Origin of the sequence: Rhodococcus globerulus, from assembly GCF_019334125.1 — a bacterium.
GTDB classification, from domain to species: domain Bacteria; phylum Actinomycetota; class Actinomycetes; order Mycobacteriales; family Mycobacteriaceae; genus Rhodococcus_F; species Rhodococcus_F globerula.
Window position 1 is genome coordinate 4,118,217 of the sequence record NZ_CP079698.1, and the last position, 114,810, is coordinate 4,233,026.

A 114,810-nucleotide genomic window follows, 5' to 3' on the forward strand; every position below is an offset into this window, starting at 1 on the left:
ATCGCCGACGCGCAGCCCGTACCGTTCTGTCCCATTCACCGTCCCGCAGGAGTGAAAGCAGAGCCCGTTGCAGCGGAAGAGACGGGAAATCCCCGATGCGAACCCGATGCGCCGCAATTCGACGGGCAAGCTCTTCCGGCGCAACCAACCAACCCAGCCGAATTCCGGCGCCGAGCGTCTTGGCGACCGTACCCAGATACACCACCCGATCCGGCGCGAGTTGCGCCAGCGCTGGCAAAGGCGCTACGTCGTAACGGAATTCGGAGTCGTAGTCGTCCTCGAAGAGGAGGACGTCCCGAGCCCGTGCAAAGTCGATCAACTGATTTCGCCGACTCACCGGCAAAAGTCCGCCGGTCGGATACTGATGTGACGGGGTCACGTACACACCACGAACATTCCGGGGCGCCGATTCCAGCTCGTCGACGCAAAGTCCGTGTGCATCTACCGGCACGTCGAGCAGTGACCATCCGGTGGCAAGCGCCGCCGTCGACGCGCTTCGATAGCCCGGATCTTCCGTTGCCAGTACAGCGTTGGGGGAGCGCAGCGCTGACAACGCCAGTCCGAGGCCGTGTGTAGCCCCGGAGGTAATGACGATGCGCTCGGGTTCGACGGCCATGCCGCGAGCCCGACCCAACAGTTGCGACAGCGCAGAGCGCAATTCGACGTCGCCCGCCGGGTCAGGATCTCCGAAAGGTGGTGGCATGGAACCGACATCTCGCCAGGCCCGACGCCAGGCCGCACTCGCCCGCGGCGGAGTCCACGGCACTCCGGGGCGCAATTGAACCTGCGGCGGTGCGGGAGCGACTACCTTCGCCGGCTTGGGAGTAGACAGCACAACGGATGAAGGAGCTTCTGCCACAAAGGTTCCCGAGCCGCGCACCGCTACGAGCCAGCCCTCGGCAATCAGTTGCTCGTAGGCTCGTTCCACCACGGCGCGGGCAACACCGAGCTCAGCAGCCAGTTTCCGCGAACTCGGCAGCCGCAATCCCACAACAGCCGATCCACCGCGAATGTCTGCTCGCAGGTGATCGGCAACCTGGATCGGCAAAGGTCGCCGATCGGTCCGGTCGAGCACCACCGCTACCGCCGAGGGCAGAAGCATCGTTTCCCTTTCCCTAAGTGGCCTACCAAAGTGCCCACAAATTGGACCATGACGCAAAGCCACTTGGCTAGGAGTATTGCTCACATGACACACACCGTCGCACTCGCCCCACTGTCCCCAACAGCACGTACAACCCATAAGCGCGCGCGTCATCACGGTGTCACCGATCGAGCAGCGCTCTTCGACGTCCTGCGCTCCGCCAAGCTGTGCCACTTGGGCGTGTCCACCGACGGTGTGCCCCTCGTGCTGCCGACCGCATACGGATTTGATCCCGAGGGCCCGGATCAAGACGGTACCCTCTACCTGCACGGTTCGGTAGCGTCACGTAGCCTCGCACCCGACAGCGAGATCTGCGTAACCGTCACCGTGCTCGACGGACTTGTTCTGGCGCGCTCCGGTTTTCACCATTCGATGAACTACCGCAGCGCCGTGATTCTCGGTCGACCCCGGATCGTCACGGACCCGGACGAACGGCTCAGTGCACTGAATTTGATTGTCGATCAAGTAGTTCCCGACCGTTCCGGACACCTGCGGGCGTCAACACGCAAGGAACTGGCGGCAACAGTGGTGCTTGCACTGCCCCTGTTCGAGGCGTCGGTGAAGGCACGCACCGGCGGCCCCGGCGACGACGAATCAGATATCGGTGTCGAAAAGGTCTGGGCGGGTGTCATTCCGGCATCCGTACAGTTCGGTGAACCCATCCGAGCCGAAGACCTCGATGCGGATATCACGCTGCCGGAACATGTCTCGGCAATGATGTAGCCGAAGCAACGCTACCGCGGGATCGGCGGGGACAACGGCGGGCGAATATCCAGACCATTAGGTCGCGGCTCGGAAGTCACCGGCGTGGCCGATCCGGACTCGTCCTGCTTGTCCTCGCCCCGGTTCCCCAGGAACGGACGAACCAGGTCGAGGGGCAGCGGGAATACGACGGTCGAATTGTTCTCGGCGCCAATAGCGTGCAACGTCTGCAGGTAACGCAATTGCAGGGTGGTCGGGTTGCGGCTGATCACGTCGGCTGCGTCGGCGAGCGTAGCCGACGCCTGGAATTCGGCTTGCGCGTTGATGATCTTGGCTCGCCGTTCTCGTTCGGCCTCCGCCTGACGGGCGATGGCGCGCTGCATGTTGGCAGGAATCTCGACGTCCTTGATCTCCACCGTGGTGACCTTGACTCCCCACGGTTCCGTCTGTTGATCGATCACTTTCTGCAGGTCTTCGTTGAGACGTTCACGTTCGGAGAGCAAGGCGTCGAGGTCGGCCTTGCCGAGGATCGAGCGCAGAGTTGTCTGCGCAATCTGCGACGTAGCTGCCAGGAAATCTTCGACCTCGACGATTGCGCGATCGGCATCGACCACTCGGAAATAGGTGACGGCTGTGACTTTCGCCGGCACGTTGTCGCGCGTAATGACTTCCTGCACCGGAATTTTCAGTGTCACGGTCCGTAGGCCGACCCGCTCCATCCGATCAATTGCCGGAATGAGGATTACCAGACCCGGCCCCTTCAACGCGATCAACCGCCCGAGCCGGAACACCACTGCACGCTCGTACTCTCGCAAGACCCGAATCGACATGCCGACCAGCGTCACGAGAAGCAGAACAACGATGCACAGGGAAATGAGAATGGTGGTCATAGCAACTCCCACGGTTCACGACGGCGCACTGTCAGGGTCAGACCCCGGACCTGCTCCACTACGACAGGATCGCCGGCCTTCGGAACAGAATCGTCACTGAACCCGAAATCCATTCGGGCGTTCCACAATCCACCCGCAGCCTCGACCTGTCCGCGCGAGCCGTCCCAACTGCGAACCGTCGCATCGGATCCGATCAGCGATTCCACTCCGGTGCGCACGGGCGCATGCCGGGCGGTCAGAACTTTCCGGCTCGCCACCGCGGTAACACCCAGGCCGACCACTGCAACCCCTGCCGTCACCGGAACTGCAATCACCTGGCCCGCATCGCCGGAGGTGAAGAGCAACCAGACACCCGCCCCGATCAGGAGCGCACCAAGACCGCCGAGCACCCCCGCAGTCGGGGCATGTGCCTCGACCACCATCAACAAGACACCCAACAGCAGGGCCGCGATACCCAATGTCGTCATCACTCGTCTCCACGCTCACGAGGACTCGGTCGCGTCGCGTAGCCATCGTGCGATCGGGCCCTCGACATCAACGGTAATCACGTTTGTCCGGATCTGCCACAACCTGAAGTGATCCACGTGACAGATACCGGACGGTCTGCCATTGTGAAGGGATGCGGCGGCGCGTGGGTGAGAGTTGGTCCACGCGACCAGTCTCAGGGGTAACCCCTGGGTCGGCCAGAAGAATTGGATACTGCGTCCGACGGCATTCGGCACGCTCCGCGTGCTCCCCGCCGCCCCGGACAAAGGATTTGGTCACCCTGCGCCGCCGCATCCTGGATATGCATCATGGGTGACTTCGAACTCGATGCCGAATTGGCGCGTCGACTGGCAGACGCAGCCGACGACGCACCATGGACCCTCGGTGGCCTCGAGGAGGCATTCGGAACCGTCTTCGGGGTGTCCCCGACACTCTTGGCGGTCCGAGTCCTCGATCTCATGCCCGCCCCACCGTTCGAACCGCAGACGCTGTACCGATTGCTGCGCGAACTACCGCGCCTGCGACCAGTTCCCCTCTCGTTGGACACCAACGAATCTTCGGTATGGCGCTTCGACGTGCCGCGATACAACACCAACGCCGACCTTGCCCGCTCGCTCGATCTGACAATCTCGGAACTCGAGTGGTTCGCCGATCGAGGTGAATGGCTACGCACGAAACCTCTCCCGCTGCGCCACTACCGGCCCATGCAGATCAGCAAGAAGGCCGGCGCTCGACTACTCGAGATACCCAAACCAAGGCTGCGCGAAATTCAGCGGAAGATCCTGCGCCGCATACTCGATCAAGTACCAGCACACGAGGCGGCACACGGATTTGTCCGTGGCCGAAGCCCTCTGACTTTTGCAGCGCCGCACGCACAGTCGGAAATCGTGATCGGTGTGGACCTCGCTCAGTTCTTCCCGTCTATCACCGGCGACCGTGTTCACGCGATCTTCACCGCCCTCGGCTACCCGCCCGCCGTCGCCGGAGTTCTCACCGGATTGTGCACTGTTGCAACGCCTGCCGATACCCTGCGCGGAGTGCCATACGCACAGGCGTCACAGTTGCGAACGGCGCACCTGCCCCAGGGTGCGCCGACGTCGCCTGCGCTCGCGAATCTTGTAGCGCGGGGGCTCGACATCCGGTTGAGTGGGCTGGCGAAGACGAACTGGCTCACCTACACCCGCTACGCCGACGACCTGGCGTTCTCCGGAATCGAAGTGACTGACGTCGGCACCCTCCTGTGGACGGTCGAACAGATCGCCGGAGACGAAGGGTTCGCCGTCCATCCACGGAAGACAAAAGTGATGCGTCCGCACCGACGGCAGCACCTCACCGGCCTGGTCATCAACAACCAACCGTCGTATCCGCGTGACGAATACGACCGATTGCGCGCCCTGCTCCACAACGCCGCCAATACCTCTGCCCAGGAACAGAATCGAGAGGGAGTCGGAAACTTTCGCGCTCACATCTACGGCCGGATCGCGCACATCGGCGAAACCAGCCCTACGCGCCGACGCACGTTATTGCGGTTGGCCGACCGTGTCGATTGGGGCGCCGAGATTCACGAGTCGGACTGACCCACGAGTTTCAGCCGTTCACTACCAACTCAGCTGCCGAGGCCAGGGGGACGATCGGATACAGCGGCGGCTCGTCCTCGGGCACCAGGGCGGTCGGCCCGTAAATCCAGTCGGTGTAGGTGTAGTCCTGTGTGCCGCGGGCTCGCAGCAACAGATTTCGCTGCTGCCGTTCCTCTCCGTCGAGGTGCCACAGCTCGCCCCAGACGCGTGCCGTCGTCAGTACCCGGCGGCAGTGCTCGGGACGAACGGCCTCATAGGCCGCGAGAGCTGCGTCCCAGTCGATCACGCCGTCGGCACTCCGCAGACGAGCAACGTGTTCAGCTAGTACCCAGCCGTCTTCGATCGCCATGATCGCGCCCTGTGCCATGTACTGCAGCGGCGGGTGCGCCGCATCTCCGAGCAAAGCGATCCGGCCCGAAACCCACGTCATGATCGGGTCTCGGTCGTACATCCGCCACCACTTGTCACGCCACATGAACGGGATACCCTCGCGCACCTCCGAACAAGAATCAGCGAATGCCGCGTCGAGTTCATCAGGTGTGCCCCAGTCCTCCTCACCTGCAATTGCTTTGGGTGACTCGAAGACGGCAACCTGGTTGAGCATCTCGCCGCCGCGCAGGCCATAGTGCACAAAGTGATGCCCTGGCCCGACGTAGACCACGACCTCCGACAGATCGACGGGACGGTCGGCCAAATCCGCCACCGGCACCGTGCCACGGTAAGCGACGTAGGCGGACGACACAGGTTCGTCGTCGATCAACAGTTTGCGTGCAACCGAGTGCAGACCGTCAGCCGCGATGACCACACCGGCCTCGTGCACTTCACCACTCGAAAGACGCACCTGCGCACCGGTATCGGAGTTTTCGTAGGAAACGGCCTTGGCGTCGGTGACAAGCTCGACTCCGGCACGCTCGCACGCACGCAGGAACAGTCCGTGCAAGTCGCTGCGGTGGATGACCAGGTACGGAAACCCGTATCGGCGTTCGAGATCGGTCAGGTCCAGCTTCGTCAGCTCCGACGCGTCGACGGCATCACGCATCACCATCGACGTGGGCACGACGCCAAGGCTTTTGGCCTCGTCCAATAGGCCGTACTCGTTCAAGATGCGGGTGCAGTTCGGTGCGAGCTGCAGGCCGGCGCCGACCTCACCGAACTCGGCGGACCGCTCGAGCACTCGCACGGTAAGACCCTGGCGCGTCAGGGCAAATGCAGCGCTGAGGCCGCCGATGCCGCCACCGACAACAATGACGTCAGGTGTGTTCATGATTGCTCCGTTCACAGCCACGCCGGCAGTGCCGGCACAGGAGATCCGTCATTGGTCGACAAATCGTGAGGGCGGCCGCTCAGATAGGCGACCAGGTCGGCAAGCGGACCGGCGACGCTAACCGGTGCATCCGCGCCGGGGAGGTTCCAGGCCACCGAAGCGTCGGTGGATTCGATCCGAAGCGCCACGCCAGGCACCGCGCCGCGCTTGCCCACGATGTCATTGCCAAGTGCCACAAGGAAATCGGCCGGAAGATCGGCGAAGGTGACGCCAGTACCGAGATCAACGGCATGGACGCACACCTCCCGCGCCCGCATCCACGGGATCTCCGTGGCTGGGACGGTCCGACCCTGGGCCGTCACGATCAGCTGGGTCCACTGCTCATCGGAGAGTGACCCCATAGCAGCGTCGAGCTTCTCGGCCGAGGACCGCGGCCACGCAAGCAGAGTGGCCGCCGGCAACTGGGAACCTTCCTCGATCCCACGGGCGCGGGCGTCGGAGGAGGCGTACATCGGTGTCTCCTCGCCGGTTTCGGCCCAATGAACGAGGTTACCGAGCGCTTCGGCGTTGGCGGCGACGTGAGCGAGGAGGTGGCGCCGACTCCAGCCCGGAAGCCCAGACGGCGCAGCCACACCGGCGTCATCGAGGCCGTCGACGCCGCTCAGGAACAGCTGCGTTCCGTGCTCCATCCAGCGCCGGGCGTCAGTCATTCCTTCACTACCTTGTTGGTGCACGCACCGAGGCCCGAGATAGCGGTCACGACGGTCTCGCCGCCGAGCAGGTAGACCTTCGGATCGCGGGCATGACCCACGCCGGCGGGTGTGCCGGTTGCGATCATGTCGCCCGGGTTGAGGCGTGTGATGGTCGAGATGTACTTCACGAGCGTGATCGGATCGAAAAGCAGTGTGCCGGTGTCGTCACGCTGCATGACCTCACCGTCGACGGTTGTCGTGACCTCGAGAGCCGGGCGGACTCCGCCGACCTCGTCCGGCGTCACGAGGAACGGCCCAACCGGAGTCGTGGAATCCCAGATCTTGCCCTGGGTCCACTCGATCGTGCGGAACTGCCAGTCGCGCACCGACACATCGTTCATGACGGTGAAACCGGCAATCGCAGCCTCGGCCTGAGCATCGTCGGCGCGGCGCACCTGCTTGCCGATGACGATGACCAGCTCGACCTCCCAGTCGAAGGCCTCGGTCTCGTCGGGCCGGACGATATCGTCGTTCGCGCCGATCAGGCTGTCGGCGAACTTCGGGAACAGCGTCGGATACGACGGGAGCTCGCGGCCCATCTCCTTGATGTGATTCGTGTAGTTGTGACCGACGCAAATGACCTTCGACGGCTGCGGAACTACCGGCGCGAAGTCGGCACCTTCGAGCGGGTACGTGGTGGCATCGTCGGCGGACACAGCTTCTGCACGACGTTTCCAATCCTCATGGGCAAGAAAGATTCCCAGATCGCTCTCACCGAGGTCGACCAGGCGGTCGCCGTCGAGCTTGACTGCGCGCGTCGCTGCGCCGGTGCGAATTGTCGTGAGCCTCATCGTGAAATCTCCATTCGGTTGAGCTGCAGTGCTTCGAAGACGGGTGCGTCGCCGAAGCGGAAAAGGTCGAGTGCGCCGGAATCCGAGTCCGTTTTTCCCGCTTCGGATTTCGCGGAGAACGGCGTCCAGGACGGAACGACGAAGAGGTCGCCGCGGGTCACTGTCCAGGTGCGGTCGCCAACAGTCACCGTGCCGGAACCGTCGAACACCTGGTAGACGCTCGAACCGGTCTCTTTCACCGGAGCGGTTTCGGCGCCGCGGACGATGCGGTGGAACTCGGTGCGCATCGTCGGCAGGACGTCGCCGCCGGTGTGCGGGTTGGTGTAGCGAACCGCCGCGTGGCCGGGTTCGACTGTGCCGCCGTAACCTTCGGCTTCGATCGCGAGCTGATCGCGCAGTGCGCGGTCGGTGAACTCCCACTTGTACGAGAGCAGTGGGCTGCCGGGAGCGACCTGCGTGGCACTGAGCGGGCGCAGTCCGGGGTGACCCCACAACCGCTCGGACCGGGAGCGCTCGGGAGTGATGCGCTCGGCGTCACTGATCTCGTCGCGGCCGAACTCGAAGAACTGCGCTTCCGTCAGGTACTGGAACGGGATGTCCAGGCCGTCGATCCACGCCATCGGCTTGTCGGTGGCATTGTGGTGGGCGTGCCAGTTCCAGCCCGCCTGCGGCAGGAAATCGCCGCGGTTCATCGAGACGGCGTCACCGCCGACGACCGTCCAGACGCCGGAGCCTTCGACGACAAATCGGAATGCGTGCTGGGTGTGGCGGTGCTCGGGAGCATCTTCGCCCGGCATCAAGTACTGGATCGCCGCCCACAAGGTGGGGGTGGCGAAGGGTCGGCCACCCAGCGACGGGTTTGCCAGCGCAATCGCACGACGCTCACCACCGCGGCCGACCGGGACGATCTCGCCGGCTTGCTCCGCAAGGCGTACCAGGTTCTCCCACTTCCACAGGTGCGGGACAGCGCGCGAGCGCGGATGAGCCGGCATGAGATCGCCGATCTCAGTCCACAACGGCACCAACAGTTCTGACTCGAAGCCGCGGTAAAGCTCCTCGAGCGCTGGGGTCACATCCGGCTGGCCTGGCGCGTCGACGGCGTGGAGCCGGACGGGGGAGTCGGTCGAAGTCATGACATAAGAGTGACTGGATTATTCAAGACAGAACACTAGATTCTGCTATACAGAATTATGGAGAAGCCACAGAAGACCCCGCCGGCGTATGCGATCGCCAGCGTCGACCATGCACTGAGATTGGCGACAGTCCTGCAACTGGAGGGAAACCTGACCGTCGCGGAAGCGGCCGAGCGGCTCGGGGTCGCCAGATCGACAGCACACCGGCTACTGCAAATGCTGGTCTACCGGGACTTCGCGGTGCAGCACCCCGGCCGTCAGTACGGCGCCGGACCAGTCCTGGAACTGGCCGAACACTCGCGCTCCGCGACCTCGTTGCTTCGATCGGCCGCGCTGCCGCACATGGAACTCCTGGTCCAGGCGGTCGGAGAGTCTGCCAATCTGACCATTCGCACCGGCGTCGAGGCCCGGTTCATCGTCTCGGTGGAGTCCGCCCAGGTACTGCGCGTCGGATCACGCGAGGGCATGGTCTTTCCGGCACACCGCCTTTCCGGCGGGTTGCTACTGCTCGCCGAACTCTCCGCCGACGAACTGGGCCAGGCCTACGAGAGCAGGTCAGACGCGGATGTGACCGACCAACCGGACCTGCCGAAACTGCGTACCGAACTGGCGCGGATCCACAAGCAAGGATTTGCGGTCAACCAGGGCCGCTCCGAGCGCGGTGTCGTGGCCGTCGGAGTACCGGTGCGTGATGCCAACGGCAAAGCCCTTGCCGGACTGTCTGTTTCAATCCCGTCCGTGCGCTACGACCGGCAGCAGCTGCCGTCCCTGGTAGCGACCCTGCGCATGGCTGCCGATCGCATCGAGGCGGACCTGGCTCACTGAACATCAATTTGATGCATGTTTCTCTATGCAAAATATGAGTTGGATTTATGTGACTGCAGTCACTTCACTGGGTGTATGCCCAATTCTCCCGCCACTTCCACCGTCGACTTGTTCGCCGACGACGTCCTGACCGATCCCTATCCGATGTACGCCGAACTCCGCGAACTCGGCGCAGTGGTGCATCTGACCACCAATGACGTCTACGCCCTGACGCGCTACGACGCGATCCGCGACGCGTTGGCTGATCCCGGCACGTTCTCGTCCCGCAGCATCGGATTCAACCCGATGGTCAACGAGGCATTACAAGGCACGTCGCTGGCGTCGGATCCACCTGTTCACACCGAACTACGGGCGACACTGACGGAGAACCTCTCCCCACGGGCGTTGCGCGGGCTCGCGGGCCAGATCCAGACCAAGGCCGATGCCCTGGTCGCGGACCTGGTTACCCAGGGATCGTTCGACGCCATCGATGCGCTGGCACGCGCATTTCCCCTCGAGATCGTCGCTGACCTGATCGGCTTCACCGGCTCGGTGCGCAACGACATGCTGCGCTGGGGACAAGCCGCGATGGAAGTTATCGGCCCGATGAACCAACGAACTGCCGAGAACTTCCCCATTGCCGGAGAGCTCTACGGCTGGTGCGCGCAAGTCCGCGCCGAGGATCTGGCACCAGAGTCGGTGGGCCGCGGCATATTCGATGCCGAGGCGAGGGGCGCGATCCCGCCCGATACTGCCGGCAAGATCATCCACCAGTATCTGGGCGCGGGAGTCGATACGACGATCGCCGCGATCGGCAACATCGTCGCACTGTTCTCGGCATTTCCGGACCAATTCGATCTAGTCCACCAGAATCCCGAGCTGGCACCGGCAGCATTCAACGAGACTCTCCGATTCTGGGCGCCGGTGCATGCGTGGGGGCGCTTTGTCACCAAGGATGTAAAGATCGACGGAACGCTGGTCCCGGCCGGATCCCAGGTTGCGATTCTCTTCGGCGCGGGCAATCGCGACTCACGGCATTACGAGAATCCCGACGCCTTTTCGGTCGAACGGAATCCGGTGGACCATCTCTCCTTCGGTTACGGCTCGCACGGCTGCGCCGGGCAAGGGCTGGCTCGTCTGGAAGGCCAGGCTGTCATCAGGGCACTGGCCAAGCACGCTCGACGGATTGTGGCTTCCGATCCGATTCTGTTGCCCAGCAACATTACTCGCTCTATCAATCAACTCGACGTCCTGAAAGTGATCCCCGCATGAGAATCGTGCTCGATCGGCCCCGTTGCGAAGGCCATGGTCTATGCGAAAGTGTTGCCCCCGCGTTGATGCACCTCGACGACGAGGGCGAACTGGTCCTCGACCTCGAAGAGTTCGCCGAGGGAAGCCGCGAGCTCGCCGACGCCGGCGCAGCTGTCCGGGTCTGCCCCGTCGCCGCACTCAAACTGGCATGAACGGCGCTGACGCTCGTCGACGAATTCTGGTGGTCGGCAATGGAATTGCAGGCCAGACCGCCTGCGACAGCCTTCGGGCCGCTGGTTTCGACGGCCGCCTGACCATCGTGGGGGACGAACCCCGGACGGCATATTCACGGCCGGCACTCTCCAAAGCACTCCTGGTCGACGGCGGCTCCCCCGAACTGGCTTCGCCGATGCACCAGGCCACCGAGATGGTCGGGGTGGCGGCAGTCGGCCTCGACGTCGAATCAGGGCGGGTGCACCTCGACGACGGTACAAATTTGCCGTACGACGGACTGGTCATCGCGTCCGGTTCACGGGCTCGCCGACTGGGAGGCGTGGAGAGTGCGGAGCTGACGCTGCGCACGCTCGACGATGCCTGGGTTCTTCGCGAACGACTGGCCGCCCAGCCGTCCGTCGTAGTCGTCGGGGCCGGCCCGCTGGGTGTGACTTTCGATTGAATGTGGCGCGATTTCCGATGCCCTGGCTGGCATGGTCCGACGCTTACGCCGCGGAATGATCAGGTCTCGACGTCTCGTGGTGGAGGATCTGCCGTGATTCGGCGGGATTGCCGAACGGTATCGATGATCGACTGCAGGGTGCGTAGTTCGAGATCGAGGCTGACATACCCTTGGCCGGTGAGGTGTGCCCACGAGCGGACTCGGCGTCCGCCGTAGTTCCGCGATATCGAGACTAATCCGGCTTCTGACAGTGTTGCGAGATGGCGCCCGAGGTTGCCATCGGTGAGTCCGAGCCGTTTTCGCAACCCACTATCGCTAGGTGACCAACGATGTAAGCGAGCACGAGCATCCCGAGCAACATCGAGCCGACACTCGCCAATGCCACCGCGCCGTACCCGATCCGGTGCCCGCGCAAGTTGGTGTCAACAACAAGATATGCACTCTTGTCGTTGTTTTCGCATGTCAAAGTCATATTGAATGCAGCATTCTGTCTACTCGCGAGTCCCCAAATTATGTCCTTGAACGGCAACTGCCGAACCGAAATGCGATGTAGAGCACCCTTTGGCTGTGTCACTCAGGGTTTGTGCGCGGTGGGGGACGATAATTTCGGTTATCGCACCGTCTCACCGAAATCACCTGGTCAGCACAATTTCCGCCTGTTCTGGCTCATTGCATCAGATGCCTGTGTGTCATGATCGCTACTCATATGGGGTTGGCTGCGGACGGGAGCGTGAAGTTGTCGGTCAGATCGGAGACATTCGAGGTTGGTTCGTGGGCTCGGATGGGGTCGAGGTTCGGTGTTCGGTGGTCGCCGCGGTGGCGGTGCGATTCGAGCGGTTCCGCCGATCCGATCGATTCCGTCATATCAGGGCCAGCGGCACAGTCCTGTCTTGTACTGGTCTGCGACGGTGTCGGCGCATGTGGAGTTCGAGTCCTGGTTGAAGTGTGACGAGGCGCTGGCGCTGGATTTCGATCCCGACGTATCTGGGTTCGCGGCGCAACCGTTCTGGCTGTTCCGGCGTTATGGGCAGGAGGAGTCGATCACATGCACCGGATTTCTTCGCCCGCCGCGCCGATACCACGGGGGTGGTGGTCGACCGGCGGTGCGGATCAAGCCGCCCTTGGAACCGATGGCCCAATCGAAGGCCGCGATCGACTCCGTGGATATACACGCTTTCGCCCACATTCAACTCGGTCTGCCATCTAGGCGAACGAGGGCAAGGCGCCGCTGCGTTCTCAGCGCTAATGAGTATTTGGCCCGTAGACGGGAAAGGCTCCCGATTGCGGCCGCACCTACGTCACTACCTCCGGCACGGTATCGGTGATCCGGATCGGTGACGCGCCCACCATTTCGGGGACATGAGCCTCCTGTATCGTCGGCCAACGCGTGTTCACCGTTACCTGACAACCCGCCTCCACCATGGTCGTCGTCTCGCGTCGGTGAACATTTGGCGGTGATCGCCGAGAAAGCCGTCAAACCTCAAAAAGCCCTGCGGCGCCCATCCCGCCGCCGATGCACATAGTGACGACGACGTAGCGAGCTTTCCGTCTGCGGCCTTCGATGAGTGCATGGCCCACCAGTCTTGCCCCTGTCATCCCGTAGGGGTGTCCTACAGAGATAGCACCCCCGTTGACGTTGTACTTGTCCGGGTCGATGCCGAGGGCATCTCTGCAGTGCAGTGCTTGTGAGGCAAAGGCTTCGTTGAGTTCCCACAAGTCGATGTCGTCGGTCTTGAGGCCGTGCTGACGCAGCAGCTTGGGAACAGCGAGCACTGGGCCGATACCCATTTCATCGGGACTGCATCCGGCGACGGCGATTCCGCGATAGGTGCCGAGTGCGTCGAGATTTCGACGTTCCGCTTCGCGGCTGTCCATCAGTACCGTCGCTGCCGCTCCGTCGGACAATTGTGACGAGTTCCCAGCGGTGACACTCGCTCTCGGTGAGATGTCACCGTCTAGGAGAACGGTGCGCAGACTTGCCAGCCCCTCCAATGAGGTTAAAGGACGGTTGCCTTCGTCGTGAGTGAGCGTCACGCTCTCACTGCGGGATTGTCCTGTCGCTCGGTCCTCGACGTTTTTTGTCGTTGTGAGAGCGGCGATTTCGGTATCGAACCTACCAGCTTCTTGTGCCTGCGCGGTTCGCGTTTGAGAGAGCAAGGCGAAAGCATCCTGGCGATCTCGGGAAATTCCGTAACGTTCGGCAACTATTTCTGCGGTGTGAAGCATCGGCACATACGTCTCGGGCAGGTGATCGATCAGCCAAGGGTCGCGAGCGCGGTATTGATTGGTGTGTGCGTTCTGGACCAGGGAGATGGACTCGACGCCGCCGCCGATCGTTACGGTCATGCCGTCGACGATGATCTGCTTTGCCGCTGTTGCGATGGCCATGAGTCCGGATGCGCATTGTCGGTCGATGGTCATCCCGGGCACTGCGACCGGTAGATCTGCTCGTAGTGCGGCCTGGCGGGCAACGTTGAAGCCCGAGGCACCTTCTTGCATGGCGCATCCGAGAACGACGTCGTCGATCTCTGCGGGATCAATGCCTGCACGTTGAACTGCCGCGCTGATGGCGTGAGCGGCGAGGTGTTGTGGTTGGGTGTCGTTGAAAGCGCCTCGATACGCCTTGCCGATCGGTGTGCGCGCGGTGGAGACGATGACCGCATCGTGTGTCACGGGAGTTCCTTTCGAGCGCACTCTTTTCGGGTGCGCTTATGTGTGTTCTGTCCAGCGATGAGGACAGGGGGTACGGGTCAAGGGGGTACGGGTCAGCCGGCGGTCAGGGCTGTTCGGCGTGCTTGTCCGAAAGCGACGAACTGGTTCACGGAATCGGGGTCGTCGATCGCGTCGAGGCTCAGGACAGCGTCGCGTTCGGCTCCCTGCAGGATCCGCTTGAGAGGGACCTCGATCTTCTTGCCGGTGCGAGTGTGAGGAAGAGCGCGCACCGCGATGATCTCGTCGGGGACATGCCGTGGTGAGGCTTGTGTTCGGATCGAGCTGTTGATCTTGGCGATTAAAGCGTCATCGAGTTCGGTACCAGGCGTGAGCACCACGAAGAGTGGCATCCAATAGCGTCCTTCGTCCTCGTCGACTCCGACGATGAGTGAGTCCTCGATCTCCGGCAGTCGTTCCACTGCCTGATAGATCTCGGAGCTTCCCAGTCGCACCCCGTGCCTGTTGAGTGTGGAATCGGATCGTCCGTGCATGATTACGCTCCCGTGCGCGGTCACGGTCACCCAGTCCCCGTGGCGCCATACGCCGGGGAAAGTCGAGAAGTAGGCGTCTTTGTATCGGTCACCGTTTGTGTCGTTCCAGAAGTAGACAGGCATGGACGGGATCGGTTTGGTGATGACGAGTTCGCCTACCTCGCCGCGTAATTCGTTTCCGTTTCCGTCCCATGATTGGAGGCAGACGCCGAGTGCCCGAGCACTGAGTTCACCGGGCCAGACCGGTGTCGTCGGTGCGCTGCACGCGAAGGCGGTGACGGCGTCGGTTCCCCCTGTGGTGGAGGAGAGTTGGATGTGTGCGCCGACTTTCTCGTGCACCCAGGTGTAGCAGCTCGGCGGCAGGGTTGAGCCGGTCGACCCGATGGTGCGCAGTGCACTGAGGTCGAATTCCGATCCTGGGTTGATGCCGGCTTTCTCGCAGGCTTGCAGGTGCCCGGGGCTGGTTCCGAGGAACGTGATCTGCTGCTCTTCGGCGATGCGCCACAGTGTTCTCGTGTCCGGATAGGTCGGGCTGCCGTCGTAGATCACGGCGGTGGCGCCGGTGAGGAGGGTGGAGACGACGACGTTCCACATCATCCAGTTTGTGCTTGTGTACCAGAATAATCGATCGTCTGCTCGCAGGTCCATGTGAAGCCCGAGAAGTGAGAGCAACGACAGGAGGATTCCGCCGTGACTGTGCACGATGCCTTTGGGCAGGCCTGTGGTGCCTGAAGAGAACAGTACCCACAGAGGATGGTCGAATGGTACTGCAGCGAACTCTAATTCGGCATCGAATGATGTCGAATCATCCCAATGCAGGGTATTCGAGGCGAGGGTTTGAGCGTACGAACCCGGTGTGTGATGCTCGACGACGATCATGTGTCCGACTGTGGGCAATCCCTGTCGAATCGCCGCCACTTCGGTTCGGCGGTCGTAGTGACGGCCGTTGTAGCTGTACCCGTCCGCGGCGATCAACACCGTCGGTTCGAGTTGACCGAAACGATCGACAACGGCGGTGGCACCGAAGTCTTGTGCGCATTGTGACCAGATGGCACCGATGGACGCGGCGGCGAGAAACCCGATGACTGCGTGCTGACCCGGCGGGAGGTAACCCACAACCCGATCACCTTGTTCGACGCCGCACCCCCTCAGGGTCGTTGCCAACGCAGCTACTCGGCTACGCAACTGTGTCCAGGTCACTGTTTCTTCGCGACCGTCTTCCTTGATACAGACCAGCGCAGCGGTGTCGGTGTGCCCGTTGGTCAGCGCATGACGTGCATAGTTAACCGTTGCGCCGCTGAACCATTGCGCTCCTGGCATGGTTTCGTTGGTCAGGACATTTTCGTACGGCGTGCGTGAATGAACGCCGAAGAACGACCACACGGCTTCCCAGTAGTCGGCGATGTTGTCGGTCGACCACGTCCAGAGCTTTTGATAGTCGAGTGCATCGTCGAATCCGAGGCTGTAACGCGTGTTGGCATAGTCGGAGAACGCGGCGAGTGTGGACGTTCGAGCGATGTCGGGGTCTGGCGACCAGATCGCCTCTGGACGAGCGCTGGGGGTGTGTGAGTCGACCATGCGAACTGGTCACCTTTCGGTCTGGCGGGTGGGGGTGATCGGCGCGTTGTGTGTGTCGCCTGCCCGTGTCATGGGACTGGGATCAGGATTGCTTGCTGCGCGTCGCGTCGATGAGGTGTTGTTCGAGTCGGCGGGTTGCTGCGGCGCGGCTCTCCGGTGTCCAATTCAGTAGTCCTGAACCGGTTTTAGCGCCGAGATGTCCTTCGGCGATGAGCTTGTTCAGCAGCGGTGATGCGTGATCGTCGTTGTTGAGGGTGGGGAAAAGGTAGTTGTGTACGGCTGCGGCGAGGTCAAGTCCGACGTAGTCGGCGTTCTCGAGAGGGCCCATTGCGGACAGTCTCAGCCCGAAGCTGTTGCGAACGACGAGGTCGACGGTTTCGGTATCGCAGACGCCGCCCTCCACGAGGGAGAGCGCTTCTCTCCACATGGCGTGCTGGAGGCGGTTCCCGATGAAACCTGGAATGTCCTTCCGTACGTGCACGGGTACTTTCCCCGCCTGGGTCAAGATGTCGAAGATCCATTCGGCAGTGTCGGCAGCGGTGCTTTCCCCGTGCACGATTTCTACCAGGGGAACGAGATGTGGAGGGTTCCACCAGTGCGCCCCGACCACCCGCTGCGGGTCGACGGTGTTTCGTGCGACGTCGCTGATTTTGAATACGGATGTGTTCGTGGCCAGGATCGCATGCGGCAGGAGCACGCTGAGGTCGGCGAACAACTTCTGCTTGAGCTCGAGTATCTCGGGGACGGCCTCGATGACCAAGTGTGCGCCGGACACGGCATCCTCGAGTGTCGGCGACAGCGCGACCGTGTCGGCCACCGATGGATCCCGATCGAGATTGATCAGTTGCTCGCGAATTCGTTCGCTGACACGCGAGAGCGTTTCGGGCACAGGATCGTGGACCGTGACGGAAGCTCCTGCGTAGGCGAAGACGCCGGCGATGGAATGGCCCATCAAACCCCCGCCGATGACAGCGACCGAGATCTGGTCGATAGTGCTGGGTAGATCGTAGATTCCGGACTGGCTCATGGCAGTTCCCTCTCGAGTCCCTGAGTGCGCTTCGGCGTATTTCTTTTTCGCTCCGTTGCGGAAGGGTTGACGTGTTACCGGTCACGCTACCGAGTTCGTGGGACCAGTGACGATGGGTGATATCCACACCAAATTGCGCGCCGTGAGGTAAAAATCCACACCATGTGAGTAGATAGGTACCGCGAGCGGCGCTGATTCGGTGGCTGATGAAACCGGGAACAGGGGAGTTCGTGTCCGCAGTGCGGCCTCCGCTGGCACGAGTCACCGGGGATCCTGCCAGCACACGCGGCGCTACGGAGGAGAGGGAATGTAGAGACCCCTGACAATTCTCTACCCGTCATCAATTGCCACCAATGTACGGTCGCAGGTGTGGACATCAATCACCCCGACGATGCCGTCGGTGAACACACTGCCAGCGAGTCCACACAGTCACTGACCGAGCTCGTCGAGCATCGTCACCGCCGAGAGAAGGAACTCGCCAGCCTCTACGCCACAGCACGCGCTCTTACCGCGCTCGGCGAGGTCGACACGGTACTCGGCTCGATCGTGCGTCACGCACACGATTTGATCGGAACCGATGTCACCTATCTTTCGGTGTTCGACGACCCCCGGTCGGAGCTGACCCTACGCGCAGTCGAAGGGTCGTTGTCTCCCTCGTTTCGGACCGCCCACGTGCCGGCCAACACCGGAGTCGGTGGCCGTGTCGTGGAGACCCAGTCCGCTTTCTGGGTACGGAACTATCTGACGGACGCCACGTTGGTACACGATCCCGACTTCGATGCGGTACTTGCAGCGGAAGGGATCGTTGCTCTCCTCGGAGTGCCACTTCGCGACGGGGAGAGAGTATTCGGAATCCTCTACGCAGCAGACCGGGTCGAGCGACCGTTCGACATCGACGAGGTTGCGTTGCTGAGCGCTTTCGCCGATCATGCAGCGGTCGCGCTGCAGAACGCGCGCCTCTACGAAGAGAGCACGCGTGCGTTGGCGGAACTTCAGGATGCCTACGCGACTATCGAGCGATCAGCCCTCATTCACGAATCCCTCACGCGCGTCGTACTGACGGGCGGCGGGGCCCGTGAGGTCGCTGATCTCTTGGTCGAGTCACTCGGCGGACGAGTGGCGATCTACGACCGCGACGACCATTTACTCGTCGCCACCGGCAATGTGCAGGGAAAGGCCGACTCCCCCTCCGACGGGCTCCGTCATGTCCTCGCCGAAAGTCGCCTCACCGGCCGCTGCATCACCGGTGACACTGCGCAGAACAGCAGTAAGGAATTCCACAGCATCGTCGCAATCGTGGCCGGTGACAGCTATCTGGGTGCAGTTGTACTGTCCCATGCTCAGCGGCCCAGTGCGATCGAGCGTCGAACACTCGAGCGCGCGTCACAGATTCTCGGACTAATGACATTGAAGCAAAACGCAGTAGTCGAGGCCGAAGAACGCGTCCGCGGCGAACTGCTCACCGAAGTGATCAACGCCAATCGGCCCTATGCCCCAGAGCTTCTTGCCCGAGCCTCCTCCCGCCATATGCGTATCGACCAGTTCAATGCGCTCCTCGTTGCAGAAGGGGACACTGTCCGGTCACTGGACGTGACCAGGCGACTTCACTCATTGTCGCCGGACTGGGCAGGTCTGGCCGGCGACTACCTCGGAACCGCGACTATGGCTTTTCAGGCATCGGACCCGGACGCCGCCGCGGCCGCGATCCAACGCCGACTCCGCGCGACCATGCACCAACCGATACGAGTCTGCGTCGCCCCCCTCTCCCCCCAGGACAGCCTGGGACGCCCCTTCGGTATCGCAACACGTTGCTTGAAGATCCTGCGCGCCATCGGCATTGACGATAAGGGAGTGTCGAGTACGCATCTCGGGTTATATGCCACGCTCTTCGATCCAGACCGGGGTGATGATCTGCGAGTGTTTCTCGACGACACACTCGGCGCTCTGATCGATTACGACACGCGCCGTGGAACCGATCTCATCGGAACGTTAGCTTCATATTTTGAGAATTCGGGAAACCTCACCCGAACCGCAAAAAGCCTTCACGTGCACATGAATACGCTGGTCAAGCGCATCGAGCGTGTCAGTGCAGTCGTCGGATCTCAGTGGCAGCAACCCGACGACGCACTGGCTCTACAACTGGCCGTCCGTCTGCACGTGCTGTCAGCCGAGATCGACCATCAGGGTCACTGACCGTGCCGAGATCGGAAGGATTTCTCTCGCGGTAACTCAGACGACGGTTCGATCGGCCCCGATCAGCACGAACAGCATCGTTGCTGGTGCGTCACTTCGGTTTTCCCATTTATGTCGCGTGCCGCGCTGCACTACGCACGTCCCGGGAAGGATCTTTCGCTCGGTTTCGCCGTCGAGCCGCAACCACATTTCTCCCTCGAGACACAATCCGTAATCCACCGAATTCGACGTGTGAAAGCCGGGGTCGTCGGGCTCGAATGCACCCATCAATCCCGGAAGTTGACGTTCGGCATCCGCGGCGAGTGCGTCGAGATCCCCCACAGGTTCCGGGACGGCTGATCGGGGTGCCCAGCGGACTAAGAGAAATCGGGTTTCCCCAGCACCCGGCCAATACGGCAGCGATTCGGAATCGGGCGCTTGTAGCGGACTTCCGTCGGACGAGGTTGCCCACACGGGAAAGAACTCCAGGCCTGCCAGAGCCCGAGGAGCTAGGGGAGTTCCCAGTTCGTTCTCGACAATCCCCGATGCTCCCCTCGGGTCGTATCCGGTCACGATCCGACGAATCTCCACGACAGTCCCACTTTCGGCTCGATATTTCACACGCGCATCTGCTGAGGCTGCAGTACGCAAGATAATCAATCGAGAGTAGTGGCTCGTCGACCTACTGAACACCGCAGAATTTCACACCCGAAACCCGCCCGCAGTGTCGTATTCCGACCCACGTCAGAGTTTGAGTCTGCGCCGGGGCGTTCCTGACAGTGAATCAGAAACTCTCCATCAGGTGGACTTTATCCACACCAGCACGAGAATTATGGTGTGGATAAATCACCTAAGAACTCACAGGTTTCGCAACTATCGTGATCTGTACCACCCAGCCGGCACACGACTTGGGATCTCTCCGAAGACCCACGGTGCCCCGCGTATTCAACTACTCGTGATCGCGGTTGCAACAGCCCAGAGGACCTCACATGACTTCATTCGTACCAGCCGATGCGCTCGAGCGTCTTTACGCCTCGGCGACCAAAAAGGTATGGCTCCGCCTCATTCCCGTCCTGATGTTTGCCTACATCTTGAATTTTCTCGATCGCACAAACATTGCACTGGCCAAGACCCATCTCGATATCGATCTCGGCATCTCTGCCGCCGCATTCGGTTTCGGAGCAGGACTGTTTTTCCTCGCGTACTGCGTACTGGAAATCCCGAGTAACTTGATGCTCCACAAGTTCGGTGCCCGCCGATGGATCAGTCGCATCGTGATCTCGTGGGGTGCGATCTCGACACTGACGATGTTCGTTCAGGGTGAGACCAGTTTCTACATCATGCGGTTTCTCCTCGGGGTCGCCGAGGCCGGGTTCTACCCGGGCATGCTCTTCTACTTCACCCTCTGGTTCGCGTCCCGAGACCGAGCCGTAGCAGTCGGTATGTTGCTCGTCGCCCCGCAAATTGCCACCGTATTCGGCAGCCCGCTGGGTGGAGCGATTATGGGCCTCGACGGCACACTGGGTATGTACGGGTGGCAGTGGTTGCTGCTGCTCGAAGGCATCCCCACCGTGCTGTTCGGCATCTTCCTGTGGTTCTACCTACCCAACGGTCCTCGCGATGCTCGTTGGCTCTCGGCCGAGGAGAAGGAAGCACTGATCGCGAAGACCACGGTGGCAGGGGAACCGGAACATTCCGTCCGCAAGGCCCTCAAGTCAGTGTTCTCGAGTGGGGTCCTGCTCTCGATCGGTGCGATCTACTTCGTCACGCAACTCTGCGTCTACGGAATCACGTTCTTCATGCCGAGTATCGTCGAGAGTTTCGGTGTGTCAGGGTCTTTGGCTATCGGAGCAGTTTCGGGACTGCCGGCGGTCGGTGCCTTGATCGGCGTTCTGGTGTATCCGAGAATGTTCCGTATCTACGGCCACCCGATTCGGTTCATTGCCGTCGCGATGATCGGCGCGGCCGTTTCTACATTCGTTGCCGCGAACTCGGGCTACGTTGTCAGCCTCATTGCTTTGGCGGTCATGCAATTCTTCGTCACCGGCACGGCGCCCGTTCTGTGGTCTGTGGCGATGAGCCGAATCAGCGGAGTCCAGTCCGCAGCGGGTCTCGCCATGATCAACTCCATCGGACTTCTCGGCGGATTCTTCGGCCCGAACCTCTTCGGTATCGCCGAATCCCGCACGGGGGACCCTGCATCCGCGATCGGGCTCTTGACCATCGCCGCTGCCGTTGCGCTGGTCGTCGTCGCCGTATTGCGTCAGCTCTTGCTGCGCACGCCGATACAACCGACGATCGCAGCAGCCCTGGTAGACGACGAACCGGCATCTGCACCCGTAGTCAAGAACTAGAGCAACAACTCGCAGTGTGAGGGTCCCGTCGCGAATGAACTGCGGCGGGGCCTTCGCTCGTTGACCAACACCGCGAGGTGCGCCGATCAGTGCAGTGGAGGGAGCGGGGCTGGTACTTCACCGAAATCGCACAGCGGCGGCACGGTCGGCATTCCCGAGTAATAACAGCATCTGAGATCGCACGAGCGTGCCTATAGCCCTCCACGCGGCGTCTACTTTTCGGAATCGACCGTTCAGGACAACGACTTGACGGTCGCGTTGTGGCGCTGCGGAAACGTGCAGCGCCACAACAACTGGTTGGTACCAGCGACGTTCAACGACCAGCCTGAATGAAGGTGCTCCTACTCCACTTCGCGCACACGAGTGGAAACTTGTTCGCGAAGGGCGACTTTAGAGAATTTTCCTGTTGCAGTTTTGGGGATTTCGTCAATGACCAAGATTTCCTCAGGTATCCACCAACTCGCGACACGTCCACGCAAGAATGTCCGTATGTCCTCGCCCGTGAGGTCCCGTTCGAGTGTGGGAACCACGCAGGCCATCGGTCGTTCTCCCCACTGTTCGTGTGCAATAGCGATGACAGCGGCCTCCGCGACTCTGGGGTCAGCCATGATCTCATTCTCAAGCTCAACCGATGAGATCCATTCACCCCCTGACTTGATCAGGTCTTTCGTCCGGTCGACGATCCGCAGTTGCCCACGTGCGTCGATGGTCGCCACATCGCCGGTTCGCAGCCATCCGTCGGCTGACATTGCATCGGTCGTGTCGGTGAGGCCGAAGTAGCCTCCGGCGATAGTGGGACCCGCGACCTGCAATTCTCCGGTCGAGGTGCCGTCGTGGGCTGCAAGTGTTCCGTCCTCGCGCATGAGACGGAGCTCGGTGAGTGGCAGCGAGGGTCCCGGGCTGGCCAACAGTTCCAACTGTTGTTCCTCACCCAGCGTTTGGTCGACGCTGTCCAATCGTGAACTGGTCACGACAGGGCTGGTCTCGGTCATGCCCCATGCGTTTCTCAGGGGAAGTCCGAGCTTTTCCCTGTACAGGCGTGAGAGGGAGACGGGGACGGCTCCGCCGCCGCTGACGATGTGCCGCAGGCTGCTCAGATCTCCAGCCTCAAGGAACGGAGCAGCATTTCGCCACACGGTGGTCACCGCTGCAGCGAACGTGACTCGATGGCGGTCCAGTTGTTCGATGAGTTGCTCAGGTCTCGTCGAAGTGCCGGGCATGACCAATTCTGCACCGCACATCAGGGCCGCGTATGGCAGTCCCCACGCGTTGACATGGAACATCGGAACGATCGGCATGATCGTGTCCGACTCGCTCAAGGCGAATGAGTCGGCGATCTGCAGCATCATGGCATGCAGAATGATCGACCGGTGGTCGTAGAGGACGCCTTTGGGCTGACCCGTGGTCCCTGAGGTGTAGCACAGGGCTGCAGCGGTTCTGTCATCGGGGATTTCGAAATCGTAGCTGACCGGTGGCGTTGTGCGGAGCAAGGTTTCGTAGTCATGGAGACGTGGATCGTCGGGAAGTCGGAAGTCTGCGCCGTCATCCATAACAACGATGTGGCGGACAGTTTCGAAGGTCTTGACGACGGGCCAAATCACCTCCAGTATCGAGCGGTCGACGAAAAGGACGTCATCCTGAGCGTCATTGACGATGAAGGTGAGTTGCTCAGCGAAAAGTCGATGGTTGATCGTGTGAAGAATCCTGCTTGTACACGGAACCGCCATGTACAGCTCCAAATGACGCTGTGTGTTCCATCCGAAGGTCCCGACACGTGCTTCCTTCGGCACCTTCAGTCGATCCAAAACTGCTGCCAAGGAGCGTATTCGCGTTGCAATCTCTCCCTGGTTCGAGATCATCCGATACCCGATTTGTTCTGTGATCACATGTTTGTGGCTGTGAAGTTTTTCCATCCGGTTCATCAGAAGCGGTAGTGAAAGCGCCCGATCTTGCATAAGTCCAAGCATGTGTGAATCCCGGTTTTCTCATGTCGTCATCAGCCGAACAATGGCCCGATGGGGTCGTATCTGGAGCTCGATCGCGCCTGTCGATGCGGCAGTTGCGCAGGTCGTAACGGCGCGCGTGGAGTGGTTTCGGATCTTGCCGACACCAGATTCTAAGCATATGCTTAATCATAGGTGATCCAAGCAACATATTGCGAGGGGCTGGAGGCGTGGGCGGTGTAGGCAAGAATGAGTTCCTGGCACCGAATTCGCCCCTGAACAGAGGAAGTCCATGACGAGTGACGCGATAATTGCAGGAGACGCATCTCGGGAGTACTGGTTGTCAGGATTGCATCCGAGCAGTCCGCCCTCGACGACCGAGTCGAACGCGGCGAACCGCCTCCTCGTGTCGGCTCGGGACGCGTTCTCCACCAATGGGTACCGGGGCACCACGACGCGCGATATTGCTGCAGGAGCCGGAATGAGTCCTGCCGCAATGTACATCCACTACGCCTCCAAGCAGGAGATGCTATTCAAGCTGTGCCTGCTTGGGCATAATGCCTGCTACGAGAGCCTCCTCGCCTCGGCGTCAGTGGAGGGAAGCCCTCGAAAACGACTGCGATCAGCTGTGTACGACTTCACTCACTGGCATGCCGAGAACCATGTGGTCGGCAGGATTGTCCAGTACGAGATCAAGTTCCTCGACGACGAGAACTTTGCCGTGGTCGCTGACGTGCGCCGCAGAATTCATGCCGTCGTGGAGAACATCGTTCGAGACGGGGTCAAGACCGGCGATTTCGATGTGGGGAACGTGTCTGCAACAACTCTGGGGATCCTCTCGCTGTCGATAGACGCAGTCCGCTGGTTCCCCTCTCGAGCCATCTCCGACCCAGATGTTCTTGCCTCGCACTATGTCTCGCTGGCAGACCGTATGGCGGGTGCTTCGTCGTAGCGATACGGCCAAAATTCTTCGGCAACTGTTGACAACGAGTGACCTATGCAACACACTAAGCAAATGCTCACTGATTGACTTGGTGGGCGGCTCCCGAGGTGTGATCCCGGGGCGCAGGGTGTTTCGCGAGTTGATTGCGCACCTCATCACCTGCCAAGCCCTCTGCATCACTCCATCGATTCGACTCAAAGGCGTTCACGATGAATGATTCGACGTCCGGCAATCCACTCGCACCCACCGTGCGACGAGAAGACGTCACTGCTGACGAACTCGCTGCACTCGGTATTGATATTGCACGCGATTTCCCTGGCTCCACCGAAGCCGATTTCAAGCGCTATCCAGTCCTGTCAGAAGGAGGCTGGTTCATCGTTGTCAAACATCAACCGACGCTCACCTCAGTTCGTCGGGTCCCGTGGGAGCGACTCGGACCGATCTCGCTGACTTCGAAAAATCTACATATCGAATGACTTTCGACGAGCACTCCATCATTTTCCCAAATCCTCAACGAACAGAAGGCTCGCAACCATGATTGGTGTTGACGTCGGAGGGACATTCACAGATGTCGTATCCATCGAGAACGGCCAGATCAAGACGACCAAGATCTCTACGGATGTCCACACGACTGAGCAAGGCGTCTTGGCTGGTGCAGCCGAGGTAGCTGTCGATCAGGCGCAGGTGTTCAACCACGCAAGTACACATGGTCTCAACGCCGTGATTACGCGCCGCCTACCGAAAATCGCGTTCCTCACCACTGAAGGACATCGCGACATCCTCGATATGGGGCGCACTTGGCGGCCGGCCGAGGGATTGATGAACCCGCAATGGCGCCGATCCTACGGGGACGCAAACCGTCCACTCGTAGATCGTTACCTGCGGCGAGGCATCACGGAGCGCATCACTGCCGACGGCGGCATTCTGATTCCCCTCGATGAGGACTCGGTACGCCGCGAACTTGAGGTTCTGCGTAAGTGCGATATCGAAGGCGTGGCGATCTGTCTTCTCAACTCGTATGTCAACGCCCATCACGAAGAGCGGTTGCGTCAGCTCGTCCACGAAGAACTCGGCGACATTCCAGTCTCAATTTCGAGCGAAGTATCCCCGCTTGCAAAGGAATTCGCGCGCGCCTCGACCACCGTCATCGACGTGTTCATGCGACTGATCTACACCGACTACTCGCGCCGACTGGACTCAGGTCTGCGTGGACTCGGGTTCCGCGGTGATCTCAACTTTGCTGATTGCGCTGCGCAACTCGTTCACGTCGATGTGGCCATGGAACATCCGTTCAGGATCGTCTTCGCCGGCCCAGCCGCAGGTACCGTATCGAGCGCTCACTTCGGCAGTCTCATCGGTGCATCGAATCTGCTGTGTGCAGACGTCGGTGGTACCTCATGTGACATCAGCCTCGTCTCGGACGGCCGACCGTTCGTCAACACGACCTTCGAACTCGAGCATGATCTGCTCGTCAACGCGCTCTCGAACGAAGTCAACGCAATCGGAGCGGGCGGCGGGAGCCTTGTCACCATCAACGCGGCCGGTGAACTCAAGGTCGGTCCGGGAAGCGCCGGCTCGGATCCTGGACCAGCCTGCTACGGCACGGGCGGAACGCAGCCGGCAACGACAGACACCTGCCTGCTGATGGGGGTTATCGATCCGGACGGATTCGCCGGCGGGCGTATGAAGCTCGATGCCGAATTGTCTCGGCAGGCATTCGAGAACCTCGATTGTGCACTGTCCTTCGATCAGCGCGTCAACTACGCATTCAACATCGCGATCAACAATATCGCCGAGGGTTTGACGAACGTCGCCATCCAGCATGGTGTCGATCCACGTGACTTCAGCCTTGTTGCATACGGTGCCGCCGGTCCGATGTTGCTCCCCGCAGCGTTGAGCCTGGTCCATGCCGCGGAGGTTATCGTGCCACCGCACCCCGGTCTGTTCTCCGCACTGGGCCTGGTCAGTACCGACCTCGTCTACGCCGACAGCCGTAGTGCCTACACGTTGTTGACACCCGAGGTCGCCGAGTCCGTCGACAAGATCTTCCAGTCGATGGAGCAGAAGCTGTCGGGGCAGATTCGCGACGACCATCGTGATCGCGTCGAATTCCAACGGAGCTTTGACGGACGGCTGGCCGGACAAACCTGGGAGACCCCGTTCATCGAAGTTCCAGCGGGAACAATCGACGCCGAGGGCGTCGCCCAGATGGTACGCAACTTCCACGACACCTACGAGGAGCGCGCGGGCAACCGTTTCGAGGCACTCCCCGTACAGGGTGTGACTTATCGGGTCCAGGCCATCGTCAAGGCCGACAAGGTCGAGTACCCGACGATTCCGAGCCGCGCAGACGGAGAATCTCCCGAGCCGACCCGCAGTATCACCATCAAATACCTCACCGACGAGCCGCTTGACGGCAAGGAATTCGAACGCGCGCACCTACTCGCCGGGGACCGCATCGAAGGCCCCGCCGTCATTCGCGAGCCTCTGTCGACGACATTCCTTGTCCCCGGACAGGTCGCGACCGTCGGTAAGCATGCCGAACTCCGCATCAGGGAAATGTGAGAACACGAATCATGACCACCACATCGGACCAGACGACCAGCCTCAAGACCCTCTCGGAAAACGAGTTCAACGACCATTACCACTGCGATCGATTTACCGCATCGGTGCTTTCCGCACGCATGCGGTACGTGGTTCAGCACATGTGTACCGGGCTGCTCAACAATGCTTTCTCCGTTATCTTGCGGGACTGGTACGACTTCGCCGCGGTCATTTCCGGCCCGCCGAAAATGAACTACCCGACTTCCGCTGTCAGCAACAGTCTCGCACTGTTCTTCGGCAGCATCGCTGAAGCAGTCCGTAACACCGTCGAAGAGTACGGAGCCGGCGAGTTGCGTCCCGGCGACGTCCTGATTTGCAACGATCCTTACCGTGCCGGAACACACGTCAACGATGTCTGCTTCGTGCGACCCGTTTTCGCCGACGGGGAGATCGTCTCCTTCGTGACGCTGCGCGCACATCAGCTCGACATGGGCGGCATCGTCCCCGCCGGCTTCAGTGGAACCAAGCGAAACGTGTACGAAAACGGACTCGTGATCGCACCGATGCTGCTCTACCGCAACAACAAGCCGATTGCGCAGTCCTTCAACCTGATCTTCGACAACGCACGCTACGGCGAGCTCCTACTACCCGATATCAAGACGATCTTCCAGAACCTGCTTCTGGGCGAGAGGCTGATTCTGGAGAGCATCGAACGTTACGGAATAGATGCCTACCTCGGATCGATCCAGTACAGCACGGACGTCTCCGCAGAGGCGATGCAAAATGCACTCGAAAGCATCCCCGATGGAATCTACGAGGCCGAAGAGGGAATCGACTCCGACGGAATCGACGACACCCTCGACTACAAGGTGAAACTGAAGGTCGTCAAACGAGGCGACCGGATCGAACTGGACTTCAGCGGAACCTCCCCCCAAGCGAGGACCAGCATCAACTGCGGTGCGCTCGATACCAAGACCGCAGTCGGGGTGGCACTGAAATTCTTGATCAGTCCGCACACACCGTTCACCTCCGGTGAGTACCGAAACATCGATATCGTCCTTCCTGCAGGAACATTCATCAGCGCGACACCTCCCGACGGTGCAGTATTCCTCTACTTCGACAGTTCCGGAGTTGTTCTCCTCGCGATCTTCAAAGCTTTGGAGAAGGCACTCGGTGATCGTGCAGTCGGCGGCGACTACGGTTCACTGAATCTGCACAACGCAAACGGACTCCGTCTCGACGGCACCCCATGGAACACCACCGCACAGTGTGGTGGCGAGCACGGGCCATGGGGCGCGACCATAGCGGGTGACGGTGACAGCTATTCGGTCCAATACCAGCTCAATAACCTGGACCCGGCCACCGAAGCGATCGAATCCGAGACACCTGCGGTTGTGCTGCGTAAGCAGTACCAGATCGACAGTGGTGGACCCGGTGCGAACCGAGGCGGAGCCGCCGTCCTCAAGGACACTCTGTATCTTACTGCTGCCGAACATTTTTCGAGTCCGCTGCATACGAAGGTGGCCAGTGGCGCCGGTGTCAACGGCGGACGCGACGGCGCCCTCGGGGCGGTCTGGCTCTTCGAAACAGATGAAACCGACGTCTCCCGAAACAAGAGACTCCTCGATACCGAACCGGACGTCTACGCGCACTCCACCCCAGTCGGCGGTGTCCTCGATCCAGAGACCAAGTGCATCGACCCGGACGGTGAATACGCACACTTCGCCAGCACGCCGGTATGGCGCACCGAGCCCAACGCCTTGTTCCGCTACCTCACCAATGGAGGCGGAGGTTGGGGCGATCCGCTCGACCGAGACCCCGCACGGGTCCTGGCCGACGTCCGAAATGAATACGTCAGTATCGAAGGCGCCGAACGCGACTACGGCGTCGTAGTCGTGGGGAATCCACTCACAGACCCTGAAGGTCTGACCGTGGTGGAACCCGACACAACTCACCTGCGCACACGGCGTCGTCAGCAGTAACAAGTCGTCAGCAGTAACAAAATCTGTGCCTCGAGCGCCGCTCGATCAGATCGCCCGGTCGAGCGGCGCCCTTCCGTGCGTCAATGACGCGATACCAGGAGTACATGAAGATGGTCGAAATCGCCGACGTCATCGTCGAATTGCGTGCAGAAGGGGCCTTCATCGAAGCGATGGTCCGTGATCTCGTCGCCGATGAGTGGACAAATCCGACCCCTGCCGAGGGCTGGACGATCGCGCACCAGGTCGGCCATCTGCACTGGACCGATGCAGTCTCGTCGTTGGCTATCGATCATCTTCACGAGTTCAACGCTGTGCGCGAGCGACACGCTTGCGATCCGGACCAATACGTCGACGACGCTGCTGCCGTGGAACTAGGAACCGGCCCGGCAGATCTCCTTCACCGCTGGACGATGCACCGCGATGCGCTGAGCACCAGACTTGCCGAACTCCCGCCGGCCACCTCGATCGAATGGTTCGGCCCTCCCATGAAGCCGGCATCGATGGCGACTGCGCGGCTGATGGAAACATGGGCACACGGACAGGACATCGCCGACGCGCTCCATATCGAACATCCTGCGGGAAGCGCACTTCGACACATTGCCCATCTAGGTGTCCGAACACGAAACTTCTCCTTCGAACTCCGTGGCCTCCCTGCTCCGACAACGGAAATCTTCGTGGATTTGACGGCACCGGACGGCTCCTCGTGGCAATGGGGTCCGCCGAATGCACCGGAATCGGTGTCAGGGCAGGCTGAGGACTTTTGCCTCGCCGTGACCCAACGGCGTCACACGGCCGACCTCGAACTCGATGTACGCGGTGAGACGGCCCAGCTGTGGCTTTCGATCGCTCAGGCATTTGCCGGAAAGGCAACCTCAGGTCGCGCGCCGTCGGGCCACTCCCAGTAAGTATTCGTTCAGATCCGCCCCGTTCACCTCAGCGCAACAGGACAAGGAAACTGCCTAAATATCATGTCCAACATTACTTTCGACTTCATCGGACGTAGCGTCGTCATCACCGGTGGTGCCCGCGGTATCGGTCTCGAACTCGCCGCACTGTTCAGCCGCGCGGGTGCAGATACCACGATCGTCGACAACGACGCATCGGTCGTGGGCGCCGCTGCGCAGGAAATCGGTGCTCATGCAGCTGCCGCTGACGTGACAAACACCGACGACGTCGACGCAGTCATCGCAGCAGTCGTTGCACGTACCGGCCGCGTAGACATCCTGGTCAACAACGCCGGAATCTTACGCGACAAAGTGCTCTGGAAACTCACCGACGAGGACTGGAACGCAGTCGTCGACGTCCACGCGGGAGGCACATTTCGATTCACCCGGGCCTGCGTCCCGCACTTCCGTGCGCAGGAATTCGGCCGGGTGATCAACGTTGTTTCGTACAGCGGGCTGCGAGGTAATACCGGTCAGGCCAACTACGCCACAGCCAAGGCAGGAATCATAGGATTCACCAAAACAGCAGCGAAAGAACTGGCACGGTTCGGCGTCACCGTGAACGCGATCTCACCCAACGCGGAAACGCGGATGATTGCATCCATCCCGGAGAGCAAACGGCAAGAGCTCACCGCAGGAATACCGCTGGGGCGCTTCGGTGATCCATCGGAAATGGCCGCTGCCGTTGGTTTCCTCGCCTCGCAAGAAGCGTCGTACATCACCGGAGTAGTACTTCCCGTCGACGGTGGAGTGTCGATGTGACCACGTTCGCTTCACTGTCAGAGCTTTACCACGCAGTGGGAACCGACATGGGTAAGAGCAGGCAGATCCACATCACACAGCAGATGATCGATGCCTTCGCTGACGTCACCGCCGATCGACAATGGATCCACACTGATCCTATTCGTGCCGCCAGCAGCACTTACGGGTCGACCATCGCGCACGGCTTTCTGACCTTGTCGCTTCTCGCCCCGTTCATCGAGGACCTGCTGGAGGTGGACGGAATCCAGTCCTCGATCAATTACGGCTTGAATCGGGTTCGCTTTCCCGCCCCCGTCCTAGTCGACTCCACTCTCTATTGCACCGGCGAACTCACATCAGTCGATGCTGCTCATGGTGCTACACAGGCAATTCTGACGCTGACGGTTCACAGTGACACCTCGACCAAGGTTGCCTGTGTCGCTGAGGTCGTCGTTCGACTCATTCAGTAGTGCCAGAACCGGTTCAGCGCGAATTCCAGTCAATCCCCGACCTTGGGAGGAACTTCATGGTCTCCACGACATCATCATCACCCAGTCACAATCAGCGCGAGCAGACACTCCCCAGCGTCTCTACAATCCAGAGTAAGAAGAGGTCCCTTCTAGCCAGCACCGTCGGTAACCTACTCGAGTGGTACGAGTGGAGCGCATACGCGGTTTTCGCACCGTTCATCGCCAAGGCCATGTTCGACAGCAGTGATCCGGTCTCTGCGCTGTTATCTACGCTTGCAGTCTTCGCAGTGGGATTCCTGGTCCGTCCGTTGGGTGGTGTGGTCTTCGGACGCATCGCAGATCGCAAGGGACGAAAATTCGTCCTCATCACAACGATGCTGATGATGGCCGGCGGAAGCCTCGCTATCGGGATCATGCCGACCTACGCTGCAGTCGGCGCCTGGGCTTCAGTGCTCCTCCTTCTCATCCGTGTCGTTCAAGGGTTCGCACACGGCGGCGAGTCCGCGACTGCGAACAGCTACATCTCCGAGCTGGCACCCCCGAACCGACGAGGACTCTGGGGAAGCATCGTGTTCATGGCGATCTTCGGCGGCTCCGTAATCGCGTACACCGTCGGAGGTACCGTGACCTCGGTTCTGTCCGATTCAGCCGTTGCCAGTTGGGGGTGGAGGGTGCCTTTCCTCATCGGGGCAGTCTTCGCAATCGTCGTCCTGTATCTCCGCCGCAATATGGAGGAGAGCGAGGTCTTCAGCCACAAAGCCGAAGATTCCGTCAAAGTCCCCACACGGGGGATCGCACGCAAAATCATCCTCCTGGTCGCCATGATCTCCGGTATCACCGTTGCTCACTACACCTGGAGCTCGTACGTTTCGACCTACGCGATCACTCAGCAGGGAATGAACGCCAGCAGCGCATTCTGGATCACCGTGGTGGCGCAATTGATCGCTTTGGTCACCCTTCCGTTCTGGGGAATCTTGTCCGACCGAATCGGTCGACGCCCCGTGATGATCGGTTTCGCGATCACAATGTTCCTGATCGCGATCCCATTGAAAGAGATGATCACCGACGAACCGTGGACTCTGCTGGTGGCCTCGACGATTGCGCTGGTGGTGGTCGCGGCAGCTGGTTCGATTCTTGCAGCGACCATGGCAGAGTCGTTTCCGACCAAGGTACGCACTCAGGGGATCGGGTTCGCCTATTCATTCGCCGTCGCAGCCTTTGGAGGTTCGGCGCCCTACCTGAACGCTCTATTCATCGAGCGTGGGCTCGGGTGGGTCAGCAGCGCATACATCATGTTCCTGTGTGCATGCACATTCGTCGCCTGCCTAATCATGAAAGAGACAAAGGGTATCGATCTGCGTGATGCCTGAACACCAGCAGGTACTGGCCGACAGCGGCCATCCGGACCTTGCGACCGACGCCCGTTGGGATCCGCCGCCGCCCCACGAATTCACCAACCCAATGCTGCCCACTGCCGTTCGAGTGTACGAAGTCGGGCACCTCGACGACCTACAAGGCGAATCGGCCACCGTCCCTACCGAGGTCAAGGCCGAGTTCTGCCGTCGCCTGGTCGTTGCAGGTGTCCGATCGCTCGAGGTGACGAGTTCGTTTCCCCGAAATGGATCCCACAACTCAACTCGCTGACGCGGAAGAACTCATGATGGAACTCGACCTACCGGACACCGTCCGCCAGGTCATACAGGCCCCGAATGTGCGCGGGTTCGAACGTGCGCTCGCTTCAGGCGCTAGGGAAGGTCGCGGTATTCGTTAGCGCCACAGGGACTTTCGCCCGGAGAAACATCAGATTCAATGAGTCTGAACACCACCCGAAAACTCTGTCGGTAGTCGTAGGTATCGTGCGTCGATGACCGATTTCGCGGAGAACATGCTGGTCGAGGCTCCGGCCGTCGGGAATTCCCGACAGCCGGAGCCTGTGGTGTCGGCGGATGTACGGGCTCGTATCGCGCGGTCGGTGGCGGAGTCGAAGTCCCCGAGCACCGTGCGGGCGTACGCGTCGGATTGGCGACGATTCGATACCTGGTGCACGCGTCACGAACATCAGGAGTTGCCGGCGGATCCGCTGGTCGTCGCGGCGTACCTGATCGACGCCGCCGACACACTCACCGACACCGGGACGCGGGCGTATGCGCCGGCAACACTCTCGCGGTGGATCAGCGCGATCGGCCACCGGCACCAAGTAGCCGGATACCCGCCACCGACAACGGATCCGATCGTCACCGCGACCCTGTCCGGGATCCGCCGAAGCTATGCCGCGGCGGGTGATCGGCCGCGTCGACAAATGGCTCCGCTGCTGACCTCCGACATCGTCACCATCGTGACGAAAGCCCGAGACACTGTTACCGGCTGGGCCGGCGAAATCCTCGAACGCCGCGACACCGCCCTGTTGTTGATGGGATTCGCCGGTGCGTTCCGGCGCAGCGAACTCGTCGGCCTCGACTGCGGCGACATCACTGTGCACCGCCTCGACGGGCTACACGTTCGGCTGCGGCGATCGAAGACCGACCAGGACGGTACCGGCGCGGTCAAAGCACTGCCCTTCACCACGTCGCACGTCAGTTGCCCGCCATGCGCTGCATTGCGATGGTTGCAAGTCGTCGCCGCATACGAACGCGGCGGCAGAGCCGGAGTGATCCGGTTGCTGCGCACATTGCCGGTCTTCGACGGTCACCTGTGCCGCGGCGCAGTACCCACAGCCTCGCCCCACACGCCGCTGTTCCGGTCGATCGCCAAGAACGGAAACCTCTCCACCACAGCGCTGTCCGGGGCTGCAGTCCACGCAGCGGTCCGACGCCGTACTACCGCCGCCGACTACGACGAAACTCTCGTCGCGCGGCTCGGTGGGCATTCCTTGCGAGCCGGATTCGTCACCCAGGCCTTCCGCAACGGCGCTGATGCGCACGCAATTATGCGCCAGACCGGACACCGAACGCCGGGGATGCTCGAGGTGTACGCCCGTGAGCATGCACCCTTGATCGGGAACGCCGTCACCGACATCGGGCTCTGACACCCCATGACCACACTGAACACGGAGCCTGCTGCATCTACCAAGCCAGACTTCGAACACGCACTCGGCGTGAAGGACCGATCCGGGTGGGCACTGTTCACCGACTGGTGCGTCGCCGCCGACCACATCGCACTACCCGCCGCCCCGGCGACGTTGGCACAGTTTATTTCGGAAAACCCCGCCGCACTCTCCACACAACGGCGCCGAATCACCACCGTCAACACGGTGCACCGCGCCGCCGGACACCCTGCACCCGGCGCGGCGGACACAATCCGACGAATAGTGAACACGTCACGAGCGGATAGACTCTCGAGTCTGGAAGTAGTTGCCTCGGAGATCATTCCGCGACTTCCGACCTTCGGATGGCCGAGCGGTTTGTTCGGGCGACGCGACGCCTTGCTGCTCCTTCTCGCCTCGTCAGGGCTCAGTATCGAGCAGATCAGCGCCTTGCACCGCAACAGCATTCACATCGACGGTCAATCACTGATCATCGACGGCATTAACCCGATCCGTCTCGACCCGGCAACGTACCCGCCTGCGGTGTGCCCTGCCGCGGTGTACCTGAGATGGACGCAGATCCTCGAATTCTTGGATCGGACACCGTCGACGCGTCTCCTCGCAGAACACCTCGACTCCCACACACGCCCCACCAGCGAGTTGACGACCGAAGAGGCCGGAACTGTTGCCGGGGGGAAACAGTCGGGTTCGTTGTTCACCCCGATCGACCGCTGGGGATACACCCCGATCTCCGGATCGCCGTTGACTCCGCAGTCGGTCGCCTCAATCATCACCGCTCACCTGACAGGTGCCTCGCCGTCGCACCCACCGTACAGTCGGCGCCCCCGACATAGCGATGCACCCGATGTCTACGAGCCGGAGGTCTTCCCCGAGATCGTCCTCGACGACGGTTACTACGAGAGTGGCCTCGAAGCCCGCCGCGCTGCGCACACCGCCCTCACCGATGTCACCGCAGCATTGGACGACGTCGAGGACAGGGCTGACGAGATCCTCCGTAAGCTTCTCGCCGTCCTCGACACCGAACCCTGATCAGGCCTTACCGGGCGGGGAAGCTCGGCGTAACGTCAGCGATGTCCTCCGGACTTCCGCAGGGACACAGCACACGATGATCCGTCACCACTGGTCATGACCGAACTGGGCGAACTCACGGCCGCGCAACGCGAGGAAGCGATGCGCCGGTACGTGGTGCTCCAACCGCACTTGGCCGGCGGCGTTCCACTCGCCCGCGCCGCCCGCACCGCGCAGATTTCCGAACGCACCGCCCGGCGCTGGCTCACCCGCTACCGCGCCGGCGGTCTCACCGGTCTGGCCCGCACCACCCGAACCCCGCCCGGACATCACCTCGATCCCGACCTGATCCTGCTGATCGAAGGACTCGCACTGCGGAAGAATCCGCCGTCCATCGTCTCCATCACCCGGACCGTCAACACAGCCGCAGCAGCGCGGAACCTACCGCCCGTCTCGTACGGCGTGGTCCGCGCCATCATCACCGCGATGGATCCCGCAGCCCTGACCCTCGCCCGAGAAGGCGCGAGCGCACTACGAGACAAGTATGAGCTGGTCTATCGCAGACAAAGCGAAACCCCGAACCAGATCTGGCAGGTCGATCACACCGAACTCGACATCGAAATTCTCGACCCCGGCGGTGCTCGCGTGCGGCCCTGGCTGACCGTGATCCTCGACGACTGCTCCCGCGCCGTCCCCGGCTACACCGTCGCTCTCGGCGCACCCTCTGCACTGTTGACGTCGTTGGCTCTGCGGCAAGCGATCTGGACGAAAGCAGATCCTGACTGGCCGATGTGTGGAATCCCCGAGATCCTCTACGTCGACCACGGCAGCGACTTCACCAGCGAACACCTCACCCAGGTCGCCGCCGACCTGACATTCCAGATTGTCCACTCGGCCGTTGCCCGGCCGCAAGGGCGCGGCAAGATCGAACGCTTCTTCGGCACCGTCACCACCGAACTACTCCCCGAACTCCCCGGTCACCTCCACCGCGGGCGCCGCCTCACCGCACCGGCATTGACGCTGACCGACCTCGACCACGCCCTACGACACTTCATCGTCGACACCTACCACCGCCGCCAGCACCCCGAAATCGGTACCAGCCCCCACGATCGTTGGCTCGCCGACGGCTGGCTCCCGCGCATGCCCACCGACCTCACCGAACTCGACCTACTGCTCGTCGACGTCGCGAAACCACGCATCGTGCACCGTGACGGCATCCACTTCCAAGGGCTGCGGTACCTCGACCCACTCCTGGCCGCGTACGTGCGAGAACCCGTCACCATCCGTTACGACCCCCGCGACATCACCGAAATTCGGGTCTTCCACCACGGCCGTTTCCTGTGCAAGGCAATCAACCCCGACCACATCGGCGACACCGTCACCCTCAAAGACATCGACGCCGCCCGCCGCGCCCACAGACGCCGGCTCCGCAGTCAGGTCAACGAACGTATCGCCGTCGCCGTCACCCAACAACCCGTCTCCACTGCGCCACCAGAACCGCGACCCCCACGCAGTCGCCTGCGCACCTACCAACAGGACTGACCGATGACCACTACCACGGCAACGGGCAGGTTCATCGTCACCAAGGAACACCGCAGATTCACCGAATTCGCCGACACCGTCAAACGCGAACACACCATCGGAATCTGCTACGGCCCAGCCGGAGTCGGAAAAACACTCTCCGCCCGCCGCTACGCCCATTGGAACAAGATCGGCCCCTACCTCGACGCCTGGACCTCACGCGATGCCGTGATCCACGCCGAACTCAACCGGACCCGTACCCTCTACTACACCCCGTACTCAGGGACCACTCCACGCCGAATCCGCGACGACATCCACAAATCCAGCCGCCGCATCGACGCCTGCATCGACGAGCACCTCACCCCCGCGACGACAACGATCATCCACACCTCCGGTCACGACTACACCGAACTGCTCATCATCGACGAAGCCGAACGGCTGACCGCCAGCTCGCTGGAAATGCTGCGCGACGAATACGACCGCCACACCCACGGCCTGATCTTCATCGGCATGCCCGGCATCGAAAAACGCTTCTCCCGTTACCCCCAGCTCTACAGCCGCGTCGGATTCGCTCACCACTACAGGCCGTTGACCAACACCGAACTCACCTTCGTCCTGACCAGGCATTGGCGGGCCCTCGGGCTCGATCTCGATACCGACGACTTCACCGACACTCAAGCCATCGCCGCTGTCGCACGCCTGACAGCAGGAAACTTCCGCCTCATCGGCCGGCTTTTCGCGCAAGTCAAACGCATCATGAAAATAAACGACCTCACCACCGTCACCGCCGACGTCATCGACACCGCCGCCAGCACCCTCGTCATCGGCACCACATAGAACGAGGCCGACAAACATCGCACCATGCCAACCACACATCAAAAACAACGCCACATTCAATCGAAAGTCACAGATCGAGGCCGAGCTGATCGTCACTGCGATCGGCGACATACCCAACACGGAATGGTTGGCTACCAGTGGACTCGCAGACGGCCGTCTCGAAGCAGATTCACGAGGGCGGATTCGGCCGAACATCGTGGCAGCCGGGGACGTCACGGCCATCCCCACGCGTCAAGGAATACGACGGATTCCTTTGTGGAGCAGCGCAATAGAACAGGCAAAAGTTGCCGCCGTCGCACTCTTGAGCGGCGATGATGCGCCGGAGCTCGACCTCGATCCGTACTTCTGGACCGAGCAGTTCGGGTTGAACCTCAAGGCCACCGGTCACCTGCCGGTGGTGGGCGAACCGGAGTTCCTCGTCGGCGAGCGCCCAGAAGGACCGTCGGTGATGCGCTGGACTCACGACGACGGCCGCGGTGTCGCCGTCGCGGTCAACCACCGCATTGCAATCCCGAGACTACGACGCATGGCCTCAGCCGCCGGATGACGCAGGCCGCGTAACTTCGTGTGGATGAACCAACCCCGGAACCACGAAGGCGATCTCGGCCTGGAGCGCCTCGGCGGGGTCAACCTCAACCTGCTGGTGCCGCTGCTTGCACTGCTCGAAGAGGGTTCGGTCACGCGAGCCGCCGCAAGGGTAGGCATGACCCAACCCGCGATGAGTCATGCCCTTGGCAGGATGCGCCGGATGATCGGGGACGATCTGGTCGTGCGGCAGGGGAGCGGACTGGTGCTCACTCCGCGCGCGCTGGAGCTGATCGATCCATTGCGTGAAGTGCTACGCCAGACTGCGCGAGTGGTGAACTTCCCAGGCTTCGACCCCGCTCACGACAGCCGCACCATCACAGTTGCGATGACTACCAGCACCGCCTTCGTGGTCGGGGCGGAGTTGGCGAGACTGATCGCCGAGCGGGCCCCGAATGCGACGCTGCGCATCCGCAATTTTGTCGCGCCGCAGGCTGCCGACTTCACCGACAACGGTGTGGACGTCGTACTTCTGTCAGAAGCCTTTCATTCGCCGTACCCGCGCGAGCGTCTGTACGAGAACCGGTGGGTGGTGATCGCCCACCGAGACAGCGACCCCGAGGCATCTGCACTGGACCTGCTGACGTCGTTGCCTCATGTCACGTACGACTCCCGTCACCGCGTGCCGCCGTACGCCTCGATGGACGCGCACGGAGTGGACTACCGCATCGGGACGTTGATCTCCGATCACCTGCTCATCCCGCACCTGGTGGCCACGGCCGGTGGCGTTGCCTTGCACACCTATCGCGTCGCGGTCGCGATGGCGGAGCGGGTTGACCTGCGGATCGAGGAGTTCCCGCTACCGGTCGCACCACTGGTCGTCGACATGGTGTGGAACCCACGCCTGGCCGATGCCGAGTTCAAATCCTGGTTGCGGGGGATTCTCGTCGAAGTAGCCGCGCCCAGCTAGCACCCTTTTCCTCCAGTTCACACCCCTTTCAGCGCACTGGAAGGGGTGTGAACTTTGCCGAAAACATGCTCGCTCTGTCCACCATTACCCGCGATACAGAATTCGCTTGACAGAGAGTAAACCGATGTGACACCTTGCTCACTCAGTGCGTGACACGTATCACAAGCGCGCTCGGACTGCCGATCGGGCGGTTCGGAATCCTCGAGCAAGGAGCTCACAGAAATGAGTAACCCGACTGCGCGGCCATCGCGCTACGTAGCGACTCTCGTAGCCGCATGCCTGGCCGTCATGGTGGCCCAGGTGGCGTACTCGCTGCCCGGCGCCCTGAACGGAACCTTCCAGCAGGACTTCAACATCTCCGGCGCAGAACTCACGTGGATCAGCGCCGCTTTTGCCACGACGATGGTGGTGTTCGAACTGACCTTCGGCGTGCTCGGCGACATGTTCGGCCGCAAACGACTGCTACTCGGCGGAGCACTGCTGATCGTCGTCGGCGCAGCCCTGTGTGCAAGTGCGCAGGAAGTCCACCTGATGTGGATCGGCCAGGCCATCGCGGGCATCGGCGCCGGCGCGCTCTACCCGATCTCGCTGGCGATGATCGCCGCTGCAGCGCCCGACGCCCAGGCCCGCGCCAGGGCGATCGCACTGTGGGCGGGCTTCCTGTCCCTCGGTGCCGCACTCTCGCCGATGATGGCCGCCGTGCTCACCGAATTCGGCAGCTGGCGTTGGGCTTTCGGTGCAGTGATCGCCGCAGCACTGATCTCGTTTGTCGTTTCACTGGGAGCGCAGGACTCGTCGTCGCCGGAAGGCCGCAAGCTCGACCTCCCCGGCCAGGCAACGTTGGCGGTCGGCCTGATCGCCCTCCTCTGGGCACTGACGCAGGGATCCGAGATCGGGTGGGGCAACACCACGATCGTCGTCGGCTTTGTCATCGGCGCCGTATCCCTGGCCGCGTTTGTCGTCATCGAATTGCGCACCGAAGTGCCACTGCTGCACCTGAATCTGTTTGCCAACCGGGTCTTCGCGATCTCGGGTATCACCGCCGTCGTCGGCATGTTCGCGTTCCTGGGCCTCTGCTTCTCGATGAGCATTTGGCTCGGTGCGGTTCAGCATGTCTCACCGCTCAAAATCGGCGTGTTGTTCCTGGTCATCCAGGGTCCCGCGTTCCTGCTGGTGCCGCTCGTATCCCGCCTGATCCACAGCGTTTCACCGCGTTGGGTGCTGACGTCGGGCTTTGCACTGATCGCGATCGCCGGCTTCATCTGCTCGCAGTTCGACGTCCAGACCTCGACGTGGACGGACTTCATCGTGCCGATGCTGCTGCTCGGCGTCGGGTTCGCCTTCACGGTCGCGTCGATCACCGCGGTGGCCATCAACACCGTGCCGTTGCGCTTGGCCGGCATGGCCAGTGCCACGACAAACCTGTTGCGTGACTTCGGCTTTGCCCTCGGACCCGTTCTCGTCGCCGCTATTGCGAACAGTGTCGCCAACAACGAGGTCAGGGACGGCCTCGGCGCGGCTGTCGGTGAGTCCGATCTCGGTCAGGCTCATGCAGGCGCTGTCATGGGAATCGGCGAGCAGGGCGGCGCGATGGCGCTCAACTCGATGCCGGTCATTCCGGTGCCGACCGATCCGAGCCTGGCACCCGGACCTGACAATCCAATGCTCGCAATGCCTTCCGCGATCAGCGATCTGGCGTTCTCGTCGCTCGGTAGCGGTTACAGCCTGGCGTTCCTGGTGTGTGCGCTGTGCGCTGCCGCGTCCGGTGTCCTGACCCTGTTCGGACTCTTCGGAAGCCGCCCGGAGTCCGAAGCCGCAGTCGATCTGGGCACCGACGTACTGCATGAGATCGCCAATGTGTCCGACGACGTCAACGTCCGATAAGGCCGGTGAACCTCAGTTGTCCGCTGCGAGCAGGTAGCACCAGGATTCGGTGATTTCGTCGAGGCAGATCTCGCGCGGGGTCCGCCAGCCGATGGAGAAGTAGCGCCGCGAGAGGTGCTCGAGCTGACCGAAAGCCAGCACGCAGCGGATCCGGCGCCGGTCGGCCGGCAGACGCTTTGCCGTGTCCAGCCCCGCGGTCATGTCCTCGACGGCGGACTCGAACCACTGCTCGGTCTTGGCCTCGACGTCCGGCTCGTACGACGCCTCGTAGGACGCGGTGAGGTAGGGCTTGATCTCGTCCCATTGGGAGAACTTGCGGTCGAGCCACGCGTGGATCTCGCCTCGCGAGCCGGAGGCAACCACCGCGGTCAGCGTGGGGTTGTCGGCCGCGGTGAGGATCGCGTCGACCTTTGTCAGCAACGCACTCATCACGTCGGCCTTGGACGAGAAGTGCAGGTAGAAGGTAGTCCGGGTCGAACCTGCGGCCGACGCGATGTCGTCGATCGTGGTCGCGGAGTAACCCTTCTCGCCGAACAATTCCAGCGCCTTGGCAAGGAAGAGCTCGTAGGTCATCTGTTTTTGAGCGGCGCGAAGCGACATGGCCACAGATTCTAGCCGCAGCAAAGCCACAAACCAGCGCGACAAGTCAGATGTCTGTTAACCAACTCACTTGACGCTTTGTAATGTTAATGGCTACTGTGATCGCTACCACGTCATGCAGGCATGACGATGACGAAAGGAAATGCCGATGAAGGTCGACCAGATCGCTGAAGGCAACACCGTCAACACCGTTCTCGGCCCCGTTCCCGCCGACCAGTTGGGTGTTGTCGCGGTCCACGAAGCACTGCTGTCAGTGCTTCCGGGTGCGGAATACGCATTCGACATCACGATGGACCGCGCCGACATCTTCGAGACCCTGGCGGACAAACTGAAGGATTTCCGAGATCACGGCGGAGCGACGATCGTCGACGCCACCGGCATGTTCCACGGTCGCGACGTCAAGCTGTACGAGGCTCTCTCACGCACCACCGGCGTTCACATCGTCACGTCGACCGGCCTCGGCCCGGAGGAGATGCTCGGCGGTTATTTCCTTACGCCGCAGACCAATCCGCCGACGCCCTGGCCGGCGGAGAAGTTCGCCGAGCTCTTCACTCAGGAAATCACCGATGGCATGGTGATTCCGCGCGTAGAGCGTCGCGGCATCCCCGGATTGGTGGCTACCGCCGCGAATCACGAGGGAATGACCGCCACCGAGGAAAGCCTGTTCCGCGGAGCGGCCCGCGCCGCGCTCGCCACCGGCGCCCCTGTCTCCATTCGCTACGGCAACGATGCGGTTGCCGACCTCGAGATCCTCGCGGACGAGAAGCTACCGGCAGAGCGCGTCATCGTCGGCGGACTCGACCGCAAGGATGCCGTCGCCGCCGGCGCCCCGGCCGAAATCGCCCGCCGCGGCGCCTATGTCGCGCTGGACCACGTAGGCACAGCAGATGACGTCCACATCACCGACGCCGAGCGTGCCGCTTTGGTTGGCGAGCTGGTCGAGGCCGGCTACGGAAACCGGATTCTGCTCTCCAGCAACGCAACCGGTGTCGCCAAGGGTCATCCCGGGAACGATCTGCCGTTCAGCTACATCCTGTCGACGTTTGCCCCCGCCCTCACAGCGCAGGGGCTGAGCGAGCTGGATGTGCAACGCATCCTCGTCGACAACCCGCGCGACTTGCTCAGTGCGTCAGGGGCTACGTCGACGCGAGCCGTTGGCTGACCCCACCGCGACAACGGATAACCATCCAATTTTCGAATCTTCTTAGAGGTGAGTGTTGTGTCGAGAGTGAACACCGTTCTGGGGTCGATCCCCGCCGAGGAACTCGGGATCGTGGCCATCCACGAGCACATCGGGTATGGCATGCCGGGCTCGGAGCTGGACACGAAGTGGTGGAAGACCCCCGAGGAGCGGTACTCCGAGACCGTCCCCAAGCTTCGGAAATTCCACGAGTACGGCGGCGGAACCTTCGTCGACGTCACCGGAATCTGCAACGGCCGTGACGTCGACTACTACAAGTCACTGTCCGCCAAGACCGGCGTCCACATCATCGCGTGCACCGGCTTTGTCGGCGGCGACACCGCACTTCCGTTCTTCGAACGAGCAAGCGTCGAGTACCTCACCCGTCAGTTCGTTCACGAGATCACCGTCGGCATCGGCAATACCGGCAGCAAGGCCGGTGTCATCAAGGTCGGCGTAAGCCGCGGTGGCCGGATGACGGATCTGGACAAGCGCATCTACCGCGCGGCCGCTCGCGCTGCGCTGAGCACCGGCGTGCCGATCCTGACGCACCTGGCAATCGACGCCGAGAACGCAATCAAAATCTTCAACGACGAGGGCTTGCCGCTGGATCGGGTGCTGTTCGGGCACGTCGACGACGGTGTGAACGCCGACAAGACGCGTGACACCTGGATTGCCGAACAGGGTGGACGCGTCGGCTTCGACACGTTCGGCTACGAGACCGAACTCCCGGACCCCCCGTTTTGGGCGCGCCCCCGCAAGGAGCGTCTTGACCACTTCCTGCGCTTCCTCGGCAAAGGCCACTTGGATCAGGCACTCGCGGGCGTCGACGCCAACTGCAGCCCGCTCGGATGGCCCGGCGTCAAGGGCCACACCCTGAACTACCTCTTCGAAGACCTCATTCCCGACCTGCGCGAAGCCGGGTTGGACGAAGCCACCATCACCAAGTTGTTCGTCGAGAACCCGGCCGACTTCTTGACCATCCAGAACTGACAAGGACAAGAACAATGCAGTCTTCAGAGCTCGAGAACCTGAAAATCGCCATCGTCGGCGCGGGATACGCCGGTGCTGCGGCAGCCAAGGCCCTGAGCCTGCTCGGCGCCGATGTCAACGTGTACGAGCAAGCTAGCCAGATCCGGGAGGTCGGCGCCGGCATCGGTCTGCGTCCGTCCACCATGGATCGCTTCCGCCAGTGGGGCATCTTCGACGCCGTCGCGCAGGTCAGCTCACCGAGTGACTACTTCGAAATCCTCACGGGCACAAATGATCCGATCATGAAGGAGGAGTGGCCCGCTGTCCCCGGCGACACCGAGGGCACCAAGACTCACCTGATCCACCGCGGCGACTTCATCGACGCTCTGCTCGGCGTACTCCCCGAAGGCATGGTGCATCTCGGCCACAAACTCGAGACCCTCGAGGACAAGGGCGATCGCTCCGTCCTTACCTTCACCAACGGCACCACCGTCGAAGCCGACCTGGTCATCGGCGCCGACGGCATCAAGTCGGTTGTGCGTCAACAGCTTTTCAGCGACAAGGGCCCCGTGTTCTCCGGTGAGCACGCGTACCGCACGGTCATCTCGGTTGACGACGCCTACGGGATGGCGACGGACGACAACCTCCGCATGTACATCGGACGGGGCACCAAGGTCTACCTGCTGCCGCTGCGCCACCGCGGCCAGGTCTCCTTCGACATCACCGCGCTGTGCCCGGACAGCACGTGGGCGCCGACGATCACCCAGGAAGACATCCTGGCGACACTCGAAGGTTTCGACGAGCGGATCGTGAACATCGCTCGCGACCTCGACATGGACACGGTGAGCATTCGCGCGGTCTACGACATCGACCCGGTTGACGTGTGGCACACCGACTCTGTTGCCCTCGTGGGCGACGCCGCCCATTCGATGCTGCATCACCAGGGCCAGGGCGCGAACTCGGCGATCCTGGACGCCGGCGGTCTCGCCGACGCTCTGAAGGAAGCAGATTCCGTCAAGGAAGCACTGGCGTTGTACCAGGCAAACCGCAAGCCGGTGACGGACGAGCTGCAGCGCATCTCGCGTCAGGGCTGGACCGAAGACGAAGTCAACGACGTGTTCCCCGGCCAGAAGACGGCAGCTCAGCCGGCTGCGACCAAGTAAGGAAGCCACGACATGCCCTTGCATCCCCAGATCGCTGAGCTCATCGCCACCCTGCCGGCCCCGCCCGAGGGACCGCTCGACCCGGCGCTCATGCGCGCCGGCGACGAGACGCACGTAGCTCCGCTGAAAGAACGTCTGCCACTGCACGCTGTCGAGGACACGACCGCGGGCGATGTGCCCGTCCGGATCTACACACCGGTCGACGCCGACGCGTACGGACTGTTGGTGTACTTCCACGGCGGCGCGTTCTTCCTCGGCAGCCTGAACACGCATGACCACGTTGCGCGCAACCTCGCGAAGGAGACCGGCCTCAAGGTCATCTCCGTCGACTACCGTCTCGCTCCCGAGGCGGCCTTCCCGGCCGGGCTCGAGGATTGCCACGCGGTAGTGCGCTGGGCAGCGGAGAACGGCGAGGCTCTGAAGTGGGACGGGAAGACGCTCGCACTGGCCGGCGACAGTTCCGGTGGCACTTTTGTTGCCGCCGTCGCCGCACTGGCACACGACGAGGGATTCGACCGCATCACGCACCAGGTACTGCTCTACCCCTCGCTGGATCTGGACTTCGACGTCGATCGCTACGAATCCCTGCGGGAGAACGCCGAAGGGTACGGCGTGGAGACGGCAGGACTGAAGGGCTTCAACAGTTTCTACTTCGAGAGCGGTGCGGACGCGGCGAACCCGCTTGTCTCACCGATCAAGCGTGTGGATCTTTCCGGGCTACCCCCGGCACTGATCGTCACGGCCGAGTACGACCCGATGCGTGATGAGGGCGAGTTGTACGGCCAGCGCCTGAAGGAAGCCGGAGTCGAGGTGACGGTCAGCCGTTATGCCGGTGCCAACCACGGTTTCGCGCAGAACTTCTCCTGGGTCCCGGAATACCACAAGGTGTTCGGGGAGACTGCCGCCTTCATTCGTTCCACCGGTGAGTGACATGACAGACGACGTGAAGATTCATCCGCTCGTGTCGCCGTGGGGCCGATTCGGCCTCTACAGCTTCCTGATCGACGCCCCCGAACTCGCAATCGTCGACACCGGGATCGCGTCGTCGCCGGCGCAGGGAATGGCCCCGGCACTCGAGGCAATCGGACGCCGAATCGAGGATGTTCGCTGGATCCTGCTGACTCACGGCCACATTGACCACATCGGTGGCGCTCACGCACTGTGGGAACTCACGGGCAGGCGTGCGCAGGTTGTGATCCACGAGGCCGACGCACACCTGTTGCGCTCGCGGCAGGCGCACGTCGACGAATATCTGACGGGGCGTGGGCAATACCTCGACGACCCGCAGGGTGTGGAGAAGCAGATGGCGTCGGCGAAAGCTGTCATCTCCGGCGAGATGGAGCCGTCCATCTTGGTTCGAGGTGGCGAAACCCTCTCCCTCGGCGGCGGTGTCACCGTATCGGTGCATTCCATCCCCGGCCACACGGCCGGATCTGTTGCCTACGTGGTCGACGGCCAGAACGACGTGTTCGTCGGCGACGCCGTGCAGGTCCACGGAGCGGCCAACGGCTTCCCCGGCTACGAAGATCCTCTCGCGTACCGGTCGAGTCTTCAGTACCTGCGTGACGAGATCCGGCCGAACCACCTGTATCTGGGGCATCCGTACCGTCGGGCCGACGGTGTCGCCTACGGCGTCGAACTCGACCGCGACCAGGCATCCGAGGCACTGCGCGAGAGTGTCGACATCGAGGTCGGCGTGCGCGGCGCAGCTCACCAGTGCCTGTGCGGCGGTCTGCCGGAGACGGACTCGGCGTACTCACCGTTTGCACCTGTCGCCGACAAACTCGGCTACGAGGGCGACCCGAGCCTCGAACCGTCCCCGTTCTTCACGACGATGCACGGCTACCGCACTCAGTACGACGAAGAAGAATAGGAGTCGTTGACCCATGGCCGAATTCGAAACATTCAACGCAGGTGGACAGGCAATCCACATCCGCAAAGATCTCCGGATCCCGATGCGCGACGGGATCGAGTTGGCGGCAGACGCCTACGAGGGCGTCGACGGAAAACCGCGGCCGGCACTCGTTGCACTGAGCCCCTACGGCAAAGAGCTGCAGGCGCTTGCCCTGACGACGCCGCCGCAACGACGCCCCAGCCCGATGTGGGACGGCTGCATCGAAGCCGGCGACATCGCGCGCATCGTCAGCGAGGACTACGTTCACGTCATCGGTGACCTACGCGGCTCCGGTGCGTCCGAAGGCGAGCACATCGGCAACTACAACGCCGGTGGCGTCTCGCTCGGGCAGGATGCCTACGACTTCATCGAATGGGTTGCGGCACAGCCGTGGTGCGACGGAAACGTCGGCATGGTCGGCATCTCGTACTTCGGCTCCATGCAGGTGCTGGCCGCCGCCGAGCGTCCGCCGCATCTGAAGGCGATCTTCGTGAGCGGCGGCCACTACGACTTCTACGAGACCACCTACCACGGTGGCATCATGTGGTTCATGCCGCGCGCCGCCCGTGAAGGTCGCGGCGGCGACTCCGGCTGGGCATTCACCGACAACGTCAAGTCCCGCATGCTCGAGACGTACAGCCCCGAAGAGGTCAAGAAACGCGTCGCCGAGCGCCTGCAGGATCCCGACGTCGCCGCCTGGCCGAATCTGGTTCACGTGCTGAACTATCCGAAGAACCACGAAGCCTGGTTCGACATCGTGATGAACGAGTTGGACGGCGACTGGTACGAAGAGCGCAACCCGATCACCCTGGCCCCCAACATCGATATCCCGGTTTACCTGCAGATCGACCAGGGCCGCGGCTGGACGATGGACGGCACGATCGAGCTCTTCGACGCGTTGAAGGGTCCCAAGAAGCTGGATATCGGCCCATACCCGCCGATGCAGTCGCGCCCCTTCATCGAAGAGCACGACAAGATGTTCCGCTGGTACGACTACTGGATCAAGGGCATCGACAACGGTGTCATGGACGAGCCGGCCGTGAGCGTCTTCGTCGAAGGCTCACGCGAGGTGGCCACCGGAAACCAGTGGCCACCAAAGGATATCGAGTACAAGTCGCTGTACCTGCGCCCGCGTCACAAACTCGCCACCGAACCGGAGCCCATGGGCGCCGAGTACGCCGCCCCTGACGGCTTCTACCAGGCCCCACTCACCGTGACCGACAAGGTCGAGATCCTGGCCTGGAGCACACCGGTTTTCGAGGAGTCCACCGAGATGATCGGCACCGGAGCCGCGCACATCTTTGCGGAGATCGACCAGATCGATTCGAATTTCATTCTGCGCCTGTGGGATTACGCCCCGAACGGAAAGCGTCAGCTGATCACCTCCGGCTATCTGAAGGCCTCGCACCGCGAACTGGACGAGCGAACCACCGAGGGCAACCCGCACCACCCGCACACCCGTGCGGTGCCGGTCGAGCCGGGCAAGATCGAGGAGTACGTGCTGCGCCTCTATCCGTTCGCGAATACCTTCAAGCCGGGCCACAAGCTCACAGTGGAGTTGTCCAACGCAGAGCCGTTGGCAGACGAGCACAACGCGCTGCTCCCGCCGGACGCGTTCCACCTGCCCGTGGGTCGTCCCGTCACTCATAAGATCTACCGCGACGCGGCGCATCAGTCACGGCTCGTGCTTCCGTTCACGACCACGACTAGTTAGCCGCGCACGGCCAGCGCGATTGGCCAGCGCAGATTGGCCGAGTGAGCACCCTTTTCATCAAGCTCGCACCCCTTCCAGGGCTCTGGAAGGGGTGCGAGCTTTGCAGAAGGGGTGCTCACTTCAGCAGGCTGTGACGGCTGCATGATCCGACCACGCACTAGTAACAGAGCAGACGCTCTGTTACTGTGCGTTCATGCCTCGGCCACGCGTCCACGATCTCGACACACTGCTCGATGCTGCCGAAAATCTCGCCGCCACTGCCGGGCCGGCCGCAGTCACGGTCAGAGCCGTATCCGATACCACCGGCGTATCCAACGGCGCGATCTATCACGCATTCGGTTCTCGCAGTGGCCTGGTCGGTAGCGCGTGGCTACGCGCCGCACAGCGATTTCTCGCACTCCAGCAGTCGAGAGTGGATGACACCCTGCGTAATCCCTCACCGTCCGCCGCAGTCGACGCAGTGGTCGCCGCCGCGGAAGTGCCGGCGATCTTCGCGCTGGATTACCCACATTCCGCACTCCTTCTGTTGACGATCAGGCGCGACGAACTACTCGGCACCGACGTCCCTGCCGATATCGCAGAGCAACTCACACAACTCGACCGGGCGCTCGTCGAGTTGTTCATCCGGTTGTCGACGGCACTCTGGGGCCGTAAAGACGGAAGAGCAGTCGAAGCAATCGAAGCCTGTGTTGTCGGCCTACCTACCGGACTGCTCATCCACCCGGCCAAACGCGCCGACGGTTGGCGAGTACCCGATACAGCAGCACGCGCGCGGTTGGATGCTGCTGTTCGAGCCGTTCTGCGTCTCGACCCACCACTCCCCAAGTCCCGCAACACGAAAGGTCAATCATGACCCCTACGCTCGGCTTCGAAAACAAGATCGCCGTCCTCGATCTCGGCGACGACGAAAATCGCTTCTCCCCGGATTGGCTCGACTCCGTCGACAAGCTGCTCGACCAGGCTCTGGGCGAAGGCGCACACGCCCTGGTCACCACGGCTACGGGTAAGTTCTATTCCAACGGACTCGACCTCGACTGGCTGGGCGCACACACTGACAAGGCAAATTGGTATGTGCAGCAAGTGCAATCATTGTTCGCGCGGATGCTGACGTTCCCGATGCCGACCGTCGCTGCAGTCAACGGTCATGCCTTCGGAGCGGGCGCGATGCTCGGGGTCGCGCACGACTACCGCGTCATGCGCGACGATCGAGGCTATTACTGCTTCCCGGAAGTTGACATCAACATCCCTTTCACCGAAGGAATGGCAGCGCTCATTCAGGCCAAACTCAGTCCTGCATCGGCCGTCGTCGCCATGACCACCGGGCGGCGGTACGGCGGAAGCGACGCGCTTGCTGCAGGTCTGGTGGACGCCACGGCTTCCGCCGAAGCGCTGACCACCAAGGCAATCGACATCGTCGCACCGATCGGCCCGAAGAATCCGGGCACACTTGGCTCCATCAAATCTACGATGTTCGCTTCAGTGGTCACCGCTCTGCACACTGAGCGCCCGTAACGACGGATAATGCTCTCGCAGAGACGCTTCCACGTCATCGGCAACACTTTCGGGGTCTCGACCTTCGGTGCTGAGAACCAGGTCAACTCCGATCAACGACGGCATCGAACCGGCCAGGAGTCGTGACGCTTCCACCAGGTGCTCCAACCCTGCCCAGTTGGCCGGTTCACGCTCGATGATCCTGTTGCGCAACGTATCCGGATCGGCCTCTAGCCGTACCAGCAGGTGCCCGTCAGCCGCGGTCGCGGCCAGCAGAGCACGCCCGTAGTCGTCGTCTTCGACGGTAGCAGTGAGGAACAGGAGTTCATAACCCACCTCACGGTACGACGTGCACAGCATCTCGACGTGCGCGATGGCTCGTTCGGTTCCCAGTGGCGGGTAACACCGCTCCAGTTCGTCAACCTCGATCATCGCGTTTCTCACGCCGGCCTCGCCGAGTCGATCGTGAAGCGCGGTCGAGACGGAACTCTTCCCCGCGCCCGGCGGGCCTGTCAGCAGCAGTACATACACGTCCTCCACTATTCCAGAGCCTTGTGCCCGGACTGAGCGGCGAGAAAGCTGGAGATCACGGAATTACAGCCCTGATCGGAGCACAGCGATGAGCACAACGATCACCGAGATCGCCCCGGATATCTACCGACTCTCGACCTTCGTTCCGGAAGCGAACCTCGCGATGAACCAATTTCTTGTCGACGGTGAAGAACCACTGCTCTTCCACACCGGGCAGAGAGCGCTGTTCACATCGTCGTCCGACGCACTGTCGCGTCTCCTCGACCCAGCCCGGCTGAAATGGATCACGTTCGGTCATGTCGAAGCCGACGAGTGTGGGGCGATGAATTCGTGGCTCGCCGCAGCCCCCGGCGCGCAGGTCGCGCATTGCGCAATGGGGTGCTTCGTCCAGGTCAACGATCTAGCCGACCGAATGCCAGTTCCGTTGCAGGACGGCGATGTTCTCGAAACCGGCCGCCGACGCGTACGCCATATCGACACTCCACACGTCCCGCACGGCTGGGACGCAGGTCTGATGTTCGAGGAGACAACGTCGACGTTGTTCTGCGGCGACCTGTTCACCGCGTTCGGACCCCCGCCCGCAACAACCGAACAGGAAATCGTCGGCCCCGCACTTGCGGCCGAGGATCTGGGGCATGCAACAGCCCTGACGCCGGCGCTCGCACCCACCATCCGCGCCCTCGCCGACCTCGAACCACGAATTCTTGCCACCATGCACGCACCGACCTTCTACGGCGACTGCGTCGGCGCCCTCCACGATCTGGCGACGGCCTACAAAGAACGATTCGACAACGAAACCGAAAAATTTTCTAGGCTGGACTAAGCGCCTCGCTGAAGTTGTCGGCCCCAACCGCTACTCTCACGCCAAGGGCTTGACGGCAGGGGTTCACAAAACGTCGGCAAGCCCCTTGACCGGTAAGAACCCCACCCGTGAAGGAGCGTCGATGTCGGAGCACACTTTCGATCTCGAGATCACTGCCGCATGGACTGCATTCGGGGCTCGTGTGTCTCGATACATCGCGGCAATGCAGGACAACGACACCCTGGTCGTGGAATCGCAGCACGACTCGCAAGACAACCTCGACTACGCCCCCGCCTGCATCCAGTTCTTCGCGTGGGACCAGACCCGCGTCAGGTGCGAGGTACCGTCCAATCAGTTCCTGCACCCCTTGCGGATGCTTGAACCCGAGGATCACGAGTCGCTGATCGGCTGGGGATTCAATCGCCCCGACCAATGCGAGCACGACGCCACCGGCAACGGCTCCATGTCCTTCTACATCGACGTCGATCGTTCCCGGCCCGACGGCGTGGTCGCCCAAGCACTGCGGGTGCTCGGCGACATGTGGAGCATCGCGCACCCAAGTTTTCTCCGTGTACAGGTGAGCGGCCGCGAAGATATTCCAGCCTTCGACAGCGGTCAGACTCAGGCCAGCGAATACGATTCGCTGAACGAGTTGGTCGACAACGCCCTTGGCCGGCTTCTCGACTACACCCCCGAGCGTGACGACGACGGCGACATCCCGCTCGTTCGCGGCGAGCAGATCACGTATATCCGCGTGCTCGAAGACGACCAGTACGTAGAAGTATTTTCGCGGGTTGTTCACTCGATACCCGACACAAACCATGCCGCTCTTGTTCTGTCCCAGCTCAATCGACAGTGGCCCACCATCAAGCTCATCCTGGTGGAACAAAGCGTCCTCGGCGTCGCCCGGGTCGATGCTGCTCCGTTTGCACCCGATCATCTACTGCGAACGATCCGATCCTTTGCCGAACTGGCCGACGCATCGGAAGAGCTCGCCGAAGAGCTTGGCGGGCAACCTATTCGAGCAGACGGGGAGTTCGCCGCCACCGATGGATCGGACAGCGACGGACTCAGCGCGGTTTTTGACGGATCGGCCGTCGAATGGCACGAGTGCTTCGAGTTTCCGCCCGCACTCATGTCCATCCTCGAACTCGACGCCGACCAAAGCGGGGGGCTCACCGCCGACGACGTCGCAGAAATCTGCGGACGCGACCGCGACACCATCCTCGAGTATCTGCGCATCAGTCAGGAACAGGAAGCCGAGTGGCATAACGCCCTGACAAACGCTGTCGCAGTCGGCGGCGAAGATATCGAACTGTGCACCGGCGAGAAACTCGCGTGGACTCAGACGATTGCCCACCTACGCCAAGCACTGCGCGTTGTCGTTCTTCCGCGAAAAGGTAGCGGCACGCAGTAACTCAGACGGAATCACTTGATGACCGAACCAGCGTCAACCGGCAATTGAACCCCGGTGACGTAGCGTGCGGCATCACTGACCAACCACAGAATGGCGTTGCTGACGTCGCTTGATTCGACCCACCGGACAGGGAGCGCATTCGAACTTCGGAACGCGTCACTGACATCATCGAGAGTGATCTCGGATGGCTTCTTGTCCGGGCGGAAAAGCGCGTACGTGTATTCGTTGTGAATCATGTCGGTGTTGACGCCCGTCGGGTGTACCGAATTGACCCTGATCATGTGCGGCGCAAGCTCGTTCGCCAGCGACTTCATCAGGCCAACCACGCCGTGCTTGGCAGCGGCATAGTGTGCCAGGTTTCCCAGGCCCTTGATCCCGGCAGTGGAACTGGTGAGGACGATCGCGCCACCGTCGCCGTGTGCCTCGAGGTGCGGCAGCGCGGCCCTCACTGTCTTGAACACACCGGTGAGGTTGATCGCGATCATGTCGTCCCACATGTCGTCGGTGAGGTTCTCGGCCGGAGCGAAACTCGCGATGCCCGCGTTTGCGAGCACGATGTCGAGGCGTCCGAGTTGCGACACACCATCGTCGACTGCGGCTCTCAAACCGGCTGAATCACGAACATCGGTGTGGGTGGCAATAATTCGACGACCCAGTGCTTCGACCTGCCGAACCGTCTCGTTCAAATCTTCGGCAGTGGCCAGGGGATATCCCACTGATCCCACCTGATCGCACAGGTCGATCGCGATGATATCCGCGCCCTCCTGCGCCAATGTTGTTGCATGAGAGCGTCCCTGACCCCGCGCGGCACCGGTGATGAAGGCAACTTTGCCGTCCAGCTGACCCATTCGACTGCTCCTTCGACCGTGCGACGACGCCCGAGTGCATTCTGCAACTCGCGCATCACGTTACGTCACCGCCTGTCGCCAGGTAGGCGATCTGCGAAGATCGCCGCTCTGCAAAAGGTCAGCCGGGCAACGGAATGACGATGCCGGGAAGGATCTCGATCGAACGGGGCCGCTGCGGGATCTGCGGAATCTCGACCGGCGGCAACCCCGGAATGTTCAGCGTGGTGGAAGGCGGGGTAGCCGCCCCAGTGCTGCGGTCGTTCGGCGACGTCGCACCGGAGTTGGCGGGAACACCGGCCTGTCCACCGATCGGATCCGGCCACGGGAAGGTCTCGACGTCGGATCCCTTGAGAGCGCCGTCCATGGTGCTCTTCCAAATATCGGCAGGAAGCCCCGAACCGTAGATCAAGCCGCCGTTGTAGTTGGTGATGGCTTGGGCATCGGAAGTGCCGATCCACACCGCCGTGGACAAGGACGGTGTGTAACCGACCATCCAGGCGTCCTTGTTCTGACCGGTGTCACCGAGCTGAGCGGTTCCGGTCTTCGAAGCAACGGCGCGACCACCGGCCAGCGCGTGTCCATTGGAGTACGACGCGATCGGCAGCATCGCCTGCGTGACGTTTTCGGCGACGGCAGCGTCGAGTCGACGCTCACCGGGGGAGACCGGACGATCGAGTAGAACTTCACCTTCGGCCGTCACCACCTTCTGGATGAAGTGCGGCTGCTGGTAGACCCCGGAGTTGGCAAGAGTTGCGTAAGCGGACGCCATGTCGATGACGCGGGACTGATACTGCCCGAGCACAATTCCGTTCTCCGGCGGGTCACCCTCCTGGGTCAGGGTGGGGTAGTCGAGCCCGGGAATTCGCTCGGGGATACCGGCCAGGTGAGCCGCGTCGGCGATCTTCTGCGGACCGTTCTCCATCGACAGCATCAGGCGGTAGAAGCTGGTGTTGAGCGAACGCTTCAGCGCTTCCGCGATGGTGCAGGTTCCGCAGGATTCACCGCCGACGTTTCCGATGGTCACACCATTGATCGTGAGCGGCGAACTGTCGAAGCGGGCCGAGAGCGGGATGTCTTCCATCAACGCGGCCACCAGTCCGAAGACCTTGAACGCCGAACCCGTCTGCAACGGCGCCTGGGCGTAGTCGAAACCAGCGCCGTCCGTGCCGCCGTAGTAGGCGGAAACTCCACCGGTCCGTGGGTTGATGGATACCGCCGCGGTGCGCAGTTCCTCCGGTTCTCCGTCGAGGTTCTTGCTCACCGCGTTGAGCGCGGCTTCCTGCGCCTGAGGATCGATAGTGGTCGTGATCTGTAGGCCTGCCGTGTTCAGCGTCTCGTCACTGATACCGGCTTCGGCAAGTTCCTTGAGGACCTGCGTCTTGATGTGGCCTTCCGGGCCGGGAGCCTGATTCAGATCAGTGGGGCGGTTGGCCGCGGCGACAACGGGAAACGTCATCGCGTCACGATCCGCCTTGGCGAGTGTCCCCAAGTCGGCCATTCCGTTGAGCACGTAGTTCCATCGCGCTTCGAGCGCGGGGAGATTGGTCTCCGGATCGAGGAACGAGGGACTCTGGATCACGGAAGCGAGAACAGCGCCTTCGCCGACGGTCAGGTCGCTGACCGGCTTGTCGAAGTACGCATTCGACGCCGCTGCGATGCCGTACGCACCGCGTCCGAAGTAGATGGTGTTCAGGTACGCCGCAAGGATGTCGTCTTTGGACCACTCGCGCGCCATCTTGGCGGAGATGACAAGCTCACGCATCTTTCTGTCGATACTGCGCTTGTCGCCGACCAACACGTTCTTCACGTATTGCTGGGTGATGGTGGATCCACCGCCGGCGCTTTCCTTGCCCATGATGTTGTCGCGGGCCGCGCGCGCGAATCCCGAAATCGAGAAGCCAGGGTTGGTGTAGAAATTGCGGTCCTCGGCGGAGAGGACGGCGTCGCGAACATGAATCGGGATGGCCGACAACGCAACTTCGGTGCGGTTGCCCTCCGGGGGGACCACCTTCCCGAGCACGGTGGTGCCGTCGGCCATGTAGATGGTGGAGACCTGCTTGGTCTGCATGTCAGCGGGACGAGGAACCTCCGTGCGACTGTAGGCAACAGCAAACACCGACGCGGGCACGATGATCATGAGCAGTACGAGCACGTAGATCGTCCGCCGGACGAACCGCCACTTGGAGCGCTTCTTCTTGGCCGGTTTCCCCGGGTTGCCGGAGCGACGCGAAGTCGATGCAGCACCACCTGCCGCATTCGATCTGTTCGATGGACTCACTTACACACTCCCGGTCGGGGACATGACCTCACAGCATCATTGCACCAGGGTGTTGTCTCGATCAGATAACTCCCGGCAACTGCGATACCGAAACGTCACACTACCGGGAGCTCTACTGCCGACGCTCCGCGCGAACCGCTTTCCGGTATCCGCGGTACGCAAAGCCCAGCGCAATGACGCAACCGAGCAGCACCAGCGACGGGGTCACCCCTGGGTCACCTTTGACGATTGCGACCACAGCGCTGATCAACGCCATGAGAGCAAACACCGAGATGAAGCCGGCGATGAGCTCCATTCGCTGGGCGCGCGAAGCCCGTCTCATATGCACCACGCGCGCGAAGCTCGCATCACGACTTGACGCCGCCTGCGGTCAGGCCTGCGATGATCCGTCGCTGGAAGATCAGCACCATGATCACGAGGGGGATCATCACGAGGGTGCCACCAGCCATGATGGAGGTGTACGGCGTGACAAAGGGATCGGTGCCGGAGAATTTGGCCATCGCCACGGTGACGGGCGCTGTTTTGTCGCTCGAGAGCTGCAGTGCCAGCAAGTACTCGTTGACCGTCGCGATGAACGCGAGGATCGCGGTGGTGAACAGTGCCGGCGCGGCGAGCGGCAGCATGATCAGCCGGAAAGCCTGGCCGCGGGTGGCACCGTCGATGCGTGCGGCTTCTTCGAGTTCCCAGGGGAGTTCGGAGAAGAAGGAGGTCAGCGTGTACACCGTGAGCGGTAGGACAAACGAGATGTTGGGAATGATCAGCGCTTTGTAGCTGCCGATCCACCCGAGGTCCGTGAACATCTGGAACAACGGCGTCACGAGTGCGACGACGGGAAACATGGACGCGCCGAGGATGATTCCGGTGACGAAGTATTTGCCACGGAAGTCGAACCGTGAGAGTGCGTACGCCGTGAAGACACCGACGACCAGAGCGACAAGAGTGGTAGCGCCGGCGATGATGAGGCTGTAGGTGCCGATCTTGCCGCGTAGTGCCTTGTTCATACCGGCTCCCCTTTCCGCTGCTTTTCCTGCGTGCTGACCGCGTTGGCTCCGAGGAATCGGACCAGGATGAAGGCCACAGCGAAGATGATGAGGAACGTGATGGTGGACAGTGCCGATGCCGAATTGGCGCCGACGCGCATCTGATCGACCACCAGGACCGAGATGGTGGACGTGGCGGGATTGGATCCCATCATGATTGCGGGCAGGTCGTACATGCGCAGGGCGTCCATCGTGCGGAAGAGCACGGCCACCATGAGCGCGGGCTTGACCAACGGCAACGTGATCATGCGGAAGCGCTGCCACGCCGTTGCGCCGTCGACCTTGGCTGCTTCGTAGACGTCTGCGGGAATCATCTGCAGACCGGCGAGGATGAGCAGAGCCATGAACGGCGCTGTTTTCCAGACGTCGGCGACGACGATCGCGAATCGAGCCGGCCACGGATCGGCCGTCCACAGGATGTTGGTGCCGAGAATCTTGTTGGCGATGCCGTCGTTGGCAAAGATGAAGAACCACAACTTCGCGGTGACAGCGGTGGGGATGGCCCACGGAATCAGGACCGAGGCGCGCAGCAGACCGCGTCCACGGAAAGTCTTGGCCATGATCAACGCCATCGAGAGGCCGATCAGCGTCTCGAGCAGAACCGTCACGATCGTGAAACCGAAGGTATTGCCGATCGACTGCCAGAACTGGGAGCCGAGCGTGCCGGGAGGACACGGAATCGCGCCGTTCGCAGTGTTGCAGGACTGGGTGATCCAGTTCTTGTAGTTGTCGAACCACGTGAACTGACCGGTGACGAACATGCCGGTCTCTGGATCGAGTTTCTTGCCGTCGCTGTGCATCGACATCCAGATCGCGCGCCCGAGCGGGTACACGATGATGACTGCGAGCACGATCAACGACGGTGCGACAAACGCCCACGGCGGGACGCGTCGACGCTTTTTCGGCTTGTCGGCCGACGGCGGCGCCGGCATATCCGGAGGGGGCGGAGGTGTATCTGCAGAGTCAGGCAGAACCTTGGTCAGGGACATCCCTGTGCCCTCGGATACCGACGGCTCTTCGAGAGGTTCCGGCGCTCGGTGTCTCCCACCAACGCCCGAACGGTCGGGACCGGTTGACCCGGCCCCGACCGTGGGGTTGGCAGGCACAGCCGCGGAAGGATCCTGCGGTTCTGCCATTGCTTATTGCTCCTGGTAGATCAGTTACCGGCGGTTTCGATGCCGGCCTTGGTGTCCGCCAAAGCCTGCTCGACGGTCTTCTCGCCGCGAATAGCAGCGTAGGTGTTGTCGGAAATCGACTTCGACACCTGCGTGTAGTACGGCGTGACGGGACGCGGCTGCGCGGTGGCAAGCGCTTCCTTCAGTGTCGCGAAGTACGGGAACTCTGCAAGTACTGCCGGGTCGTCGTAGACAGCCGAGAGGACGGGCGCGCCGCCGACCGCGGTGAAGTACGTCTGCGACTTCTTGGTCTGCATGAACTCGAGGAAGTCGCGTGCCGTGGCCGGAGCGTCCGAGAAGGCACTGATGCCGACGTTGTAGCCGCCGACCGTCGACGCGCCCGGTCCGTCGACACCCGGAAGGACGGTGTAGCCGTACTTGCCGGCGACCGACGTCTCTTCGCCGTCGACCGAGAAGCCGGACCAGCTACGCATGAACAGGGCCTTGCCTTCACCGAAGGCGCTCTGCGACTCACCCTCGGAGTACGTCAACGCTTCCTGCGGGATCGTGTTGTCGGCGAAGGAATCGACGATGAACTGCACGCCTTCCTTCGTCTTGTCGTCGATCGCCGGGGTGATGCCGTCAGCTGCGACCCACGGTCCGTCGTAGGCATTGGTGATCTCGGTGGTGTTGACCGTCAGGCCTTCGTAGTTCTTGAACTGACCGACGTAGCAGGAGATGCCGGCTTCGACAGCCTTCGGGCAGTTTTCCTTGAGCTCGGCCCACGTGGTGGGAGCCTTCTCGACGAGGTCCTTGCGGTAGTACAGGAACGCGGCGTTGGTGTTCTTGGGCGCTGCGTAGAGCTTGCCGTTGTACGTGCCCGACGCGACCGTGGACTCGAGGAGGCCCGACGTGTCGATCTTCAGGTCACCCTCGAGCGGAGCCAGCCAGCCGTTGGCAGCAAACTGCGCGGTGTTGACGACGTCGACGCCGATGAGGTCGTACTCGTCGCTCTTGGCCTGCATGCGCTGGGTGATGTCGTCGACCTGCGCGTTGGCTTCCTTCGCCAGTGGCTTCAGGGTGACCTTCTCGTCCGGATGCTCGGCATTCCAGTCGGAGATGATGTTTTCGAGCGCCTCATTCAGGGCATCCTGGCCCTCGACGATCGTGATGGGGCCGCGGCCTTCGCTGGAGGACGATCCCCCGGATGCGGCTGTGGTGGTGGTGTCGCCGCCGTTGTCCGAATCGGACGAACAACCGGCCAGTACCAGCATCGACACTGCCGACGCTGCAATTGCAGCCCGACGCATCGCCTTCGAGTTCAGAACCATGGATTCGCTCCCCGCTTGTATACGACAAAAGACATCCCGGTAGCCGACGTCACGGCATGCGCCATGAGTGCCGGCTCCCGGCATCGGCCCCTACTGTGGCACGAGACACCCCTACTTGTTGGTATTACGGCGAACCTGAATCGTTCATGTGTCGGATTAGAGCGCCAAGTCAGCCGAGGCGACGGCCGTCGCTGGATGCAAAAATGTGCACCTTGCCCGGGTCGACGCGAAGATTCACGCGATCACCCTTCTGGGGCGGATTACGCCAATCACCTCGTGCCACGATCTGTTGTGGGCTGCCGCCGATAGTCGTGCGGCCGTAGACGTAGGCGTCGGACCCGAGTTCTTCGACGACGTCGACGTCCATCGGAATTCCCGCAGCGGCAATTTCGAGGTGTTCCGGACGAATTCCGAGCACAACTTCGGTCTCGGGTGTTCCGTTCAATGTTTCACGGGAAACAGGAACAACCACGTCACCGAACGCCACACCGCGATCGGTGAGGGGAAGGGTGAAGAGATTCATCGCGGGCGAACCCATGAAGCCGGCAACAAACACGTTCTTCGGCCGGTTGTAGAGCTCCCGCGGCGACGCACACTGCTGCAGGATTCCCTTGTCGAGGACGGCGACGCGGTCACCCATGGTCATGGCCTCCACCTGATCGTGCGTCACATAGACCATCGTGGTCGCGAGGCGTCGCTGCAATTGCGCGATCTGCGTACGCGTCTGCACCCGCAGTTTTGCGTCGAGGTTGGAGAGCGGCTCGTCCATCAGAAACACCTGCGGTTGGCGGACGATGGCGCGGCCCATCGCAACTCGCTGACGCTGACCACCGGACAGCGCTTTCGGCTTGCGATCCAGGTACGGCTCCAGGTCGAGCATCTTGGCAACTTCCTCGACGCGAGCCCGGGTTTCCGTCTTGTTGGTACCCGCCAACTTGAGCGCAAATCCCATGTTCTCGGCGACCGTCATGTGCGGGTACAGGGCGTAGTTCTGGAACACCATCGCGATGTCGCGTTCCTTGGGTTCCTGACCCGTGACGTCGCGGTCACCGATGAGAATGCGGCCACTGTGGACCTCCTCGAGACCCGCCAGCATGCGGAGCGTCGTCGACTTTCCACAACCGGACGGTCCGACGAGTACAAGGAACTCGCCGTCCTCGATCTGGAGGTCGAGCTTGTCGACTGCGGGGGAATTCGATCCGGGAAACAGGCAGGTAGTTCCCTCGAATGTCACTGAAGCCATGACGGGTTGATCCCTTCTACCGGCAGGAACGTGCCGGACGATCCAAGTTGAGGGTGAGTGTGTGCCCCAGCAGCATAAGCGCCGCTGTCGGTATCCGGGAGTACCCTTCTGCGGTGAGTTCGGAGAAGATGTTGACCCGCATCGGCGCTCTGCTGCGCCAGGCAGAATCCACCGATAATCCCCACGAAGGTGAAGCCTTCATGGCGGCCGCACAGCGGTTGGCCACCAACTCGGCCATCGACCTGGCGGTGGCCCGTGCACACACGGCGTCGTCCGAAAAACGGGCGACGCCCACCCAACGGCTCATCACGATCGGTGAGCCCGGCAAGCGTGGCTTGCGCACCTACGCGCAGCTGTTCATCGCCATCGCTGCCGCCAACGACGTGCAATGCGACATCGCGCAGACGTCTGCCGTCATCTTCGCGTACGGATTTGCCGGCGACATCGACGTGTGTGAGGCCCTGTACTCGAGCCTTCTGTTCCAGATGGTGCGAGATTCCGACGCGTATGTGCGCTCCGGTGCGTACCGCGGTGAAACGTCCGTGCGGACGGTCGTCGAAACTCGCGGACGACGACGCGTCAGCACTCAGGTCCGCAAGCCTGTTGCCGGAGTGACTGCACGGCTCAACTTCCAGATGGCCTATGCGGCGCGCATCGGTGCCCGGTTGGCGGAAACGAAGAAGGAGACGGAAACAGTGTCGACTGCGTCATCCTCGGAAACCGCACTGGTGTTGCGTAACAAGGAAATCGAACTCAAGGACTACTACTCGTCCAATTCCAAGGCACGCGGTACATGGCAGGGCGGCGGCCGGGCAAGTGCCGGGCATTCGTCGCATGCACGTCAGGCAGGGGACAAGGCGGCCAGATCAGCACGGCTGGGAAACCTCCCGGAGATCGGTGGCGTCAAGGGGCAGATCGGACGGGGCGAGCGAAGCGACGGGGGTAGGTGAGCGGTGAGAGATAAGCAGCAGTCCGCCGTCTACGAGGCAGAAACCTTGGTGCGCACCATGTTCGACCGTGCGGACCAGCGGGGGACACGTAGCGTCGAAGTTCTGGGATCCACCATCACGCTGCCGGTCGAGCGCAAATTCGGATCCGTGGAGTCGGTACAAACGTATTGCAAGCAGGTTCTTGCACTGAACTGGGTGGGGGAAACCTGGCCCCGCGCAAGTGTTTCGGTAATGGTGCGCGCCCGCGCCGGAAACACTGCCGCTCACTACTCGAATGGCACCATCGCCGTCCCCGAGGATCGAGACGGGCGCTGGGCGTTGCGTGAACTTGTCGTCCTGCACGAACTCGCACACCACCTCGGCAACCCCGACTCCGACGAGGCTTCCCACGGGCCGGAGTTCGTCGACCGATACCTCACGCTGGTCGACGAAATCGTCGGGCCCGAGGCTGCCTTCGTCCTGCGTGCGATGTTTCTTGCCGGTGGTGTTCGAACCGACTGAGCCCTCTCTGCCCTCGGCGAACCCGGTAGTGGCCGCACTGGTCGGCTGGAATACTCGGCGTATGGATGCGCAGCGCAGATTGGTCCTGGTCAAGGGTGGGTCGGAACTGCCGAACCCGGATGCACCTGCGCGTAAGCCCCCACTGATCCGCGAAGCGTACGGACGAGTGTTGCGTGAGGTCCGACGCGATCAGGACCGGACACTCGGCGACGTAGCCGCCCAGGTCGGAATGTCGAAGCAATACCTGTCCGAGATCGAGCGAGGCAAGAAGGAACCGTCGTCGGAAATCCTGCGCGCGATCTGTGAAGCCTTGGGGATGCCGCTGGAGCACTTGCTGTTCCGATCGGGCAACAAGATAATTGCACTCAATTCCCTCACGTTGGGGCACTCTCCGGCACCGATCTCCGGCCCCGTCCTGATGGCGGCCTGAGTCAGTTCCCTTCGATCAAGGTGTCAGCCAGGCCGTAGGAGATCGCGTCGTGGGCGGTGAATATCCGGTCCCGATCGGTGTCCTTTCGCAGCCGCTCGGCGCTCTGACCGGTGTGCTTACTCAAGATCGTCTCCGTCTGCTCGCGGATTCTCAGGATCTCAGCCGCTTGAAGCGCCAGGTCCGAGATGGTGCCGCTACCTTGCGTCGACGGTTGGTGCAGCAGCACCCGGGAATGGGCGAGAACATGCCGATGGCCCGGAGTACCGGCGGCGAGCAGCACCGCAGCAGCCGACGCCGCCTGCCCCATGCAGTACGTCGAAATCGTGGGTTTCAAGAACTGCATCGTGTCGTAGATCGCGAGCATCGCAGTGGTGGAACCGCCGGGAGAGTTGATGTACAAACCGATTTCGCGATCCGGGTTGTCGGCCTGCAGGTGCAGCATCTGAGCCATCACGACGTTGGCGACGCCGTCGTCGATCTCGGTGCCGAGAAAGACGATGCGTTCGTTGAGCAGCCTACTGAAGATATCGAAAGATCGCTCACCCGTTGGTGTTCGCTCGATGACGCTGGGAATCGTATACTGGGACATGATGTTCACAATCCGATCTTGGGGAAGGTAGCCTGCGGTGCGATCTCGGCGAACGTCGTCACGACGCGGTCGACGATTCCGTATTCGCGTGCCTGCTCGGCGGTAAACCAACGATCTCGGTCGCTGTCTATCTCGATCTCTTCGACGGTCCGGCCCGTTTCGGCGGCCAGAATTTCCTGCGACTGACGCTTCATCAACTCGAGGCTCTCGGCCTGGATCGCGATATCCACCGCTGTGCCACCGATACCCGCTGACGGCTGGTGCATCATGATGCGACTGTGCGCCAGGCTGATTCGCTTGCCATGTGTACCGGAGCAGAGAAGCACCTGACCCATACTGGCGGCAAATCCCATCGCTACCGTCACGACGTCATTGGGGATGAGCTTCATGGTGTCGTAGATGGCGAGACCGGCAAACACCGATCCGCCGGGTGAATTGATGTAGAGCACGATGTCGCGCTTGGGGTCGGTAGTGGCGAGGAGCACCAATTCCGAGCACACGCGCTCGGCCATGTCGTCGTTAACCTCGCCGGTCAGCAAGATTGTTCGTTGACGAAAGAGCCTGTCTGTCAGCAGGTCACGATATCCGGTGTCGGTGAGGGTTGGAGTAGTCATGAATCCATTCGTACCGGCGCCGCGGCGCTGGAATCCAGATTGTCTGCTGTAGGCAGACCCGGACCTGAACCCGACGATTCGGACCAGCCTGAACTAAACCCGTGAGCAGCACTTTTCCGCCTTATCGACGGCAACCGCCATTGTCGTCGCCACGCAGTGGGGGTTATATGGGGTTATGCACATCAGTGCAGGTCAGGGTGTCGAGTTGCGAGAGAGGCCGGGGCAGATGCCAAAGATCAACGTCTATGTTCCGGATGACCTCGCGGCAGCGGTGCGTGCCCGGCAACTCCCGATATCGGCGATCTGCCAAATGGCGCTTCGCGGCGCACTCGATCGCGAAGCACCCGATTCTTCGGTGCGCATCACCGAGCACATCGAGACCGATCTGCCGTTCAGCCCTCACCTGGCATCGGTGATATCCCTGGCGCCGGCCGCTGCGGCCAGAAAAGGTTCGTTGACAGTTGATTCCGAGCACTTGCTGCAAGCTCTCCTCGACGAGGAAGAGAACCTCATACTGCGCGGTCTCGACCACCTCGGGCTGACCCGCGCATCCATACAGAAAACTCTCGATCTGGTGGTACCCGACAAGGCACCCGTCGACGACAGCGACGTCACGTACGGCCCCGCGGCCCGCGTGATTCTCGAAGCAGCAGTGGCCGATGCGCACTTGGCCGGAAACTCCGTCGTAAACGGCGCAAATTTGGTGTGGGCCTTGGCAAACGCTTCCACAGGATATGCCGCCGACGTCCTGGACCACCTCGGATTCTTCCAGGTGACCACTCACCAAGCCCTCGGCTTGATCGAAGTTGGTGTCGGCCACACAAACCGATATGCACCGGCCGGCCAAGCTGCGATCCTCACGGAACTGGCCAAGATCACCGACCGCCTCGCGCGCCTCGAGGCTTCTCTCTCGTCTTCGTGTAGCTAGAGCGAAAAACTCGTAGCCCCCTCTCTTCTCACGCATTCCAGAATGGAGGTGCGCTGTCATGGCGCGCTCACTCCCTCGCTTTCACGGACAGATAGTCACGGACGATTCCGAGAGTCTGCATGTGTCGACCGACGTGCTGATTGTCGGCGGCGGACCGGCGGCAACCTGGGCGGCAGTTGCCGCAGCGGAATCCGGCGCCAGTGTCACGTTGGTAGACAAAGGCTATGTCGGCGCAAGCGGTGTAGCCGCGACGGCGGGAGTCGGCCATTGGCTCGTGCCCCCGGTTCCGGAACGTCGCGACGAAGAAATCTCGCGGCGCGAACGCTCCGGTGGTTTCATCACCGATCGAGTCTGGACCGAAGCGGTTCTCGACGAGGCTTGGGAGCGAACAGCTCTCATCCCTGAATGGGGATACAAGCCCAGTGCCAAGCCGCGCAGTCCCGGCTCATTGTTCGGCGCGCGTCCCGGCGAGCGATCATTTTCCGGCGCGGCCCCGGACTACCTCCGCTTCCTGCGTGGGAAGGTCAAGAAATCCGGAGTCCATGTACTGGACCACAGCCCGGCACTGGAACTTCTCGTGGATTCCAACGGAACTGTCTCCGGGGCAACGGGTTACCAGCGTCAGGTCAAACGGCCCTGGCGCGTCGACGCCGGCGCCGTGATCCTCGCGACTGGCGGCACCACGTGGAAGAGCCACTCACTCGGCGGTGACGTGAACACCGGCGAGGGGCACTTGATGGCCGTCGAAGTCGGCGCCCATCTCTCCAGCATGGAGTTCTCGAACTTCTACGGAATGGTGCCCTTCGGAACAAGCATGGACAAGAACGGATTCTTCGTCTCCGCGTCGTACTGGGATCACCGCGGTGAACCGATCCGGTATCACGACCTCCACCAAAGCCGCGCAGAGCTTCTCGGTGCTTCTCTGCGCGGCACGATCACCGCACAGTTCACTCAGTTCGACAAAGAAATGTGGCCGGCGCTGCGCGCTGCGATGCCCAACTTCTTCATGGTGACGGACAAACTCGGGATCGATCCCTTCAACGAACGGTTCCCGATGGATTGGGTCCAAGAAGGAACTGTCCGGGGTACGGGCGGAATACACATTCTCGACTACGAGGCGTCGACGGGAGTGTCCGGCCTCTACGCGGCAGGCGATATCGCGGCGCGCGACCGCATAGTCGGCGCTGCCACCGGAGCGGGTGGCCCCAACCTGTCGTGGGCCATTGCGACCGGGACGTGGGCTGGACGCGCTGCGGCCGGATTCTCCGCACATCGTGGATTACCAACCCGATTCGATGTCGAACCGTCCGGAACCCTCGGTGTTCGTGGTCGAGGTGTCAACAGCGTCGACGACGCTGTTCGCTCGATCCAGTCCGAAATGCTGCCGATCGACAAGGCAGTTTTCCGCAGCAACGACGGACTTGCCGACTCGGCTGCTCGCCTCGATCGACTGTGGGAGAGCGCATCTTCCGCCCCGATCGTCGAATACTCCGGCATGGAGGCAATCGCGCAACGCGAGAGCGCCGGAATGCTGGCGATGGGCCGGTGGGCGGTACGTACGGCCATGGCGCGCACGGAAACCCGTGGCATGCATACCCGCACCGATTTCCCTGACACGGATTCGAGCCAAGCTCACCGACTACTCAGTGGCGGGCTTGACGATATCTGGGTGGAGCCGGATACCGAATTACCCCGTGTTGGTATCACATTGGCCACGCAGGGGAGTGCGTCATGATCGAGATCATCAACGCCGACCGCTGCACCACGTGCGACATCTGCGTCCGAATCTGTCCGATGAACGTCTTCGAAGCCGTCCCGGACGCCCCTCCCGTGATCGCCAGACATTCGGACTGCCAGACGTGTTTCCAGTGTGAGGCGTACTGCCCGGCCGACGCCATGTTCGTCTCGCCCTCACGCACACCGGAACCGCAGGGCTCCGAGTTCCTCGACGAAGAGCACCTTCTCGGGCAGAACCTGCTCGGGATGTACCGCGAACGCGTCGGGTGGCGCAAATCGTCCGCCCGCCCGACACAATCCACAGCCGACTATCACCAGCTTGCCCAGAATGCCAGGAGAACACCATGACCATCCGCACTCGCACCAAAAGCCTGGCCGCACTGCTGGGAATCGCACTTCTCGCAACGGTGACCGCGTGCTCGTCGACCTCGGAAGCCACCGAGGGTACGTCGGCGTCACTGGTTCCGTTGACAGTGGGCGCTCCGTGGAACGGTGCGGCCGGTAAATCCCCCACGGACACAACCTCGTTCGGTTACGCCGTCCACGAGGGTCTGGCACAACCGATTCTCGAGAAGTACGGATTCGAGTACAAAGGCTTCGTCGGCTTCAACAACGGTCCGCCGGTGGTGCAGGCATTGCAGACGGGCGACGTACAGGTCGGCCTGATCGGTGATACACCGGCCGTTCAGGCCAAGGCCAGCGGAATCGACGTGCCCGCCTTGGTGATCGACAAGCCCGCGTCCGATATCTGGTTCCTCGGCCGAGAAGGTGGAGTATCGAAAATCGAAGATCTTGCCGGAAAGAAGGTGGGACTCCAATTCGGCTCCAACTTCGACAAGTACGGACGCGCCGTACTCGAACGTGCCGGTGTCGCGGATCAGGTGGAGTTGGTGAATCTGCTCTTCGCCGACGCGCTTCCGGCCCTGCAGCGCGGCGATATCGACGCCGTTCCACTTCCCGCGACGACGGCCGGCATCTGGCGCAAGCAGATCAACTTCCCCATTCTGTCCAAGGCAAGCGTCGACGACCCCGATCTGCTGGCCACCAGCGTCGCCCTGACTTCGCGTGAGACTTTTGCGGCGAATCCCGAACTGGCAAAGGCGGTCTGGGAGGTCATTCAGGCCGGAGACAAAGCAATCGATGCGGACCACGACGCCTATGCTCAGTTCGTTTTTGATGCCACCGGCTCACCGGTAGATGTGGTCAAGGAAGCAACACTGTGGAATTTCCAGAGCGAACCAGTTGATCCGGACGGATTGAACACGGTGCGTTCGACGCTCGACTTCCTGGTCAAGTCCGGTAAGGCCCCCAACGCCTTCGACGTCACGACCTGGGCAGTGTCATGAGTGTGGAAGCACCAGCACTGCCCACGGTGAGAGCGCCTGAGCATCTCGCGCCGGCACCTACCCGTCGGCGGCGACGCTCACGATTGACCGATGTCACGCTGCGCGCAAGCGTCCCGGTTGCACTGCTCGCCTTATGGGCAGTGGGATCGGCGACCGGCAAGATCGACGAGAAAACCTTCCCGTCGCCGTGGTCGGTGTGGTCCGCATTTGTCGAACTGCTGACGACAGGGGTTCTGTGGGAGAACCTTTCGGTATCGCTTGTCCGTGTTGCCATCGGATTTGCCATCGGCGGGGCACTGGGACTATCGCTCGGCATCATCTCCGGCCTGTTTGCTCTGGCCGACAAACTCCTCGACCCGACGCTGCAAATGCTCCGCACCATCCCGTTTCTCGCAATCACTCCGTTGCTGATCCTGTGGTTCGGCATCGACGAACGCCCCAAGATCATCATCATCGCAGCAGCAGCACTGTTTCCGCTGCACATCAACACTCACAGCGGCGTGCGAAACGTGGATCGCAAGGTCATCGAAGCCGGACGAGTGTTCGGGCTCCGTGGCATCGGGTTGATCCGTCAGGTAATTCTGCCGGAGATGATTCCGTCGGTGCTTGTCGGACTGCGGGTCTCGCTGTCGGTGTCGCTTCTCGCGCTCATCGTCGCCGAGTTGAGCAATGCCCCCAAGGGCCTGGGTTTCCTGATGACCTCAGCTCAGCAGTATTTCCAGACCGACATCCTGGTGGTTGTCGTGATCATCTATGCAATCTGGGGATTGTCGGTCGATCTTCTCGTTCGAGCTATCGAACGAATCCTGATGCCGTACAAGCAATGGGGGAAGTCCGCATGAGCATTCGAGACACCGGTGTACGCGCCAGTGGCATCGTCAAGACTTTTGGTGACCGCATAATCCTGGACGGTTTCTCGCTCGACGTGCAACCGGGGGAGTTCGTTGCACTCCTCGGAGCCAGCGGTAGTGGCAAGACAACCTTCCTGCGAATTCTTGCCGGCCTCGAGGGATACGACGCCGGAGAGGTACAGGCACCAGATGCGCGGACTGTCGTCTTCCAAGAGCCCCGCCTGATTGCGTCGAAGCGCGTCCAGGACAACGTCATACTCGGTCAGCGGGCCACGCGGAAGAATCGGGAAGCCGCAGCCGCCGCGTTGGCCGAAGTGTCACTGGCCGGGCGCGAACGGGCTTGGCCCACAACCTTGTCCGGCGGTGAGGCGCAGCGCGTCGCATTGGCCCGTGCGTTGGTACGCAACCCACAATTGTTGTTGCTGGACGAGCCGTTTGCGGCACTCGACGCGCTCACCCGACTCCGCATGCAGGCCTTGGTGGCGGAACTGTGCCGCAAACATCGTCCGGCAGTGCTGCTGGTGACTCACGACATCGACGAGGCAATCCTGCTCGCGGATCGTATTGCGGTGTTGCGCGACGGTCGTTTGAGCATCCTCGAAAACGTCTCGTTCGCGCAGCCGCGCAATCCAGCGCAACCGGGGTATACAGCTCTGCGCACTCGCCTACTCGAAGAACTGGGGGTCCACGAGTCGGTTGGTGCTGCCCACACGTAGCGGCAACCGGGTCTTCCCGGCCATGATGAAGGGAGTAACCATTTCCTCTCGGCAGGAGCGCGGCATGACTCGTCCGGTACGCATCGGTGTTCAACTCCAACCCCAGCACGCACCCGACTACGGGCTGATCCGCGACGCGGTTCTGCGATCAGAAGACGCGGGGGTCGACATCGTCTTCAACTGGGACCACTTCTACCCGTTGACCGGCGATCCCGACGGAGCCCATTTCGAATGCTGGACCATGCTCGGGGCCTGGGCCGAGCAGACCGAACGTGTGGAGATCGGCGCCCTGGTCACGGGGGGTGGCTACCGCAATCCCGATCTGCTGGCCGATATGGCGCGAACCGTCGACCACATGAGCGGTGGACGCCTCATCCTCGGCATCGGCGCCGGCTGGTTCCAGAAGGACTACGACCAGTTCGGCTACGACTTCGGCACCCCAGGTTCACGGCTGAAACTGCTCGGCGAGTACCTGCCTCGCATCACACGGCGACTGGCCGGTGGCAACCCGCCGCCGACGCGCAATATCCCGGTTCTGATCGGCGGTGGCGGAGAGAAGAAGACCCTGCGACTGGTCGCCGAGTATGCCGATGTGTGGCACAGCTTCGGCGACCGCGAGACGCACCTGCGCAAGTCCGACATCCTGGCCGATCACTGCGCCGCTGTCGGACGCAATCCCCTGGATGTGGAGCATTCCGCCCCGTGGCCCGGATTGGAGAACGCCGCCGACCTGGTGGCCGACGGCGTCACTCTCTTCACAGTCAGTTCGAGCGGACCGGATTACGACCTGACAACCCTCGTCGAGGCAATCGGGTGGCGCGATGAGAACACCGCTCCTGCGTTGAGTGGGTTGGCCTGAAGGCCTGTGCGCCTTTTTGGTAGCGGGAACTACCAGAAAGGCGCACGGGGCGGTTACGCCCTAGCGAGAATCCCTGCGAAATCAGTTCCCACCGGCAGGGTTCCGTACTCGTGACCACGATCCTCGCCCAGTCGAGCGGCGATGAACGCCTCCGACGACGCGGCCGGCGCGTAACGCACCATCAGCGACGCCTGCAGCGCGAGCGCCATGGCTTCGACGACGGTTCGAGCCCTCAGCTGCGCGTCAGCGGGTGCCATCGTGGCGAGCTCACCGAGCTGGCGTCGTACCCGGTCGAGGTGCTGATCGAGAACCGGGTTGTTGCCACGGGCGAGGTTGACCTCGTGATCGAAGGCGGCGACGGAATCGGGTTCACGAGTCATCGCGCGCAATACGTCGAGCGCGATGACGTTGCCTGAACCCTCCCAAACGGCCATGACGGGCTGTTCGCGGTAGCGACGAGCCAGCGGGAAGTCCTCGGTGTACCCGTTGCCACCCAGGCATTCGAGAGCCTCGTACGAGTGATGCGGGCCGCGCTTGCAGATCCAGTACTTCGCGACGGCTGTCGCGAGACGACGGAACGCCTTTTCCTGCTCGTCGGCGTCGTTGTCCTGTGCCCGTGCCAACCGGAGTGCGGTGATGGTCGCGGCCTCGGATTCAAGCGCCAGGTCCGCGAGCACCGACGTCATGGCAGGCTGATCCGCCAGGACGGCACCAAAAGCGCTGCGGTGGCGTGCGTGCCACACTGCCTCAGCGACCGACTGCCGCATTCCGGCGGTACTGCCGAGAATGCAGTCGAGACGCGTCTGCGACACCATCTCGATGATGGTCCGCACACCACGGCCTGGCTCACCGATCATGGTGCCGACGGTGCCGTCGAGCTCGATCTCGGATGACGCGTTGGACTTGTTGCCCAGCTTGTTCTTCAGACGCTGGATGCGGAAGACATTGCGCGTGCCGTCGGGCAGGATGCGCGGGAGCAGGAAGCAGGAAAGCCCCTCGCCTGCAGCACCTTCGGCCTGAGCGAGAACCAGGAACGCGTCGGACATCGGAGCCGAGCAGAACCACTTGTGGCCGGTGAGCAGATAATCGGCACCCGGACCGCCGCGGCCCGCGGGCTTCGCGATGGTGGTGTTGGCGCGTACGTCGGAGCCGCCCTGCTTCTCCGTCATGGACATACCGAAGATGGCGGATGCCTTTCCGGGGGCGTCCAACTCGGGCGTGTAGCTGCGTGAGAGTGCGCGCGGCGTCCAGATGGCGGCGACATCAGGCTGCAGCTCGAGCGAGGGGATTACGGCATGTGTCATGGAGATGGGGCACGCATGACCGGGTTCGACCTGGGAGAACAGCATGAATGCCGCTGCGCGAGCAACATTGGCACCGGGCTTGGGGTTCTCCCACGCCGAGGTATGCGCTCCGTGAGCGACCGCGGCCGAGATGATGCGGTGGTACGACGGGTGATATTCCACCTCGTCGATGCGGTTACCCCACCGGTCGAAGGTGTGCAGTTCGGGGATGACGGTGTTTGCCAACTCGGCATCGTGCTGGAAGCCAGCACTGCCGACCAGTTCACCGATTCCGGTGAGTTCCTCTGTTGCCCAGTCTGCATCATGGCGTACGACGCCTTCCGCAAGCACGGTGTCGAGAAGGAACTCGTTGACGTCGGTACGCGGCACCGACTGATTGAGCACCGCATGCGTGCGATGCGGGGCCGGATGCGTGACGGTGTTTTCGGAAAGTTCAGTCATGACAAACCTTTCAGCTCGCGCTGCGGATGAGGTGCTTCTGGATCTTGCCGGTGGGTGTACGCGGGAGCACGGTCACAAATTCCACCTCACGCGGAATCTTGTAGCGCGCCAGCTTGTCCGAGAGGTAGGTCTTGATGTCGTCGGCATCGATGACGCCAGGTTCACGCCACACGACATGCGCAACGACGGTTTCGCCCCACTCCTCGTTGGGCTTGCCGACAACGGCCACGTCGACAACATCGGGGTGCCCGGAGATCACGTCCTCCACTTCCTTGGAGTAGACATTCTCGCCGCCGGTGATGATCATGTCCTTCGCGCGATCGACGATGAAGAGATAACCGTCTTCGTCGGTGCGCGCGAGATCGCCTGTTCGGTACCAATTTCCTTCGGCAAACGCGGCCGCAGTGGCTTCGGGATCATCGAGATAACCCTGCATGACGGTGTCGGCACGCAACCAGATCTCACCGATCTGCTCGGGCTCCACGTCGATGCCATTGTCACCAACGACCCGCAGATCCACACCGGCAAGCGCGAACTTGCCGATAGACCCGGCCTTGGTCAACTGCTCCTCTGGGTACAGCACCGTGCCGACAGGACCGGTCTCGGTCATGCCGTAGACCTGGCGGAACTCGGTGGTGCCGTAGGACTCCACGAGTCGGCGGGCAACATCGGCACCGATGGGGCCACCGCCGTACAACCACGCACGGACGCTACCGAGGTTGTAGTCGGCGAAGTTCGGCACCATGTTGAGGGCTGTCGTATAGATGACCGGAGGACCAAAGCAAAGCGTAATACGTTGTTCCTGAACAGTTTCCAGGAATGTCACCGGATGGTACTCACGAACCAGCACAACCGTTCCGCCCATGTAGAGCGTGGACATGAACCAGTTGTTGAGCGGTGACGCGTGCCAGATCGGAACAGCCATGAGCAGCCGCTCATCCCGCGTCGTCGAGACGGCAAGGCCGGCAGTGATCGCCACCCCGACCACGTTGCGGTGGCTGTGGACGCAGCCCTTCGGAGCGCCGGTTGTACCTGAGGTGTACAGGATTTCGGCCGGATCGTTTTCGTCGATCTCGACGCCGTCCACACCGTCCACGCTACTGATGGCGTCATCGAAGAAGTCGAAACCGTCTGCGGCAGAGTCTGTACTGACCAACTTTGCGGTGGTTTCGAGGCGACTGACGACCGGTGCCAGTTCACCGTCGAAGACACACACCGACACCTTGGCGTGTCCAAGTACGTAGGCGACTTCAGGCGTCTGCATCTTGTGATTGATGGGAACGACGACGGCGCCCAGACGCCAGGCTCCCAGCATCGCGTAGACAAAACCTGGTGTGTTGAAGCACATCAGAGCTACACGATCGCCACGCCCCACACCCAGATCTTCCAGATACGCGGCAGCACGCCGGCTTCCGTCCTGAACCTGCTGATACGAGTGTTCGTGGCCGCCTGCGATCAGGAACGGCTTGTCGGGCGTCTTGGTGACATTGCTGTCGAATACGCGAACGATGTTCATCGGCAAATCCTTAAAAGTCCTGATGGAGAGAGAGTTTCACTCCATCGAGCTGTTCAGTACTGCGTCGGGTATCTGAAGGGTGGCGAAGATGACGGCTACCGCTTCCTCGAGCGAGTAGCCGAAGCTCTCGCCGGTTGCGGTCTTCTGAATGACGAGGCCGAAGATCGCGGACCAGAAGGCTTTCGATTCGACGTCGATGCCCGCGCGCAGCTGCCAACCGGTGCGGACCAAGGTTCGGAGGAGGGCAGTTTCGCCTGAGGAGTGCAAGGTGCGGAGCGTCTCGGAGATGAGATCGCGTAGCTCGCCGCGTCGGCCCGTCATCATCATCGCTTCGACAAAGATCTCGACACTCGGAGCTCCCGTACCGAGCAGCGATCCGACAAGTTTCTCGGTGTAGTCACCGACGGTAGCGGCGTCCGCGGCATCAACCTCGGCGCGTTTACCTGCCCGGAGAACAGCAGCGCAGGCGACCTCGACAAAAAGCTTCTCTTTGGATCCGTAGTAGTACGTCACCTGATTGGGATGAGCGCCGGCGGCCGCGCAAATCTGGGCGATGGATACGCACTCACCATGCTCGAGAAACAGTTCCGTAGCCGCGTCGAAGAGAGCCTGACGGGTCTGCTTCCCGGATTGCCGTGTTGCTCGCGCTGCCGGTACTGCTTCGGTGGCCATGGACGCACTCCTACTTGTTTGTATGACAAACAATAACTTGGTGTTGTTTGTATGGCAAACAATTTTTTCGAACGCGAACGCCCGAGTGAGAATTACGAGTGATGTCGATCGACACCTCACACACAGCGGACTACTCTTCTCCCACAGAGCGAAGCCCGTTCCTACTCGATCGGGATGAACGCCAGACTAAGCACATTCGATGTTTAGCCAACCGAACAACTCGATTCTTCTCCGAGGAGGTGCCCGTCAATGCTCGAGAATTCTGATGTTCCGCTTGCCACTCGGGCAACTATCGCCGGGGACTGGGCAGATCTGCTGCGCGAACATTTTGTCGCTCTGGACGTATCCGATATCGACGACCGCACACGTTTCACCGGCGCTGTCCAATCGGCTCAGCTTGCCCACATCAAGGTTGCTGCCGTTCAGTCGATGGAACAACGAATAGTGCGCAGCAACAGTTTGATCAGGGACGACGGCGCCGACTACCTGCAAATCGGGATGATCCGCCGCGGTAGCGCGATAGTGCGGCAGGACGAGCGAGAATGCGTACTGCGATGCGGTGACTACGTGCTGTACGACACCACCCGTCCATTCGATTGGCAATTCGAGGGACATCCCAACGACGGGTTCTGGGGACTCGAGGTCTTCACCTGGCCAAGGCCATCTCTGGCGCTCGCGGACGCTGAAATCCGGAGCCTTACCGCCGTTGCGTTTGACGGTCACACCGGCGTGAGTGGACTTCTAGGTCGCTTTCTTCACGATCTTGCGTCAGTCCGCATGGCCTCTGATGTCGCCGGAGCCGAGGCTGAGATCATCGAGGAAATCAGCGATTTGGTGAAATCGTTCCTGCACACCACAATCCGTCCGGTCGCCTCGTATCGCAACGACCTCTACGAGATGGCACTTTCGGTCATCGACGACCGCATCGAGGACCCGTCGCTGTCGCCGGTAAACATCGCTGAATCGGTCGCGGTTTCCATTCGACAGTTGCATCGGGTCTTCGCCGAACACGGCACGACTGTCTCACGCTCGATTCGACGTCGTCGCCTGGAAGTCTGCCGCCGAGAGATGGTGCGACACGGGACCGCAGAGCGGTCGTTGACTCAAATTGCTCACCGATGGGGATTTACGGACCCCTCTACCTTCAGTCGAGCGTTCAAAGCCGAGTTCGGGATGAGTCCTCGCCGCTACCGCTCGGAATCACTCGCTGCGTCACTCGATTCCGCGAACCCTGCCTCACCCCGGTAACAAACGGTAACGCGCACGTAACCTACTGCGCTACTTATCTATTCGAGATCGCCGCGAAAATCCGGCACTGCAGGAACAAACCGAGGTTCTTGGCACTGTGGTCCATGTTTCTGGCATTTCTGGTCAAGTTTGCCGGGCGTTGCGGGCGTAGATTTTCGATACGCCGTTGCCGAAGCGTCAGGCAACCGATGACCTACTCGGATGGAGTGCTCATGGAATCTGCGATCAGTGAACATCTCAAATGCCCACGGACCTTGACTCGTAGGGTTCCGGATACGTACGCACCGCCGTTTCCCATGTGGGTGGGACGCTCGGACGAGAAATTGCACCAAGTGGTGATGGGCTACTTCGGCGTGCAATTCCGCGGAGACGAACAGCGTTCGGACGCACTGGCAGCCATGCGCCACATAGTCGCCAGTCTCGATCTGGCTGACGGCGCGCTACACCACGATCTGACCCACCACCTCGACAACCAAGGCTACGAGAACTTGATTGTCGCAGGGTACTGGACGGACCCTGTGTCCCAACAACGTTGGAGCAATTCCCGAGCGGTGGCGGACTGGTGGGAATCTGCTGACCGCCTGTCTGACGGCTTGGGTTTCTTCCGCGAGATCGTGGCACCGCGGGCCGAGCAGTTCGAAACGCTGTACGCGTTCCAAGATAATCTCCCCGGTGTCGGAGCGGTGATGGACGGCATCAGCGGCGACATAAACGAACACGGCTACTGGGGTTCGATGCGCGAACGATTTCCGATCTCCCAAACCGACTGGATGCAGCCGTCCGGCGAACTACGTGTGATCGCAGGCGATCCCACAGCAGGTGGCCGTGTAGTGGTGCGCGGGCACGACAACATCGCATTGATTCGATCCGGTCAAGATTGGGCCGATGCCGAAGCAGACGAACGCAGTCTGTACCTGGACGAAATCCTGCCGACTCTCGAAGCGGGAATGGACTTCCTCCGCGACAACGGCCAGGCAGTGGGTTGCTACAGCAACAGGTTTGTGCGCAACATCGACATCGACGGCAACTTTCTCGACCTCAGTTACAACATCGGACACTGGGCCTCGCTCGACAATCTCGAGCGCTGGTCGGAGTCCCACCCGACCCACCTACGCATTTTCACCACGTTCTTTCGTGTAGCCGAAAATCTGGAGAAACTCCGCCTCTACCACGAGGTCTCGGTATTCGACGCGGACGCACAGCAGTACGAGTACATCAACTGTCACCCGCACACCGGAATGCTGCGCGACGCCACACACTGATCAGATCAGGAGCACACTTCTCATGGCAATAATTCGACCAGATGACAACGCAATAGATTCTGCTGCACAGCATTACGGAATCGACCTAGACGATACGGCCAAGCGGGAGTGGCCGGCCCTGATCGACGGAGCGCTCGGCTCCTACGATGCAGTCGATCAACTGTATGCCGACGAAGCAGCACCAACGCCGATCTCCCGCGAATACCGGACACCCGAATCTGACGAAAATCTTTTGGGCGCTTGGTATGTGACAACCGAGATTCTTCCGACATCGGACGGCGTCCTGGGCGATCGTCGGGTAGCGATCAAGGACAACGTCAGTGTGGCGGGCGTGCCGATGATGAACGGGTCACGGTCGGTCGAAGGATTTGTTCCCTCCCGCGACGCCACTGTCGTCACTCGACTACTCGCAGCCGGGGCGACGGTTGCCGGCAAAGCAGTGTGCGAAGACCTGTGCTTCTCCGGTTCGAGTTTCACCCCGGCTAGCGGACCCGTTCGCAATCCATGGGACCCGCACCGTGAGGCCGGTGGATCATCGGGTGGCAGTGCAGCTCTCGTGGCCAATGGTGACGTCGACATTGCCATCGGCGGAGACCAGGGTGGATCGATTCGTATCCCTGCTGCATTTTGTGGCGTCGTCGGGCACAAGCCCACTTTCGGACTTGTCCCCTACACGGGCGCTTTTCCTATCGAGCGCACCATCGACCACCTCGGGCCGATCACTCGCAGCGTCGACGATGCGGCACTGATGCTTTCGGTCATTGCAGGCCGCGACGGCAACGACCCCCGACAACCCGAGAATCTCGAGACGGACGACTATTTGTCCAACCTCGGCTCCGGCGTAGCGGGGATGCGAATCGGTGTTGTGCGAGAAGGATTCGGTCAGGCCGTCTCACAACCGGACGTCGACGACGCCATCCGTTCAGCGGCGTACAGCTTGACCGAGGCCGGCTGCGCTGTGGAGGAAGTGAGCATTCCCTGGCACGTGCACGCCTTCCATATTTGGAATGTCATTGCCACTGACGGGGGCGCCTACCAGATGCTCGACGGCAACGGATACGGACTCAATGTCGAAGGTCTTTACGACCCGGAACTGATGGCACACTTTGCTTCTCGCCGTGTTCAGCATGCGAATGACTTGTCGGAAACTGTCAAACTGGTTGCGTTGACCGGACATCACGGTGTTACCGCGCTTGCAGGTGCCACCTACGGCAAAGCCCGCAACCTGGTGCCCCATGCCCGTGCCGCCTACGATGCCGCGCTGGAACAGTACGACGTGCTGGTGATGCCTACTCTGCCGTATGTCGCATCCGAGTTGCCCGCTGCGAATGTCGACCGCGCCACCTTCATCACCAAGGCCCTCGGCATGGTCGCCAACACCGCACCGTTCGACGTCACCGGCCACCCTTCTCTCTCTGTCCCGGCAAGTCTGGTGAACGGTCTGCCGACCGGAATGATGATCACCGGCAAGCGTTTCGACGACGCAAAGGTACTACATGTCGGTCGCGCATTCGAGAAGATTCGCGGTGCATTTCCGGCGCCAGCCCGCCACACGTCCACAGTCCTTATTCCACCGATTCACACGTGATCAGCCCCCACAGGAAAGGTGAAACACAATGTCAGTAACGGTCGACCACACAACGGAGAATGCGGCACCAGCCCAGGCACCGGTCTCCGATCGCGCGTGGGCGTTGTTCCGCGCACTCGACGGCAAGGGATTGGTCCCTGCCGGTTACGTCGAGGGATGGAAGAAGACCTTCGAAGAGGACTTCAGCCCCCAGCGCGGCGCCGAGTTGGTCGCGCGAGCCTGGACCGACCCCGAATTCCGGCAGTTACTCCTCACCGACGGAACTGCGGCAGTGGCTCAGTACGGCTATCTCGGACCTCAGGGTGAGTACATCGTGGCCGTCGAAGACACTCCGACGCTCAAGAACGTGATCGTGTGCTCACTGTGTTCGTGCACCGCCTGGCCGATTCTCGGTCTGCCGCCCACCTGGTACAAGAGTTTCGAATACCGTGCGCGGGTGGTCCGTGAGCCACGGAAGGTTCTCTCCGAGATGGGAACCGAGATCGCATCGGATACCGAGGTTCGCGTCTACGACACCACCGCCGAAACTCGCTACATGGTCCTCCCACAACGCCCCGCAGGCACCGAGGGCTGGAGCCAGGCGCAGCTGCAGGAAATCGTCACCAAGGACTGCCTGATCGGGGTCGCAATCCCGCAGGTCCCCACCGTCTGATCACACCGACAAGAAAGAAGCACACCATGGATGGAGTACACGATCTTGCCGGAGTTCAAGGCTTCGGCAAAGTCCCGCATACCGTCAACGCCGACATCGGCCCCACATTCCATGCCGAGTGGGAACACCTGCCGTACAGCCTGATGTTCGCCGGTGTCGCCGAACTCGGGGCATTCAGCGTCGACGAAGTTCGATACGTCGTCGAGCGGATGGAACCCCGGCATTACATGATGACCCCGTACTACGAGAGGTACGTCATCGGCGTCGCTACTCTGATGGTCGAAAAAGGGATCCTGACGCAAGACGAGCTCGAAACTCTTGCAGGCGGACCGTTCCCGCTGTCACGACCCAGCGAATCCGAAGGGCGGCCTGCACCCGTCGAGACGACCACCTTCGAAGTTGGTCAGCGAGTACGCGTGCGCGACGAGTACGTTCCGGGGCATATTCGAATGCCTGCGTACTGCCGTGGACGGGTGGGAACCATCTCTCATCGGACCACCCAGAAGTGGCCGTTCCCCGACGCAATCGGTCACGGGCGCAACGACGCCGGCGAAGAACCCACTTACCACGTGAAGTTCGCCGCGGAGGAACTGTTCGGCCGCGACACCGACGGCGGAAGCGTCGTTGTCGATCTCTTCGAGGGGTACCTCGAGCCGACGGCCTGATTTTCCACCAACCCTGATCTTCCCGCAACGCCAGGCGGCGGTCATGCGATCGCACCGTTTTGCACGACCGCCGCCAAACCACAGCGATCCACTCATCCGGAAGGACTCTGGAAATCATGGTCGACACACGACTTCCGGTCACGGTGCTCTCAGGCTTCCTGGGAGCCGGGAAAACGACACTCCTCAACGAGATTCTGCGTAACCGTGAGGGCCGCCGGGTTGCGGTGATCGTCAACGACATGAGCGAAATCAACATCGACAGTGCAGAAGTCGAGCGCGAGATATCGCTGAGTCGGTCCGAGGAGAAATTGGTCGAGATGACCAACGGCTGCATCTGCTGCACTCTGCGTGAAGACCTTCTCGCTGAGATTGCGACGCTGGCCGCCGACGGTCGCTTCGACTACCTTCTCATCGAATCTTCGGGCATTTCCGAACCGCTGCCCGTCGCGGAAACGTTCACTTTCATCGACACCGACGGTCACGCTCTGGCGGACATCGCTCGCCTCGACACCATGGTAACCGTCGTCGACGGACACAGTTTTCTCCGTGACTACGCGGCTGGGGGTCGCGTCGAAGCCGAAGCGCCGGAAGACAAACGCGATATCTCGGATCTGCTGGTCGATCAGATCGAATTTGCCGACGTCATCCTGGTGAGCAAAGCCGATCTCGTGACGCCACAACACCTGATCGAACTGACAGCGGTCCTACGATCTTTGAATGCGACTGCCGCGATAGTGCCGATGACTCATGGCCGAATTCCACTCGACACCATTCTCGATACCGGTTTGTTCTCTCTCGAGAGAGCTGCGCAGGCCCCTGGCTGGCTACAAGAACTTCAAGGTGAACACACCCCCGAAACCGAAGAGTACGGAATCAGTTCGGTGGTGTACCGCGAGCGCGCACCCTTCCACCCACAACGGCTACACGACTTCCTCACGAGCGAGTGGACAAACGGAAGGCTACTTCGAGCCAAGGGCTATTTCTGGAATGCCTTCCGGTTCACCGAGATCGGGAGTATTTCTCAGGCCGGACATCTCATCCGGCACGGATACGTCGGACGATGGTGGAAGTTTCTTTCCGACGATCTCTGGCCCGCCGATGACTACCGTCGTTCGGGAATCCTCGACAAGTGGGAAGAACCCGTCGGCGACTGCCGGCAGGAGCTCGTCTTCATCGGCCAGGGCATCGACCCGGTTCGACTTCGCAGAGAACTCGATGCCTGCCTACTCACCACAGCGGAGATCGAACTCGGGCCAGACGTGTGGACCACGTGGCAAGACCCACTCGGAGCCGGACACAGCGAGTCAACCGCTGCGGCCCCCTGAGCCGTCACCGAGGGTTGCCGGATCAAGGGCTTGCAGCACTACCCGAATCGCCGGGCTGGAATCCGCGCTTCGGCGCCACGCTGCATGCACCTCACGCTTCGGCGCCCGCGCCAGTGGCCGCGACACCAACTCTTCCCCCAACGGCGGACGGGCAAGGCGAGGAATCAAAGCGATTACCTCTCCCGAAGAAACCAGCGACAGCTGCGTGGCAAAGTCGTCGACCAGATGTCGCACGTCGGCATCCTCACCGACGTCGGCGAACAACCGTCGGAACCACTGGTGACACACGGTCCCCGGCGGACTTGTCACCCACGCGTGACCCGCTAGGTCGGCACTGGTCAGAGGTCGGTCGAGCTGCGCAAGTGCATGCGTCCGATTCATCACGACATCACCGACATCAGTGTGAATGTGACGCTCGGCCAGCGATGAAGGAAGCGAAGGCGGCAATCCATCGGCATCGTGAACAACCGCAAAGTCCGCTGTACCGGCGTCGACGCTGTGCAGCGCCTGGTCCGGGTCCTGCTCGGTGACGCGCACCTGTAGGTCCGGGCACTCGGTCGACAATCGCACGATCGCCGGCGCAAGCAGCCCCCGGATTCCTGTCGAGAATGCCGCTACGCGGAGTACTCCGCGCGGCGCACCGTCCGAAACCGACTGTGCCGCTTCGACGCAACGCTCCAGCGCGTCGAACACATCGGGCGCCGAATCGACGATGGCCTGCCCGGCGGGCGTGAGCACAACTCCGCGGCCTGCAGTCGCAAGCACCGGCACACCGACTTGACGCTCGAGCCTCTTGATCTGCTGCGAAATCGCCGACGCTGTGAACCCGAGTTCCTCTGCGGCTCGCGCGAGCGTTCCGAGAGCGGCCACCGACCGCAGCGCCCGCAAAGCTCCGACATCGATCATGAAGCCAGACTACGCAATATCGCGAAAAAACCATCGCTGGACCGAAGGTATCGGCACAGGCACGATCACTTCATGACCATCTCGCAGCACCGCGCCGAACTACTCTTCGGCACCAACCTCGTCGCCATGGTGACTCCGATGCGCCCCGACGGAACGCTCGACGAAACGGGCATCACCAGTCTCGTCGACCACCTGTTGAGCACCGGATGTGACGGCATCGTCGTCGGTGGAACCACCGGCGAGTCGCCCACCTTGACCGAACCCGAAATGACGCGACTGGTCAGAGCAGTGAGCGAACAGTCGAACAATCGGGCTCGGGTGATCGCTGGTGTCGGCACCTACAACACTGCCGACAGCATCCGTCGTGCCCGCGACGCCGAGGCAGCGGGAGCGGACGCATTGCTTCTCGTCTGCCCCTATTACTCCAAGCCGACTCAGGCCGGAATCGTGGCCCACTGCGTCGCGGTTGCAGACGCCACCGAACTGCCCGTGATGCTCTACGACGTTCCCGCCAGGACGGGCGTCGCTATGGAAACCTCCACACTGATCGAACTCTCCGACCACCCCCTGATCCGGGCGGTCAAGGATGCCAAGGGCGATCTCTTCGAAGCAATGACCGTCATGTCCCGAACATCGCTGGCCTATTACTGCGGTATCGACGAGCTCAACTTGCCCTACCTCGCGTGTGGCGCCACCGGCGTGGTCAGCGTCGTGGGCAACGTCCTCGCCGACCGCAACGCCGAACTCATCAGCGCCGTCCGGGTCGGCGACCTCAGCTCCGCGAACGCTGTCCAAAGCTCGCTACTCGAGATCGTGGACGCCATCATGCGCACGTCCCAAGGTGCGGTCATGGCCAAGGCCGCCCTGGCAGAACTCGGAATCATCCCGTACGCCGGCGTGCGCCTTCCGCTGATCGAGTCGCCGCCCGCTCACCGGCGTCGCCTCACCGAAGCAATGGATACTCTGTCGATGGCGGTTTGACCTTCGGTCCGGGGCAGTCCGACTATTTCTCGCGCCCGCCGATACTTAAAATCATGCTGATTTGAACGCGTGCGCCCAGTGCAGAAGCCTGATGTCCAAAATCTGCAAGCGTTCTTCCACCCGGAGATCGCTACGGTTAGGACTACGCTGCTCGCATGTTTTCCTCCGTCGCAGCGAAGATCCGCTTGGTGGTGGCACTGCTCCTCACCGCACTCTTGGCGCTAACTCTGTCATCGTGCTCGAGCAGTTCGGAATCATCGGCAGCCCCCACAGACCTGTGTGCGCCTCCCGGAGTGGGAGCTGCAACCGCAGCGCCCACAAACCTGGACGCAGCCGCAGGTGCGGGCGCCGAAGACCGATACACCACGGCCACCGTCACCCCGATCGACCAGATCGACATCTCGAAACTCAACCTGATCAAACCGGGTGTCATCACCGTCGGCACGCTCGGCGACGCGCCGCCGAGCATCTGCGTCAACTCCGAGAATCAGTACACCGGTTATGACAACGAGCTCCTCGAAGCCATCGCAGACAAGCTGGGCCTGAAGGTCGAGTTTGTCGGCACCGAGTTTGCCGGTCTGCTCGCGCAGGTCGCCGGACGCCGCTTCGACGTCGGCTCCTCGTCCATCACCACCACGGATGAGCGTCGTAATACCGTCGGCTTCACCAACGGCTACGACTTCGGCTACTTCTCCCTCGTCGTGCCCAACGGCAGCCCCATCACCGGCTTCGGCGATCTGGACGCGTCCAAACGCATCGGCGTCGTACAGGGAACGGTTCAGGACGATTACGTCGTCAACACCTTGAAGCTCGATCCGGTGAAGTTCCCCGACTACGCAACCGCGTACGCGAACCTCAAATCCGGCCAGATCGACGCCTGGGTCGCACCGTCACAGCAGGCCGAAGGCGCCATCGCCCCAGGTGATCCCACGTCGATCATCCAGAACACCTTCTCGGTGAACAACTTTGTCGGCTGGGCAGTGAACAAGGAAAACCAGCCGCTCATCGACGCCCTCAACTCGGGTCTCGACGCCGTCATCGCCGACGGAACCTGGGCCGAGCTTTACTCCGACTGGGTTCCGCGCGAACTTCCCGAGGGTTGGAAGCCCGGCTCCAAGGCCGCCGCGACGCCTGAGTTGCCGGACTTCGCCGCCCTCGCGGCCGAGAAGCCTGCCACGACGGACGAGACGACGACCTACCAGCCCAAGTCGACGTTCCAGCAGCTCAAGGACACGTTCTTCGACTGGCAGCTGTACAAGCAAGCGTTCCCGGATCTCCTGAAGACCGGTCTGCCCAACACCATCATTCTGGCGCTCGCGTCCGGCGTTATCGGCACAGTATTGGGCATGCTGCTGGCAGTCGCGGGAATCTCGCGGACGCGTTGGCTGCGCTGGCCGGCGCGCGTCTACACGGACATCTTCCGCGGCCTGCCGGCCGTCGTCATCATCTTGATCGTCGGCTTGGGCGTCGGCCCCATCGTCAAGAACATCACCGGCAGCAACCCGTACTGGCTGGGCGTCGCGGCGCTGTCGCTACTCGCGTCGGCGTATATCGGCGAGATCTTCCGATCGGGTATCCAGAGCGTCGAACCCGGCCAGCTCGAGGCCTCTCGCGCGTTGGGCTTCAGCTACCGCAAATCCATGTCGCTTGTGGTCATTCCTCAGGGTGTACGACGCGTTCTGCCTGCATTGATGAATCAGTTCATCTCGCTGATCAAGGACTCGTCGCTGATCTACTTCCTCGGACTGCTCGTCACACAGCGCGAACTTTTTGCCGTGGGACGCGACCTCAACGCCCAGACCGGAAACCTGTCACCGCTCGTCGCGGCCGGCCTGTTCTACCTCGCGCTGACCATCCCGCTGACCCACCTCGTCAACTACATCGACAATCGCCTCCGGACGGGACGCGCCGACACTTCCGGCACGTTGGATCCGCTCGAGCAGGCCATCGTCGTGGAAAGGGGCTGAGGACATGACCAGCTCTGAACTGAAATCCGTCTCCCTCACCGGCACGGACCTGCACCTGTCCTTCGGCACCAACAAGGTCCTGCGGGGCGTCAACCTCCACGTCGACGCCGGCAATACCGTCACCGTCATCGGGCCGTCCGGATCGGGTAAGTCGACGCTCTTGCGCGTGCTGAACCGTCTGCACGAGCCCGAGCAGGGTGACGTTCTCCTCGACGGGAAGTCCGTCCTGAAGGACAACCCTGACGAGTTGCGACAGCGCATCGGCATGGTGTTCCAGCACTTCAATCTGTTCCCGCACAAGACTGTGGCCGAGAACATCGCACTAGGACCGAACAAGCTCAAGGGACTGTCCAAGGACGCGGCTCGCGCATTGGCCCTCGAGCAGCTCGAACTGGTGGGACTGCGAGAGAAGGCGGATTCCCGCCCGGGCAACCTGTCCGGTGGCCAGCAGCAACGTGTGGCGATCGCCCGGGCCTTGGCCATGAAGCCCGAAGTCATGTTCTTCGACGAAGCGACATCGGCCCTCGACCCCGAACTGGTCAAGGGCGTGTTGGCCCTCATGGCAGACCTCGCGAAATCCGGCATGACGATGGTGGTCGTGACCCACGAAATGGGCTTCGCCCGTTCCGTTTCCGACAAGGTGCTGTTCATGGATCGTGGCGCCGTTGTCGAAACAGGAACTCCGGAACAGCTTTTCGACGATCCGGAAACGGAACGATTGCAGGCGTTCTTGTCGCAGGTGTTGTAGGGGCCTTCGGCCCTAAATCCACCCCTGTCGGCGGGCGATCACCGCAGCCTCATGTCGATTGGCCGCACCGAGTTTGGTGACGGCTGAAGACAAGTAGTTGCGTGTGGTGCCCGCCGACAGGTGTGCGCGGGTCGCGATCTCTTCTATGGATGCACCGTCGGCCGCGTACTCGAGCACATCCGCTTCCCGCGGTGTCAGCGGTGAATCACCGGCGCCGATCGCTTCGGCTGCCAACGACGGGTCGACGTATCGTCCACCGGAGTGAACGCTGCGAACCACTTCCGCGAGGGTCGTTGCCGACGTCGTCTTCGGAAGGAATCCTCGGACACCGGCCGCGAGCGCCTTCTTCAAGTAGCCCGGACGGCCGTGGCTCGTCACAATGATCGACGCACATCCCGGCACGGATTGTGCGATCTCCTGCGCCGTTTCGATCCCGTCGATACCGGCCATCTGAAGATCCAAAACGGCAACGTCCGGCTGAAATTCCACAGCGGCGACAACGGCTGCTTCTCCCGATTCCGCTTCGGCCACAACAACTATGTCGTCCTCGAGCGAGAGCATCATCGCAAGTGCGGATCGGATGAGATTTTCGTCGTCGGCAAGCAATACCTTGATCGGCTCGGTCACCGAGACTCCTTGATCGGGGAAGAAAAATGTGCGGTCAGCGTGAAGGTACCTTCATCGTGGATGACCTCGAGGATGCCACCAACAGCTGTGACGCGTTCCCGTAGCCCATTCACACCGGTACCGTCACCTGCGCGTTGTTGCACTGCACCGTCGTTGGCTATCGACACGGATTCACCTGTTACCTCGATAACTGCCTGCTGCGCGGAAGAATGACGCAGTATGTTCGTCACGCCTTCGCGGACAACCCACGCTGCGGTTTCCGCCAATTCGATGGGCAGGGCATCTGCAGATCCGCGAATGTCGGTGGTAATTCCCGCCGCCTCGAGCAGTGATCGCGCACCCGCCAGCTCCGACGCCAGTGCAATGGATCGGTAGCCGCGCACCAACTCACGTGCCTCGGCGAGGGATTCCTGTGCGAGATCACGCACTTCGTCCATCTGCTGGGCAGCGCGATCGTCCCCGCGACGCGACAATGTAGCTGCCAGATCACTTTTCACCGCGATTGCCGACAGCGCACGACCGACCACGTCGTGAAGGTCACGCGAAAAGCGGAGGCGCTCTTCGGCTACCGACAGTGCGGCCGCGGCTCCGCGTGCCTCGTCAAGTTCGGTGACCATCCGCAAAAGCCATACCGACAGCTGCACCGTGAAGGTCATGAAACCCGCCACACATGCCACCAGGATGCCGATCTCGGGTCGCCCGGCAAGCGCACACACGCCGGCAGCAACGGCTGCTCCCAGCATCACCCATCGCCACGACACCAAAGCCGCAAACGGCACCGGGACGATCATCGCCAGCCAGAAATACGGACCCTGCCCCGCGTCGTCAGCCGGTAAGGCAATAACCGCAGAGCAGAGCGCCGCCACGGTCATGACCACCACTGGCACCTTCACCGATGCGGTGCTGGTCCCACCCAACTCGGGGATGCGATCCACTGCGACAACGGCTGCGGCCGCGCTGATCACAACGAAGAGCGCTCCGAGGTAGCGATGCATGGCCGCTTCGGTGATACCGCCGAATATCCCGAAGAAAATGCCGAGGACAAAGAACGACTGACGCGTGTACAGGCGAACCTTGTCGACACTGGACGCCGTTCGCCACGTTCGGGTCGGATTCCAGCGTCCGAAGCTCTCCGCAATCATGCCTACTACCTTCTCAGAGTTCTAGGAGCGAGGTTCCCAGCGGAAGTACACGTTGGCGATCAGTACCGACCCGACGATCCACGCGACCAGAACCAATAGCGGTTGACCGGCCGATACGAAAGTGTCTGCAAAACTCGCTGCGACGGCGCCGTCGTCAGCCAGTTCGGACGACGTACGCCCTACCCATCCCAGATTCACGAGATCGAGAATCGCAGCCATCGGAGTGAAGTCGAGAACGCGAGCGATGTTGTCCGGCACGACATTTCTGATGCTCGACATCCCCGCAGTTGCAAGAATGAGGATCGGCATGCACGTGATCTGCGCGGCTTCGGCATTGCGAGTTACCGCCGAGGTGATGAGTGCCAACGCGGTGAACACGGCAGCGCCACCGATGAACGCCACCAGCACCAGTACGGGATTGACCGGCACCCGCCCACCCAGAACCACCACGGCAATCCCTACAACCACCGTCAGCAGGCCCGTCAGCACCCATGACGGCACTGCAGGGCCGGCCAGAATCTCGGCGTCACTGCACTCCCCGGTGCGCAGACGCTTGAGCACCAGTTCGTCGCGCCGCGTCGAATACACCGACAGCAGGTTGTAGAACACGACGAACACGAGCAGGAAGAGAGCAAAGATCTCGAGGCCCGACGCTACCGCTGTGTCGGACAGACCATCCTCACGCGAGATGATCAGAATTCCGATCGGGAAGATCAGAGGTAGGACTATAGCGTTGAAGAGCAACAGACGGTTTCGGCCCAGAAGGGTGAACTCCGCACGAGAGAGAGTTGCTATGCGGTTCATACCGGCACCCCTTCGAGTTTGACGTGATGGTCGAATTGATCTGCTATGGACAGAAATACGGTCTCGAGGGATGCTGCCCGCGCATCCAGCCCGGACAAAGCCACGTTGTTGTGCTGAGCCCAGATCAGAAGGTCGGTGAGCGTTTCCTGCACGGTGGCAGTAGTGATGACTACCTCGTCACCTTCGACGCGCATCTCGGCACCAGGCAGGTTCGGAAGCAGGAGATCCGGCCTGCGCACCTTGATCTGCGCCGGATGATCCGCCACCACCTCGGCAACCGTTCCACTGCGCACTACGGTTCCGCGGTGCATGATCGCCAACTGATCACACAACGACTCGGCCTCGTCCAGATAATGCGTCGTCAACATGATGGTGACGCCAGAGGACTTCAACTCCGCGATCAATTGCCAAGTATTACGCCGACTTTCGGGGTCGAGACCCGTCGTCGGCTCATCCAGGAACAGCACCAGCGGTTGACCGATAATGGCACAAGCCAAGTCAAGTCGACGCGCTTCGCCGCCCGAGAGGAACTTCACGCGGGTGTCACTGCGATCGCGCATGTCGACTCGCTCGAGCACCTCGTCGACCGGCAGGGGATTCGAGCAGGTTCCGGCCCACATCGACAGACTCTCGCGAGCTGTGAGATCTTGAGGGAGGCCGCCCTTTTGGAGCATGATGCCCAAGCTCGGACGGAGTTCTCGGCGCTCCCGAACCGGATCCATACCCAGCACGCGCACCGATCCGTCCGTTGCCCGCGAAAGTCCTTGGATTACTTCGAGACTGGATGTCTTTCCGGCGCCGTTAGTTCCGAGCAGTCCGAACAGCTGACCCTCCGCGACAGTCAGTTCGAGATCGCGGACCGCGTAGAACGCGTCTTTTCCGGAACCGTAGCGCCGGGACATGGCCTCAACCTCGATAACCGGATCGCCCTTCATCGCGCAGCCTCCGATCGGTTCCAGCCGCGCAGCCCGATGGCGAATCGGATACCCGCATAGACAGCAAGAGCAGCAACAAGAATCCAGAACACGGGATTGGAGCCGATGATCGCGAACACCACTCCGATGAGCGCGATATTCACAACGATCACAACAAGTTCACGGCCCATCGTGGGCGCTGGTCCGATGTCCATCAGGTCCGTCAGGAGGCTTCCTTCATGTGGTTCTCTCATGCCACCAAGCCTCGCGGAAAGTCTGAGCCAAAAACAGTGCAGAGCATCATCACCTACGGTGACACTGTCACGGATCGGCGATGACAAATGTCATGAGGCGTCCCCGCGGGGACGCCTCATGAATTACAGGTAAGGGTCGCCTCGTTGTTTTGCCGTTCATTATTACGTTCCTTTACCCTCGCTTACGGCTTCTACGGTTCCCGAGACCATTCAACGAATCTCGGGAGTTCACGGTGGCTATCAAGCCTTTGGCACTGTTTGTCAAACACGACGGTGTGTCCTCACGCGCGTCGATCACCTGCCAGTACAAGTGTGGAAACGCCTGCTCGCACGAGGTGCCCAACACCTCGGAAGGTGCGTACTTCCGCGATATCGCCCGCGCTGCCCTGAGCCGACGCGGCATGTTGCGCGGCAGTGGCATGGCTGTGCTGGCAGTCGGGGCGGGTAGCGCACTCGCCGGCTGCTCGGACGGAACAGCCGAAGCCGCGCCCGGAACCGGCTCGGCAGGCAGCAGCGACGGTGGCACCGGGAGCACGCCGGCCGGCACCAACTTCACCGCCGTCGCCCCCAACAAAGCCGATGCGGTTACCGTCCCGGACGGGTACGAACAGGGCGTCGTCATCCGCTGGGGTGACGCCGTTCTCGCCGGAGCACCGGCCTTCGACTTCGAGAACCAGACCGCGGCAGCACAGGCGCTGCAGTTCGGATTCAACAACGACTTCGCCGGCCTCCTGCCCGTCGAGGGGCAGCCGAACACCTATCTGCTCGTAGTCAATCACGAGTACTCCACCGAACCGGCAATGTTCCGCGGCTACGACGCCGAGAACCCCACCGAAGAGCAGGTCAAGATCGGCCTCGCAAGCCACGGACTCTCCGTCGTACAGGTCAAGGGCGACTCCGGGTCCGGCAAGCTGGTTCCCGAAATCGGCGCCAACAACCGTCGCATCACCGGGACAACCGAATTCCTTGTCACTGGACCTGCCGCAGGCAGCGATTTCCTCAAGACAAGCGCCGATCCGACCGGCACCAAGGTTCTGGGCACGCTCAACAACTGCGCCGGCGGCGTAACCCCCTGGGGCACCGTTCTTTCCGGCGAAGAAAACTTCAATCAGTACTTCGCCAATGCGGAGGCCGTCACCGATCCCATTGTCGCGCCACGTTTGAAGCGATACGGCCTGGCCGGTGGTGCGTCTGAACGTAAGTGGGAACGCTTCGACAAGCGCTTCGATCTGGTGGCAGAACCCAACGAGGTAAACCGCTTCGGATACGTCGTCGAGGTCGACCCGTGGGATCCGTCTTCGACTCCCGTCAAGCACACCGCGCTCGGCCGCTTCAAGCACGAAGCCGCCACCATCTACATCACCTCCGACGGCACAGTCGTGGCTTACAGCGGTGACGACGAGCGCTTCGACTACATGTACAAGTTCGTCTCGAGCCGAAAGATGCAGGACGGTAAGAGCCAAGCGGCCATGCGCCACAACATGACCCTGCTCGACGCCGGAACACTGTACGTCGCAAAGCTCAGCGGAAACTCTGCCGGCGAGATCGACGGAACCGGCAAGCTGCCGTCGGACGGTAAGTTCGACGGAACCGGCGAGTGGGTAGCCATCCTGCGGACCGGCGAAGACGGTAAGGGCGAATCGTTGGTCGACGGCATGAGCGCCGAAGAGGTAGCCGTTTTCACCCGCCAGGCCGGTGACAAGGTCGGGGCAACGAAGATGGATCGCCCCGAAGACTTCGAGGCAAACCCGAAGAGCGGCAAGGTATACGTCGCGCTGACCAACAATACCAAGCGCGGAGTCGACGGCGGCGCAGCGGCCGATGAGGCAAACCCCCGGAACAACAACAAGAACGGTCAGGTCCTCGAAATCGCCGACGATCACGCCGGCACCACCTTCGGCTGGAATCTTCTTCTCGTCTGCGGAGATCCGGCTACAGCTGATACCTACTTCGGTGGATTCGACAAGAGCAAGGTCAGCCCGATCTCGTGCCCGGACAACCTTGCTTTCGACCCACACGGCAACCTGTGGATCTCGACGGACGGTAATGCACTGAAGTCCAACGACGGACTGTTCAGCGTCGTCCTCGAAGGCGAAAATCGGGGTGAGACAAAGCAGTTCCTCACTGTTCCCGTCGGCGCCGAAACCTGCGGTCCCATCGTGGACGAGAAGCGCGTCATCGTCTGCGTCCAGCACCCCGGTGAAACCGACGATGCCAGCATCGAAAGCCCCGCTTCCCATTGGCCCGACGGCGGCGCCTCCCAGCCTCGCCCGTCGGTAGTCGCCGCCTGGAAGAAGGATGGCTCTCGGATCGGCTCGTAACACTCCACGAAAACGACTGTGGGGCAGATCGCATACTCTGCGATCTGCCCCACATCGTTTACCTCAGATTCTCACGAGAATCAGTTGTCACCATCCTCGCGACGCTTACGCGTCAGGAGAACAACACCCGTTCCCAGCGCCAGCAGCAGAACCAATCCGCCCGCTGCAAGCAACGTGGTGTTCACGCCACTCTCACCAGCGCCACCACCCGAGTTGATCGTTCCACCCTTAGGAGCAGGCGTCGTCGTCTTCGGCTGACCCGGGGTTGCTGTCGGCGGCTTCGGCTGTCCCGGAACCGTGGTCGTAACCGGCTGACCCGGAACCGTCGGCGGGATGACGATCGGAGGAACAACGACGATCGGGGGAATGATGATCGTTGGCGTAACCGGCACCGTCGTGGTCGGCGGCGTCGTGGTCGGCGGGTCCGTCGTTACCGGTGTCGTCGGCGGCGTAGTTGTCGTCACGCCACACGGATCCACAATCTCTTCCGCGACAATTTCTTCTGTCGTGGTTTCGTCCGTGGTGGTCTCCTCCGTGGTGGTGGATTCCTCCGTCCCGGTCACATCAGCATCACCGGCAGTGGTCGCGCTAGCCGTCGTCGTCGCAGCCGTGGTGGTCGGAACCACCGTGGTCGTCGTCGGAGGAACACAAGGCTCCGTCGTGACCGGCGGCGTCGTGGTGGTCGTCGGCGGCACCGTAGTGGTGGTCTCCGGCGGGTCTATCGGGTGTTCGGTGCAGAGAGCGTCGCCCGGGACACAGTCCACCGGCGGGTTCTCGCCACCAACCACCAGGTAGTTGTTCAGAACACCCGGAGTGAATCCGGGACCCGACAACGTTCCGATCTCAGGATTGACCTTGACGGTGTACGTCACCGTCGCGCTCTCACCCTTGGCCAGCTTTCCGGTGACCGTGAAGACGTTGTCAACGACACCCGAAACAACCAGCGTGGAAGTGGTAGCCGGATCCTTCGTCATTACTGCATCGTCGAGAACATCGGTCAGATCGTCGTAGAAGCTGATCTCACCATCCGCGGTGCCCACATTCTTGAACGTGAGTGTGTACGTGATCTCCTGGCCGCCAACCACACGGTTTGTGGTGGACGGATCAGAGGACTTCAGTACCTCAATTGCGGGAGTGCCCTCCACAGGATGCTCGGTCGTCACCGGCGGAGGAGTGATCTCCGGACCGGTCGGCGGCTTCGCAGTACCCGTGACCTTGTTGTTGATCAGAACGCCGCCGGCAACACCGTCGTTGATCTTCACCTGGTAGGTCAGAACAACCGACTTACCCGCTTCGAGTGCACCAGTCCACGAGAGCGTGGTGCCCTCGAGGGTCGGAGCAGTCGCGTCGACACCGTCGACAGTCGCCTTGAGCGAACCATCCACCAACACCGCGTTGTCGAGAACCTTCGACAGATCATCGGTCAACACCACCGGATCAAGGGTCGTGTTACCCGTGTTCGCACCCGTCACCGAGTACGTGATCGTCTGACCAGCAGCAACATTCGTACCCGACACCGGATCCGCAGTCTTCGCGACCGTGAACCCCGGAACCTTCACCGGATGCGTCGTGCACAGCTGCGTCGCCGGATCACACACCTCCGGAGGATCAACCGGAGGAGTCGTACCCGGAACAACGAAGTTGTTCAAGAACACCCCACCGACGACATCGGCATTGACCTTCACCGAATACGTCACCGTCTTGCTCTCGCCGGCCGCCAGGGTTCCCGTCACCGAGAAACCATCCGCACCGACCATCGTCGCAGCCAACGGAGCATCAGCAGTCAAACCACTGAGAACACCCTTGTCCACAACCTGACGCAGATCGTCGAAGTACGCGACCTCACCCGCACCGTTACCGGTGTTCGTGAACGTGAGCGTGTACTTGATGTCCTGACCGGCAACAACATTCGAACCCGAAGCCGGATCAGAGGACTTCACCACAGCGATCTTCGGAGACACCACCGGATGCGTCGTGCACAGCTGCGTCGCCGGATCACACACCTCCGGAGGATCAACCGGAGGAGTCGTACCCGGAACAACGAAGTTGTTCAAGAACACCCCACCGACGACATCGGCATTGACCTTCACCGAATACGTCACCGTCTTGCTCTCGCCGGCCGCCAGGGTTCCCGTCACCGAGAAACCATCCGCACCGACCATCGTCGCAGCCAACGGAGCATCAGCAGTCAAACCACTGAGAACACCCTTGTCCACAACCTGACGCAGATCGTCGAAGTACGCGACCTCACCCGCACCGTTACCGGTGTTCGTGAACGTGAGCGTGTACTTGATGTCCTGACCGGCAACAACATTCGAACCCGAAGCCGGATCAGAGGACTTCACCACAGCGATCTTCGGAGACACCACCGGATGCGTCGTGCACAGCTGCGTCGCCGGATCACACACCTCCGGAGGATCAACCGGAGGAGTCGTACCCGGAACAACGAAGTTGTTCAAGAACACCCCACCGACGACATCGGCATTGACCTTCACCGAATACGTCACCGTCTTGCTCTCGCCGGCCGCCAGGGTTCCCGTCACCGAGAAACCATCCGTGCCGACCATCGCAGCAGTCAACGGAGCATCAGCAGTCAAGCTGCCCGCAACCAGATCAGCATCGTCGAGCAGACCACGCAGATCGTCGAAGTGCGCGACCTCACCCGCACCGTTACCGGTGTTCGTGAACGTGAGCGTGTACTTGATGTCCTGACCGGCAACAACATTCGAACCCGAAGCCGGATCAGAGGACTTCACCACAGCGATCTTCGGAGACAGGACAGGATGCTCGGTCGTCACCGGCGGAGGAGTGATCTCCGGACCGGTCGGCGGCTTCGCAGTACCGGTGACCTTGTTGTTGATCAGAACGCCACCGGCAACACCGTCGTTGATCTTCACCTGGTAGGTCAGAACAACCGACTTACCCGCCTCGAGTGCACCAGTCCAACTCAACGTCGTACCCGACAGGGTCGGAGCAGTCGCGTCGACACCGTCGACCGTCGCCTTGAGCGAACCGTCCACCAACACCGCGTTGTCGAGAACCTTCGACAGATCATCGGTCAACACCACCGGATCAAGGGTCGTGTTACCCGTGTTCGCACCCGTCACCGAGTACGTGATCGTCTGACCAGCAGCAACATTCGTACCCGACACCGGATCCGCAGTCTTCGCGACCGTGAACCCCGGAACCTTCACCGGATGCGTCGTGCACAGCTGCGTCGCCGGATCACACACCTCCGGAGGATCAACCGGAGGAGTCGTACCCGGAACAACGAAGTTGTTCAAGAACACCCCACCGACGACATCGGCATTGACCTTCACCGAATACGTCACCGTCTTGCTCTCGCCGGCCGCCAGGGTTCCCGTCACCGAGAAACCATCCGCACCGACCATCGTCGCAGCCAACGGAGCATCAGCAGTCAAACCACTGAGAACACCCTTGTCCACAACCTGACGCAGATCGTCGAAGTACGCGACCTCACCCGCACCGTTACCGGTGTTCGTGAACGTGAGCGTGTACTTGATGTCCTGACCGGCAACAACATTCGAACCCGAAGCCGGATCAGAGGACTTCACCACAGCGATCTTCGGAGACACCACCGGATGCGTCGTGCACAGCTGCGTCGCCGGATCACACACCTCCGGAGGATCAACCGGAGGAGTCGTACCCGGAACAACGAAGTTGTTCAAGAACACCCCACCGACGACATCGGCATTGACCTTCACCGAATACGTCACCGTCTTGCTCTCGCCGGCCGCCAGGGTTCCCGTCACCGAGAAACCATCCGCACCGACCATCGTCGCAGCCAACGGAGCATCAGCAGTCAAACCACTGAGAACACCCTTGTCCACAACCTGACGCAGATCGTCGAAGTACGCGACCTCACCCGCACCGTTACCGGTGTTCGTGAACGTGAGCGTGTACTTGATGTCCTGACCGGCAACAACATTCGAACCCGAAGCCGGATCAGAGGACTTCACCACAGCGATCTTCGGAGACACCACCGGATGCGTCGTGCACAGCTGCGTCGCCGGATCACACACCTCCGGAGGATCAACCGGAGGAGTCGTACCCGGAACAACGAAGTTGTTCAAGAACACCCCACCGACGACATCGGCATTGACCTTCACCGAATACGTCACCGTCTTGCTCTCGCCGGCCGCCAGGGTTCCCGTCACCGAGAAACCATCCGCACCGACCATCGTCGCAGCCAACGGAGCATCAGCAGTCAAACCACTGAGAACACCCTTGTCCACAACCTGACGCAGATCGTCGAAGTACGCGACCTCACCCGCACCGTTACCGGTGTTCGTGAACGTGAGCGTGTACTTGATGTCCTGACCGGCAACAACATTCGAACCCGAAGCCGGATCAGAGGACTTCACCACAGCGATCTTCGGAGACACCACCGGATGCGTCGTGCACAGCTGCGTCGCCGGATCACACACCTCCGGAGGATCAACCGGAGGAGTCGTACCCGGAACAACGAAGTTGTTCAAGAACACCCCACCGACGACATCGGCATTGACCTTCACCGAATACGTCACCGTCTTGCTCTCGCCGGCCGCCAGGGTTCCCGTCACCGAGAAACCATCCGCACCGACCATCGTCGCAGCCAACGGAGCATCAGCAGTCAAACCACTGAGAACACCCTTGTCCACAACCTGACGCAGATCGTCGAAGTACGCGACCTCACCCGCACCGTTACCGGTGTTCGTGAACGTGAGCGTGTACTTGATGTCCTGACCGGCAACAACATTCGAACCCGAAGCCGGATCAGAGGACTTCACCACAGCGATCTTCGGAGACAGGACAGGATGCTCGGTCGTCACCGGCGGAGGAGTGATCTCCGGACCGGTCGGCGGCTTCGCAGTACCGGTGACCTTGTTGTTGATCAGAACGCCGCCGGCAACACCGTCGTTGATCTTCACCTGGTAGGTCAGAACAACCGACTTACCCGCTTCGAGTGCACCGGTCCACGAGAGCATGGTCCCCGACAGAGTCGGAACAGCGGCAGGAGCACCATCGACCGTCGCCTTCAGCGAACCGGCCACGAGCGTCGCGTTGTCGAGAACCTTCGACAGATCATCGGTCAACACCACCGGATTGAGCGTCGTCTTACCGGTGTTCGCACCCGTCACCGTGTACGTGATCGTCTGACCAGCATTGACGCCGGTACCCGGCGCCGGATCCGCTGTCTTCGCGACCGTGAATCCCGGAACCGAGTGATTCGTCTCCACCGAAGGAGGAGTGATCTCCGGACCGGTCGGCGGCTTCGCAGTACCCGTGACCTTGTTGTTCAAGACTGTGCCCGCGGCAACGCCGTCGTTGACCTTCACCTCATAGGTCAGAACAACGGACTTACCGGCTTCGAGAAGTCCGGTCCAGGAAAGCGTGGTGCCCGACAGCGTCGGGGCGGCGACAGGAGCACCGTCGACGGTCGCCTTCAGCGAACCGGGAACGACAGCAGCATTGTTGAGAACCGCACCCAGATCATCGTTGATCTTTACCGGATCAAGGTTCGTCTTGCCGGTGTTGGTTCCGGTGACGGTGTACTTGATCGACTCGCCGGCCTGAACCGTCGAACCGGAAATCGGATCAGCAGTCTTCTCCAGTTTGAAGCCGGGAACCGAGTGATTCGTCTCCACCGTAGGAGGAGTGATGTCCGGACCGGTCGGCGGCTTCGCAGTACCCGTGACCTTGTTGTTCAGAACCGTGCCCGCGGCAACGCCGGCATTGACCTTCACCTGGTAGGTCAGAACAACAGACTTACCAGCCTGGAGATTGGCGGACCACGACAAAATGCTGCCCGACAGGGTCGGAGCAGCGACAGCAGCACCGTCGACGGTCGCCTTCAGCGAGCCCGGAACGATAGCAGCATTGTTGAGAACCGCACTCAGATCGTCTTTGATCGTCGCGGGAGTTAGGGCCGTCTTGCCGGTGTTAGCACCGGTGACCGTGTACGTAATTGTATCGCCGGCCTGAACCGTCGAACCTGTCGCGGGCACAGCGGTCTTCGCGACTGTGAACCCGGGCATGGGATGCGTCGTGCAGAGATTGGTTGCAGGATCACATGTTGTGGGAGGAGTTGTTGTCCCCGGAACGAGGTAGTTGTTCAGGACTTTGTTACCACCGTCTTTGACCGTGACGGTGTAGGTGACTGTCCCTTTGCCGCCGGCTGGCAACGTGCCGCCGACTTTGATTTTGTCGGTGCCATCCAATGCAGCGGTGAGTCCGCCTGTAGCAGCACCGACCGCAACCGTTCCGTCATCGATGACGTCAGCGAGGTAGTCGGTGTAGTCAATCGTCGCCGGGGCAGTACCCGGGTTCTCGAAATTGAGTGTGTAGGTGATTGTTTGGCCGATATTAACCGTCTCACCGGTAGGTGGTGACGACGACTTCTTCACGAGAACCGGCGTGTTCTTGACCTTGCAGTAAACATTGTCACCCGGTGTGAGTGCTGCCTGCGCAACGTCACCGACCCTGAGTGTCTGGGTCACACCATTTACCTGGCAATCCCATGATGTCGCGTAGTTCGCGGTCTTGGTCGCCGAGGTAGTGGGCTTCTCCCAGAACGTAACAGGAGTAGGCGTCGTATCTGCGAGGAGCGTACGCCAGCCAGTCGATGCCGTCGTATCTGTAGCGCCGGTCGTGGTGCTCTTGATCTCGGTCGCTGCAGCAGCACCCGCGTTTGCGTGGTGCCCGGTGCTCATGCCGATAGTGAAATCGTCACCGGGGGTGACGCGCGTGAGGTCCTTGTCGATCTTGACCTTCGAGAGCAGGACACCGAAAGCCAGACCCTGACGAGAGGTGGCCAGAACGGTATTACCGAACGTCGCCGCGAAGTTGGTCGGAGCGGTCGATGCAACAACCAAAGTGCCCGGCGAATACTCCTGGTTGTTGACCAGGTTCCAAGAATCACATCGGACGGTGGTGGCGGGCATAGCCGTCAGCCCACCGTCACAAGCGCGAATTCCAGGGTAGCCAGGTTCGTCAACACCGACTGTGCGCGCGATTTGTCGCAGCGGCTTGTCCGAATTGAAGGCGAGGAACTCTTTGTCGGTTGACGTGTTTGCGTCAGTCGACTCCGCATCGGCTGCTACGAGACCGTAGTTGTACACCGTGCCATTGGGCCCGGTCATCACGATGTTCTTGAGCGACACCGTCCCGCCGGATTGTCCATTCACGGAGGACTTCTGGTAGATCGCGGGCTTGATCGTCGACGGCACACCCGTGTAGGCGGACGTTCCCAGCGCTGAGTAACTCAACGTGGGGAGTGCCTTCGCTTCGACCCCCTGATGCGTCTTTCCTGCTACCGAGTCGGTGAGGAAAGCCTTGAAGTTGATCTTGTAGCCCTCGGTGAGCTGGATTTCCATCGACTGCCCGGCCGCGGATGTAGCCGCGGCTTCGTTGAGCGCCGACATGTCGATCCAACAGATGTTCTGCGAGAAAGGGCCAGTGTTAGGGGCGCTGAAGGCACAGCCCTTTGCGGGCTGTTCATCCGGCAGCACAGCGGCGCGAGCCGGCGTCTGAGCCTGAACGGGACCGCCGAGCGTCGCGGCCGGCTGCGCTGATGCAGCTACTGCCGTCGCGCCGGAGATACCGAGAATCAACGCGATGGTGGTCCACACCACCGTCCACGCTCGCACCCAGGGCGGTAGCCCTGCGGTGAACATTGCCGACCTTGTCGGCGGTAAGTCGTTAGGCATTTCTAGCTCCCCAGGATGTGCCTGATCGATATTCGGTGGACGGAGATGCGAGAGCGATGGCGCGAACTCCCGTTTGATCGGTTGGTTCGGGTCGGTGCGCCGGATTTCGGCTGATCGACCTCGCACCGGACGCTGCTGCCGGTCCTGCCATTCGAGCTCCTCTTCGGGTAACACCTGCGTGTTGGAAGAGCCGTCCTGTGCAGGACTTTGGCCCTCGAAATCCATGCAAATCAAGAGCAATCTTCCAGTTATCTCGATCAAGATAACAGATAACCGGGAGCTTGCCCACCGAAAGATGGACAAAGCAGACTGATAGTCGCTTTCCTTCGTTGATCGAACAAGGTCCGCTGGGCAGCTTTGGTCAACCGGACAATCTGACAAAATTGGCCGTCGCTGGGTCACACACGACTCGAAACGGCGTTTTGGCTGGATACGCCGGGTCGCTGGAATAATGGGGTGTCCTGGCAGATCTAGACAAATGACCAGTGCGCATAACCGCTGTTGGATGCACCACAGCGTATGAACTTCGACCCAGAACACTTACAACCGACGATGGTTCCGTCGGCAGCCCGAACGCGCCGAAATCGAATGAACGATCGCGATCAATTCATTCAGGGCCGTAGGTAACGAAGTGAGGGGAAGCCCCGATAGACGGATGGCAGGGGGCTCAAAACGCCACTGGTACGTGCCTGTAACCACCCGGTAAGACCAAACTTCAAGTCCGTTTTGTGAAAATTTCCACGGGGGATTTCAGCCAATTTCCCACCATAGCTATCATCTGAGCCCACGTAGCTAGCAAAGTGTTCCCCGATTTTGGCTACCGCTCCGCTGAATTTCTCGTAACCACAGAGCTACATGCGGACCAATCGGTCACGCATCACGGGACACAGCAAACAACTTTCCAGGTCCTGAATAGGGCCAGAGGGCCCGAAAAGGAAACTGCAAGAGCGCAAGCAGTCGCACACGCCTAGCTGCTGCCGAGCCCCACGCTGTTGGAGTAACGGCCGAAGTCACCCTGGGCTCCGCTGTAGACATTGATATCGGTGTTACCGACAATCCCCGGTATGCGTCCTGTGCTCGTGTACTGCCAGAAGGTCCAATTCGACCACCCACCAGGCAAGGGTCCCGGAGCGCTCTGACCGTTGTAGTCAGCAATCCAGAGCGGGTAGTGGTTGAACTCGGTTGTGTTCGCCATCTGCGTGTACCAGAAGTTGGGATACGTGTAGATGATCGGCTGCCGTCCCGTCAACGCCTGGACGGTGTTCAGGTACCGGTGAGTCCAGTCGATCACCTGTGATGCCGGCAGGCCTTTTGCGTCTTCGAGATCGAGGACGGGAGGCAAATCTCCAGGACCGTTGATACCGAGGACCATTGCCGCATAGAACGCAGCTTGCGCTTCCGGCGACGCTCGCACGTCTGCGTAGTGGTAGGCGCCGCGCGCAACGCCCGCAACGCGCATGCGAAGGCAATCCTGGACGAAATACGGATTCACGTAGTTCAGCGACTCTGTCGCTTTGACCATCGCGAACTCATGCCCCGACGCCCGCACCTGGAACCAGTCGATACCGGTTCCATCCACATGCTGCCAAGACGAAACGTCCGGCCCGCGGGGAGCATCCGCCGCAGCGAGACCCGGGGCCGTCAATGCAACGGCCGCAGCCATCGCGATCGGGGTTAGTCTGCCTAAGGTCCTGACGGTGCGTCGCTCGGCCATTCCCCGAGCGTAGGGACTGCTGCCTGATTTGTCTGTTGTTTCACGAACTATTCAGACGCTGGTCATCCCAACCAATCGAGAACCGCTGCCGCCGTCCAGGATTGCTGCATGCTGCCCAACGGTTCACCCGTAAAGGGTTCGTAATACTCGGCAAAACTGCCGTCACTGGCCTGCCTGAGTCCCTCCGCCCGGAGAACATACGATCGTTCAGCCCATCCACGACGCGCAAACGCCCATGAGAACAGCCAGGTGATCACCGGCCAGACAGGTCCACGCCAATACTCACGCGGACGGAAATCGCCGGACACCGGGGAAGTGGACGGCGGGACGGCAAATCTCATGTCCGGATGCCCGCAGAACTTCGGCCCCTCGAACGTTCGTAACAGCGAACGTTCAGCATCGCGACTAAGTCCACCACACAACAATGGCGCAAACATCGCGATGGTCTCGGTATTCACCCAGCGTCCCGTACGGAGATCAAAATCCTTTGCCGCGCCGCTTCTTTCGTCCGTCGTGGCTATGACACCTCGACGGAATCGGTCTGCCCAACCGCGCAGATCTCGCACATCGGAGTTCGGCCGCGAATGTTCCTCGCCAATGGTCGCCAGGACATCGCAGGCCATGGAGAAGACGGCTGAGACAAATACGTCCTCGACTGCAAAACTCATTGCGGTAGACAGCTGTTGGTCGTCGTAGCGCACCGATTTCATTTCTTCGAGCAGCCACAGATAGCGATCGTATTCGTGATCCTTGGGACGTTGCGTCAGGTCCGTTACAACAGCAAGGTCGGCTCGCTGGTACGCAGGAACCTGTCCCGCAACAACATTCCCGTACGCCGCATCCCAACGTGGAGAGTTGTCCATCCCCGATTCCCAGCCGTGATAGAGCGCTATCCGACCATTACCGTCAAGATCTCGTGCCTCGGCAAGCCAACGATGCCACCGAACCAGATCATTCCACCGCCGATCCAAGAACTCCTCGGCAACCGCTCGCGTCGTACGGCCGTGACGACGTGAATGATCGAGGATTCGTTGCACGGCAATCGCATGTACCGGCGGTTGGGTAATCCCGGATGTCGCCGTGCCTATCGGCGCATGCGCAGCCAACGCATTGACGTCCCACCGCGTCGGACCGGGAAAATAGCCGTCGACGCCGTTTGCAAAAACGATGTGCGGGATCATTCCGTTCTTCCACTGCGCGTCGAGCAAGGTATCGAGTTCTACAACGGCTCGTTCCACACTCAACGGAGCCAATCCGACAGCAACAAACGCCGCGTCCCAACTCCACATATGTGGATAAAGCTTGGGAGCAGCGCTAGTCATCGTGCCCAGATCATTACCGCGCAGCAGATAGGCGGCTCGGGCAGCGAGCTGTGTCGGGGTGAATCCACGGTCGGCCATAGAAGTCTATTTTGCGTCGAGTACGGCTTCTGCGCTCATCGGAGTGGCGCGGTGAGTCTTTCTCGGAACCACTTTGCTGGTATTCCTACGGGAAGAAGTTACTAAACCGACAAGGCGGTTGCGGGTCATGGGCATCAAAGAAGAGTCAGCGGAGCGCGAGCGCAAGACCCTGCGGTACTCGCTGATGGTTGCGACAGCCTTGGCAGTCCTGGCCGCGGTGTGGGGGTGGATCTCGCAGTCTCAGGTAATCCTGCTCGACGGTGTGTACGCACTGATCGGCATGGTTCTGACCTGGATGTCGCTGCGCGTCTCCCGGATCGCAGATTCAGGCCCGACGGCGCGCTTCCCGTTCGGCAAGGAAGCTCTGATTCCGGTGGTGATCGCCATTCAGGGCATGGCATTGTTGGCGACTCTCGCGTACGCCGCCGTAGAGGCCGTACGGGTCATCCTGGCCGGCGGAGCCGATGTGACGGCCGGGTCGCTCGCAGCTTACGGCGCGATCAGTGCAGCAGTGTCCGTACTGATCTGGCGCTACGTCGGAAAGGTCGACCGCACATCCGATCTCCTGGTGGCCGAGGCCAGGCAGTGGGGAGCCTCGGCCGCCTTCAGCGCGCTGGTTGCCGTAGGCGCCGTTGTCGCAATGATCCTGGGGCGCACCGATTTCTCCGATGCCGATCGATACGTCGACTCCGTGCTCGTCCTGATCGGCTGTGCGATGCTGGTCCCACAACCCTTGGCTCTGTTGCGAACTGCTCTGGTGGAACTGCTCGAAGGCGCTCCCAGTCAACAGGTTCAGGCGCATGTCCACGACGCGATCGCAGCTGTTCGCGATGAATTCGATTTGGATGAACCAGCCCTGACGATGAGCAAGGTTGGCCGCAAGCTGTACATCGAAGCCATGTTCATGGTCCCTCCCCATACGTGGGAGATCGACGACGAAGATGCGGTACGACGCACATTCGCCAAACACCTCGCCGATCTGCCGTACGAACCATGGCTCAACATCGAACTGACCACAGATCCTGCCTTGATGCTGTAGAACCATCGCACTCAAACGCGGCGTTAGTTGCCAGCCCATTCGAGGAGCGCGTCGGCCGTCCACGTGTTGATCACCCGATCGGCGTCGACGCCGCACTTTTCGGCGCGCTCGCACCCGTAGCCCTGCCATGCCAATTGGCCGGGAGCATGAGCGTCGGTGTCGATGGAGAACATGCAGTCGAGATCGAGGGCCAACTCGATCAACCGCGACGGTGGATCACGACGTTCGGGCCGGGAATTGATCTCCACAGCAGTACCGGATTCGCGGCAGGCTTCGAATACTCTCTCGGCATCGAACTGCGATTCGGGACGAGTACCGCGACCACCCTCGACAAGCCGGCCGGTACAGTGGCCGAGAATGTCTACCCGCGGATTACGCACCGCGGCAAGCATTCTGCGAGTCATGGCCTCGCGTTCGGATCGCAGTTTGGAATGCACACTCGCCACCACGATATCGAGTTCGTCGAGCAGATCCGGGTCCTGATCGAGGGAACCGTCTTCGAGGATGTCGACCTCGATACCCGTAAGGATTCGGAACGGGGCCAGTTCCGCATTCAATGCGGCAATGACGTCGAGTTGCGCTCGCAGGCGATCCGCGGACAGCCCGTTGGCGACGGTCAGACGCGGTGAGTGATCGGTGAGCGCGCAGTAGTCATGGCCCAACGCGGCAGCCCGTCGCATCATTTCCTCGATGGGGCTGCCTCCGTCGGACCAATCGGAGTGCGTGTGCAGATCGCCGCGCAAAGCCTGCCGCAGCGGGCCGTCGCCGATAGGTTGCGCCTGTCCCCGCAACTCGGCGAGGTACTCGGGAACACCGTCGTACGACTGGGCAATGATCGTCGCTGTTTTGGGTCCGATGCCGGTGAGGGCTTTCCAACTGTCGGCTTTGCGACGCGATTCCTTCTCGTCGTCCGACAGCCCTGCGAAGACCTCAGCGGCACGCCGGTAGGCCTTCACTCGGTGCGTCTCGGCCCGCGATCGTTCGAGCCAGTAGGCGATCTCCCGAAGCGCTTCATCCGGTTCCATGGGTCCACTGTTCCGTCAGCAGCGGCTCGCGGCAACCCCTGATCCACTTACGCTGTGGATATGGACGATCCGAAAGCACGATTCTCCACAGCACGAGTAGCACGACTGGCGACCGCCGATACCAACAGTGTTCCCCACATCGTGCCGCTCGTGTTTGTTGTTGTCGGCAACACCGTCTACTCGTGTGTCGACCACAAACCGAAAACCACAACCGCACTTCGCCGGCTGAAGAACATAGCCGCGACGGGCCACGTCAGCCTGCTGGTCGATCGCTACGACGACGACTGGTCGCAGCTGTGGTGGGTACGGGCGGACGGTGATGCCGAAATTCTGGAGCCGGGAACCGACGAGGCGGAGAGCGCGATCGACGCCCTGGCTTCGAAATATCCTCAATACGTTGACACCCGCCCGAACGGGCAGGTGATCGCGGTACGCAATGTCCGCTGGTCTTCGTGGGAATCGCTGCAAAGCAACAGCTTTGGCACACCGCATCGCATCGTCTCGCTCTCACATGTCAACGACCCCGCATCCACGCCGATCTTTCCCGGCGACCCGGAGTTCGCCCTCGAGACGGCCACCACCGTCGAAGCTGACGGCTATTACCTGCAGTACGTCAAGCAGGGCGAACACACCGGAACCCATTGGGGCGCACCGGCACATTTTGAACTCGGCGGGCTGTCCGCGGATCAATTGGATCCTGCCGACCTGTACTTACCCGCAGTGAAAATCGACATCCGGGAGAAGTCTGCCCGGAATTCCGACTACATTCTCAGGGTCGACGATCTGGTCGACTGGGAATCGAGGCACGGGCGGATACCGGACGGCGCTGCCGTGATCTTGTGGACCGGCTGGGAATCCCGTTGGGGCACAGATCTGTACGCGAACATCGACGCCTCCGGTATTCATCAGCCGGGCTTCGGCGTCGACGCAGTTCGGTGGCTCCTCGATTCCGGACGGTTGGGCCGACGAGGCGCCCTGGGTACCGACACCTTCGGACCCGACGCCGGGAGCGACGACAGCTACGCCGTCTCCACCCTGCTGTACGGCGCCCATCGCATCAGTCTGGAGAATCTTGCCAACCTGAGTGCCCTCCCCACCACGGGTGCGCATGTGCTTGTGGGAGGCACTGTCAATCGTGGCGGTTCCGGGTCGCCGGCGACGGTGTATGCGCTGATCTGACGTAGATAACGACACTTACCGACACCCTGTCGACATGTTCCCGACAGGGCGTCGGTATGATTACGACACAGTGTCGTAATAGCTACAGCGTCGTAATTGTCGTACAACCGTCGGCCAGGTCGCCGACACACTTCGGAGGCATCATGTTTCTGGCCGTGCGCGAACTCGTGTTCGCGCGAACTCGATTTTTGCTGATGGGCGCCGTGATCGCCCTCATCTCGATCCTGATGGTGATCATGGCCGGACTGTCTTCCGGCCTCGTCAACGACGGCGTATCGGGCCTGCAACGCACACCGGCACAAGCCTTTGCATTTGCCGAAGGCACCAAATCCGATTCCGCATTCAGCCGTTCGGTGGTCACCGAAGAGCAGGCCCAAGCCTGGCGTGAGCGTCCCGACGTAGCCAATGCAGCCCTGTTCGGAAACATGATCGTGAATGCAAAAACCCAGAACGGCACCCCCGTCGACCTCACACTTTTCGGGATCGAGCCTGGCTCGTTCCTCGAACCTGCGGCCGCAGAAGGTACCGCGCTGAGCGGCGAGAACACCGTCATCGTCAGCAACACCGCCCGCGACGAGGGTGTGAATCTCGGCGATACAGTCACCGTCGACCGCCTCGGAACGGATCTGACAGTTGTCGGATTCACCAGTGACCAAAGAACTTTCGGCCACGTCGACGTTGCGTATGTTCCGCTGAGCACCTGGCAACAGATCCATGCCGGCACCAAGGCCGGTGAGGCACCGCGCGCCGACGCCTACAACGAGGGCAGTGTTATCGCCATCCAAGGCGTCGACGGTGCACTTCCCGATCTGAGTGCCGGCGACGCTGCTGCCGGAACCGCATCGAAGACGTTGACTGAATCTTTCGAATCCTCACCGGGTTACAGCGCCGAGATGATGACGATGACGATGATCAAGGCCTTCCTGTACGCAATATCAGCCTTGGTGGTCGGTGCGTTCTTCACCATCTGGACGGTGCAGCGCAGCCGCGAAATCGCAGTCATGCGCGCCATGGGAGCGTCCACCGGATTTCTGCTGCGCGACGGTCTGATGCAGGCTGTGATCGTCCTCGTTGCATCCGTATTGACCGGTGTGGCCGTAGGTTTGGGTCTCGGTAGCCTGCTCACCGGATCCGGGATGCCGTTTGCTCTCGAGGCGGGCCCCGTCGTCAGCGGTGCAGCACTGCTCACCGTCCTCGGTCTTGCCGGAGCCGTTGTTGCCATCGCCCGCATCTCGTCTGTGGACCCCCTTGCCGCGCTAGGAGAAAACCGATGACCGTTACAACTGCCACGCTCGGATTGAATCTTGCTGCGGCGCAGCTCTGTTTCGGCGACGGCGACAACAACGTCACCGCACTCGACAATGTCGACCTGAGTGTGTTGCCCGGCGAGATCGTAGCCGTCGTCGGCCCGTCCGGTGCCGGAAAATCCAGTCTGCTTGCCGTTGCCGGTGGACTGACAACCCCGACGGGCGGCACCGTGACCGTGAACGGCACCACCATTACCGGCCTGTCCAAGAAGAAACTGGCCGAGTTTCGCCGCGACAACATCGGATTCGTGTTCCAGTCCGGCAATCTCATTCCGGCGTTGAGCGCGACCGATCAGTTGCGTCTGGTCGAGAAGATCACCGGCCGAAAGGGATCGAAAACACCGGCAGAATTGCTCGAGGCCGTCGGGATGACCCACCGCGCCAGCAGACGACCGGGTCAACTGTCCGGTGGTGAGCGTCAACGAGTGGGCATTGCGCGCGCTCTGATCAGCGATCCTTCCGTACTGTTGGTGGACGAGCCCACCGCAGCGCTCGACCGGCAACGCAGCCACGACATCGTCGAACTACTTGCCCGCGAAACTCACTCGAGCGGCGTCGCCACCGTCATGGTCACCCACGATCACGAAGTGCTTCGTCACTGCGATCGAGTTCTGGAGATGATTGACGGGCGCCTGCAGGCGCACTGAGCGATCGTCTGCGCCGCTGCACAATCCACTTGGCCAGAACCCCGTGACTGGGGCTGAACAGATAGACCAGAGTGAAGACGATCCCTTGCGTCATCACCACCATGCCGCCGGACGCAGTGTCGAGGTAGTAACTGATGTAGATGCCGGTGATCGCGCATGCTGCCGATATGGCGGGCGCGATCATCAACATCCGCGAAAACCTGTCGGTCAGAAGGTAAGCCGTTGCACCGGGAATGATCAGCATGGCAACCACCAGCACGACCCCGACGGCCTGCAGCGCGACCACGGCGGTGAGCGCGAGAACTCCCAACAGCAACGCACTGAGGCGCTTGGGGGAGAGCCCGATTGCGTTGGCGTGGACGGGATCGAAGGCAAACAGCGTGAGATCGCGGCGCTTGACCAGTAGTACGCCAAGGGCCACAGCACCGAGCACTGCCACCTGCAGAAGATCCGACGAACTCACGCCGAGCAAGTTACCGAAGATGATGTGATTGAGGTCGGTCTGGCTCGGCGTGACCGAGATCAACACCAACCCGAAGGCAAAGAGTGTGGTGAAGACGATCCCGATCGCGGCGTCCTCCTTGACGCGACTCGTGTTGCGTATCAATCCGATCAACGCGACGGCGATCAGCCCGAAGATCAGAGCGCCGATGGCAAACGGTGCTCCGACGACGTAAGCCAGCACCACTCCCGGCAGGACGGCGTGGGACACGGCATCACCCATGAGCGACCACCCGATGAGCACCAACCAGCAGCTGAGCACGCCGCACACCACCGCGGCGACCACGGCAACAGCCAAGGCGCGCACCATGAATCCGTATTCGAGCGGATCGAGAAGTAGTTCCACGATGTTCATCGATCAGGTCCTGTCCATCACGTCGAGGCCGAAGGCGAGGGCAAGGTTCTCCGGCCGAAGCACGGTATCGGGGTCGGAATGGACCAGTACCTTCCGCATGAGAAGTACCGCTTCGTCACACAGTTTCGGAACCGCGTGGAGGTCATGCGTCGAGACCAGAATCGACCGTCCGTCGGCCGCCAATTCCCGAAGAAGTGTGGAAATAGTTGCCTCGGAACGCTTGTCGACGCCCGCAAAAGGCTCGTCGAGCAACAGGATCGACGCGTCCTGCGCAATGCCGCGCGCAACAAACGCGCGCTTCTTCTGACCACCGGACAGCTGCCCGATCTGGCGGTCCGCGAATTCTGTCAGTTGCACTCGCTCCAGAGCATGGGCAACAGCATCTCGATCAGCGCGTCGTGGACGCCGGGTGAACCCCATGTGCCCGTACCGGCCCATCATCACCACGTCGCGAACACTGATCGGAAAACTCCAGTCGACGTCCTCGCTCTGCGGAACGTATCCGACGTACCCCTTCTTGCGGGCCACCACCGCCTCGATGCCGGCGATACGCACAGACCCGCTGTCCGGCTTGATCATTCCCATGATCACCTTGAACAACGTCGACTTTCCCGAGCCGTTCATCCCGATCAGGCCGCACACGCTGCCCGAGTTCAGCGTCAGGTCGACGTGCTCGAGCGCATGCACGTCGCCGTAGTGGACGCTGACGTTCTCGACGCGGATCGCTTCGCTCATGATGTCCCTCCGGTGAGTCCGCCGAGGATGACGTCGGTGTCGTGACGAATCATGTCCAGGTACGTGGGCACGGGGCCGTCTGCTTCGGACAACGAGTCGACGTACAGAGTGCCGCCGAATTTCGCTCCCGTTGCGCCGACAACCTGCTGCATCGGGGCATCCGAGACCGTCGACTCGCAGAACACCGCGGGAACTGCGTTGGCCCGGACGAAGTCGATGGCCGCAATGATCTGTTGCGGGGTGGCTTGCTGCTCGGCGTTGACGGGCCAGATGTACGCCTCACTGAGCCCGGCATCTCGGGTGAGGTAGGAGAACGCGCCCTCACAGCTCACCAGCGCGCGTTGACCGGCAGGCAGCGTTGCCAGTCCGCTGACCAGCCGATCCTGCACCGATTGGAGTTCCGCCTTGTACTTCGCCCCGTTCTCGGCAAATGCTGCTGCATTATCCGGATCAAGGTCGCTGAACGCGGCCACCATCTTGTCGACGTAGATCTGTGTGTTCAACGGCGACATCCACGCATGCGGATTGGGCTTGCCCGCATAGGCGTCACCAGCGATGGGAATGCCCTCGACGCCCTCACTCACCACGACGTGCGGCACGTCGAGGCCGTCTACGAACTTGGCGAACCACGCTTCGAGATTCATGCCGTTGTCGAGGATCAAATCGGCCTCGTTGGCACGACGAATGTCACCGGGAGTCGGTTCGTATCCGTGGATCTCGGCTCCGGCCTTGGTGATCGACTCGACGCGAAGATTGTCGCCCGCGACGTTCTGCGCGATGTCCGAGAGGACGGTGAACGTCGTCAGTACTACCGGGCGGTCATCGTCGGCGGAGTTCACCGCAGAGCATCCAGCGAGGAACACTGCCGCCAGAGCAACAATCCCCAGGCGGCGGTAGTTTTTCGCGTCGCGAGTTGTCATAGTAAAACTCTAATGTCAGGGCTATCAAATACACAAGTTCGGGTAGCCGAACAATCATGGGTCGTTAAGCTCAGCCCATGCGTCCTACTGCCTTGATCACCGGTTCCAGCCGCGGCCTCGGAGCTGCGATAGCGCGCGAACTCGCACCGACCCACGACCTGGTGCTCGGCGCCCGTTCCGCGGCTTCCCTCGAGGCGATCACCGCCGAACTGCCCGGTTCCACATCGTGGCCCGTCGACCTCACCGATTACGACGCCGTCGCCGCATCCGTTCCCGTCAACAAGCTGAATGTCCTGGTGCACAATGCCGGTATCGCGGATCTCGGGACCATCGAGGAATCCTCGGTCGATCAGTGGCGGCGCACATTCGAGGCCAATGTCATCGCCGTAGCCGAACTGACTCGCGTACTCCTTCCCGCTCTCCGTGCCGGCGGCGGTCACGTCGTGCTGATCAACTCCGGCGCCGGACTGCGCGCCAATGCCGGCTGGGGATCGTACGCAGCCAGCAAGTTTGCACTCCGGGCGTTCGGCGACGCATTGCGGCTCGAGGAACCGTCGTTGCGCGTGACGTCCATCCACCCGGGCAGAATCGACACCGATATGCAGCGCGAGATTGTTGCCGGGGAGGGCGGAAACTACGAACCGAGCAGCTTCCTGAAGGCCTCCACTGTGGCGCGTGCGGTGCGCACTGCCGTCGAAACTCCCGCCGACGCTCATCCGACGGAGGTAGTTCTCCGACCTACCGGCCGGTAAAACTCCTGTTCGACGGTAACAGAATGGTGACGATCGACCCCTGGATATCGCTTTCTCGCAACGCGCCCCGATACTGACATCAGTTGTAGGACAAGGACGTTGAAAGGTGGAGCGCAATGAACAATCATACGGACAAGTGGGAATTTTCCACTGAACCTTGCCGCGCGCGATACGTCGCCGCCACCCACGGCGCGTTGGCGATCGCCCGCCCCCTGACGCCTGCTGAAATGGGCATCCTGACCGACAGCGGGGGGTGGGGAGGATGAGCACCTACGCAGCCGACACCTGGGGAATTCCCAGCCAGACCTTCCTGCAGTGGTACCTCGTAGCCGCTGCAGTCGCTGTTGGACTGTCTCTCTACAGCCGTATGGCAGCACGCCGGTCACCAACAGTTGTCGACGCGGTTCGACGGCCACTGACGCCCCCCGAAGTCGGTGCTCTGACGAGCGACTACCAGGCCATCCTCGCCTCGATGGCAATACTGCGCAGCGCCGATCTCATCACCACCGCCGGGAAAGCCGCACGAGTCCTGACCAAGGAGGACAAGGGCCGCCTGGACTGGTTCACCCGCACTCTCCACAAGCGGCTCGGCAGCGGCACAGTACCGCTACGTCAAGTGCGCCTGCTCGGGCGGATGAATGTCGCGCTCGCCCAACTCCGTACTGGACTGATCGACTGGGGCTACCTTCAGCGCCCGCAGCAGGGCGTCGACGCACTCTTGCGGACCACCCCTCTGGTGGCAGTCATCGGCCTCGGCGTGGTCCGGTTGATCTTCGGCGTAGCCGGTGGCAAGCCCGTCGGATTTCTGCTTCTGACGATCGTCGTGTTGGCAGCGTTGATTCCGTTGCTACGCATCAATCGTCGACGCACTGCGTTAGGTGAAAGCGAACTGCGTCGACTCAAGCATGAGAACTCGTACCTCTCGCCCAAACTGCGGCCGTCGTTCACCAGCTACGGGCCATCTCTCGCCGGGTTGTCGGCAGCCCTGTTCGGTTCCGGCGCACTGGTTCTGGTTGATCCGGCCTTGGCAGGAGCTGTGGCTGCCGGCGCGGCGTACAGCCCCGGCGGTGGAGGCTCGAGTTCCCACAGTTGCGGCTCGTTCTCGGGTTCGGATGGTGGCGGTAGCAGCAGCAGTTGTGGAGGCGGGGGGTGCGGAGGATGAACGCCTACGCCGCCGACACCTGGGGAATTCCCAGCCGAGAATTCCTGTACGGCTACATCATTGTCGCTATTACGCTGGTTATTCTGACCGTCTTGTGGCGCTTGACGCTTCGAGCACGCCAGGTCCCCGTCGAGTTCATCGATCAGCTCACCCCACCCGAAGTCGGCATGCTCACGGGTGAGGCCCGCGCTATCGCAGCATCGTTGGCAATCCTGCGCGGCGCCGGTCTGATCACGATCGACGGCGCGGTTCTCCGGCCGCTGGGACCAGGTGACGCGACACTCGATTGGTACACCCGCACGGTCTACGACAAGTTGGCTGAGCAAGCCTCACCCCACCGTCGACGCCAACTGGCCGAACGAATGACGGTGGAATCGGCGCAGCTGCGGGACTCACTGGTAGACAAGGGATATCTGACGGCGCCGAGTACACGGCGGTCGATCTGGTTCGCCACTCTTCCCCTGAAAATCCTGGTGGCAGTCGGAGTCGTGAGAATCGTGTTCGGGGTGGTGGGCGACAAGCCTTTCGAGTTCCTGCTTCTCGCTGTGATCGCCACAGGCTTCATGATCCCCGTCCTCGGATTGACGTTCGATCGCACAGCATCAGGCAACGCGGCGCGGTCTGCGTTGACGAAGTCTCACGACTACCTCGCTCCACGCAACAACCCCGCGTTCTCCGCCTACGGACCACGATTGGCCGGCATGTCCGCGGCTCTCTTCGCCGGATCGGCGTTCCTGATGATCAATCCGGCGCTGGCGTCCGCAGCGGGAATCGGCGCCGACGGAGGAAGCAGTGGAGGCGGCGACGGCAGCGGAAGTAGTTGTGGCGGTGGCGGCGGATGTGGTGGCGGCGGCGGCGGGTGCGGGGGATGACTCTCCACGGCCTCGGAATCGGCTGGCGCCCCGAAATCTCGGGGATCATCGCTCAGCTGGACGGCCTCGCGTTCTGTGAGGTGATTGCGGAATCCCTCGGCAGTTCACTGCCGCCCGAACTGGAACGGCTAGCCGTTCCGGTTATCCCACACGGCATTTCCCTGTCGCTGGGTGGCGCGGACCCGCTAGATCCTCGGCGCGTCGAGCACCTGGCCCAGGTAGCCGGGCTGCGCGGCGTGCCGATGGTCAGCGAACACATCGCGTTTGTCCGCGCCGGCGGCATCGAAGCGGGGCACCTGTTGCCGGTTCCCCGGACGTACGAGGCTCTGGATGTCCTGACGCGCAACATCACCCACGTCCAGGAGAGTCTTCCCGTACCCCTCGCGGTGGAGAACATCGCGGCTCTCTTCGACTGGCCGGACGACGAACTCACCGAGGGTGAGTTTCTGTCGGAACTGATCGAACGCACCGAGGTTCGGTTGGTACTCGACATCGCGAATGTCTACGCGAATGCGCTCAACCGTGGCCTGGATGCATGGACCGAATTGTGCCGACTACCCCTGGAACACATTGCGTATTGCCATATCGCCGGTGGCAGCGTGCACGACGGCAAGTACCACGACACCCACACCGATCCCGTTCCCCGGCAGGTCGTGGAACTGCTCGAGCAATTCACCGCGGCAGGGCACCATCCCGCGATCATGCTCGAGCGGGACGGTAATTACCCACCAGCGCACGAACTTCTGGGCGAACTCGATGCCATAGCCGATGCTGCAGGACTGCGTCGTATCACCGCGAATACCGAGTGGTCACGCACATGAGCAGCCTCGGAGCACGTCAAGAGGCCCTGATACGGGCGTTGGTCGCGGGCGGTGAATTACCGCCGGGATTCAATGCAGCGGACACCACTGTCGCGTCGGTGGCCCTGATTCGCAAGCGCGCCGGAGAAGTGGCGCACCACCTTCCGATGGTGCGCCACACCCTTGGCGATCGATATCTCGAGTTGTTCACGGCCTGGGCCGTCGGGCGACCGAAGACGTCGTCACATGCCGACGCCCAAGCGTTTGTCGCCCACCTGCAGGACAGCGGCGAACTGCCGCGCCGGCCCTGGTATCGACGGTTACCAGTTCAGTATCGACGGTTACGTCAGTGAGACAACGGCTTCACTGGTGTACATGAGGAATGTCATCGACTCCTGGAAGTACAGTTCCACCGATTCGGCATCATGCGACAGATAGCCGATCGACAGATCCTGCCCGATGTGCAACTCGTAATCGCCACCGCGCGTGGACATCAGGAACGCACCGTCGATAGCCGGAGCCCAGATGATGTCGCCGTCGAGCACCCGCCTGATGTGCTCGCGAATCGGGTAGCCGTGGTCGGAGGTTTCGTTGATCTGAGTGAACGCATCTGCGTTGAGCAGCAACGAATACGGGCCGTTGACACCGGCCAGACGCAACGCCGTGAGAGCCTGGCTGATGGCCTCGGGGTAATCCTTGGCGTCGGCAGGCAGCTTCAGTTCAGGGTTGGAACCACTCGCGCGCACACCCGTGATATTTGCCGCCGGGTATCCCTCGAACACGGCACGATCCTCGGCAAAGGCGATCTTCTGAGCCGCGTCCTTGACCGGCTGCCAATCGGAATCCTTTGCGCCGCGCTCGACGTCGTCGATTGCCTGGCGGCTGACGGTGAACGGCACCCTCAGTTCGATGATCGGCTGCGACTGACGAGCGTGTGCGATCACCCCGTCCGCGAGTGAACTGATCGGAACCTGATGCCCTAACGCAACACAGGCAAGATCGTCGCCCGACGGACCCTCGACGTCGACAACCCGGCGGCCGGCAACGTGACGCTTGAAGG

105 protein-coding genes and 2 pseudogenes (2 of these 107 running past the window's edge) are annotated in these 114,810 nt (G+C 61.6%); 65 read left to right on the plus strand and 42 right to left on the minus strand.

Translation table 11 applies throughout. The features are described 5' to 3' along the window. On the minus strand, positions 1-1,102 hold the 5' portion of the coding sequence (gene pdxR / locus KYT97_RS18745) for a MocR-like pyridoxine biosynthesis transcription factor PdxR (protein ID WP_219110430.1). Its footprint begins 293 nt before the window's first position; the window shows 1,102 of its 1,395 coding nt (coding positions 1-1,102); the start codon lies at positions 1,100-1,102; its stop codon lies beyond the left edge, outside the window. A gap of 84 nt (positions 1,103-1,186) precedes the next feature. Here pdxR and KYT97_RS18750 point away from each other — a divergent pair, with 84 nt between their 5' ends. Next, a complete protein-coding gene (locus KYT97_RS18750) occupies positions 1,187-1,864 on the plus strand; it encodes a pyridoxamine 5'-phosphate oxidase family protein (protein ID WP_116104653.1) in 678 nt (225 codons plus the stop codon). Between the two features lie 11 nt (positions 1,865-1,875). On the opposite strand, the gene KYT97_RS18755 is transcribed toward KYT97_RS18750, so the two are convergent. Together KYT97_RS18755 and KYT97_RS18760 are read right to left on the minus strand one after the other, a co-directional pair. Continuing rightward, positions 1,876-2,733, minus strand: coding sequence for a slipin family protein (locus KYT97_RS18755; RefSeq protein ID WP_080711885.1), 858 nt, complete (start codon positions 2,731-2,733; stop codon positions 1,876-1,878). Then, entirely contained in the window at positions 2,730-3,200 is a 471-nt protein-coding gene (locus KYT97_RS18760; protein ID WP_219110431.1) for an NfeD family protein, read from the minus strand. Before KYT97_RS18760 ends, KYT97_RS18755 begins: the two co-directional genes overlap by 4 nt. Before the next feature lie 327 nt (positions 3,201-3,527). On the opposite strand from KYT97_RS18760, the gene KYT97_RS18765 reads away from it, so the two are divergent. Beyond that, positions 3,528-4,796, plus strand: coding sequence for a reverse transcriptase family protein (locus tag KYT97_RS18765; RefSeq protein WP_219110432.1), 1,269 nt, complete (start codon positions 3,528-3,530; stop codon positions 4,794-4,796). 10 nt (positions 4,797-4,806) lie between these two features. Here the strand turns inward: KYT97_RS18765 and KYT97_RS18770 are convergent, their stop codons facing one another. Genes KYT97_RS18770 through KYT97_RS18785 form a run of 4 tightly spaced genes read right to left on the minus strand, consistent with a single transcriptional unit; the run spans position 4,807 to position 8,736 of the window. After that, a complete protein-coding gene (locus KYT97_RS18770; RefSeq protein ID WP_219110433.1) occupies positions 4,807-6,060 on the minus strand; it encodes an FAD-dependent oxidoreductase in 1,254 nt (417 codons plus the stop codon). An 11-nt stretch (positions 6,061-6,071) separates the two neighbouring features. Continuing rightward, entirely contained in the window at positions 6,072-6,770 is a 699-nt protein-coding gene (locus KYT97_RS18775) for a maleylpyruvate isomerase family mycothiol-dependent enzyme (RefSeq protein WP_141485263.1), read from the minus strand. Further along, the gene (locus tag KYT97_RS18780; RefSeq protein WP_092805015.1) at positions 6,767-7,603 is read right to left on the minus strand and encodes a fumarylacetoacetate hydrolase family protein; all 837 of its coding nucleotides are present in this window, start codon (positions 7,601-7,603) and stop codon (positions 6,767-6,769) included. The genes KYT97_RS18775 and KYT97_RS18780 overlap by 4 nt, the downstream gene beginning before the upstream one ends. Then, a complete protein-coding gene (locus KYT97_RS18785; protein ID WP_219110434.1) occupies positions 7,600-8,736 on the minus strand; it encodes a cupin domain-containing protein in 1,137 nt (378 codons plus the stop codon). The genes KYT97_RS18780 and KYT97_RS18785 overlap by 4 nt, the downstream gene beginning before the upstream one ends. A 57-nt stretch (positions 8,737-8,793) precedes the next feature. Here KYT97_RS18785 and KYT97_RS18790 point away from each other — a divergent pair, with 57 nt between their 5' ends. The 4 genes from KYT97_RS18790 (at position 8,794) to KYT97_RS18805 (ending at position 11,467) form a co-directional block, all read left to right on the plus strand. Then, entirely contained in the window at positions 8,794-9,561 is a 768-nt protein-coding gene (locus KYT97_RS18790; RefSeq protein ID WP_219110435.1) for an IclR family transcriptional regulator, read from the plus strand. Positions 9,562-9,636: 75 nt separating this feature from the next. Further along, positions 9,637-10,812: a cytochrome P450 gene (locus KYT97_RS18795; protein ID WP_219110436.1), complete on the plus strand. Its 1,176-nt coding sequence runs from the start codon at positions 9,637-9,639 to the stop codon at positions 10,810-10,812. Continuing rightward, positions 10,809-11,003, plus strand: a complete 195-nt coding sequence (locus KYT97_RS18800; protein WP_172937199.1) for a ferredoxin — start codon at positions 10,809-10,811, stop codon at positions 11,001-11,003. The genes KYT97_RS18795 and KYT97_RS18800 overlap by 4 nt, the downstream gene beginning before the upstream one ends. Continuing rightward, positions 11,000-11,467, plus strand: a complete 468-nt coding sequence (locus tag KYT97_RS18805; RefSeq protein ID WP_245005868.1) for an FAD-dependent oxidoreductase — start codon at positions 11,000-11,002, stop codon at positions 11,465-11,467. Before KYT97_RS18800 ends, KYT97_RS18805 begins: the two co-directional genes overlap by 4 nt. 59 nt (positions 11,468-11,526) lie before the next feature. Here KYT97_RS18805 and KYT97_RS18810 read toward each other — a convergent pair whose 3' ends face one another. The 5 genes from KYT97_RS18810 to KYT97_RS18830 all read right to left on the minus strand — a co-directional run bounded on the left by KYT97_RS18810 (position 11,527) and on the right by KYT97_RS18830 (position 17,275). Beyond that, the gene (locus tag KYT97_RS18810) at positions 11,527-11,772 is read right to left on the minus strand and encodes a transcriptional regulator (RefSeq protein ID WP_245005869.1); all 246 of its coding nucleotides are present in this window, start codon (positions 11,770-11,772) and stop codon (positions 11,527-11,529) included. Positions 11,773-12,169: 397 nt separating this feature from the next. Beyond that, a complete protein-coding gene (locus tag KYT97_RS18815; protein WP_219110437.1) occupies positions 12,170-12,331 on the minus strand; it encodes a hypothetical protein in 162 nt (53 codons plus the stop codon). Positions 12,332-12,940: 609 nt separating this feature from the next. Beyond that, positions 12,941-14,140 carry an acetyl-CoA C-acyltransferase gene (locus KYT97_RS18820; RefSeq protein WP_219110438.1) on the minus strand — a complete coding sequence of 400 codons (1,200 nt, stop codon included), beginning with the start codon at positions 14,138-14,140 and terminating at the stop codon, positions 12,941-12,943. A gap of 92 nt (positions 14,141-14,232) precedes the next feature. Continuing rightward, the gene (locus KYT97_RS18825) at positions 14,233-16,248 is read right to left on the minus strand and encodes an acetoacetate--CoA ligase (RefSeq protein WP_219110439.1); all 2,016 of its coding nucleotides are present in this window, start codon (positions 16,246-16,248) and stop codon (positions 14,233-14,235) included. Positions 16,249-16,330: 82 nt separating this feature from the next. Continuing rightward, the gene (locus KYT97_RS18830; RefSeq protein ID WP_219110440.1) at positions 16,331-17,275 is read right to left on the minus strand and encodes a 3-hydroxyacyl-CoA dehydrogenase family protein; all 945 of its coding nucleotides are present in this window, start codon (positions 17,273-17,275) and stop codon (positions 16,331-16,333) included. A gap of 369 nt (positions 17,276-17,644) precedes the next feature. Between KYT97_RS18830 and KYT97_RS18835 the strand changes: the two genes are divergently transcribed. Then, positions 17,645-19,468 (plus strand): helix-turn-helix domain-containing protein, encoded by a 1,824-nt coding sequence (locus tag KYT97_RS18835; RefSeq protein ID WP_219110441.1) that lies wholly within the window; start codon positions 17,645-17,647, stop codon positions 19,466-19,468. A gap of 36 nt (positions 19,469-19,504) precedes the next feature. On the opposite strand, the gene KYT97_RS18840 is transcribed toward KYT97_RS18835, so the two are convergent. Next, on the minus strand, positions 19,505-20,020 hold the full coding sequence (locus KYT97_RS18840) for a cupin domain-containing protein (protein ID WP_219110442.1): 516 nt from the start codon (positions 20,018-20,020) through the stop codon (positions 19,505-19,507). 416 nt (positions 20,021-20,436) lie between these two features. Here KYT97_RS18840 and KYT97_RS18845 point away from each other — a divergent pair, with 416 nt between their 5' ends. Continuing rightward, a complete protein-coding gene (locus KYT97_RS18845) occupies positions 20,437-21,801 on the plus strand; it encodes an MFS transporter (protein ID WP_219110443.1) in 1,365 nt (454 codons plus the stop codon). Positions 21,802-22,142: 341 nt separating this feature from the next. Here the strand turns inward: KYT97_RS18845 and KYT97_RS18850 are convergent, their stop codons facing one another. Beyond that, a complete protein-coding gene (locus KYT97_RS18850; RefSeq protein ID WP_219110444.1) occupies positions 22,143-23,768 on the minus strand; it encodes a long-chain fatty acid--CoA ligase in 1,626 nt (541 codons plus the stop codon). 268 nt (positions 23,769-24,036) lie between these two features. Here KYT97_RS18850 and KYT97_RS18855 point away from each other — a divergent pair, with 268 nt between their 5' ends. From KYT97_RS18855 to KYT97_RS18930, 16 genes are all read left to right on the plus strand, one after another. Then, complete coding sequence (locus tag KYT97_RS18855; protein WP_219110445.1) at positions 24,037-24,696, plus strand: TetR/AcrR family transcriptional regulator; 660 nt, start codon at positions 24,037-24,039, stop codon at positions 24,694-24,696. A gap of 200 nt (positions 24,697-24,896) precedes the next feature. Beyond that, positions 24,897-25,163, plus strand: coding sequence for a hypothetical protein (locus KYT97_RS18860; RefSeq protein ID WP_219110446.1), 267 nt, complete (start codon positions 24,897-24,899; stop codon positions 25,161-25,163). A gap of 58 nt (positions 25,164-25,221) precedes the next feature. Further along, complete coding sequence (locus KYT97_RS18865) at positions 25,222-27,252, plus strand: hydantoinase/oxoprolinase family protein (RefSeq protein WP_219110447.1); 2,031 nt, start codon at positions 25,222-25,224, stop codon at positions 27,250-27,252. Positions 27,253-27,263: 11 nt separating this feature from the next. Beyond that, a complete protein-coding gene (locus KYT97_RS18870; RefSeq protein WP_219110448.1) occupies positions 27,264-29,213 on the plus strand; it encodes a hydantoinase B/oxoprolinase family protein in 1,950 nt (649 codons plus the stop codon). A gap of 83 nt (positions 29,214-29,296) precedes the next feature. Then, on the plus strand, positions 29,297-30,118 hold the full coding sequence (locus KYT97_RS18875; RefSeq protein ID WP_245005870.1) for a TIGR03084 family metal-binding protein: 822 nt from the start codon (positions 29,297-29,299) through the stop codon (positions 30,116-30,118). A gap of 63 nt (positions 30,119-30,181) precedes the next feature. Continuing rightward, the gene (locus KYT97_RS18880) at positions 30,182-30,919 is read left to right on the plus strand and encodes an SDR family oxidoreductase (protein WP_219110449.1); all 738 of its coding nucleotides are present in this window, start codon (positions 30,182-30,184) and stop codon (positions 30,917-30,919) included. Next, the gene (locus KYT97_RS18885; RefSeq protein ID WP_219110450.1) at positions 30,916-31,368 is read left to right on the plus strand and encodes a MaoC family dehydratase; all 453 of its coding nucleotides are present in this window, start codon (positions 30,916-30,918) and stop codon (positions 31,366-31,368) included. The genes KYT97_RS18880 and KYT97_RS18885 overlap by 4 nt, the downstream gene beginning before the upstream one ends. 56 nt (positions 31,369-31,424) lie before the next feature. After that, entirely contained in the window at positions 31,425-32,738 is a 1,314-nt protein-coding gene (locus KYT97_RS18890; protein WP_219110451.1) for an MFS transporter, read from the plus strand. Then, a complete protein-coding gene (locus KYT97_RS30970; RefSeq protein WP_245005871.1) occupies positions 32,731-33,012 on the plus strand; it encodes a hypothetical protein in 282 nt (93 codons plus the stop codon). Before KYT97_RS18890 ends, KYT97_RS30970 begins: the two co-directional genes overlap by 8 nt. A gap of 220 nt (positions 33,013-33,232) precedes the next feature. After that, on the plus strand, positions 33,233-34,393 hold the full coding sequence (locus tag KYT97_RS18900) for a site-specific integrase (RefSeq protein ID WP_415394948.1): 1,161 nt from the start codon (positions 33,233-33,235) through the stop codon (positions 34,391-34,393). A 6-nt stretch (positions 34,394-34,399) separates the two neighbouring features. Then, a complete protein-coding gene (locus KYT97_RS18905; protein ID WP_219110452.1) occupies positions 34,400-35,440 on the plus strand; it encodes a recombinase in 1,041 nt (346 codons plus the stop codon). 96 nt (positions 35,441-35,536) lie between these two features. Next, on the plus strand, positions 35,537-36,961 hold the full coding sequence (locus KYT97_RS18910; protein ID WP_245005872.1) for a Mu transposase C-terminal domain-containing protein: 1,425 nt from the start codon (positions 35,537-35,539) through the stop codon (positions 36,959-36,961). A 3-nt stretch (positions 36,962-36,964) separates the two neighbouring features. Then, on the plus strand, positions 36,965-37,777 hold the full coding sequence (locus KYT97_RS18915) for an AAA family ATPase (RefSeq protein ID WP_219110453.1): 813 nt from the start codon (positions 36,965-36,967) through the stop codon (positions 37,775-37,777). Positions 37,778-37,793: 16 nt separating this feature from the next. After that, positions 37,794-38,324, plus strand: coding sequence for an FAD-dependent oxidoreductase (locus tag KYT97_RS18920; protein WP_342393916.1), 531 nt, complete (start codon positions 37,794-37,796; stop codon positions 38,322-38,324). Positions 38,325-38,348: 24 nt separating this feature from the next. Continuing rightward, positions 38,349-39,272: a LysR family transcriptional regulator gene (locus KYT97_RS18925; RefSeq protein ID WP_219110454.1), complete on the plus strand. Its 924-nt coding sequence runs from the start codon at positions 38,349-38,351 to the stop codon at positions 39,270-39,272. A gap of 222 nt (positions 39,273-39,494) precedes the next feature. Then, a complete protein-coding gene (locus tag KYT97_RS18930; protein WP_219110455.1) occupies positions 39,495-41,156 on the plus strand; it encodes an MFS transporter in 1,662 nt (553 codons plus the stop codon). 12 nt (positions 41,157-41,168) lie between these two features. Here KYT97_RS18930 and KYT97_RS18935 read toward each other — a convergent pair whose 3' ends face one another. Continuing rightward, positions 41,169-41,756 (minus strand): TetR/AcrR family transcriptional regulator, encoded by a 588-nt coding sequence (locus tag KYT97_RS18935; RefSeq protein WP_045065917.1) that lies wholly within the window; start codon positions 41,754-41,756, stop codon positions 41,169-41,171. A 148-nt stretch (positions 41,757-41,904) separates the two neighbouring features. On the opposite strand from KYT97_RS18935, the gene KYT97_RS18940 reads away from it, so the two are divergent. The 8 genes from KYT97_RS18940 (at position 41,905) to KYT97_RS18975 (ending at position 50,191) form a co-directional block, all read left to right on the plus strand. Next, positions 41,905-42,918 carry a phosphotriesterase family protein gene (locus KYT97_RS18940; RefSeq protein WP_219110456.1) on the plus strand — a complete coding sequence of 338 codons (1,014 nt, stop codon included), beginning with the start codon at positions 41,905-41,907 and terminating at the stop codon, positions 42,916-42,918. A 57-nt stretch (positions 42,919-42,975) separates the two neighbouring features. After that, the gene (locus KYT97_RS18945) at positions 42,976-43,929 is read left to right on the plus strand and encodes a phosphotriesterase family protein (protein ID WP_219110457.1); all 954 of its coding nucleotides are present in this window, start codon (positions 42,976-42,978) and stop codon (positions 43,927-43,929) included. 14 nt (positions 43,930-43,943) lie between these two features. Beyond that, positions 43,944-45,071 carry an FAD-dependent monooxygenase gene (locus KYT97_RS18950; protein WP_219110458.1) on the plus strand — a complete coding sequence of 376 codons (1,128 nt, stop codon included), beginning with the start codon at positions 43,944-43,946 and terminating at the stop codon, positions 45,069-45,071. A 12-nt stretch (positions 45,072-45,083) separates the two neighbouring features. After that, positions 45,084-46,001 carry an alpha/beta hydrolase gene (locus KYT97_RS18955; RefSeq protein WP_219110459.1) on the plus strand — a complete coding sequence of 306 codons (918 nt, stop codon included), beginning with the start codon at positions 45,084-45,086 and terminating at the stop codon, positions 45,999-46,001. A gap of 1 nt (position 46,002) precedes the next feature. Continuing rightward, positions 46,003-46,944, plus strand: coding sequence for an MBL fold metallo-hydrolase (locus tag KYT97_RS18960; protein ID WP_095887498.1), 942 nt, complete (start codon positions 46,003-46,005; stop codon positions 46,942-46,944). Between the two features lie 13 nt (positions 46,945-46,957). Next, a complete protein-coding gene (locus KYT97_RS18965; protein ID WP_219110460.1) occupies positions 46,958-48,679 on the plus strand; it encodes a CocE/NonD family hydrolase in 1,722 nt (573 codons plus the stop codon). A 193-nt stretch (positions 48,680-48,872) separates the two neighbouring features. Continuing rightward, positions 48,873-49,532 (plus strand): TetR/AcrR family transcriptional regulator, encoded by a 660-nt coding sequence (locus KYT97_RS18970; RefSeq protein ID WP_045065926.1) that lies wholly within the window; start codon positions 48,873-48,875, stop codon positions 49,530-49,532. Then, positions 49,529-50,191: an enoyl-CoA hydratase-related protein gene (locus KYT97_RS18975; protein ID WP_045065928.1), complete on the plus strand. Its 663-nt coding sequence runs from the start codon at positions 49,529-49,531 to the stop codon at positions 50,189-50,191. Before KYT97_RS18970 ends, KYT97_RS18975 begins: the two co-directional genes overlap by 4 nt. On the opposite strand, the gene KYT97_RS18980 is transcribed toward KYT97_RS18975, so the two are convergent. Beyond that, positions 50,156-50,701: an AAA family ATPase gene (locus KYT97_RS18980; RefSeq protein ID WP_233366379.1), complete on the minus strand. Its 546-nt coding sequence runs from the start codon at positions 50,699-50,701 to the stop codon at positions 50,156-50,158. The two genes, KYT97_RS18975 and KYT97_RS18980, sit on opposite strands and share 36 nt — an antisense overlap. A gap of 88 nt (positions 50,702-50,789) precedes the next feature. Between KYT97_RS18980 and KYT97_RS18985 the strand changes: the two genes are divergently transcribed. Both KYT97_RS18985 and KYT97_RS18990 read left to right on the plus strand, forming a co-directional pair. Next, positions 50,790-51,524 (plus strand): oxygen-binding di-iron domain-containing protein, encoded by a 735-nt coding sequence (locus tag KYT97_RS18985; protein ID WP_219110462.1) that lies wholly within the window; start codon positions 50,790-50,792, stop codon positions 51,522-51,524. A 121-nt stretch (positions 51,525-51,645) separates the two neighbouring features. Continuing rightward, positions 51,646-52,920, plus strand: coding sequence for a YbjN domain-containing protein (locus KYT97_RS18990; protein WP_219110463.1), 1,275 nt, complete (start codon positions 51,646-51,648; stop codon positions 52,918-52,920). 11 nt (positions 52,921-52,931) lie between these two features. Here the strand turns inward: KYT97_RS18990 and KYT97_RS18995 are convergent, their stop codons facing one another. The 7 genes and pseudogenes from KYT97_RS18995 to KYT97_RS19025 all read right to left on the minus strand — a co-directional run bounded on the left by KYT97_RS18995 (position 52,932) and on the right by KYT97_RS19025 (position 60,775). Next, positions 52,932-53,768: a mycofactocin-coupled SDR family oxidoreductase gene (locus KYT97_RS18995; protein WP_045065938.1), complete on the minus strand. Its 837-nt coding sequence runs from the start codon at positions 53,766-53,768 to the stop codon at positions 52,932-52,934. Positions 53,769-53,886: 118 nt separating this feature from the next. Beyond that, complete coding sequence (locus tag KYT97_RS19000; protein WP_033237068.1) at positions 53,887-56,046, minus strand: transglycosylase domain-containing protein; 2,160 nt, start codon at positions 56,044-56,046, stop codon at positions 53,887-53,889. Between the two features lie 112 nt (positions 56,047-56,158). After that, the gene (locus KYT97_RS19005; protein WP_095887504.1) at positions 56,159-56,368 is read right to left on the minus strand and encodes a hypothetical protein; all 210 of its coding nucleotides are present in this window, start codon (positions 56,366-56,368) and stop codon (positions 56,159-56,161) included. A gap of 25 nt (positions 56,369-56,393) precedes the next feature. Next, positions 56,394-57,011: pseudogene (locus tag KYT97_RS19010) on the minus strand (carbohydrate ABC transporter permease); the annotation flags it as partial. 32 nt (positions 57,012-57,043) lie between these two features. After that, positions 57,044-58,222, minus strand: a complete 1,179-nt coding sequence (locus KYT97_RS19015; protein WP_033237065.1) for a carbohydrate ABC transporter permease — start codon at positions 58,220-58,222, stop codon at positions 57,044-57,046. 20 nt (positions 58,223-58,242) lie between these two features. Next, positions 58,243-59,532: an ABC transporter substrate-binding protein gene (locus KYT97_RS19020; RefSeq protein WP_033237064.1), complete on the minus strand. Its 1,290-nt coding sequence runs from the start codon at positions 59,530-59,532 to the stop codon at positions 58,243-58,245. A 169-nt stretch (positions 59,533-59,701) separates the two neighbouring features. Further along, complete coding sequence (locus tag KYT97_RS19025) at positions 59,702-60,775, minus strand: ABC transporter ATP-binding protein (RefSeq protein ID WP_033237063.1); 1,074 nt, start codon at positions 60,773-60,775, stop codon at positions 59,702-59,704. A 113-nt stretch (positions 60,776-60,888) separates the two neighbouring features. On the opposite strand from KYT97_RS19025, the gene KYT97_RS19030 reads away from it, so the two are divergent. From KYT97_RS19030 to KYT97_RS19040, 3 genes are all read left to right on the plus strand, one after another. Continuing rightward, entirely contained in the window at positions 60,889-61,725 is an 837-nt protein-coding gene (locus tag KYT97_RS19030) for a DUF2786 domain-containing protein (RefSeq protein ID WP_033237062.1), read from the plus strand. Between the two features lie 57 nt (positions 61,726-61,782). Then, the gene (locus KYT97_RS19035) at positions 61,783-62,226 is read left to right on the plus strand and encodes a TIGR04338 family metallohydrolase (protein WP_245006173.1); all 444 of its coding nucleotides are present in this window, start codon (positions 61,783-61,785) and stop codon (positions 62,224-62,226) included. A 61-nt stretch (positions 62,227-62,287) separates the two neighbouring features. Next, positions 62,288-62,656 (plus strand): helix-turn-helix domain-containing protein, encoded by a 369-nt coding sequence (locus tag KYT97_RS19040; RefSeq protein WP_219113028.1) that lies wholly within the window; start codon positions 62,288-62,290, stop codon positions 62,654-62,656. A gap of 1 nt (position 62,657) precedes the next feature. Here KYT97_RS19040 and KYT97_RS19045 read toward each other — a convergent pair whose 3' ends face one another. Beyond that, the gene (locus KYT97_RS19045) at positions 62,658-63,245 is read right to left on the minus strand and encodes an ATP-dependent Clp protease proteolytic subunit (RefSeq protein WP_219110466.1); all 588 of its coding nucleotides are present in this window, start codon (positions 63,243-63,245) and stop codon (positions 62,658-62,660) included. A gap of 5 nt (positions 63,246-63,250) precedes the next feature. Then, positions 63,251-63,859, minus strand: coding sequence for a ClpP family protease (locus tag KYT97_RS19050; RefSeq protein WP_033237059.1), 609 nt, complete (start codon positions 63,857-63,859; stop codon positions 63,251-63,253). 226 nt (positions 63,860-64,085) lie between these two features. Between KYT97_RS19050 and KYT97_RS19055 the strand changes: the two genes are divergently transcribed. From KYT97_RS19055 to KYT97_RS19085, 7 genes are all read left to right on the plus strand, one after another. Beyond that, positions 64,086-64,787: a Clp protease N-terminal domain-containing protein gene (locus tag KYT97_RS19055; protein WP_033237058.1), complete on the plus strand. Its 702-nt coding sequence runs from the start codon at positions 64,086-64,088 to the stop codon at positions 64,785-64,787. Positions 64,788-64,845: 58 nt separating this feature from the next. Continuing rightward, positions 64,846-66,522, plus strand: a complete 1,677-nt coding sequence (locus KYT97_RS19060) for an FAD-dependent oxidoreductase (protein ID WP_219110467.1) — start codon at positions 64,846-64,848, stop codon at positions 66,520-66,522. Then, the gene (locus KYT97_RS19065; protein WP_033237056.1) at positions 66,519-66,872 is read left to right on the plus strand and encodes a 4Fe-4S dicluster domain-containing protein; all 354 of its coding nucleotides are present in this window, start codon (positions 66,519-66,521) and stop codon (positions 66,870-66,872) included. The genes KYT97_RS19060 and KYT97_RS19065 overlap by 4 nt, the downstream gene beginning before the upstream one ends. Continuing rightward, complete coding sequence (locus tag KYT97_RS19070; protein WP_219110468.1) at positions 66,869-67,870, plus strand: ABC transporter substrate-binding protein; 1,002 nt, start codon at positions 66,869-66,871, stop codon at positions 67,868-67,870. The genes KYT97_RS19065 and KYT97_RS19070 overlap by 4 nt, the downstream gene beginning before the upstream one ends. Then, positions 67,867-68,712: an ABC transporter permease gene (locus KYT97_RS19075; protein WP_219110469.1), complete on the plus strand. Its 846-nt coding sequence runs from the start codon at positions 67,867-67,869 to the stop codon at positions 68,710-68,712. Before KYT97_RS19070 ends, KYT97_RS19075 begins: the two co-directional genes overlap by 4 nt. Next, a complete protein-coding gene (locus tag KYT97_RS19080) occupies positions 68,709-69,437 on the plus strand; it encodes an ABC transporter ATP-binding protein (protein WP_219110470.1) in 729 nt (242 codons plus the stop codon). Before KYT97_RS19075 ends, KYT97_RS19080 begins: the two co-directional genes overlap by 4 nt. Positions 69,438-69,501: 64 nt before the next feature. Continuing rightward, the gene (locus tag KYT97_RS19085) at positions 69,502-70,296 is read left to right on the plus strand and encodes an LLM class F420-dependent oxidoreductase (RefSeq protein WP_033237104.1); all 795 of its coding nucleotides are present in this window, start codon (positions 69,502-69,504) and stop codon (positions 70,294-70,296) included. 53 nt (positions 70,297-70,349) lie between these two features. On the opposite strand, the gene KYT97_RS19090 is transcribed toward KYT97_RS19085, so the two are convergent. From KYT97_RS19090 to KYT97_RS19100, 3 genes are read right to left on the minus strand one after another with little or no spacing between them, the layout of a single operon-like run. Continuing rightward, positions 70,350-72,041 (minus strand): acyl-CoA dehydrogenase family protein, encoded by a 1,692-nt coding sequence (locus tag KYT97_RS19090; RefSeq protein WP_116104673.1) that lies wholly within the window; start codon positions 72,039-72,041, stop codon positions 70,350-70,352. 10 nt (positions 72,042-72,051) lie between these two features. Next, entirely contained in the window at positions 72,052-73,557 is a 1,506-nt protein-coding gene (locus KYT97_RS19095; RefSeq protein WP_172937215.1) for a class I adenylate-forming enzyme family protein, read from the minus strand. Between the two features lie 36 nt (positions 73,558-73,593). After that, entirely contained in the window at positions 73,594-74,229 is a 636-nt protein-coding gene (locus KYT97_RS19100) for a TetR/AcrR family transcriptional regulator C-terminal domain-containing protein (RefSeq protein ID WP_033237050.1), read from the minus strand. A gap of 249 nt (positions 74,230-74,478) precedes the next feature. On the opposite strand from KYT97_RS19100, the gene KYT97_RS19105 reads away from it, so the two are divergent. The 6 genes from KYT97_RS19105 to KYT97_RS19130 all read left to right on the plus strand — a co-directional run bounded on the left by KYT97_RS19105 (position 74,479) and on the right by KYT97_RS19130 (position 80,969). Beyond that, positions 74,479-75,477: a helix-turn-helix domain-containing protein gene (locus KYT97_RS19105; protein WP_219110471.1), complete on the plus strand. Its 999-nt coding sequence runs from the start codon at positions 74,479-74,481 to the stop codon at positions 75,475-75,477. 212 nt (positions 75,478-75,689) lie between these two features. After that, complete coding sequence (gene oxdA / locus KYT97_RS19110; RefSeq protein ID WP_045066813.1) at positions 75,690-76,739, plus strand: aliphatic aldoxime dehydratase; 1,050 nt, start codon at positions 75,690-75,692, stop codon at positions 76,737-76,739. 22 nt (positions 76,740-76,761) lie between these two features. Next, positions 76,762-78,327, plus strand: coding sequence for an amidase (locus KYT97_RS19115; protein ID WP_045065972.1), 1,566 nt, complete (start codon positions 76,762-76,764; stop codon positions 78,325-78,327). Between the two features lie 28 nt (positions 78,328-78,355). Continuing rightward, a complete protein-coding gene (nthA, locus tag KYT97_RS19120; protein WP_219110472.1) occupies positions 78,356-78,979 on the plus strand; it encodes a nitrile hydratase subunit alpha in 624 nt (207 codons plus the stop codon). 26 nt (positions 78,980-79,005) lie between these two features. Then, the gene (gene nthB / locus KYT97_RS19125; protein ID WP_092805235.1) at positions 79,006-79,644 is read left to right on the plus strand and encodes a nitrile hydratase subunit beta; all 639 of its coding nucleotides are present in this window, start codon (positions 79,006-79,008) and stop codon (positions 79,642-79,644) included. A gap of 116 nt (positions 79,645-79,760) precedes the next feature. Beyond that, positions 79,761-80,969, plus strand: coding sequence for a GTP-binding protein (locus KYT97_RS19130; protein ID WP_095887513.1), 1,209 nt, complete (start codon positions 79,761-79,763; stop codon positions 80,967-80,969). Here KYT97_RS19130 and KYT97_RS19135 read toward each other — a convergent pair. Continuing rightward, a complete protein-coding gene (locus KYT97_RS19135) occupies positions 80,949-81,875 on the minus strand; it encodes a LysR family transcriptional regulator (RefSeq protein ID WP_095887514.1) in 927 nt (308 codons plus the stop codon). The two genes, KYT97_RS19130 and KYT97_RS19135, sit on opposite strands and share 21 nt — an antisense overlap. A gap of 72 nt (positions 81,876-81,947) precedes the next feature. Here KYT97_RS19135 and dapA point away from each other — a divergent pair, with 72 nt between their 5' ends. From dapA to KYT97_RS19150, 3 genes are all read left to right on the plus strand, one after another. Then, positions 81,948-82,856 (plus strand): 4-hydroxy-tetrahydrodipicolinate synthase, encoded by a 909-nt coding sequence (gene dapA, locus KYT97_RS19140; RefSeq protein WP_219110473.1) that lies wholly within the window; start codon positions 81,948-81,950, stop codon positions 82,854-82,856. A 155-nt stretch (positions 82,857-83,011) separates the two neighbouring features. Further along, entirely contained in the window at positions 83,012-84,823 is a 1,812-nt protein-coding gene (locus tag KYT97_RS19145; protein WP_219110474.1) for an ABC transporter substrate-binding protein/permease, read from the plus strand. 4 nt (positions 84,824-84,827) lie between these two features. After that, complete coding sequence (locus tag KYT97_RS19150) at positions 84,828-85,571, plus strand: amino acid ABC transporter ATP-binding protein (protein ID WP_033237041.1); 744 nt, start codon at positions 84,828-84,830, stop codon at positions 85,569-85,571. Between the two features lie 12 nt (positions 85,572-85,583). On the opposite strand, the gene KYT97_RS19155 is transcribed toward KYT97_RS19150, so the two are convergent. The 5 genes from KYT97_RS19155 to KYT97_RS19175 are packed head-to-tail and all read right to left on the minus strand — an operon-like array spanning position 85,584 to position 89,312. Continuing rightward, on the minus strand, positions 85,584-86,198 hold the full coding sequence (locus KYT97_RS19155) for a response regulator transcription factor (RefSeq protein WP_033237040.1): 615 nt from the start codon (positions 86,196-86,198) through the stop codon (positions 85,584-85,586). Then, entirely contained in the window at positions 86,195-87,340 is a 1,146-nt protein-coding gene (locus KYT97_RS19160; RefSeq protein ID WP_141485286.1) for a sensor histidine kinase, read from the minus strand. Before KYT97_RS19160 ends, KYT97_RS19155 begins: the two co-directional genes overlap by 4 nt. Before the next feature lie 21 nt (positions 87,341-87,361). Then, the gene (locus KYT97_RS19165; RefSeq protein WP_045065990.1) at positions 87,362-88,144 is read right to left on the minus strand and encodes an ABC transporter permease; all 783 of its coding nucleotides are present in this window, start codon (positions 88,142-88,144) and stop codon (positions 87,362-87,364) included. Continuing rightward, a complete protein-coding gene (locus KYT97_RS19170; protein ID WP_095887516.1) occupies positions 88,141-89,079 on the minus strand; it encodes an ABC transporter ATP-binding protein in 939 nt (312 codons plus the stop codon). Before KYT97_RS19170 ends, KYT97_RS19165 begins: the two co-directional genes overlap by 4 nt. Beyond that, positions 89,076-89,312, minus strand: coding sequence for a hypothetical protein (locus KYT97_RS19175; RefSeq protein ID WP_239654660.1), 237 nt, complete (start codon positions 89,310-89,312; stop codon positions 89,076-89,078). The genes KYT97_RS19170 and KYT97_RS19175 overlap by 4 nt, the downstream gene beginning before the upstream one ends. Positions 89,313-89,545: 233 nt before the next feature. Here KYT97_RS19175 and KYT97_RS19180 point away from each other — a divergent pair, with 233 nt between their 5' ends. Continuing rightward, complete coding sequence (locus KYT97_RS19180; RefSeq protein WP_219110475.1) at positions 89,546-91,633, plus strand: PhoX family protein; 2,088 nt, start codon at positions 89,546-89,548, stop codon at positions 91,631-91,633. A gap of 80 nt (positions 91,634-91,713) precedes the next feature. On the opposite strand, the gene KYT97_RS19185 is transcribed toward KYT97_RS19180, so the two are convergent. From KYT97_RS19185 to ggh, 3 genes are all read right to left on the minus strand, one after another. Further along, complete coding sequence (locus KYT97_RS19185; protein ID WP_219110476.1) at positions 91,714-99,342, minus strand: isopeptide-forming domain-containing fimbrial protein; 7,629 nt, start codon at positions 99,340-99,342, stop codon at positions 91,714-91,716. Positions 99,343-100,309: 967 nt separating this feature from the next. Continuing rightward, on the minus strand, positions 100,310-101,056 hold the full coding sequence (locus tag KYT97_RS19190; RefSeq protein ID WP_033235251.1) for a glycoside hydrolase family 25 protein: 747 nt from the start codon (positions 101,054-101,056) through the stop codon (positions 100,310-100,312). A 62-nt stretch (positions 101,057-101,118) separates the two neighbouring features. Continuing rightward, on the minus strand, positions 101,119-102,456 hold the full coding sequence (ggh, locus tag KYT97_RS19195; RefSeq protein ID WP_045065999.1) for a glucosylglycerate hydrolase: 1,338 nt from the start codon (positions 102,454-102,456) through the stop codon (positions 101,119-101,121). A gap of 127 nt (positions 102,457-102,583) precedes the next feature. On the opposite strand from ggh, the gene KYT97_RS19200 reads away from it, so the two are divergent. Next, a complete protein-coding gene (locus KYT97_RS19200) occupies positions 102,584-103,495 on the plus strand; it encodes a cation efflux transmembrane domain-containing protein (protein ID WP_033235253.1) in 912 nt (303 codons plus the stop codon). A 23-nt stretch (positions 103,496-103,518) separates the two neighbouring features. Here the strand turns inward: KYT97_RS19200 and KYT97_RS19205 are convergent, their stop codons facing one another. Beyond that, the gene (locus KYT97_RS19205; protein WP_092805259.1) at positions 103,519-104,520 is read right to left on the minus strand and encodes a PHP domain-containing protein; all 1,002 of its coding nucleotides are present in this window, start codon (positions 104,518-104,520) and stop codon (positions 103,519-103,521) included. A 60-nt stretch (positions 104,521-104,580) separates the two neighbouring features. On the opposite strand from KYT97_RS19205, the pseudogene KYT97_RS19210 reads away from it, so the two are divergent. From KYT97_RS19210 to KYT97_RS19225, 4 genes and pseudogenes are all read left to right on the plus strand, one after another. Beyond that, positions 104,581-104,982, plus strand: a pseudogene (locus KYT97_RS19210) (TIGR03668 family PPOX class F420-dependent oxidoreductase); the annotation flags it as partial. Further along, positions 104,983-105,699, plus strand: a complete 717-nt coding sequence (locus KYT97_RS19215; RefSeq protein WP_219113029.1) for a cyclase family protein — start codon at positions 104,983-104,985, stop codon at positions 105,697-105,699. It begins immediately after the preceding pseudogene. A 143-nt stretch (positions 105,700-105,842) separates the two neighbouring features. Then, positions 105,843-106,973: an ABC transporter permease gene (locus KYT97_RS19220; RefSeq protein WP_219110477.1), complete on the plus strand. Its 1,131-nt coding sequence runs from the start codon at positions 105,843-105,845 to the stop codon at positions 106,971-106,973. Further along, the gene (locus KYT97_RS19225) at positions 106,970-107,653 is read left to right on the plus strand and encodes an ABC transporter ATP-binding protein (protein WP_141485287.1); all 684 of its coding nucleotides are present in this window, start codon (positions 106,970-106,972) and stop codon (positions 107,651-107,653) included. Before KYT97_RS19220 ends, KYT97_RS19225 begins: the two co-directional genes overlap by 4 nt. Here KYT97_RS19225 and KYT97_RS19230 read toward each other — a convergent pair. Genes KYT97_RS19230 through KYT97_RS19240 form a run of 3 tightly spaced genes read right to left on the minus strand, consistent with a single transcriptional unit; the run spans position 107,577 to position 110,164 of the window. Further along, positions 107,577-108,509, minus strand: a complete 933-nt coding sequence (locus KYT97_RS19230) for a metal ABC transporter permease (protein ID WP_218833738.1) — start codon at positions 108,507-108,509, stop codon at positions 107,577-107,579. The two genes, KYT97_RS19225 and KYT97_RS19230, sit on opposite strands and share 77 nt — an antisense overlap. Positions 108,510-108,512: 3 nt before the next feature. Further along, positions 108,513-109,244 (minus strand): metal ABC transporter ATP-binding protein, encoded by a 732-nt coding sequence (locus KYT97_RS19235; RefSeq protein ID WP_033235265.1) that lies wholly within the window; start codon positions 109,242-109,244, stop codon positions 108,513-108,515. Then, positions 109,241-110,164 carry a metal ABC transporter substrate-binding protein gene (locus KYT97_RS19240; RefSeq protein ID WP_219110478.1) on the minus strand — a complete coding sequence of 308 codons (924 nt, stop codon included), beginning with the start codon at positions 110,162-110,164 and terminating at the stop codon, positions 109,241-109,243. The genes KYT97_RS19235 and KYT97_RS19240 overlap by 4 nt, the downstream gene beginning before the upstream one ends. A gap of 77 nt (positions 110,165-110,241) precedes the next feature. On the opposite strand from KYT97_RS19240, the gene KYT97_RS19245 reads away from it, so the two are divergent. The 6 genes from KYT97_RS19245 to KYT97_RS19270 all read left to right on the plus strand — a co-directional run bounded on the left by KYT97_RS19245 (position 110,242) and on the right by KYT97_RS19270 (position 114,103). Beyond that, positions 110,242-110,916, plus strand: a complete 675-nt coding sequence (locus KYT97_RS19245) for an SDR family oxidoreductase (RefSeq protein ID WP_045066016.1) — start codon at positions 110,242-110,244, stop codon at positions 110,914-110,916. 116 nt (positions 110,917-111,032) lie between these two features. Then, complete coding sequence (locus KYT97_RS19250) at positions 111,033-111,182, plus strand: hypothetical protein (protein ID WP_155276689.1); 150 nt, start codon at positions 111,033-111,035, stop codon at positions 111,180-111,182. Beyond that, positions 111,179-112,078, plus strand: a complete 900-nt coding sequence (locus KYT97_RS19255) for a TIGR04222 domain-containing membrane protein (RefSeq protein WP_219110479.1) — start codon at positions 111,179-111,181, stop codon at positions 112,076-112,078. Before KYT97_RS19250 ends, KYT97_RS19255 begins: the two co-directional genes overlap by 4 nt. Beyond that, positions 112,075-112,950 carry a TIGR04222 domain-containing membrane protein gene (locus KYT97_RS19260; RefSeq protein ID WP_219110480.1) on the plus strand — a complete coding sequence of 292 codons (876 nt, stop codon included), beginning with the start codon at positions 112,075-112,077 and terminating at the stop codon, positions 112,948-112,950. Before KYT97_RS19255 ends, KYT97_RS19260 begins: the two co-directional genes overlap by 4 nt. Further along, positions 112,947-113,771, plus strand: a complete 825-nt coding sequence (locus tag KYT97_RS19265; protein WP_219110481.1) for an MbnB/TglH/ChrH family RiPP precursor modification enzyme — start codon at positions 112,947-112,949, stop codon at positions 113,769-113,771. The genes KYT97_RS19260 and KYT97_RS19265 overlap by 4 nt, the downstream gene beginning before the upstream one ends. Further along, on the plus strand, positions 113,768-114,103 hold the full coding sequence (locus tag KYT97_RS19270) for an SCO6045 C-terminal-like domain-containing protein (RefSeq protein ID WP_095887527.1): 336 nt from the start codon (positions 113,768-113,770) through the stop codon (positions 114,101-114,103). Before KYT97_RS19265 ends, KYT97_RS19270 begins: the two co-directional genes overlap by 4 nt. On the opposite strand, the gene KYT97_RS19275 is transcribed toward KYT97_RS19270, so the two are convergent. Next, positions 114,092-114,810 carry the 3' portion of a family 1 encapsulin nanocompartment shell protein gene (locus KYT97_RS19275; RefSeq protein ID WP_033235271.1) on the minus strand. 76 nt of this gene lie beyond the right edge of the window, so 719 of the gene's 795 nt are visible here — the last part of the coding sequence; its start codon lies beyond the right edge, outside the window; it ends in the stop codon at positions 114,092-114,094. The genes KYT97_RS19270 and KYT97_RS19275 overlap by 12 nt on opposite strands.

Bases quoted from the DNA above. Each gene is read 5' to 3' on its own strand.
- KYT97_RS18750 (WP_116104653.1), top strand. From the start codon at position 1,187: ATGACACACACCGTCGCACTCGCCCCACTGTCCCCAACAGCACGTACA.
- KYT97_RS18755 (WP_080711885.1), bottom strand. From the start codon at position 2,733: ATGACCACCATTCTCATTTCCCTGTGCATCGTTGTTCTGCTTCTCGTG.
- KYT97_RS18760 (WP_219110431.1), bottom strand. From the start codon at position 3,200: ATGACGACATTGGGTATCGCGGCCCTGCTGTTGGGTGTCTTGTTGATG.
- KYT97_RS18765 (WP_219110432.1), top strand. From the start codon at position 3,528: ATGGGTGACTTCGAACTCGATGCCGAATTGGCGCGTCGACTGGCAGAC.
- KYT97_RS18770 (WP_219110433.1), bottom strand. From the start codon at position 6,060: ATGAACACACCTGACGTCATTGTTGTCGGTGGCGGCATCGGCGGCCTC.
- KYT97_RS18775 (WP_141485263.1), bottom strand. From the start codon at position 6,770: ATGACTGACGCCCGGCGCTGGATGGAGCACGGAACGCAGCTGTTCCTG.
- KYT97_RS18780 (WP_092805015.1), bottom strand. From the start codon at position 7,603: ATGAGGCTCACGACAATTCGCACCGGCGCAGCGACGCGCGCAGTCAAG.
- KYT97_RS18785 (WP_219110434.1), bottom strand. From the start codon at position 8,736: ATGACTTCGACCGACTCCCCCGTCCGGCTCCACGCCGTCGACGCGCCA.
- KYT97_RS18790 (WP_219110435.1), top strand. From the start codon at position 8,794: ATGGAGAAGCCACAGAAGACCCCGCCGGCGTATGCGATCGCCAGCGTC.
- KYT97_RS18795 (WP_219110436.1), top strand. From the start codon at position 9,637: ATGCCCAATTCTCCCGCCACTTCCACCGTCGACTTGTTCGCCGACGAC.
- KYT97_RS18800 (WP_172937199.1), top strand. From the start codon at position 10,809: ATGAGAATCGTGCTCGATCGGCCCCGTTGCGAAGGCCATGGTCTATGC.
- KYT97_RS18805 (WP_245005868.1), top strand. From the start codon at position 11,000: ATGAACGGCGCTGACGCTCGTCGACGAATTCTGGTGGTCGGCAATGGA.
- KYT97_RS18815 (WP_219110437.1), bottom strand. From the start codon at position 12,331: ATGACGGAATCGATCGGATCGGCGGAACCGCTCGAATCGCACCGCCAC.
- KYT97_RS18825 (WP_219110439.1), bottom strand. From the start codon at position 16,248: ATGGTCGACTCACACACCCCCAGCGCTCGTCCAGAGGCGATCTGGTCG.
- KYT97_RS18830 (WP_219110440.1), bottom strand. From the start codon at position 17,275: ATGAGCCAGTCCGGAATCTACGATCTACCCAGCACTATCGACCAGATC.
- KYT97_RS18845 (WP_219110443.1), top strand. From the start codon at position 20,437: ATGACTTCATTCGTACCAGCCGATGCGCTCGAGCGTCTTTACGCCTCG.
- KYT97_RS18850 (WP_219110444.1), bottom strand. From the start codon at position 23,768: ATGCTTGGACTTATGCAAGATCGGGCGCTTTCACTACCGCTTCTGATG.
- KYT97_RS18855 (WP_219110445.1), top strand. From the start codon at position 24,037: ATGACGAGTGACGCGATAATTGCAGGAGACGCATCTCGGGAGTACTGG.
- KYT97_RS18860 (WP_219110446.1), top strand. From the start codon at position 24,897: ATGAATGATTCGACGTCCGGCAATCCACTCGCACCCACCGTGCGACGA.
- KYT97_RS18865 (WP_219110447.1), top strand. From the start codon at position 25,222: ATGATTGGTGTTGACGTCGGAGGGACATTCACAGATGTCGTATCCATC.
- KYT97_RS18870 (WP_219110448.1), top strand. From the start codon at position 27,264: ATGACCACCACATCGGACCAGACGACCAGCCTCAAGACCCTCTCGGAA.
- KYT97_RS18875 (WP_245005870.1), top strand. From the start codon at position 29,297: ATGACGCGATACCAGGAGTACATGAAGATGGTCGAAATCGCCGACGTC.
- KYT97_RS18880 (WP_219110449.1), top strand. From the start codon at position 30,182: ATGTCCAACATTACTTTCGACTTCATCGGACGTAGCGTCGTCATCACC.
- KYT97_RS18890 (WP_219110451.1), top strand. From the start codon at position 31,425: ATGGTCTCCACGACATCATCATCACCCAGTCACAATCAGCGCGAGCAG.
- KYT97_RS30970 (WP_245005871.1), top strand. From the start codon at position 32,731: ATGCCTGAACACCAGCAGGTACTGGCCGACAGCGGCCATCCGGACCTT.
- KYT97_RS18900 (WP_415394948.1), top strand. From the start codon at position 33,233: ATGACCGATTTCGCGGAGAACATGCTGGTCGAGGCTCCGGCCGTCGGG.
- KYT97_RS18905 (WP_219110452.1), top strand. From the start codon at position 34,400: ATGACCACACTGAACACGGAGCCTGCTGCATCTACCAAGCCAGACTTC.
- KYT97_RS18910 (WP_245005872.1), top strand. From the start codon at position 35,537: ATGACCGAACTGGGCGAACTCACGGCCGCGCAACGCGAGGAAGCGATG.
- KYT97_RS18915 (WP_219110453.1), top strand. From the start codon at position 36,965: ATGACCACTACCACGGCAACGGGCAGGTTCATCGTCACCAAGGAACAC.
- KYT97_RS18925 (WP_219110454.1), top strand. From the start codon at position 38,349: ATGAACCAACCCCGGAACCACGAAGGCGATCTCGGCCTGGAGCGCCTC.
- KYT97_RS18930 (WP_219110455.1), top strand. From the start codon at position 39,495: ATGAGTAACCCGACTGCGCGGCCATCGCGCTACGTAGCGACTCTCGTA.
- KYT97_RS18935 (WP_045065917.1), bottom strand. From the start codon at position 41,756: ATGTCGCTTCGCGCCGCTCAAAAACAGATGACCTACGAGCTCTTCCTT.
- KYT97_RS18940 (WP_219110456.1), top strand. From the start codon at position 41,905: ATGAAGGTCGACCAGATCGCTGAAGGCAACACCGTCAACACCGTTCTC.
- KYT97_RS18950 (WP_219110458.1), top strand. From the start codon at position 43,944: ATGCAGTCTTCAGAGCTCGAGAACCTGAAAATCGCCATCGTCGGCGCG.
- KYT97_RS18955 (WP_219110459.1), top strand. From the start codon at position 45,084: ATGCCCTTGCATCCCCAGATCGCTGAGCTCATCGCCACCCTGCCGGCC.
- KYT97_RS18960 (WP_095887498.1), top strand. From the start codon at position 46,003: ATGACAGACGACGTGAAGATTCATCCGCTCGTGTCGCCGTGGGGCCGA.
- KYT97_RS18965 (WP_219110460.1), top strand. From the start codon at position 46,958: ATGGCCGAATTCGAAACATTCAACGCAGGTGGACAGGCAATCCACATC.
- KYT97_RS18970 (WP_045065926.1), top strand. From the start codon at position 48,873: ATGCCTCGGCCACGCGTCCACGATCTCGACACACTGCTCGATGCTGCC.
- KYT97_RS18975 (WP_045065928.1), top strand. From the start codon at position 49,529: ATGACCCCTACGCTCGGCTTCGAAAACAAGATCGCCGTCCTCGATCTC.
- KYT97_RS18985 (WP_219110462.1), top strand. From the start codon at position 50,790: ATGAGCACAACGATCACCGAGATCGCCCCGGATATCTACCGACTCTCG.
- KYT97_RS18990 (WP_219110463.1), top strand. From the start codon at position 51,646: ATGTCGGAGCACACTTTCGATCTCGAGATCACTGCCGCATGGACTGCA.
- KYT97_RS18995 (WP_045065938.1), bottom strand. From the start codon at position 53,768: ATGGGTCAGCTGGACGGCAAAGTTGCCTTCATCACCGGTGCCGCGCGG.
- KYT97_RS19005 (WP_095887504.1), bottom strand. From the start codon at position 56,368: ATGAGACGGGCTTCGCGCGCCCAGCGAATGGAGCTCATCGCCGGCTTC.
- KYT97_RS19015 (WP_033237065.1), bottom strand. From the start codon at position 58,222: ATGGCAGAACCGCAGGATCCTTCCGCGGCTGTGCCTGCCAACCCCACG.
- KYT97_RS19020 (WP_033237064.1), bottom strand. From the start codon at position 59,532: ATGGTTCTGAACTCGAAGGCGATGCGTCGGGCTGCAATTGCAGCGTCG.
- KYT97_RS19025 (WP_033237063.1), bottom strand. From the start codon at position 60,775: ATGGCTTCAGTGACATTCGAGGGAACTACCTGCCTGTTTCCCGGATCG.
- KYT97_RS19035 (WP_245006173.1), top strand. From the start codon at position 61,783: ATGTTCGACCGTGCGGACCAGCGGGGGACACGTAGCGTCGAAGTTCTG.
- KYT97_RS19040 (WP_219113028.1), top strand. From the start codon at position 62,288: ATGGATGCGCAGCGCAGATTGGTCCTGGTCAAGGGTGGGTCGGAACTG.
- KYT97_RS19045 (WP_219110466.1), bottom strand. From the start codon at position 63,245: ATGTCCCAGTATACGATTCCCAGCGTCATCGAGCGAACACCAACGGGT.
- KYT97_RS19050 (WP_033237059.1), bottom strand. From the start codon at position 63,859: ATGACTACTCCAACCCTCACCGACACCGGATATCGTGACCTGCTGACA.
- KYT97_RS19055 (WP_033237058.1), top strand. From the start codon at position 64,086: ATGCCAAAGATCAACGTCTATGTTCCGGATGACCTCGCGGCAGCGGTG.
- KYT97_RS19060 (WP_219110467.1), top strand. From the start codon at position 64,846: ATGGCGCGCTCACTCCCTCGCTTTCACGGACAGATAGTCACGGACGAT.
- KYT97_RS19065 (WP_033237056.1), top strand. From the start codon at position 66,519: ATGATCGAGATCATCAACGCCGACCGCTGCACCACGTGCGACATCTGC.
- KYT97_RS19070 (WP_219110468.1), top strand. From the start codon at position 66,869: ATGACCATCCGCACTCGCACCAAAAGCCTGGCCGCACTGCTGGGAATC.
- KYT97_RS19075 (WP_219110469.1), top strand. From the start codon at position 67,867: ATGAGTGTGGAAGCACCAGCACTGCCCACGGTGAGAGCGCCTGAGCAT.
- KYT97_RS19080 (WP_219110470.1), top strand. From the start codon at position 68,709: ATGAGCATTCGAGACACCGGTGTACGCGCCAGTGGCATCGTCAAGACT.
- KYT97_RS19085 (WP_033237104.1), top strand. From the start codon at position 69,502: ATGACTCGTCCGGTACGCATCGGTGTTCAACTCCAACCCCAGCACGCA.
- KYT97_RS19090 (WP_116104673.1), bottom strand. From the start codon at position 72,041: ATGACTGAACTTTCCGAAAACACCGTCACGCATCCGGCCCCGCATCGC.
- KYT97_RS19095 (WP_172937215.1), bottom strand. From the start codon at position 73,557: ATGAACATCGTTCGCGTATTCGACAGCAATGTCACCAAGACGCCCGAC.
- KYT97_RS19100 (WP_033237050.1), bottom strand. From the start codon at position 74,229: ATGGCCACCGAAGCAGTACCGGCAGCGCGAGCAACACGGCAATCCGGG.
- KYT97_RS19105 (WP_219110471.1), top strand. From the start codon at position 74,479: ATGCTCGAGAATTCTGATGTTCCGCTTGCCACTCGGGCAACTATCGCC.
- oxdA (WP_045066813.1), top strand. From the start codon at position 75,690: ATGGAATCTGCGATCAGTGAACATCTCAAATGCCCACGGACCTTGACT.
- KYT97_RS19115 (WP_045065972.1), top strand. From the start codon at position 76,762: ATGGCAATAATTCGACCAGATGACAACGCAATAGATTCTGCTGCACAG.
- nthA (WP_219110472.1), top strand. From the start codon at position 78,356: ATGTCAGTAACGGTCGACCACACAACGGAGAATGCGGCACCAGCCCAG.
- nthB (WP_092805235.1), top strand. From the start codon at position 79,006: ATGGATGGAGTACACGATCTTGCCGGAGTTCAAGGCTTCGGCAAAGTC.
- KYT97_RS19130 (WP_095887513.1), top strand. From the start codon at position 79,761: ATGGTCGACACACGACTTCCGGTCACGGTGCTCTCAGGCTTCCTGGGA.
- KYT97_RS19135 (WP_095887514.1), bottom strand. From the start codon at position 81,875: ATGATCGATGTCGGAGCTTTGCGGGCGCTGCGGTCGGTGGCCGCTCTC.
- dapA (WP_219110473.1), top strand. From the start codon at position 81,948: ATGACCATCTCGCAGCACCGCGCCGAACTACTCTTCGGCACCAACCTC.
- KYT97_RS19145 (WP_219110474.1), top strand. From the start codon at position 83,012: ATGTTTTCCTCCGTCGCAGCGAAGATCCGCTTGGTGGTGGCACTGCTC.
- KYT97_RS19150 (WP_033237041.1), top strand. From the start codon at position 84,828: ATGACCAGCTCTGAACTGAAATCCGTCTCCCTCACCGGCACGGACCTG.
- KYT97_RS19160 (WP_141485286.1), bottom strand. From the start codon at position 87,340: ATGATTGCGGAGAGCTTCGGACGCTGGAATCCGACCCGAACGTGGCGA.
- KYT97_RS19165 (WP_045065990.1), bottom strand. From the start codon at position 88,144: ATGAACCGCATAGCAACTCTCTCTCGTGCGGAGTTCACCCTTCTGGGC.
- KYT97_RS19170 (WP_095887516.1), bottom strand. From the start codon at position 89,079: ATGAAGGGCGATCCGGTTATCGAGGTTGAGGCCATGTCCCGGCGCTAC.
- KYT97_RS19175 (WP_239654660.1), bottom strand. From the start codon at position 89,312: ATGAGAGAACCACATGAAGGAAGCCTCCTGACGGACCTGATGGACATC.
- KYT97_RS19185 (WP_219110476.1), bottom strand. From the start codon at position 99,342: ATGCCTAACGACTTACCGCCGACAAGGTCGGCAATGTTCACCGCAGGG.
- KYT97_RS19190 (WP_033235251.1), bottom strand. From the start codon at position 101,056: ATGGCCGAGCGACGCACCGTCAGGACCTTAGGCAGACTAACCCCGATC.
- ggh (WP_045065999.1), bottom strand. From the start codon at position 102,456: ATGGCCGACCGTGGATTCACCCCGACACAGCTCGCTGCCCGAGCCGCC.
- KYT97_RS19200 (WP_033235253.1), top strand. From the start codon at position 102,584: ATGGGCATCAAAGAAGAGTCAGCGGAGCGCGAGCGCAAGACCCTGCGG.
- KYT97_RS19205 (WP_092805259.1), bottom strand. From the start codon at position 104,520: ATGGAACCGGATGAAGCGCTTCGGGAGATCGCCTACTGGCTCGAACGA.
- KYT97_RS19220 (WP_219110477.1), top strand. From the start codon at position 105,843: ATGTTTCTGGCCGTGCGCGAACTCGTGTTCGCGCGAACTCGATTTTTG.
- KYT97_RS19225 (WP_141485287.1), top strand. From the start codon at position 106,970: ATGACCGTTACAACTGCCACGCTCGGATTGAATCTTGCTGCGGCGCAG.
- KYT97_RS19230 (WP_218833738.1), bottom strand. From the start codon at position 108,509: ATGAACATCGTGGAACTACTTCTCGATCCGCTCGAATACGGATTCATG.
- KYT97_RS19235 (WP_033235265.1), bottom strand. From the start codon at position 109,244: ATGAGCGAAGCGATCCGCGTCGAGAACGTCAGCGTCCACTACGGCGAC.
- KYT97_RS19240 (WP_219110478.1), bottom strand. From the start codon at position 110,164: ATGACAACTCGCGACGCGAAAAACTACCGCCGCCTGGGGATTGTTGCT.
- KYT97_RS19245 (WP_045066016.1), top strand. From the start codon at position 110,242: ATGCGTCCTACTGCCTTGATCACCGGTTCCAGCCGCGGCCTCGGAGCT.
- KYT97_RS19250 (WP_155276689.1), top strand. From the start codon at position 111,033: ATGAACAATCATACGGACAAGTGGGAATTTTCCACTGAACCTTGCCGC.
- KYT97_RS19255 (WP_219110479.1), top strand. From the start codon at position 111,179: ATGAGCACCTACGCAGCCGACACCTGGGGAATTCCCAGCCAGACCTTC.
- KYT97_RS19260 (WP_219110480.1), top strand. From the start codon at position 112,075: ATGAACGCCTACGCCGCCGACACCTGGGGAATTCCCAGCCGAGAATTC.
- KYT97_RS19265 (WP_219110481.1), top strand. From the start codon at position 112,947: ATGACTCTCCACGGCCTCGGAATCGGCTGGCGCCCCGAAATCTCGGGG.
- KYT97_RS19270 (WP_095887527.1), top strand. From the start codon at position 113,768: ATGAGCAGCCTCGGAGCACGTCAAGAGGCCCTGATACGGGCGTTGGTC.